Annotated in this window: 96 protein-coding genes, 2 tRNA genes and 1 pseudogene (1 of these 99 running past the window's edge); 52 read left to right on the forward strand and 47 right to left on the reverse strand. The window is 65.4% G+C overall.

All coding sequences use genetic code 11. From position 1 onward, the window contains the following. Window positions 1-300 precede the first annotated feature (300 nt). The 3 genes from IEV83_RS10785 (at window position 301) to arsC (ending at window position 2261) form a co-directional block, all read left to right on the forward strand. The gene (locus IEV83_RS10785; RefSeq protein ID WP_181759231.1) at window positions 301-651 is read left to right on the forward strand and encodes an ArsR/SmtB family transcription factor; all 351 of its coding nucleotides are present in this window, start codon (window positions 301-303) and stop codon (window positions 649-651) included. An 80-nt stretch (window positions 652-731) separates the two neighbouring features. Next, a complete protein-coding gene (arsB, locus tag IEV83_RS10790) occupies window positions 732-1826 on the forward strand; it encodes an ACR3 family arsenite efflux transporter (protein WP_181759230.1) in 1095 nt (364 codons plus the stop codon). A gap of 30 nt (window positions 1827-1856) precedes the next feature. Then, complete coding sequence (arsC, locus tag IEV83_RS10795) at window positions 1857-2261, forward strand: arsenate reductase (glutaredoxin) (protein WP_181759229.1); 405 nt, start codon at window positions 1857-1859, stop codon at window positions 2259-2261. 19 nt (window positions 2262-2280) lie between these two features. On the opposite strand, the gene IEV83_RS10800 is transcribed toward arsC, so the two are convergent. Both IEV83_RS10800 and IEV83_RS10805 read right to left on the reverse strand, forming a co-directional pair. After that, a complete protein-coding gene (locus IEV83_RS10800; protein ID WP_181759260.1) occupies window positions 2281-2832 on the reverse strand; it encodes a DUF192 domain-containing protein in 552 nt (183 codons plus the stop codon). A 150-nt stretch (window positions 2833-2982) separates the two neighbouring features. Further along, window positions 2983-3567, reverse strand: coding sequence for a cold-shock protein (locus tag IEV83_RS10805; protein ID WP_371873438.1), 585 nt, complete (start codon window positions 3565-3567; stop codon window positions 2983-2985). 289 nt (window positions 3568-3856) lie between these two features. Between IEV83_RS10805 and IEV83_RS10810 the strand changes: the two genes are divergently transcribed. The 3 genes from IEV83_RS10810 (at window position 3857) to IEV83_RS10820 (ending at window position 5383) form a co-directional block, all read left to right on the forward strand. Continuing rightward, entirely contained in the window at window positions 3857-4297 is a 441-nt protein-coding gene (locus IEV83_RS10810; protein ID WP_181759228.1) for a VOC family protein, read from the forward strand. A 145-nt stretch (window positions 4298-4442) separates the two neighbouring features. Further along, a tRNA-Glu gene (locus IEV83_RS10815) sits at window positions 4443-4518 on the forward strand. 199 nt (window positions 4519-4717) lie between these two features. Then, entirely contained in the window at window positions 4718-5383 is a 666-nt protein-coding gene (locus IEV83_RS10820) for a 5-formyltetrahydrofolate cyclo-ligase (RefSeq protein ID WP_181759227.1), read from the forward strand. A gap of 588 nt (window positions 5384-5971) precedes the next feature. Here the strand turns inward: IEV83_RS10820 and gor are convergent. The 3 genes from gor to rpiA are packed head-to-tail and all read right to left on the reverse strand — an operon-like array spanning window position 5972 to window position 8664. Beyond that, the gene (gene gor / locus IEV83_RS10825) at window positions 5972-7345 is read right to left on the reverse strand and encodes a glutathione-disulfide reductase (RefSeq protein ID WP_181759226.1); all 1374 of its coding nucleotides are present in this window, start codon (window positions 7343-7345) and stop codon (window positions 5972-5974) included. A gap of 51 nt (window positions 7346-7396) precedes the next feature. Further along, complete coding sequence (locus IEV83_RS10830; protein WP_181759225.1) at window positions 7397-7909, reverse strand: DUF2059 domain-containing protein; 513 nt, start codon at window positions 7907-7909, stop codon at window positions 7397-7399. 59 nt (window positions 7910-7968) lie between these two features. Beyond that, entirely contained in the window at window positions 7969-8664 is a 696-nt protein-coding gene (rpiA, locus tag IEV83_RS10835; RefSeq protein WP_181759224.1) for a ribose-5-phosphate isomerase RpiA, read from the reverse strand. Between the two features lie 367 nt (window positions 8665-9031). On the opposite strand from rpiA, the gene IEV83_RS10840 reads away from it, so the two are divergent. Both IEV83_RS10840 and gph read left to right on the forward strand, forming a co-directional pair. Continuing rightward, window positions 9032-10702: a methyl-accepting chemotaxis protein gene (locus tag IEV83_RS10840; protein WP_181759223.1), complete on the forward strand. Its 1671-nt coding sequence runs from the start codon at window positions 9032-9034 to the stop codon at window positions 10700-10702. A gap of 173 nt (window positions 10703-10875) precedes the next feature. Continuing rightward, complete coding sequence (gene gph / locus IEV83_RS10845; RefSeq protein WP_181759222.1) at window positions 10876-11571, forward strand: phosphoglycolate phosphatase; 696 nt, start codon at window positions 10876-10878, stop codon at window positions 11569-11571. Between the two features lie 10 nt (window positions 11572-11581). Here gph and IEV83_RS10850 read toward each other — a convergent pair whose 3' ends face one another. Both IEV83_RS10850 and IEV83_RS10855 read right to left on the reverse strand, forming a co-directional pair. Next, window positions 11582-12229 carry a LysE family translocator gene (locus IEV83_RS10850; RefSeq protein WP_209003300.1) on the reverse strand — a complete coding sequence of 216 codons (648 nt, stop codon included), beginning with the start codon at window positions 12227-12229 and terminating at the stop codon, window positions 11582-11584. Next, window positions 12226-12681 carry an Lrp/AsnC family transcriptional regulator gene (locus IEV83_RS10855; protein WP_181759221.1) on the reverse strand — a complete coding sequence of 152 codons (456 nt, stop codon included), beginning with the start codon at window positions 12679-12681 and terminating at the stop codon, window positions 12226-12228. Before IEV83_RS10855 ends, IEV83_RS10850 begins: the two co-directional genes overlap by 4 nt. A gap of 239 nt (window positions 12682-12920) precedes the next feature. On the opposite strand from IEV83_RS10855, the gene IEV83_RS10860 reads away from it, so the two are divergent. Continuing rightward, a tRNA-Val gene (locus tag IEV83_RS10860) sits at window positions 12921-12995 on the forward strand. 122 nt (window positions 12996-13117) lie between these two features. Here IEV83_RS10860 and IEV83_RS10865 read toward each other — a convergent pair. Continuing rightward, entirely contained in the window at window positions 13118-13921 is an 804-nt protein-coding gene (locus IEV83_RS10865; RefSeq protein ID WP_181759220.1) for a hypothetical protein, read from the reverse strand. A 664-nt stretch (window positions 13922-14585) separates the two neighbouring features. Between IEV83_RS10865 and IEV83_RS10870 the strand changes: the two genes are divergently transcribed. Beyond that, window positions 14586-15620, forward strand: coding sequence for a GlxA family transcriptional regulator (locus IEV83_RS10870; RefSeq protein ID WP_181759219.1), 1035 nt, complete (start codon window positions 14586-14588; stop codon window positions 15618-15620). A gap of 870 nt (window positions 15621-16490) precedes the next feature. Here IEV83_RS10870 and IEV83_RS10875 read toward each other — a convergent pair. The 4 genes from IEV83_RS10875 to IEV83_RS10890 form a co-directional block, all read right to left on the reverse strand. Continuing rightward, the gene (locus tag IEV83_RS10875; RefSeq protein ID WP_280513995.1) at window positions 16491-17285 is read right to left on the reverse strand and encodes an amino acid ABC transporter ATP-binding protein; all 795 of its coding nucleotides are present in this window, start codon (window positions 17283-17285) and stop codon (window positions 16491-16493) included. Window positions 17286-17344: 59 nt separating this feature from the next. Continuing rightward, window positions 17345-18646 (reverse strand): amino acid ABC transporter permease, encoded by a 1302-nt coding sequence (locus tag IEV83_RS10880; protein WP_181759218.1) that lies wholly within the window; start codon window positions 18644-18646, stop codon window positions 17345-17347. 4 nt (window positions 18647-18650) lie between these two features. Continuing rightward, window positions 18651-19853 (reverse strand): amino acid ABC transporter permease, encoded by a 1203-nt coding sequence (locus IEV83_RS10885; protein ID WP_181759217.1) that lies wholly within the window; start codon window positions 19851-19853, stop codon window positions 18651-18653. A gap of 147 nt (window positions 19854-20000) precedes the next feature. Further along, window positions 20001-21017: an amino acid ABC transporter substrate-binding protein gene (locus tag IEV83_RS10890; protein WP_181759216.1), complete on the reverse strand. Its 1017-nt coding sequence runs from the start codon at window positions 21015-21017 to the stop codon at window positions 20001-20003. 290 nt (window positions 21018-21307) lie between these two features. Between IEV83_RS10890 and metC the strand changes: the two genes are divergently transcribed. Further along, the gene (metC, locus tag IEV83_RS10895; protein WP_181759215.1) at window positions 21308-22486 is read left to right on the forward strand and encodes a cystathionine beta-lyase; all 1179 of its coding nucleotides are present in this window, start codon (window positions 21308-21310) and stop codon (window positions 22484-22486) included. A gap of 49 nt (window positions 22487-22535) precedes the next feature. Here the strand turns inward: metC and IEV83_RS10900 are convergent, their stop codons facing one another. The 4 genes from IEV83_RS10900 to IEV83_RS20455 all read right to left on the reverse strand — a co-directional run bounded on the left by IEV83_RS10900 (window position 22536) and on the right by IEV83_RS20455 (window position 26453). Further along, window positions 22536-22853, reverse strand: a complete 318-nt coding sequence (locus IEV83_RS10900; RefSeq protein WP_181759214.1) for a lipid-A-disaccharide synthase N-terminal domain-containing protein — start codon at window positions 22851-22853, stop codon at window positions 22536-22538. 3 nt (window positions 22854-22856) lie between these two features. Then, entirely contained in the window at window positions 22857-23609 is a 753-nt protein-coding gene (locus tag IEV83_RS10905) for a glycosyltransferase family 2 protein (RefSeq protein WP_181759256.1), read from the reverse strand. Between the two features lie 65 nt (window positions 23610-23674). Beyond that, window positions 23675-24619: a phosphatase PAP2 family protein gene (locus IEV83_RS10910; RefSeq protein WP_181759213.1), complete on the reverse strand. Its 945-nt coding sequence runs from the start codon at window positions 24617-24619 to the stop codon at window positions 23675-23677. Then, window positions 24612-26453, reverse strand: coding sequence for an ArnT family glycosyltransferase (locus IEV83_RS20455; RefSeq protein WP_181759212.1), 1842 nt, complete (start codon window positions 26451-26453; stop codon window positions 24612-24614). Before IEV83_RS20455 ends, IEV83_RS10910 begins: the two co-directional genes overlap by 8 nt. A gap of 215 nt (window positions 26454-26668) precedes the next feature. Here IEV83_RS20455 and IEV83_RS10920 point away from each other — a divergent pair, with 215 nt between their 5' ends. The 6 genes from IEV83_RS10920 (at window position 26669) to IEV83_RS10945 (ending at window position 33786) form a co-directional block, all read left to right on the forward strand. Further along, window positions 26669-27490, forward strand: a complete 822-nt coding sequence (locus tag IEV83_RS10920) for a phosphodiesterase (protein ID WP_181759211.1) — start codon at window positions 26669-26671, stop codon at window positions 27488-27490. Between the two features lie 479 nt (window positions 27491-27969). Further along, on the forward strand, window positions 27970-28593 hold the full coding sequence (locus IEV83_RS10925; RefSeq protein WP_209003116.1) for a hypothetical protein: 624 nt from the start codon (window positions 27970-27972) through the stop codon (window positions 28591-28593). A gap of 288 nt (window positions 28594-28881) precedes the next feature. After that, a complete protein-coding gene (locus tag IEV83_RS10930; protein ID WP_308683734.1) occupies window positions 28882-30330 on the forward strand; it encodes a cryptochrome/photolyase family protein in 1449 nt (482 codons plus the stop codon). A 38-nt stretch (window positions 30331-30368) separates the two neighbouring features. Beyond that, window positions 30369-31673, forward strand: coding sequence for an NAD(P)/FAD-dependent oxidoreductase (locus tag IEV83_RS10935; protein WP_181759208.1), 1305 nt, complete (start codon window positions 30369-30371; stop codon window positions 31671-31673). Further along, a complete protein-coding gene (locus tag IEV83_RS10940) occupies window positions 31670-32524 on the forward strand; it encodes a DUF1365 domain-containing protein (protein ID WP_181759207.1) in 855 nt (284 codons plus the stop codon). The genes IEV83_RS10935 and IEV83_RS10940 overlap by 4 nt, the downstream gene beginning before the upstream one ends. Window positions 32525-32556: 32 nt before the next feature. Then, on the forward strand, window positions 32557-33786 hold the full coding sequence (locus tag IEV83_RS10945; RefSeq protein ID WP_181759206.1) for an SAM-dependent methyltransferase: 1230 nt from the start codon (window positions 32557-32559) through the stop codon (window positions 33784-33786). 7 nt (window positions 33787-33793) lie between these two features. On the opposite strand, the gene IEV83_RS10950 is transcribed toward IEV83_RS10945, so the two are convergent. Further along, the gene (locus IEV83_RS10950) at window positions 33794-34621 is read right to left on the reverse strand and encodes an SDR family NAD(P)-dependent oxidoreductase (protein ID WP_181759205.1); all 828 of its coding nucleotides are present in this window, start codon (window positions 34619-34621) and stop codon (window positions 33794-33796) included. Between the two features lie 55 nt (window positions 34622-34676). Further along, the gene (locus IEV83_RS10955; RefSeq protein WP_181759255.1) at window positions 34677-35342 is read right to left on the reverse strand and encodes a ChrR family anti-sigma-E factor; all 666 of its coding nucleotides are present in this window, start codon (window positions 35340-35342) and stop codon (window positions 34677-34679) included. A gap of 318 nt (window positions 35343-35660) precedes the next feature. On the opposite strand from IEV83_RS10955, the gene IEV83_RS10960 reads away from it, so the two are divergent. The 13 genes from IEV83_RS10960 (at window position 35661) to IEV83_RS11020 (ending at window position 50904) form a co-directional block, all read left to right on the forward strand. After that, window positions 35661-36701: a cysteine synthase A gene (locus tag IEV83_RS10960; protein ID WP_181759204.1), complete on the forward strand. Its 1041-nt coding sequence runs from the start codon at window positions 35661-35663 to the stop codon at window positions 36699-36701. Window positions 36702-36964: 263 nt separating this feature from the next. Beyond that, window positions 36965-38443, forward strand: coding sequence for a cardiolipin synthase (gene cls / locus IEV83_RS10965; RefSeq protein ID WP_181759203.1), 1479 nt, complete (start codon window positions 36965-36967; stop codon window positions 38441-38443). Between the two features lie 83 nt (window positions 38444-38526). Then, window positions 38527-39240 (forward strand): alanyl-tRNA editing protein, encoded by a 714-nt coding sequence (locus IEV83_RS10970; protein WP_181759202.1) that lies wholly within the window; start codon window positions 38527-38529, stop codon window positions 39238-39240. A 73-nt stretch (window positions 39241-39313) separates the two neighbouring features. After that, window positions 39314-40156 (forward strand): 3-mercaptopyruvate sulfurtransferase, encoded by an 843-nt coding sequence (gene sseA, locus IEV83_RS10975; protein WP_181759201.1) that lies wholly within the window; start codon window positions 39314-39316, stop codon window positions 40154-40156. A gap of 147 nt (window positions 40157-40303) precedes the next feature. Further along, window positions 40304-41974 (forward strand): formate--tetrahydrofolate ligase, encoded by a 1671-nt coding sequence (locus tag IEV83_RS10980; RefSeq protein ID WP_181759200.1) that lies wholly within the window; start codon window positions 40304-40306, stop codon window positions 41972-41974. 213 nt (window positions 41975-42187) lie between these two features. Beyond that, a complete protein-coding gene (locus IEV83_RS10985; protein WP_181759199.1) occupies window positions 42188-42895 on the forward strand; it encodes a cobalamin B12-binding domain-containing protein in 708 nt (235 codons plus the stop codon). Between the two features lie 33 nt (window positions 42896-42928). After that, window positions 42929-43585: a DUF1638 domain-containing protein gene (locus tag IEV83_RS10990; protein WP_181759198.1), complete on the forward strand. Its 657-nt coding sequence runs from the start codon at window positions 42929-42931 to the stop codon at window positions 43583-43585. Window positions 43586-43811: 226 nt separating this feature from the next. Further along, window positions 43812-44114, forward strand: coding sequence for a virulence factor (locus tag IEV83_RS10995; protein ID WP_181759197.1), 303 nt, complete (start codon window positions 43812-43814; stop codon window positions 44112-44114). Next, entirely contained in the window at window positions 44107-45003 is an 897-nt protein-coding gene (locus tag IEV83_RS11000; RefSeq protein ID WP_181759196.1) for a methylenetetrahydrofolate reductase, read from the forward strand. Before IEV83_RS10995 ends, IEV83_RS11000 begins: the two co-directional genes overlap by 8 nt. Next, entirely contained in the window at window positions 45000-45956 is a 957-nt protein-coding gene (locus IEV83_RS11005) for a methyltetrahydrofolate cobalamin methyltransferase (protein ID WP_181759195.1), read from the forward strand. The genes IEV83_RS11000 and IEV83_RS11005 overlap by 4 nt, the downstream gene beginning before the upstream one ends. Before the next feature lie 59 nt (window positions 45957-46015). Next, entirely contained in the window at window positions 46016-48049 is a 2034-nt protein-coding gene (locus IEV83_RS11010; RefSeq protein ID WP_181759194.1) for an ASKHA domain-containing protein, read from the forward strand. Between the two features lie 195 nt (window positions 48050-48244). Next, complete coding sequence (locus tag IEV83_RS11015) at window positions 48245-48754, forward strand: hypothetical protein (RefSeq protein ID WP_181759193.1); 510 nt, start codon at window positions 48245-48247, stop codon at window positions 48752-48754. 536 nt (window positions 48755-49290) lie between these two features. Continuing rightward, complete coding sequence (locus tag IEV83_RS11020) at window positions 49291-50904, forward strand: BCCT family transporter (RefSeq protein ID WP_181759192.1); 1614 nt, start codon at window positions 49291-49293, stop codon at window positions 50902-50904. Window positions 50905-51006: 102 nt separating this feature from the next. Here IEV83_RS11020 and bmt read toward each other — a convergent pair whose 3' ends face one another. Together bmt and IEV83_RS11030 are read right to left on the reverse strand one after the other, a co-directional pair. Next, entirely contained in the window at window positions 51007-52017 is a 1011-nt protein-coding gene (gene bmt, locus IEV83_RS11025; RefSeq protein WP_181759191.1) for a betaine--homocysteine S-methyltransferase, read from the reverse strand. Window positions 52018-52099: 82 nt separating this feature from the next. Continuing rightward, window positions 52100-54661 (reverse strand): GcvT family protein, encoded by a 2562-nt coding sequence (locus tag IEV83_RS11030; RefSeq protein WP_181759190.1) that lies wholly within the window; start codon window positions 54659-54661, stop codon window positions 52100-52102. A 288-nt stretch (window positions 54662-54949) separates the two neighbouring features. Between IEV83_RS11030 and IEV83_RS11035 the strand changes: the two genes are divergently transcribed. The 5 genes from IEV83_RS11035 (at window position 54950) to IEV83_RS11055 (ending at window position 61435) form a co-directional block, all read left to right on the forward strand. Next, a complete protein-coding gene (locus tag IEV83_RS11035) occupies window positions 54950-56491 on the forward strand; it encodes a trimethylamine methyltransferase family protein (protein WP_181759189.1) in 1542 nt (513 codons plus the stop codon). 377 nt (window positions 56492-56868) lie between these two features. After that, window positions 56869-57963, forward strand: coding sequence for an ABC transporter ATP-binding protein (locus IEV83_RS11040; RefSeq protein WP_181759188.1), 1095 nt, complete (start codon window positions 56869-56871; stop codon window positions 57961-57963). Window positions 57964-58056: 93 nt separating this feature from the next. Further along, on the forward strand, window positions 58057-59157 hold the full coding sequence (locus tag IEV83_RS11045; protein ID WP_181759187.1) for an extracellular solute-binding protein: 1101 nt from the start codon (window positions 58057-58059) through the stop codon (window positions 59155-59157). A 141-nt stretch (window positions 59158-59298) separates the two neighbouring features. Further along, window positions 59299-60570 carry an ABC transporter permease gene (locus IEV83_RS11050; RefSeq protein WP_244628149.1) on the forward strand — a complete coding sequence of 424 codons (1272 nt, stop codon included), beginning with the start codon at window positions 59299-59301 and terminating at the stop codon, window positions 60568-60570. A 10-nt stretch (window positions 60571-60580) separates the two neighbouring features. Next, window positions 60581-61435 (forward strand): ABC transporter permease, encoded by an 855-nt coding sequence (locus IEV83_RS11055; RefSeq protein WP_181759186.1) that lies wholly within the window; start codon window positions 60581-60583, stop codon window positions 61433-61435. Window positions 61436-61518: 83 nt separating this feature from the next. Here IEV83_RS11055 and IEV83_RS11060 read toward each other — a convergent pair whose 3' ends face one another. The 8 genes and pseudogenes from IEV83_RS11060 to IEV83_RS11090 form a co-directional block, all read right to left on the reverse strand. After that, window positions 61519-62127 (reverse strand): sarcosine oxidase subunit gamma, encoded by a 609-nt coding sequence (locus IEV83_RS11060; protein ID WP_181759185.1) that lies wholly within the window; start codon window positions 62125-62127, stop codon window positions 61519-61521. 239 nt (window positions 62128-62366) lie between these two features. Next, window positions 62367-63455 carry an FAD-dependent oxidoreductase gene (locus IEV83_RS11065; protein ID WP_181759184.1) on the reverse strand — a complete coding sequence of 363 codons (1089 nt, stop codon included), beginning with the start codon at window positions 63453-63455 and terminating at the stop codon, window positions 62367-62369. Window positions 63456-63516: 61 nt separating this feature from the next. Beyond that, the gene (locus IEV83_RS11070; RefSeq protein ID WP_209003118.1) at window positions 63517-64374 is read right to left on the reverse strand and encodes a GNAT family N-acetyltransferase; all 858 of its coding nucleotides are present in this window, start codon (window positions 64372-64374) and stop codon (window positions 63517-63519) included. 15 nt (window positions 64375-64389) lie between these two features. Continuing rightward, a complete protein-coding gene (scpA, locus tag IEV83_RS11075; RefSeq protein ID WP_181759183.1) occupies window positions 64390-66537 on the reverse strand; it encodes a methylmalonyl-CoA mutase in 2148 nt (715 codons plus the stop codon). 10 nt (window positions 66538-66547) lie between these two features. After that, window positions 66548-67114, reverse strand: a complete 567-nt coding sequence (locus IEV83_RS20435) for a biotin/lipoyl-containing protein (RefSeq protein WP_371873444.1) — start codon at window positions 67112-67114, stop codon at window positions 66548-66550. Continuing rightward, window positions 67087-68554 (reverse strand): annotated as a pseudogene (locus IEV83_RS11080) (acetyl-CoA carboxylase biotin carboxylase subunit); the annotation flags it as partial. The pseudogene IEV83_RS11080 and the gene IEV83_RS20435, both read right to left, overlap by 28 nt. A 13-nt stretch (window positions 68555-68567) precedes the next feature. After that, window positions 68568-70100 (reverse strand): acyl-CoA carboxylase subunit beta, encoded by a 1533-nt coding sequence (locus IEV83_RS11085; RefSeq protein WP_181759181.1) that lies wholly within the window; start codon window positions 70098-70100, stop codon window positions 68568-68570. A gap of 19 nt (window positions 70101-70119) precedes the next feature. Further along, complete coding sequence (locus tag IEV83_RS11090; protein WP_181759180.1) at window positions 70120-70683, reverse strand: biotin transporter BioY; 564 nt, start codon at window positions 70681-70683, stop codon at window positions 70120-70122. 140 nt (window positions 70684-70823) lie between these two features. Here IEV83_RS11090 and IEV83_RS11095 point away from each other — a divergent pair, with 140 nt between their 5' ends. The 4 genes from IEV83_RS11095 (at window position 70824) to IEV83_RS11110 (ending at window position 76212) form a co-directional block, all read left to right on the forward strand. After that, window positions 70824-72236 carry a helix-turn-helix domain-containing protein gene (locus tag IEV83_RS11095; protein WP_181759179.1) on the forward strand — a complete coding sequence of 471 codons (1413 nt, stop codon included), beginning with the start codon at window positions 70824-70826 and terminating at the stop codon, window positions 72234-72236. 106 nt (window positions 72237-72342) lie between these two features. After that, on the forward strand, window positions 72343-72822 hold the full coding sequence (locus IEV83_RS11100; RefSeq protein WP_181759178.1) for an Lrp/AsnC family transcriptional regulator: 480 nt from the start codon (window positions 72343-72345) through the stop codon (window positions 72820-72822). A gap of 241 nt (window positions 72823-73063) precedes the next feature. Beyond that, window positions 73064-74194, forward strand: coding sequence for a saccharopine dehydrogenase family protein (locus tag IEV83_RS11105; RefSeq protein WP_181759177.1), 1131 nt, complete (start codon window positions 73064-73066; stop codon window positions 74192-74194). Window positions 74195-74298: 104 nt separating this feature from the next. After that, a complete protein-coding gene (locus tag IEV83_RS11110) occupies window positions 74299-76212 on the forward strand; it encodes a potassium/proton antiporter (protein ID WP_181759176.1) in 1914 nt (637 codons plus the stop codon). 9 nt (window positions 76213-76221) lie between these two features. On the opposite strand, the gene IEV83_RS11115 is transcribed toward IEV83_RS11110, so the two are convergent. The 3 genes from IEV83_RS11115 to IEV83_RS11125 all read right to left on the reverse strand — a co-directional run bounded on the left by IEV83_RS11115 (window position 76222) and on the right by IEV83_RS11125 (window position 80773). Further along, window positions 76222-77235: a ChaN family lipoprotein gene (locus tag IEV83_RS11115; protein WP_181759175.1), complete on the reverse strand. Its 1014-nt coding sequence runs from the start codon at window positions 77233-77235 to the stop codon at window positions 76222-76224. An 82-nt stretch (window positions 77236-77317) separates the two neighbouring features. Then, the gene (locus IEV83_RS11120) at window positions 77318-78511 is read right to left on the reverse strand and encodes an acetyl-CoA C-acyltransferase family protein (protein WP_181759174.1); all 1194 of its coding nucleotides are present in this window, start codon (window positions 78509-78511) and stop codon (window positions 77318-77320) included. Window positions 78512-79273: 762 nt separating this feature from the next. Next, entirely contained in the window at window positions 79274-80773 is a 1500-nt protein-coding gene (locus tag IEV83_RS11125) for a CoA-acylating methylmalonate-semialdehyde dehydrogenase (protein WP_181759173.1), read from the reverse strand. 205 nt (window positions 80774-80978) lie between these two features. Between IEV83_RS11125 and IEV83_RS11130 the strand changes: the two genes are divergently transcribed. Beyond that, window positions 80979-81860 (forward strand): LysR family transcriptional regulator, encoded by an 882-nt coding sequence (locus tag IEV83_RS11130; protein WP_181759172.1) that lies wholly within the window; start codon window positions 80979-80981, stop codon window positions 81858-81860. A gap of 22 nt (window positions 81861-81882) precedes the next feature. On the opposite strand, the gene IEV83_RS11135 is transcribed toward IEV83_RS11130, so the two are convergent. Continuing rightward, on the reverse strand, window positions 81883-83007 hold the full coding sequence (locus tag IEV83_RS11135; protein ID WP_181759171.1) for a Gfo/Idh/MocA family protein: 1125 nt from the start codon (window positions 83005-83007) through the stop codon (window positions 81883-81885). A 161-nt stretch (window positions 83008-83168) separates the two neighbouring features. On the opposite strand from IEV83_RS11135, the gene iolG reads away from it, so the two are divergent. Next, a complete protein-coding gene (gene iolG / locus IEV83_RS11140) occupies window positions 83169-84167 on the forward strand; it encodes an inositol 2-dehydrogenase (RefSeq protein WP_181759170.1) in 999 nt (332 codons plus the stop codon). 30 nt (window positions 84168-84197) lie between these two features. Here the strand turns inward: iolG and IEV83_RS11145 are convergent, their stop codons facing one another. Beyond that, complete coding sequence (locus tag IEV83_RS11145; protein WP_181759169.1) at window positions 84198-85058, reverse strand: MurR/RpiR family transcriptional regulator; 861 nt, start codon at window positions 85056-85058, stop codon at window positions 84198-84200. Between the two features lie 297 nt (window positions 85059-85355). Here IEV83_RS11145 and IEV83_RS11150 point away from each other — a divergent pair, with 297 nt between their 5' ends. The 3 genes from IEV83_RS11150 (at window position 85356) to IEV83_RS11160 (ending at window position 88401) form a co-directional block, all read left to right on the forward strand. Further along, entirely contained in the window at window positions 85356-86309 is a 954-nt protein-coding gene (locus IEV83_RS11150; protein ID WP_181759168.1) for a sugar ABC transporter substrate-binding protein, read from the forward strand. A gap of 159 nt (window positions 86310-86468) precedes the next feature. Beyond that, a complete protein-coding gene (locus IEV83_RS11155) occupies window positions 86469-87590 on the forward strand; it encodes an ABC transporter permease (protein WP_181759167.1) in 1122 nt (373 codons plus the stop codon). A 4-nt stretch (window positions 87591-87594) separates the two neighbouring features. Further along, window positions 87595-88401, forward strand: coding sequence for an ATP-binding cassette domain-containing protein (locus tag IEV83_RS11160; RefSeq protein WP_181759166.1), 807 nt, complete (start codon window positions 87595-87597; stop codon window positions 88399-88401). A gap of 74 nt (window positions 88402-88475) precedes the next feature. Here IEV83_RS11160 and IEV83_RS11165 read toward each other — a convergent pair whose 3' ends face one another. Beyond that, on the reverse strand, window positions 88476-90017 hold the full coding sequence (locus IEV83_RS11165; RefSeq protein ID WP_181759165.1) for an alkaline phosphatase family protein: 1542 nt from the start codon (window positions 90015-90017) through the stop codon (window positions 88476-88478). Window positions 90018-90219: 202 nt separating this feature from the next. On the opposite strand from IEV83_RS11165, the gene IEV83_RS11170 reads away from it, so the two are divergent. Then, window positions 90220-91137, forward strand: a complete 918-nt coding sequence (locus IEV83_RS11170; RefSeq protein WP_181759164.1) for a pirin family protein — start codon at window positions 90220-90222, stop codon at window positions 91135-91137. Here the strand turns inward: IEV83_RS11170 and IEV83_RS11175 are convergent. Beyond that, the gene (locus IEV83_RS11175; RefSeq protein ID WP_181759163.1) at window positions 91121-91984 is read right to left on the reverse strand and encodes a DUF6030 family protein; all 864 of its coding nucleotides are present in this window, start codon (window positions 91982-91984) and stop codon (window positions 91121-91123) included. The two genes, IEV83_RS11170 and IEV83_RS11175, sit on opposite strands and share 17 nt — an antisense overlap. A gap of 182 nt (window positions 91985-92166) precedes the next feature. On the opposite strand from IEV83_RS11175, the gene IEV83_RS11180 reads away from it, so the two are divergent. Together IEV83_RS11180 and IEV83_RS11185 are read left to right on the forward strand one after the other, a co-directional pair. Further along, window positions 92167-93438, forward strand: coding sequence for an acetylornithine deacetylase/succinyl-diaminopimelate desuccinylase family protein (locus IEV83_RS11180; RefSeq protein WP_181759162.1), 1272 nt, complete (start codon window positions 92167-92169; stop codon window positions 93436-93438). Window positions 93439-93472: 34 nt separating this feature from the next. Next, window positions 93473-94975 (forward strand): ABC transporter substrate-binding protein, encoded by a 1503-nt coding sequence (locus IEV83_RS11185; RefSeq protein ID WP_181759161.1) that lies wholly within the window; start codon window positions 93473-93475, stop codon window positions 94973-94975. Between the two features lie 132 nt (window positions 94976-95107). Here the strand turns inward: IEV83_RS11185 and ilvD are convergent, their stop codons facing one another. From ilvD to IEV83_RS11215, 6 genes are all read right to left on the reverse strand, one after another. Then, window positions 95108-96952: a dihydroxy-acid dehydratase gene (gene ilvD / locus IEV83_RS11190; protein WP_181759160.1), complete on the reverse strand. Its 1845-nt coding sequence runs from the start codon at window positions 96950-96952 to the stop codon at window positions 95108-95110. Between the two features lie 219 nt (window positions 96953-97171). After that, on the reverse strand, window positions 97172-97882 hold the full coding sequence (locus IEV83_RS11195) for an ABC transporter ATP-binding protein (protein ID WP_181759159.1): 711 nt from the start codon (window positions 97880-97882) through the stop codon (window positions 97172-97174). Next, complete coding sequence (locus IEV83_RS11200; protein WP_181759158.1) at window positions 97879-98634, reverse strand: ABC transporter ATP-binding protein; 756 nt, start codon at window positions 98632-98634, stop codon at window positions 97879-97881. The genes IEV83_RS11195 and IEV83_RS11200 overlap by 4 nt, the downstream gene beginning before the upstream one ends. Continuing rightward, on the reverse strand, window positions 98627-99592 hold the full coding sequence (locus IEV83_RS11205) for a branched-chain amino acid ABC transporter permease (RefSeq protein ID WP_308683736.1): 966 nt from the start codon (window positions 99590-99592) through the stop codon (window positions 98627-98629). The genes IEV83_RS11200 and IEV83_RS11205 overlap by 8 nt, the downstream gene beginning before the upstream one ends. 5 nt (window positions 99593-99597) lie before the next feature. Continuing rightward, window positions 99598-100521 (reverse strand): branched-chain amino acid ABC transporter permease, encoded by a 924-nt coding sequence (locus tag IEV83_RS11210; protein ID WP_181759156.1) that lies wholly within the window; start codon window positions 100519-100521, stop codon window positions 99598-99600. 88 nt (window positions 100522-100609) lie between these two features. Beyond that, window positions 100610-101776, reverse strand: coding sequence for an ABC transporter substrate-binding protein (locus tag IEV83_RS11215; RefSeq protein ID WP_181759155.1), 1167 nt, complete (start codon window positions 101774-101776; stop codon window positions 100610-100612). 344 nt (window positions 101777-102120) lie between these two features. Here IEV83_RS11215 and IEV83_RS11220 point away from each other — a divergent pair, with 344 nt between their 5' ends. Beyond that, complete coding sequence (locus tag IEV83_RS11220; RefSeq protein WP_181759154.1) at window positions 102121-102600, forward strand: hypothetical protein; 480 nt, start codon at window positions 102121-102123, stop codon at window positions 102598-102600. Window positions 102601-102603: 3 nt separating this feature from the next. Here the strand turns inward: IEV83_RS11220 and IEV83_RS11225 are convergent, their stop codons facing one another. The 6 genes from IEV83_RS11225 to IEV83_RS11250 form a co-directional block, all read right to left on the reverse strand. Continuing rightward, window positions 102604-103923: a DUF418 domain-containing protein gene (locus IEV83_RS11225; RefSeq protein ID WP_181759153.1), complete on the reverse strand. Its 1320-nt coding sequence runs from the start codon at window positions 103921-103923 to the stop codon at window positions 102604-102606. 210 nt (window positions 103924-104133) lie between these two features. Next, a complete protein-coding gene (locus IEV83_RS11230; RefSeq protein ID WP_181759152.1) occupies window positions 104134-104901 on the reverse strand; it encodes an SDR family NAD(P)-dependent oxidoreductase in 768 nt (255 codons plus the stop codon). Window positions 104902-104993: 92 nt separating this feature from the next. Then, complete coding sequence (locus IEV83_RS11235) at window positions 104994-106358, reverse strand: adenylate/guanylate cyclase domain-containing protein (RefSeq protein ID WP_181759151.1); 1365 nt, start codon at window positions 106356-106358, stop codon at window positions 104994-104996. 166 nt (window positions 106359-106524) lie between these two features. Further along, window positions 106525-107355: an MBL fold metallo-hydrolase gene (locus tag IEV83_RS11240; protein WP_209003119.1), complete on the reverse strand. Its 831-nt coding sequence runs from the start codon at window positions 107353-107355 to the stop codon at window positions 106525-106527. A gap of 34 nt (window positions 107356-107389) precedes the next feature. Continuing rightward, window positions 107390-107848, reverse strand: coding sequence for a cyclic nucleotide-binding domain-containing protein (locus IEV83_RS11245; RefSeq protein WP_181759150.1), 459 nt, complete (start codon window positions 107846-107848; stop codon window positions 107390-107392). Between the two features lie 166 nt (window positions 107849-108014). Further along, window positions 108015-110585, reverse strand: coding sequence for an ABC transporter ATP-binding protein/permease (locus tag IEV83_RS11250; RefSeq protein WP_209003120.1), 2571 nt, complete (start codon window positions 110583-110585; stop codon window positions 108015-108017). Between the two features lie 331 nt (window positions 110586-110916). Between IEV83_RS11250 and IEV83_RS11255 the strand changes: the two genes are divergently transcribed. The 4 genes from IEV83_RS11255 to IEV83_RS11270 form a co-directional block, all read left to right on the forward strand. Next, window positions 110917-112146, forward strand: a complete 1230-nt coding sequence (locus tag IEV83_RS11255; RefSeq protein WP_181759148.1) for a glycosyltransferase family protein — start codon at window positions 110917-110919, stop codon at window positions 112144-112146. A 140-nt stretch (window positions 112147-112286) separates the two neighbouring features. Further along, window positions 112287-113531: a glycosyltransferase family 4 protein gene (locus IEV83_RS11260; protein ID WP_181759147.1), complete on the forward strand. Its 1245-nt coding sequence runs from the start codon at window positions 112287-112289 to the stop codon at window positions 113529-113531. Between the two features lie 15 nt (window positions 113532-113546). Continuing rightward, on the forward strand, window positions 113547-114671 hold the full coding sequence (locus tag IEV83_RS11265) for a glycosyltransferase family 4 protein (protein WP_181759146.1): 1125 nt from the start codon (window positions 113547-113549) through the stop codon (window positions 114669-114671). Next, window positions 114668-115343, forward strand: partial view of a glycosyltransferase family protein gene (locus tag IEV83_RS11270; protein ID WP_181759145.1) — the 5' portion only. Its footprint extends 527 nt past the window's final position; the window shows 676 of its 1203 coding nt (coding positions 1-676); it begins with the start codon at window positions 114668-114670; its stop codon lies off the right edge, out of view. The genes IEV83_RS11265 and IEV83_RS11270 overlap by 4 nt, the downstream gene beginning before the upstream one ends.

A 115343-nucleotide genomic window follows, 5' to 3' on the forward strand; every position in this document is an offset into this window, starting at 1 on the left:
TCTCCTTCGTTGAGGAACAGGCTAACCCAAAATCGGGAACATCTCAGGGGAGCAGGTCACCGCCACCGGGGTTGTGCTCAGGGAGTTTTCCGCCGGCGGCCATATCGAGCTCACCACCGCCAAGAGAACCACGGTCTTCTCCGCGCCGATGGAAGGCACGGCCAAGGCGCGCGCGGCGTTCCGGCAGGCCTGCGGTATCTGATCGCCCTCCCCGCGCCCTCGCCAGGCCACAAAGGGTTTGCGCCGCTGCGGTCATGGTGTTACATCCAGATCAATCGTCATATCTGGATTTACGGATAAATGGACACGCAATCGGCTCTCGCCGCCCTGGCGGCACTTGGTCAGGAAACCCGGCTTGAGGTGTTTCGCCTTCTGGTGCGGGCGGGCGAGGACGGCCTTCCCGCCGGTGAAATCGCCCTGCGGCTCGGCGCGGTACAAAACACCGCCTCGGCGCATCTGAAGATCCTCACCCAGGCCGGGCTGATCCGCCCGGAGCGCGAAGGCCGGTCGGTGCGCTATTTCGCCGACATGACCGGCTTTCGCGATCTGCTCGCCTTCCTGATGGAGGATTGCTGCAATGGCGCGCCGGAAATGTGCCGCCCCGTGATCGATGCGGTGGTGTGCGACGGCACGCCCAAGCCCGCCTCCTGACCGCGCTTTCCATCCTCTTTCGCGCGTGCCTTCCTTCCCGCGCATCGCTCACATCGTCGCTTCCCAACCGGACCCTTCTCATGACCGACAATCTCGCCGCAGCAGCGCCGCTTCCCGATGCCTCCGCCCTTCCCGCCGGCGGCATTGGCTTTTTCGAAAAATGGCTCTCCGTCTGGGTGGCGCTGTGCATTGCCGCCGGGCTTTTGCTCGGTGCGTTCGCGCCCTCGGCCTTCGCCTTTCTGGCGAGCCTTGAATATGCCTCGGTCAATCTCGTCGTTGCCGGGCTGATCTGGGCGATGGTGTTCCCGATGATGGTCAATGTCGATTTCGCCAGCCTGCGGCACATCGGCGACCGGCCCAAGGGGCTGGTGCTGACCCTTGTCGTCAACTGGCTGATCAAGCCCTTCACCATGGCCGCGCTCGGGGTGCTGTTCTTCGAGCATGTGTTCGCCGGCTGGATCGCTCCGGCGGATGCGCAAAGCTATATCGCCGGCCTGATCCTGCTCGGCGCGGCGCCCTGCACCGCCATGGTGTTCGTCTGGAGCCAGCTTACGCGCGGCGATCCGGCCTACACGCTGGTTCAGGTCTCGGCCAATGACGTCATCATGATCTTCGCCTTCGCGCCGATCGTCGCCCTACTGCTGGGGGTGACCGATATTGCCGTGCCGTGGGATACGCTGCTGCTCGCCACCGGGCTCTATGTGGCCATTCCACTGGCTGCCGGCGCGCTCACCCGCAAGCACCTGACCCGTGCCGCCGGCAACGGTGAGGGCGCAGAAGAGGCGGTTGCCCGTTTCACCGCGCGGCTGAAGCCGGTCTCGATCCTCGGGCTGCTGGCCACCGTGGTTCTGCTGTTCGGCTTTCAGGGCGAGGTGATCCTGCGCGATCCGCTGCTGATCGCCATGATTGCCGTGCCGCTATTGCTCCAGTCCTACGGCATCTTCCTTTTGGCTTATGCCGCCGCACGGGCCTGGAAGATCCCCTTCAACATCGCCGCCCCGTGCGCGCTGATCGGCACCTCGAATTTCTTCGAACTGGCGGTGGCGGTGGCCATCAGCCTGTTCGGCCTCCACTCCGGCGCGGCGCTGGCCACCGTTGTCGGCGTTCTGGTGGAAGTGCCGGTGATGTTGTCGCTGGTCGCCTTCGCCAACCGCACCCGCCACTGGTTCGCCTGATCGCCGCCACCCGCAACGGAGACAATCCCCATGTCCGTCACCATCTACCACAACCCGGACTGCGGCACCTCGCGCAACACCCTGGCCATGCTGCGCGCGGCCGGAGAAAGGCCCGAGGTGATCGAATACCTGAAGACACCGCCAAGCCGGGAGCGGCTCGTTGCGCTGCTGGCGGCCATGGCTATCCCGCCGCGCCAGCTCCTGCGTCAGAAGGGAACGCCCTATGACGCGCTGGGGCTGGACGACCCCAGCCTGACTGACGACCAGTTGATCGATGCCATGGTCGCTCATCCGCTCTTGATCAACCGGCCAATCGTCGAGACACCGCGCGGCACGCGGCTGTGCCGCCCCTCCGAAACGGTTCTGGAGCTGTTGCCGCCAGGGGCGCTTCGCCGGTTCACCAAGGAAGACGGCGAGGTCATCACCTTCGCGTGAAGGCCCGTCCGCGAAGGGCTCAGTCCGCCGCCGCATTGATGGTGTCGGACTGCAACACGTCGCCCGGCGCGATGCCGAGCCGCGCGGCCAGGCCGCCCTTGACCTCAAGCACGAAGCGCACCTCGGCCCGCGAGGGCACCAGCTCTTCGGACAGCGGCGTCGCCTCCCGGGCGATATGGGCGATCCGGCCGGAGGCCTCGACAAACAACATATCAAGCGGGATCAGCGTGTTCTTCATCCAGAAGAAAACCTCCTTCTCCTTCTTGAAGTCGAACAGCATCCCCTGATCGTCCGCCAGCGCGGTACGATGCATCAGCCCGGTGGCGCGGGCCGCCGGTGTGTCCGCGATCTCCACCTCGAAGCGATGACGGCCGGTCTGGGAGACCACCAGCAGCGGCTCGCGCCGCAGGGCAGCGGTCTCGCCGGCTTCGGTGCTTGCGGGTGCGCCCCAGGAAAGGATCAGCAGCGCGCCGCCAAGAACCAGCTTGCGAAGGGCCGCACGCAGCGCCGCGGCCCTGCCGTCGGCAGACAGGCGAGCGGGTCTGCGAAATCCGGGAAACGAGATGTCCATGGTCACGGTCAGCCATATCCTGAAAGCTGCGCCCGCCGCAACTTCACCGGCCCTCCGGCATAGCGACAAGCAGTCTCCCGTCAAGGTGACGGCGAATGATGCGCCGTGCAAGTTTCCTAGACAATGCGAGGCCGGCGGGCGCCTGTGCCCTCAATGGGAGGCGGGAATATGCACGCCTTCACCGTCAGGGCGGATTTCCGCGGCCATTCGCCCCTTGGGGCCCTGGCCGAAGCGCACGAGCACCGTCTGCCCGGGGCGCAGCTCGGTGATGCCGTAGCGTCGCAGGGTTTCCATGTGCACGAAAATGTCTTCCGTGCCCTCGCCCTCGGTGACGAAACCGAAGCCCTTGATGCGGTTGAACCACTTCACCGTGGCGCGAACGTAGCCGCCTTCGGGCGTCACCTGCACATGGGTGCGCGATGGCGGCATCTGGGAGGGGTGGATGGCGGTCGATTCGTCCATCGACAGGATGCGGAAGGCTTGCAGGCCGCGCGTGCCCGGCACCACTTCGCAGACGATCCGCGCGCCCTCGTAGGCGGTGCGATAGCCATCGCGGCGCAGGCAGGTGACATGCAGCAGGATATCGCCGAGGTCCTCGTCGGGGACGATGAACCCGTAGCCCTTGGCCACATCGAACCACTTGATCGAGCCGGCAACCTCCAGCAGATCGACACCGGGTTCCTCCGATCCCGTATCGTGTCGCGTCGCCGCTGCCTTTGCCATCAAGTCCTTCATTCGTCCATGCCCCTGATACGCCGTAAGCTGGATCCTCTTGCGCGGACACCGCAATACAACGATTCCACACCTGAAGGATAACACTGCCGCGTTGCCGGACCAGATAATTCTTCGAATTCACTGTCGGCAAGTCCATCTCAGTGTGCGGTGAAAGCGCCGATTCGCCAAGCCGCCGCGCTTTGGAGCGCCCGAGGCGGCGTGCTTCTGCCAGAAAAACACCGGCCGCCCATTGATGTCCGGCCTCTGCGCCATATGCTGTTGCCGACCCATCGCCAACAACGAGGCTTTCATGCGTTACTTGCACACTATGGTTCGCGTCCGCGACATCGACGAATCGCTGAAGTTTTACTGCGACGCGTTCGGACTGGAGGAAGCGCGCCGCATTGACAATGAAAAGGGCCGCTTCACCCTGATCTTCCTCGCCGCACCGGGAGATCTGGACGCGGTGCGCAAGGGACAGGCGCCCGCCCTTGAACTCACCTACAACTGGGACCCGGAGGAATACACCGGCGGGCGCAATTTCGGCCATCTCGCCTATGAGGTGGAGGATATCTACGCCACCTGCGAGAAGCTGCAGAAGGCCGGGGTGACGATCAACCGCCCGCCGCGCGACGGCCACATGGCCTTTGTTCGCTCTCCCGACAACATCTCGATCGAGCTTTTGCAGAAGGGCGAGGCGCTGGCGCCCCGCGAACCCTGGGCCTCGATGGAAAACACCGGAAGCTGGTAACCGGAAAAATGGGCGGAAAACTGCGGTTCTTCCGCCCTCCCCGGCAGAACTATCAACACCAAAATGCGAAACTGTGGATGACGTTGCAGATCCCCTCTTGCCGGGAAGAAAAAAGCCCCCTATAAACCGCGCACATCGGCAGCGGGCGCCCATCGTCTAGCGGTCTAGGACGCCGCCCTTTCACGGCGGAAACACGGGTTCGAGTCCCGTTGGGCGTACCATCTTCCTCTGGTCGGCACTTGTTGTTCGACCGGACGTGCTGCCGAAGATTTCCGGACCATCGTTGCCAATGCATCAGCCGGGCCTTTTGGCCCGGCGGTCCCGGCCTTGCGCTTCAGCGCCGCTGTGCGCACCTCCCCTTTCATCAGACCGCCCTCCCGTGTCATCCTTGCCGGACCAGCAGTGGATCGGGAGCAGGACATGACGGCGGCAGATGACAGCGACCCCCCCGGCACCTACGCCTCACCGCCCTGCTTCATGCATGAGCTGGGCCCGGACGGACGCCCGGTGATGGCGACAGAGGGTCCGCAGATCTCGCGGGATCTCTCCCGCTGGCGCAAGGCCACCCGCGAACGCCTGATTGCCGAGCGCCTCGCCCTGACAGCGGAGACGCGCCAGCAGATCTCCGAGCGGATCGCCCACCGCCTCGACGCGGCGCTCCATCCGCTTGCAGGACACACAATCGGCCTCTACTGGCCATTCCGGGGCGAACCGGACCTTCGCCCCTGGATCAAGACCCTCGTTGCCCACGGCGCCCGGACCGCCCTTCCGGTCGTCACCGCCAAGGGCCAGCCGCTGGAGTTCCGCCTCTGGCAACCCGGCGACCCGCTGGAAAAAGGCGTGTGGAACATTCCCATTCCCACCGAAGGGGCCATTGTCGCCCCGGATGTGCTCGTCGCGCCACTGGTCGGCTTCGACGCTGCGGGCTACCGGCTCGGCTATGGCGGCGGGTTCTACGACCGGACCCTGCGCGCCATGCCGCACACACCGAAGATCATTGGGGTGGGCTACGAAATCAGCCGCCTGCCGACCATCTACCCGCAATGGCACGACGTTCCGATGGATGCGCTCATCGTCGAGGGCTAGGGTCTAGACCGAAACGGTCACCTTGCATTGGCGGCCGCCACGTAGCAGCCGAAAGACGTAAATATTTTACCGATAATTTTCAAGCATTTGCAGCTTTGGACGGCTGCGTTGCAATTCGCAAAAGTGACAAGGCCATTTCGCGCAGATTCCCGGAGGCCATCGTCAAGCTTTGGGAGATTTCATCAGCTTTCACAGCATTTTGCAGAATGGCACGCGCACAACCCGGTTGGCACGCTTTTTGGTTTGTATAGAGCAAGCCGGAACGAACATGGTCGAGGAAGGTCAGCCCGACACCACCACGTTCCGGACAAAACCGCGATGCCCCATCGACAAATGATCGCGGACATATAAAAACTCCCGGCGCCCACCGGATCGGTCCCGTCCCGTCAACTCCACCCCTGACGGCCCCGACCCACCGGTGGGCGTATTTCTTTTCCCCGCCCCCCCGTCATCGTCCCGCTTCGCCGCAGAGCCGCACTGACCGGCAGACGGGCGACAAACAAAAACGGGCGGGCACCGCAGCACCCGCCCGCGAAGGCATTTCGTTGGCGCCCGGAAGGCCCGGGCTTGCCGATCGGAGCGCCGACCTCAGGCGCGGATACGTTCGCTCGGCTCGCGCATGGTCACCAGCTCTTCCGCCGCTGTCGGGTGCACCGCCATGGTGCTGTCGAAATCGGCCTTGGTCGCCCCCATGCGCAAGGCAACGCCCAGCACCTGGGACAGTTCGCCCGCATCGGCACCGAGCACATGAACCCCAAGCACCCGGTCGCTGTCCGGCTCCACCAGCATCTTCATCAGCATCTTTTCTTCACGGCCGGACAGGGTGTGCTTCATCGGCCGGAAGGCGGCGCGGTAGACATCGACGGCGCCGTAACGGGCCACCGCCTCTTCCTGGGTGAGACCGACGGTGCCAATTTCCGGCTGCGAGAACACGGCGGTGGGGATCATGTCATGATCCGTGCTCCAGGGCTTGCCACCAAACACCGTGTCGGCGAAGGCATGGCCCTCACGGATCGCCACCGGCGTCAGGTTCACCCGGTCCGTCACGTCTCCGACCGCATAGATCGAGGGCACATTGGTGCGCGAATTCTCGTCCACCTCGATGGCGCCGGACGCGGACACGGCCACGCCGGCCGCCTCCAGGCCGAGGCCGGAGGTGTTCGGCCGGCGGCCGATCGCGAACATGATCCGATCAGCGGCGAGGGTTTCCCCCCCGTGCGTCTGGCCGATCAGCCCATCCGGTCCCTTTTCGATGGAGGCGAAGGTGTCGCCGCAGATCACGCGGATGCCCTTGCGCTCCATCTCCTCGTGCAACATCTTGCGCAGATCGCCGTCGAAGCCGCGCAGGATCTCCTCGCCGCGATAAAGCAGCGTGGTTTCGGCTCCGAGACCGTTGAAGATGCCGGCGAACTCGACGGCGATATAGCCGCCGCCGGCCACCACCACCCGCTTCGGAAAATCAGCAAGATGGAACGCCTCATTGGAGGTGATCACGTGCTCGCCGCCGGGAAGACCGGCATCGACATTGGGGGTCGCGCCGACCGCGATCAGGATCGTCTTGGCACGGATCCGCCGATCGTCGGAGAGGATATGCACCGTGTGCTCATCCTCCAGCACGGCGCGGCTGTCGAACAGCTCCACGCCGGCCCGCTCCAGATTGCGACGATAAACGCCCTCCAGACGCGCGATCTCGCGGTCCTTGGCATCGATCAGCTTTTCCCAGTTGAACTGCCGCTCGCCGACCTGCCAGCCGAAACCGGCCGCGTCCTCGAACTCCTCGGAGAACTTGGAGGCATAGACAAAAAGTTTCTTGGGAACACAGCCACGGATGACACAGGTGCCGCCGTAGCGATACTCCTCGGCGATGCCAACCCGTGCCCCATAGCCAGCGGCGATACGCGCGGCGCGAACGCCGCCCGATCCGCCGCCAATGACGAAAAGATCATAATCGAAATCGGTCATTCAGCGTATCTCCAGTGCGCGAGCAGCATCCCCGCAGGGGCGTTCGACCGATTACTCGGTCTTCGCCGCCTGACGCTTGGTCAGCTCTTCGCGCACCAAGGTCACCATTTCCGTGGAAATCGCATCGCCCCACTGCTTGGCCGCACCGATCGACAGCGCCCGAAGCTCCGGCTCGACGCGGGAATACTTCTGGCCGAGCGGCGACTTGTAGAAGGCGGTGAGCTGGTTCAGCTCCTCGATGGAGAAGCGACGAGCCCAGACCTCGAACACCACTTTGTTCAGCTCCGGACGACGCGACGCAAGCGACAGCGCCACCTCGTTGACGATCTCGTCGATCATCGCCGTGTTGGCCGGATCGCGCTGGATGAACAGGGTGCGGGTGCGCTCGGCCATCAGCGGCAGCACGTTGTCGAAGGCGCGGATCGCATTGGATGCGAACACGGTCTCGCGGGCTGCGGCAAGATGGTCCTCGGGAATCGTCTCCTGCGCCTGCAGCGGCAGAGCGGCGCCCATGAACAGCGCCGAAGCGGCGACCAGCAGGGTCTTGCGAGCGATACGGATCATTAAAAACTCCATTGGCAAAGGGCATCGGCAGGGGGTTGGCTTACCCGGCCAGCCCGGTTTTATCCGGCGGCCGGGGTCAGGCGGTCCACGCCATCGGGTCCGGCGACATAGGCGGCATCGGCAATGCCGATGAACAGGCCATGATCGACGACACCGGGGATCCTCAAAAGGGCTTCCGACACCGCGACAGGGTCGTGTATCTGCCCCAGTTCCACGTCAAAAATGTGATGCTGACCATCGGTCACGAACGGCTCGGTGCCACCGCGCAGTGCCGGCACCGCCGAATAGCCGAGCGCGGCCAGCGCGCTTTCGATGGAATGGCGCGTCGCGCGCAGGCCGAAGGGAACAACCTCGATCGGCAGGGCAAAGGCACCAAGGCACGACACCCGCTTGCCCGCATCGGCGATCACCACCATACGCGTGGAGGCGGTGGCAACGATCTTCTCGCGCAGCAAGGCGCCGCCGCCGCCCTTGATCAGGGTCAGCCTGGCATCCAGCTCGTCGGCGCCATCGACAGTCAGGTCCAGTTCCGGACAGTTTTCCAGGGTCTCCAGCCGGATTCCCTCTTCCCGGGCGAGCGCGGCCGTGCGTTCGGAGGTCGGAACGCCGACCACATCGAGGCCGCCGCGCACCCGCGCGCCGAGACCGCGCACAAAATGCTCCGCCGTGGAACCGGTGCCGATCCCCAGCCGCATGCCGGATTGCACCTCGCCTAGCGCCGCTTCCGCAGCCAGTCGCTTCAGATCTTCGCTCATCAAGTCCGTTCTTTCCAAATATCGATGCGCGTGAAGCGCCAGCGAGCGCGGGTTTAGCATGGGACGGCAGCGGCGCAAAGGGAAGCTGGCCGACGCACCGCCGCTCCACATGCGTGCCTTTGCAACCAAAGAACAACCTGACGCAGGCTCATTCTGTTTCGTTAACCATCAATTTAAGAGACCGCGTGCAGAATTCACAAAATTTAAAATCTCATCCCTTGGGGAAGTTTCCGCATCCGGAGAACTTTCAATGCGAATTTTTTCAGCAATACGCTCCAAAAAAACAGACATCTCCACGGAGATCGCGAATTCGGAGGAAATCCCGCCCCTTCCCGATGGTAATAGCACCGATGCACCGCAAGGTGACGTGCGGGATCGTCAGACCGCACTGACGCTCGACATGATCGAAGCGGACCTGCGAAGCGCGGCGGCCGGCATCGGCTCGGGCGCGCAGCAACTGCGCCAGCGGGTCGACGAACAGCTTGAGGTGCTCTCCGGCATTCGCGGCGATTCCGAAACCCTGCGCGGCGAAACCGAGCAGGCTGACCGCACCGCGCGACATCTGTCCGAAGCGATCGAAAGTCTGGCCGCGGCCAGCGGCGAGATCGACGATCAGGTCCGCCATTCCAGCGAGCTGGCCGATGAAGCCCGGCAGGTCGCCGACACCGCCAATGCCGGCATCCAGGAGCTGAAGACCGCCATTGACGACATTGCCCATGTGGTGCGGCTTATTTCCGACGTGGCGAAGCAGACCAACCTGCTGGCTCTCAACGCCACCATCGAGGCCGCCCGTGCCGGCGAGGCGGGCAAGGGCTTCGCCGTGGTCGCCAGTGAGGTCAAGGCGCTGTCGGTGGAAACCCAGACGGCCACCGACGAGATCGTCGCCAACATTGCCCGGCTGCAGCAATCCGCCGAAGGCAGCATCGTTGCCGTCGACCGCATCATCGGCGTGATCGGCGAGATCCGCCCCAGCTTTTCCGCCGTCGCCGAGGCGGTCAGCCAGCAGTTGCAGACCTCCAGGGATGTCAGCGAGACGGCGCGGCAGACCGCCTCCTTCGTGCGCGCGGTCACCGAGAAGGTCGGCACCATCGCCGCTGCCACCGACAACGCCGCCCAGTCGGGACGGGCGGCCGGCGCGGCCACCGACACCATGCTGGACCTCAGCGGCAATCTCAACAACCGGGTGACGATGATGATCCGGCAGACCGCCATGGGCGACCGGCGGCGCCACGACCGGCTGCCGGCGGAGCTTTCCGGCACGCTCACGCGCGGCGGTCAGCGCCTGGCGGTGGGCTCCCGCGATCTGTCCGCCGGCGGCGTCCTTCTGGTGCCGCAACACCCTGGCGAGGGCGACGGGTTCACGCCCGGCCCGGCGCAGCTGGAGCTTGCCGGGCTCGGCGCGGTGGCTGTCGATCTGGTGGCCCGCTCCGACAACGGGCTGCATTGCGCCTTTCGGTCGCCGTCTCCGGAGTTCCAGGCGAAGCTGGAGGCCAAGCTTACGCGGATTTCCGAAGAGCTTGAGCGCTACATCACCCGCGCCCGGGATGGCGCGGCGCGGATCACCGAGGCGCTAACCCAGGCGCTTGCCGAGGGAACCCTGTCGCTCGACGCCCTGTTCGACACCGACTACCGGCCCATCGAAGGCAGCAATCCGCCGCAGGTGACGAGCCGCGCCCTTACCGCGCTGGAAGCGCTGCTGCCGGCGATCCAGGAAGAGATCCTGGCGGGTGCCCAGAGCGATGGCATGTCCTTCTGCGCCGCTGTCGACCGCAACGGCTATCTGCCGGTGCATAATCGGATCTACTCCCAGCCGCAGCGGCCGGACGATCCGGTCTGGAACGCGGCGCATTGCCGGAACAGGCGCATGTTCGACGATCGCGCCGGGCTCAGCGCCGCGCGCAACACCCGCCCCTTCCTGATCCAGACCTATCCGCGCGACATGGGCAATGGCGAGATCGTCTGGATGCGCGAGATCGACGCCCCGGTCATGATCGCCGACCGGCACTGGGGCGCCTTCCGCACGGCATACCGGCTGTGAGCCCGGCTCGTCCCGCCCCAGCCTTCGCGCCCACGCCAAGGAGGGCGCAAGACTTGCCACGCGCGGCGAAACCCGGTAGCCACGCCAGGCTGCAAACTCATAAAACTGCCGGCTTCACGCCATTCGCAGCCAATTTTATGAGCTTACGGCCCAGGTTCCTCCGGAGACCCGCAATGCCCGCTGCCCCCACGCTTGTTTTCGATCTGGACGGCACGCTTGTCGACACGATGGGCGATCTGTCGGCGACGCTGAACGCGGTGCTGGCCTCGCTCGGGCACGCTCCGGTGCCGCCGGAAAGCCTCGGCTCGCTGTTCGGCCAGGGCGCGCGGGCGCTGCTGCAGCGCGGCCTTGCGGATAATGGCGTGACCGCGGAACCGGAGCTGATCGAAACCCTCTACGCGCGGTTTCTCGACCACTACCTGGCAAATATCGCCGTGCACAGCCGCCCCTTTCCCGGTGTCATCGCCACGCTTCAGCGCTTTCGCGCCCGGGGCTGGCGCTGCACGATTTGCACCAACAAGCCGGAATATCTCGCCAGGCCGCTGCTTGCCGCCCTCGGCATGACCGGTCATTTCGACGCCATTGTCGGCAGCGACACCTTTTCCTGCGCCAAGCCCCATGCAGAACCGGTGCTCGGCGCCATCGCCCGCGCCGAGGGATCCCCCGCCCGCGCCATTATGGTCGGCGACAGCAAGACTGACATCGACGCCGCCCGCGCCGCCGGCATCCCGGTTGTCGCGGTCACCTTCGGCTACACCAGCGTTCCGGTCGAGGAGCTGGCGCCGGATGCAATCATTTCCCATTTCGACGCGCTTGACGCCGCCGTCGAGAGGCTGGGTACCCTCCCCGGGACCGCCGCCAGCGCCTGAGCCCCGCTTCCTATCCGCCGGCCCAGACCTCCACCAGCGGACCGGCCAGCGAGCCGATGGCGAAAACGCCGAAGGCGATCAGCACGACGCTCGACGCAATCCCGCTCCAACGGGCGAACCCGGCCGACACGCGATGGCGCATGATGGCAACGCCGCCGCTGAGCAGCCCCCACCACAACAGCGACCCGAAAAACACCCCGCCGACCACACTGGCCGCCCCGGTCGCCCCCGGCGCCTCGGCAAGCCCGAGGCCGGCGAAGATCGCCGCGAAGGCCAGGATCGTCATCGGGTTGGTGATGGTCAGGAAGAACGTGGCGACCACCGTGCCGATCAGATCCCGCGCCCCGACCCTGACCGCCGGCGCATCGACGCGGGAGATGCTCAGCGCCTTGACGCCGAGCCAGATCATGAACGCGCCGCCGACCAGCCGCAGCGGCGCGTCGATGACGGCAAGGGCGGTCGCGAAGGCGGCAAACCCCACCGCCGCGAAGCTGGCGTAGACCGCATCCGCCAGCGCTGTTCCCAGTCCTCCGGAAAGGCCGGCCCAGAAGCCGCGCTCCAGGGTGCGATTGATGCACAGCGCGCCGATCGGCCCGAGCGGCGCGGCAATCGCAAGGCCGAGAACCAGGCTCTTGCCGAAAAGTACAAGATCGATCATGGCCCCTCCTCCTTCGGGCAGAACGGCCCATCGGTCACCGAGGACAGGGCAATAACCGTTTCGCTGCGTTCCAGAAATCCGTGCCGCTTGATCTCGGCGAGCAGCGCCTCCAGCTCATCCAGCGACCCGACCCGCACCTTGGCCAGATACGACCAGGCACCGGTGACGTGGTGGCATTCGCCGATTGCCGGGTGCTCCGCCATCATCCGCCGGAAAGCCTCTTCATCCGCATCCCGCGCAAGCGCGACCCAAAGGTAGGCCAACACCGGCAGACCAAGCGCCCGCGGATCCGCATCGACGGTGAAACGGCGAATGGCGCCCGACCCGACAAGTCTGCGAATCCGCTCATTGACCGCAGACGCGGACAGCCCGACCGCGGCACCGATATCGGCCAGCGCGCGCCGCGCATCCAACCCAAGAAGTCTGATGATTTTCTTGTCTATATCGTCCATGACAATAAATTATGCTTCATATTTTATAAACTCAAGATATTTTACGGATCACAAACTCCAAAACAGATACGGCCCGCCGACACCACCGCGCCCCGAAGGCCTTGCCGGCCAGCCCCGACGGGGGCCCCAATCGAGCCCGTTCGCCCCCCTATCCCCCGGGAATTTCCACAAGCCGGCAAAATCACCCTTGCGCAAACAATTGGCGTCGTTTAGATAACCGCCACCAGCCGATGGCGGCCGGGCGATTAGCTCAGCGGGAGAGCGTTCCGTTCACACCGGAAAGGTCACTGGTTCAATCCCAGTATCGCCCACCATTCCCCCTTTTAAAATTTGACAGCAAGAAGCACTTCAGCACGGTCCTTCGAACCGTTGCACGGGGCTGAATTTGCCGTTGTCTCGTTCGCGCCGGCTTGCCCCTCCGCGCCGCCAGCCGGACTCACGCGCGCAGGCACAGCCCAAGGCCGATGCGGCGCAGCAGAAATCGATAGGCGGCATGGGTGTGCGGCGCGGCGCTGCGGACCAGAAACGACAGAAGCTCCGTTCCCTCCAGAACATCGGCAACGAAGGCATTGGCGAAGGCCTCCGCCGCGTGACCAATGGTCAGCCCCGGCCCGCCAAGCGGCAGAAACTGGCGATAGTAGGCATGCGAATGCCCACCGCCGCGCTCCAGGTCATACACCGCGCCGATATAGTCGTTAACCTTGGCCATGACATAGACCTGCAGCCGCGCGTCCTCGCCCGGCGGCCCCTTGCGCGCCCGGGATGCCAGCGTCAGCCGCGCCCGGGCATAGGCATCAATCGCCTGCTCCATACGCCCGACGCTCCAGCACCGGGCAAAACAGGTCGCGTCCGCTCGCCCGGGCAGGCCATCCAGCAACCAGGCCCGCGCACCGGGCGGAAATCGTCCCAGCGCCCACTCGCCATCCACATGCGCCAACGTTCTCCGCTCCACCTCCGAGCGGCTCACCATCCCCATCCGGTCACGCCGGATCGCCGGCCCCATCCAGATCGACCGCCCCTGCCCCGACGGACGGCCGTCATGGTCGATGGCATGGCCGGTTTCATGGGCAAAGATACCAAGCCAGACCTTGCCTTCCGAGGTTTTCTCCCAGCGGGCCGGCGCCACTACATAGTGGTCCCCGGGCCGATAACGCCCCGCCGCACCAGGGAAATACTTGCGCCGCACCGGGCGGGTCGCGTTGAAGGCCGCCACCGCATCGGGATGCGCATTGCCCGCCAAATCCTTGACATACTGCCGCTCAAACGGGGTGCGCGTGGCAAAAGCCCCCTCTTCCTGCCTCGAAACGATACGCCTCCACCCTCTCAGCCGCACCCGACCTGCCGGACCGCCACGCCGCAACGCTTGCCCAGCCTTACTTGCCAAACCCTTAGGGTCCAGACTCATAAATGAGCTCGAAATGACTTGAGACGGATTGCTTCTGATCAAGGAGCGGAAGCGCCGGAAGCAAAGTTCGGGGAGGTCTTGTTTCCACGATCTGAAAGAACGTTTTGGAAAGACGGCTTAACGTTTTCAGGTCAAATCGAAGACTTACGGCGAGATTTATTTCGAAACACCACAGCGTCTGCCGCTCTTATTCGTCGTATCGACAAGTGAGGCCCGCGCTCCGCACCGGCACATTCCTTCGGAAAAACTCCACTGAAAACCGCCCCGCCCGGCTGCAGGACGGCACAATTTCTTATTGAAACAGGTAAACACACAAGCTCAACAAAGTCGCGACATCCTCATTACACATCAAAATTCATTTTTGCAGCGCACAATTTGGATGCAACTTACCCGCACCATGTATTTATGAATTTTTTATTTGACAGCCCATTTCGTCGCGCTCAGACTGAAGACAAGAAAAATACAAGATTTCCAGAGGCTCTGAACGCGGACGCAGCATATGGCGACACAAAATGGTTCGGTCCCGACCGGTCAGGACGAGGGGCAGAAGATTGCCCTCGTTTTGCTGGATCAGTTTTCCCTGATTGCCTTCACCTCGACCATCGAGCCGATCCGGCTGGCAAATCGTGTGCTCGGCGAGGATTTCTATTCCTGGACAACCTATTCCATCGACGGCAACGCGGTGCGGGCCAGCAACGGCTGCAGAATGTCGGTCGACGGGTCGATCGCCGATCTCGACGATGCCGACATCACCCTGATCTGTGCCGGCGTGGATGTGGAACGGATTGCACTTGACCAGCAGCTTGGCGCGAAGCTGCGCAAGCTTAATGCCCGTGGCCGAACCTATGGCGCAATCTGTACCGGCTCCTATGTTCTGGCGCGCTATCACCTGCTGGAGGGGCGCCGCTGCACCATTCACTGGGAGAACCTGCGCTCGTTCCGCGAGGAGTTTCCCGACATCGAGGTGTCCGGCGATCTCTTCGCTATCGACCGCAACTGCATCACCTGCGCCGGTGGCATGGCCGCGCTGGACATGATGCTGCGGGTGATCGCCATCCAGCATGGCGCCTACCTGGCTCATGAAGTGTCCGAGGTGGCGCTCTACCAGAACATGCGCTCCGGGGAATCCGCCCAGCGGCACGATCTGGAGGCCCGCACCGGCATTTCCAACATCAAGATCCTCGATGCCATCCGCATCATGGACCTGCATATCGAGGACCCGCTCTCCTGTCAGCAACTGGCGATGACGGTCAACCTCAGCCCCAGGCAACTGGAGCGGCTGTTCCGCCGGCATTTCGACTGCACGCCGGGCCAGTATTATCTGAAGCTGCGCCTGGAAACCGCCCGGGACCTGTTGCGCCGCACCAGCCGGGCCGTGCTCGATGTGGCGATTGCCTGCGGTTTCGCCTCAACCTCGCATTTCACCAAGTGCTACCGTGAGCGCTATCACTGCACGCCGACCGAAGAGCGCCAGTCCTACTTCTGGGCGCAGGGCGAACGGCGCGGCGGCAAGCGGGTGCTGACCGCCCGATAGCACCGACGCCCCTACATACGCACAAAGCCAGCGGTCACATGCCGCCGGCGCACCCTTTTTTCCATCCGATACGGCCGTTTGTTCGGTCAGACTGCTGATGAAGGGCGGCGGCCCCTCTCGGCGTCATCAACACATTGCGGTTAATGCGTCTGTCATGCGTGCATTGAGGATGACAATGATCTTGCGCGTGACAGAAGCGATATCCCGCGCTTCGGCGTCATCCTCCGAGCCCTGATCGGGGAGCCGAAAGCCCTGCGTTTTCAAAAGGCTGGAACCGAGAGGCCGTGGCTCTCCGATCCCGGATCTTCGCTTCGCTGCGTCCGGGAGGACGCGGAGTGTGGGGCGGAGTCGGGAGGAGACCACCCCTTACCCATGAGGTGGCGTCGTCCGGACGCAAATCCCTCTTGGCGTCATTCCGGGCAAGCCCTGGCGCGGCCCGGGATCGGAGAGCCGAAACGCAAGCGGTTCCAATCCGCTAGACCCGAGACCCCGCACCTCGCCGATCCCAGACCTCCGCTCCACGCGGCGTCCGGGCAGTTGCTCCTCACGAGGCCTTGTCATCACTGTCACCGGACCGCCGAAGCGGTCCGGCATCGCTTAGGGTCCAGACCCACAAATGAGGCTGACATGGCATGGCATGGGAAATGGCAAAGCCTCGCGAGGAAGGGCGTGCGCAGCGGGCTTGTTGCCCGGTCCAGCGCGCTGGCGATGCAGGGCGAAGCCATTTCCATGTCCTGAAGGATTTGACCGGATCGCACCTGTTCATGCGTCGCGAAAGTCTTGAAAATGAACCACATTTCCTGCGCTTCCGCTCCTTGATCAGAAGCAATCCGTCTCAAACCATTTCGAGCTCATTTATGGGTCTGGGCCCTAATGCAGGATCTGGCTGAGGAACAGCTTCGTGCGTTCATGCTGCGGGTTGGTGAAGAAGGCTTCCGGCTCGTTCTCCTCCACGATCATCCCCGCATCCATGAAGATCACCCGGTTGGCCACCTGGCGTGCAAAGCCCATCTCATGGGTCACGCAGAGCATGGTCATGCCCTCTTCGGCGAGCCCCACCATCACATCCAGCACTTCCTTGATCATCTCCGGATCGAGCGCCGAGGTCGGCTCGTCGAACAGCATGATCTTCGGGTTCATGCAGAGCGAACGGGCGATGGCAACGCGCTGCTGCTGACCGCCGGACAGCTGGCCCGGATACTTGTTCGCCTGCTCGGGGATCTTCACCCGCTCCAGATAGTGCATGGCGATCTCTTCCGCTTTCGCCTTGGGCATCTTGCGCACCCAGATCGGCGCCAGCGTGCAATTCTCCAGGATCGTCAGATGCGGGAACAGATTGAAGTGCTGGAAGCACATGCCCACCTCGCGGCGGATCTCGTCGATCTTCTTCAGGTCGTCGGTCAGCTCAATGCCGTCAACCACAATCGTGCCGGCCTGGTGTTCCTCCAGCCGGTTGATGCAGCGGATCATGGTGGACTTGCCCGATCCGGAGGGACCGCAAATGACGATCCGTTCGCCGCGCATCACCTTCAGATTGATGTCGCGCAGAACGTGAAAATCCCCATACCACTTGTTCATGTCCCTGATCTCGACTGCCACATCGGTATCAGAAATCTGCATTTTCGCCCGATTGGCCGTCGGGGTGGCGGCTGCGTTATCCGTCATGGCTCGTTAGCTCCAGAATCGTGGCCAGTGCATCGTCGGGACGATCTGCGGACGCGCCCTCATCGGGCGTGTCCCCTGTGCAGCCGCTTCTCCATGTAAATCGAGTAGCGGGACATGCTGAAGCAGAAAATCCAGAAGACGAATGCGGCAAAGATGAACCCGGTGGCCGGGGTGTTGGGCGACGCCCAGTTGGAATCGGAGAAGTTCAGGGTCACGATCCCCAGAAGATCGAACAGACCGATGATCAGCACCAGGCTGGTGTCCTTGAACAGACCGATGAAGGTGTTGACGATGCCGGGAATGACCAGCTTCAGCGCCTGAGGCAGGATAATCAGCCCCATGCCCTGCCAATAGGACAGCCCCATGGCGTTCGCCGCCTCGTACTGCCCCTTGGGGATCGCCTGAAGCCCGCCGCGCACCACCTCGGCCATGTAGGCGGAGGCGAACAGCGCCACGCCGATCAGCGCCCGAAGAAGCTTGTCGAAATTCACGCCCTCCGGCAGGAACAGCGGCAGCATCACCGAGGACATGAACAGCACGGTGATCAGCGGCACCCCGCGCCAGAATTCGATGAAGATCACCGACACGAGGCGCACCACCGGCAAATGCGACCGGCGCCCCAGGGCCAGCACGATGCCGATCGGGAAGGAGGCGACGATGCCGACGATGGCGACCACCAGCGTCACCAGCAACCCGCCCCAAAGCTGGGTTTCCACCGGTCGCAAGCCGAAGTCGAACGACACAATCGCCAGGATCAGCGCGATGGCGAGGACACCGAGACCGACGTCCCGGACCGGGCCGAGCGGCGCGAGCCCGGCATTGAGGCAGACCACGAAGACGATGGCCAGCAGCACGGCGCCAAGCCCGGCGAAGCCGAGCCAGAAGCTCCAGGACAGATCCACATCACCGCCGGTTAGCAGCACGAACCCCAGAACCGGGAAGACCACCAGCAGGAACAGCATCGTCAGACGTTTGAACGGCACCTGCGGAATCGCCGCGGCGGCGAGACCAAGGATCAGCAACACACCGGTGAGATCCACACGCCAGCGTTCCTCCAGCGGATAGCGGCCATACATGAACTGGCCGAATTTGGCATGGACGAACGCCCAGCAGGCTCCGGCATTTTCCACCACACAGGCATCGCGGTTGTCTCCGACATAGACCGCGTCGATGAACAGCCAACTGATCACCGGCGGCACCGCCCATGCGAGGAAGAGAATGCCAAGTATCGTCAGGATGGTATTGCCGACGGAATCGAACAGATTGTCCCTGAGCCAGCCGACCAGTCCGGTCTCGGTGATCGGCGGGCTGAGCGTGGGCGCTTCCTCTTTGCGCACATAGGCGATTGATCCGTTTGGCATGGCCCTACCTCTCCACCAGCGCCATGCGGCGATTGTACCAGTTCATGAAGCTTGAGGTGATCAGCGAGATGGTCAGATAGACCAGCATGGTGATGATGATCACCTCCACCGCCTGTCCGGTCTGGTTGAGCACCGTTCCGGCGAACACCGCAACAAGATCAGGGTAGCCGATGGCGACCGCCAGCGAGGAGTTCTTGATCAGATTGAGATACTGGCTGGTCAGCGGCGGAATGATCACCCGCATCGCCTGCGGAATGATCACCAACTGCAAGGTGCGACGCGGCCGCAGACCGAGCGAATAGGCCGCCTCCGTCTGCCCGTGCGCGACCGCCAGAATGCCCGCACGCACGATTTCGGCGATGAAGGACGCGGTGTAGAGCGACAGACCGAGCAGCAGCGCCATGAACTCGGGATTGACGACAACGCCGCCGGCGAAATTGAAGCCCTTCAGCTCCGCATACTCGAAATGGATCGGCATGCCGCTTGCGAGGAACGTCACCAGCGGCAGGACGATGATCAGGCCGAGGCCAACCAGGAAGCTGGGAAACTGCTGCCCGGTCTCCTGTTGCCGTTTGCGCGCCCAGCGGGAGATGCCGATGGCGACGGCAATGGCCGCGATCAACGCATAAAAGGTCAGTGAACTACCCGGCTCGCGGATCACCTCCGGCAGGATCAGCCCGCGATTGTTGAGATAGACCCCGGACAGCGGCTCCAGCGACCTGCGCGGCGAGGGAAGCACGCTGAGCACGGCCTTGTACCAGAACAGCAGTTGCAAAAGGAGCGGGATGTTGCGCAGCGTCTCCACATAAACGGCGGCAAGCTGGCGAATGACGAAGTTATGGGAAAGCCGGGCGACGCCGACGACAAAGCCGATGATGGTGGCAAAGAACACGCCGATCAAAGCGACCAGCAACGTGTTGGTCAGGCCGACCCAGAAGGCCCGAAAATAGCTGCTGTCATTGGTATAGGCGATCAATGACTGTGAAATATCGAAACCTGCCCTTTCGGACAGAAACCCCAACCCGGACGCGATGCCCGCGCGTTCCAGATTGGTCTTTGCATTATAGGCAAAGAATGCGAGCACCCCCAGAAGGGCCAGCACCACCAGCACCTGGAACACCGCACCGCGAACCTGCGGATTGTAGAACCATGACGCCCGTGCACCATTACCCGCACCCTCGCTCCTGGCTGAGCTGACAGGGTTCATATCGGACTGTATCCCCTCGCCCGGATCACATGTGGTGACCCGATCTATTCCGTCCGTTTTCGGACTTGTCGCGGCGGCTTGTGCCACCGTCTTTTTATGCTGGCGCCGACCGTTTGGCCGGCGCCAGGAAGTGTCTTGCCTTGCGGCTTAGCGGATCGGCGGCGCGTACTGCAGGCCGCCCTTCGACCACAGCGCGTTCACGCCGCGGGCGATGCCAAGCGGGGTGTTCGGACCGACGTTGCGGTCGAACACTTCGCCGTAGTTGCCCACGTGCTTGATGATGCGCGCCGCCCAGTCGTTGGACAGGCCGATCGCCTCGCCGAACTTGCCGTCAACACCGAGCAAACGCTTGACGTTCGGATTGTCCGAGCCCTTCATCTCCTCGACATTGGCCATGGTCACGCCCATTTCCTCGGCGTTGATCATCGCAAACAGGGTCCAGCGCACCAGGTTGAACCACTGGTCGTCACCCTGGCGCACCACCGGGCCAAGCGGCTCCTTGGAGATGATCTCCGGCAGGACCATGTGGTCGCCCGGATTGGTGAGTTGCAGACGGATCGAATAAAGGCCCGAGGCGTCCGTGGTGTAGACGTCGCAGCGATTCGCGTCGTAGGCGGCGTTCACCTCTTCCAGCTTCTCGAACACCACCGGCTTGTAGTCCATGCCATTGGCCTTGAAATAGTCGGTGAGGTTCAGCTCGGTGGTGGTGCCGGTCTGCACGCAGACCGATGCGCCGGACAGCTCCAGCGCCGACGTCACGTCCAGCGACTTACGCACCATGAAGCCCTGACCGTCGTAGTAGTTCACGCCGGCGAAGTTCAAGCCGAGCGTGGTGTCGCGGCTCATGGTCCAGGTGGTGTTGCGCACCAGCACGTCGACTTCGCCGGTCTGCAGTGCGGTGAAGCGCTCCTTGGCGGTCAGCGGGGTGAACTTGACCGCCTTCGGGTCATCGAAGATCGCGGCTGCGATCGCCCGGCAGACATCGACGTCGATGCCGGTCCACTCGCCCTTGTCATCGGGAGCGGCGAAACCGGCGAGGCCGGTGTTCGAGCCACATTGCACAAACCCCTTGGCCTTGACATCGTCGAGCGTCGCGGCCGACGCGGCTGTCGCGGCAACGCCAAGCGCCGCTCCGAACACGATCGGAAGAATTTTATTCGTCATGGATACAGCCTTCTGTTGCCCTTGAAATATTATGGGTTCTTTTCGAGATCACGGACCCAGGATACGGGCGCTCCCCAACGAAGCTTAATCATCGACAATGGAAATACCCCCTCCCGACAGTCTCCCGCCCCTTGTTATTGTGCGGAGCGTGAAGACCGCCTACGTCATCTCATGGATGCATTCGATGGCATTTATGGCTAAGGGTCAAGGGCCGACGCCCGGCAACACCGGAATTGCGAAAATTTTTTCGCACTCTGAAAATCCCAGAAAAGCAATTCAAAAGGGTGAATATGTCCGCCTCTGCCAAGAACAGCCCGCAAGGTCTCTCCACACGCCTGGCCCACGCGGGGCGTTCTCCCGAAGCGCATGATGGATTCGTCAACCCCCCGGTCGTTCATGCCTCTACGGTACTTTTCCCCGATACCGAAACGATGATTACGGGAAAACAGAAGTATCACTATGCCCGGCGCGGAAACCCGACGACGGATTCCCTGGAAGACGCCTTGTGCGAGCTGGAGGGCGCGACCGGCGTCAAGCTCGCCTCCTCCGGGCTGAACGCCATTTCGGTGGCGCTGTTGTCCTGCCTGTCCGCCGGCGATCACCTGCTCGTCACCGACAGCGCCTATGCGCCGACCCGGCATCTGTGCGAGACGACGCTACGCCGCCTCGGCATCGAGGTCGACTATTTCGACCCGACCATCGGCGCGGGGATCTCGGCCCTGTTCCGTCCGAACACGCGGGCGATCATGACCGAGGCGCCGGGCTCGCTCACCTTCGAAATGCAGGACATTCCCGCGATTGTCGCCGCCGCGCGAACGATCGACGCCTTCGTCTTGATGGACAACACCTGGGCCACCCCCTGCTTCTTCCGCCCGCTGGACCATGGGGTCGATCTGTCGATCCAGGCTGGCACGAAATACATCGTCGGCCATTCCGACGCGATGCTCGGCACGGTCGCTGCCGGCCCGCGCGCCTGGGACCGGCTGAACGAAACCCACGGTGCGCTCGGCATGCATGTGGCTCCGGACGACGTCTTCCTTGGCCTGCGCGGATTGCGCACCATGAAGGTCCGGCTCGACCGGCACATGGAGAGCGCCCTGACGGTGGCAAGCTGGCTGCAGCAGCGGCCAGAGGTGGCGCGGGTGCGCTATCCGGCCCTTGCCGGCGAACCCGGCCACGAGCTGTGGCGCCGCGACTTTACCGGCGCCTCCGGGCTCTTCGCCTTCGATTTTGTCGAGGGCACCAGCGACCAGGCCGCCCGCGCCTTCCTCGACGCGCTGACCCTCTTTGGGCTGGGCTATTCCTGGGGCGGGTTCGAGAGCCTCGCGATTCCCGTTCGGTTGAAGGGCGCGCGCAGCGCGACGCCGCTGCCCGAGGGCGGCCCGAGCATCCGGCTGCACATCGGCCTTGAGGATGTGGCGGATATCCAGACCGATCTTGAGGCAGGCTTTGCCGCCATGGGCGGCTAGGGCAAAAACACCGAAGGCGGCGCCGGGCTTTCCCGGCGCCGCGACCGCGTCAAAGGCTCGGATCCTGCCGCTTTTCGCGGAAGATCAGCCACAGATTGCGGAAATAGATGATCAGGCCGAGCCCCTGGCCGGCGATGAACACCGGGTCCTGCTGGCGGATCGAATAGATCAGCAGCAGGACGCCGCCGCCGATGGAAAAGAACCAGAAGGCGACCGGCACGATCGACTTCCCCACCCGCTCCGAGGCGATCCACTGCACCACGAAGCGCATCATGAACATCGCCTGGGCGATCAGACCGAGGATCACCCAGCCATCGAAGCGCTCGATGAACACCAGGTGCAGCCAGGCCAACAGATCTTGCAGCATGGTCTACTCCTTCGGCGCCGGGTTTGCCCCGCCGGCAATGGTGGAAACCTCGGGAATGACACGCCGGCGACGGCGCAGCCACCACACACCGTACAGATCGAGAATGCCGACCAGCGCCCGGTCGAAGATGCCGTATTTCGACTGACCGTGGCGGCGATGCCGGTCGACGATGTCCACATGCACCACGCCATAGCCCTCGCGCAGCACCAGCGCCGGAAGGAACCGGTGCCAGCTATCGAAATAGGGCAGTGCCTGGAACACATGGCGGCGCAGCGCCTTCAGCCCGCAGCCTGAATCCCGGGTCTGGTCGGCCAGCAGCCAACCGCGCAGGCCATTGGCAAAGCGCGAGGCGATCCGCTTCGGCCCGCTGGCCTTGCGCCCCACCCGCTGGCCGGCGGCCAGGCCAACGCCCTCACCCGCCCCTTCCAGGGCTTCCAGCAGTGCCGGGATATAGGCCGGATCGTTCTCGCCGTCGCCGTCGATGGTGACGACGATGGCGCCGCGTGCATGGCTGAGGCCCGTGCGCACCGAGCAGCTCTGACCGCTGGAGCGGGCGTGCCGGAAAGCGCGCAGCACCGGGCGTTCCAACGCCCGTGCCCGCAGCATCTCGTCGCTGCCATCGCTCGACCCGTCGTCGATGACGATGATCTCGAAGCTGCGCCCGGCGAGCGCCGCCTCGATCTCGTCGAGCAGTTCCGGCAGGTTATCCCGTTCGTCCTTGGCCGGGACGATCACCGAAACCTCCGGATCGGGCATTGCGGGCGATGACGCGGTCCGCGCCCCCGATGCGCTGTCAGTCGGTGTCTGTGTCATTGTGTCTGTCATGTATCCTGCGCGGACGGACCGGCGGTGCCGTGTTCCGTTCCGGTTTTGTAAAAGCTGCGCTTGCCGGTCAGCACATGCCACAGGGCAATGATGGACCGGCGCGCCGTGGCGCCGCCGATTTGCGGGCGCAGCGCCCCCGCCTCCGACAACACGAAGCCGATCCGCCGATGCGCCATCCAGCGCGCGCCGACAACGGCGACACTGACGCCCAGCAGCGTCCCGGCGATCACGTCGCTCGGATAGTGAGCACCGACCATGATCCGGCTGAAGGCGATCCAGAAGCCGCAGACGATGATCAGCCAGCGGTAGCTGGGGAAGATCAGCGCCAGCGAGGCCGCCAGCGCGGCAATCGTGGTCGAATGCCCGGAGGGGAAGCTGGTGTACGCGCCGTTCAGCGCGAAAAAGTCGAAATGCACCGGCCCGACCTCCTGATAGAGTTTCGGCCGGGCCCGGCCAAGGCTCCATTTCAGCACCAGCACGATGATCCCGCTGGCGCTGACGACGGCGAAGATATAGGCGCAATAGGTCCAGATCGTGGTCATCACCATCCGCACCCGCCAGGTCATTCGCTGCCAGTCCAGAGCCAGGCTCGCCAGGCAGAAGATCCCGGTGGTCCACAGGATCCAGTGCCCCTTGCCGATGTCGGTAATGGCGGCGAAGGCGTTGCGATACTCCGGCGGCAACGAGCGCAGCCAGGGGTAGGTCGGAATATCGAGGATGATCACGGCGATGCCGACGGTCAGAAGCAGGATCGCCAGCACATCCTGCGGCCGGTGCCCGGGCGGCAGGGGCGCCGGCTCGGCGGCAACCCGCCGGGCGCGGCCACGGACAAGCTGTCGGAGCTCCAGGGCGTTGGCCCATGCCCGGTCGAACAGCCTGCGCAGGCCGTGGGTTTGCCCGTCAGGGGCGGTTTCGGGGCCCGAGGTCGGCAGGCTAGTCATTCGCAGGCTCCGTCACGTTCGGTGAATTCGGCGGTGTCTCTTGCGTTGTGGCAGGGGCGGGCTCTGAGGGGCTCAGCCCATCCGCCCCGGGCGCGGTGGCAGCCGGGCTGGCCGGAAGCGAAGGAGCGGCAGGCGGGCTCACCCGGTAAACACCGATATCCAGCGTCTTGCCGCCGTTGATGTTGAGGCCGCGCACCCGGTCCGTGCTGACCTCCTGCGGCGCACCGCCCTCCTTCAGCGCCTCCAGGAAGCGCTCTTCGCCGTGACTTTCCACCACTGCGACGCGGCAGGCCCCGGCCGGAGCCTCCAGAAGATGGGCGGCGGCGGCTTCCGCCGTGGTCAGCAGGGTGTCCGTTCCCTGCAGGAACACGTAGCTCGGCTCGTTGAACCCGGCGCTGGCCACCTGCGGGTTGGGACAGGCCGCGACCCGGTCGGCGGCTTCCGCCAGCCGTGGGCTGATCCAGATCGGCGACAGGGCCGGCATGGTGAAGCCCCAGGTGGCGACGATCATCAGGAAGGCCCCGGCCATGGCTCCCGGCAGGGCCGACACCGCCGCTCCGGCGTAGAGACGATGGGCGGCGGCAAGCCCCGGGATCAGCGCCAGGGCGGCGAGGATTGCTCCTGGAGGCGACGGCCATGTGCCGAGGTAGATTGGCGCCACCACATTGGCGAGCGCGACACCCACCAGCGGCAGGGTAAAGAGCGCAGCCGCACCCCAACGCCAGGCGCGGCCCGGGGCGGCCTCGGCTTCGGCCAGCAGGCCCGCGGCGAGGATCGCCAGCGCCGGCAGCAGCGGCATGGTGTAATGCGGCAGCTTGGTGGCGGTCAGTTCGAAGATCACCCAGGTCGGCAGCACCCACGCGAGCAGAAACAGGGTCATCGGCGTGCGCCAGGAGCGCAGCACGCCCGGCAGCGCCAGGAGCAGAAACGCCGGCAATGGCCAGAAGCTGGCAAGCGCGGCGGCCAGATGGGTAAGCGGCGGCGCGCCATGGCTTTCCTGCCCGGTCGCCACCTTGCCCAGGAGATCCTTGCCCACCGCCTCGGCGAAAAAGGCCCCTTCGGTCTGAAGGTAGATGGCAACGAACCACGGCGCGACGATCAGCACGAAGGCGGCAAGCCCCCGCGCCGGGTAGAGCGCCTTCAGCCAGCCGGCCTCACGCTTGACGGCACATAGTGCGGCTATGGTCAGGCCCAGTACCATCGGCGCCACCGGTCCCTTGACCAGAACAGCAACGGCGAGCGCGACCCAGAACAGCGCGGCCATCAGCGGATGGCGGCGTTCGGCGCGGTCGAGCCAGATCCGGGCGAGCGCGCCCTGTCCGGCGAGAATGGTGGCGAGCAGCACCGCATCGGTCTTGGCCAGCCGCGCCTCGACCCCCAGAAGCAGCGCCGAGGCGACGAGCATGCCGGCGACGAAGGCGGCGCGCGGGCCGGTGAACGCCCGGGCGACCCAGTAGGTCAGCAGCACCGAGAGCATGGCCCCCAGCAACGAGGGCAACCGGTAGACCCAGATCGGCGCATCGGCGCCCAGGCCGCTTGCCTCGACGGCTGCCGCCTGCAGCCAGTAGATGCCGATGGGTTTCTTGTGCCGGGCTTCGTCCTGAAAGCGGATGTCGATGAAATCGCGGCTTTCGACCATCTGCTTGCTGGCCTGGGCAAAGCGCGGCTCATCCCGGTCGAGCGGCGGCACCTGCATCAGCCCGGGCGCGAACAGCGCCAGCGACAGCACCACCAGAATCAGCGGCGCGAGACCGCGATGTCCGAGAAGGCGCAGCCAGGGCGCACGCGCATTGTCGAAATTCCCCGGCTGCCGCCGTGCCACTTGTTCGTTCATCGTCCGACCGTTGCTCCGACCGTTGGGGCCTTCGCCCCCCGCGCGCTTCCTACATGAGCCCGGCGCAAAGGGAAACCTCTGCAAGCCGTTTCTCTGTCGCGAGCTTGGCCGTTTACCCAGCCGCGCGTTGCCTGCGGGCGAAGGCGATTGCCCGCCAGGGCGGATCATGCTCTAGACGGTTGCGGGAGACAGCCTTTCGTCAATGGAGAGCGTGAATGACCGTCATCGCCCAGATCAGCGATTTGCACATCCGGCCTCGGGGGCTGGCCTGCTACCGGGTCAGCGAGACCAACATGCTGGCCGAGCGGGCGATGTCCGCGCTCAACCGGCTCGATCCGCAGCCGGATGCGATTATCGTCACCGGCGATCTGGCGGACATGCCCGATGCGCGCGAATACGCCGGAGTGCAGCGCCTGCTCGCCAGTCTCAAGGCGCCGGTCTACGTGCTTCCGGGCAACCATGATTCCACCGCGATGATGCGCGAGCGGCTCACCGGCGTCGGCCCCATCGGCGAGGGCACGGCGGACAAGATGCACTATGCGGTGACGGTCGGCGACGTGCGGCTGATCGCCCTCGACAGTTCCGTGCCGGGTGCCGCCCATGGCGAGTTGGGGCCCGATCAGCTTGACTGGCTCGACCGGACCCTTGGCGCGGACACCACCCCGACCCTGGTCGCGGTGCATCATCCGCCCAAGAGCCTGGGCATCGAGCACATGGACCAAATCGGCCTGCAAGACGGCGAGGCGTTCGCCGAGGTTGTCGCCCGCCACCCGCATGTGGCGCGGATCCTGTGCGGCCATGTGCACCGGACGATCATTGCCGAGGTCGGCGGCCGGGTGATGACGCTGGCGCCGAGCACCGGCCATCAGGTCGCGCTCGCATTCGGCGACGACGCGCCGGCCCATTTCATCATGGAACCGCCGGGCTATTTCCTGCACCGTTTCACGGAGCAGTCGGGCGTCATCAGCCATCTGGCCTTTGTCGAGCCCTTCCCCGGCCCCTATCCGTTCTTCGCCGACGAAGGCGTCGACTGGTAGGCGGCACCCGCCCGCGCGCCGCCCCGTTCAAAGGACCGCGGCGCGCGGTGCTTACGGCGTGAATTTCTGCGGAATTCTCGCCTTTGGGTGGCGTTGAAAAAATACCGCACGCAATCGAAATCACTCTTCATCACAAAAAAGTGAGAGCGTTCGGCGCATGTTTTTGCCGCAGCCTCGCCACATTTTCGCCACCATCAAAACACCCAAGCGATCAAGACGTTACCCCTCAAAAACACCCCCACATGAAGAATTCACCAACATTTTATTCCGATTTTTGTGATTCAAATTACGGTTCCGTCAGGATGTTTGAGGGAGCATAATCGACGAAACTTCTAGAATGACGGCATCAACGTCACCAGATATTAATTGTTTCGACATTCTGGCGATTACTGGCCAAAGAGCTGGAATCGCAATGCCTTGGGAGGCGACGAATGTTTGGTATTGCATCACGTGCAGTTGGCACGGCCCTGGCTGTTGGCTTGACCGCGTTGGTCTTCGCCAGCACCGGCATTGCGGCCGAAGTGACCAAGGAAGCGAGAGCGAGCAAGGGCGATCGCGAGACCTTCGTTTTGCCGGAGGATCGCCTGTCCGTAACCCTTGGCACCCCATCGGGATTTGGCGCCGGGTCCGATACCGGCGACGCCGGCGACTACGCCATCTGGGTCGGCGAAGTGGAGATCAATGGCCGCAAGACGGTCTGGGTCGAGTTGATCGACGATCATGGCGAAGTCATCTACGACAGCGAAGTCGCGCATAACGAGACCCATCTTTTGCCGGACGGTCGCGCGGTTGTCGTGCGCGCCCTGACGGATCCGGACAACGAGACGGTTCACGTCGCCAAGACGGACCAGTCGCGGGTCGCTCCGGACGCGCGTCTCGTGGTCACCCGCCGGGTGGTGGACGATCCGTCCCTGAAGACCGCCATCGAGTTCATCGAACAGACCCCGCGTGAAGACGTTCAGCCGCAGCGCGAGCCGACGGCGATGATGAAGATCGCAGCCTTCGGCGAGATGGTCTGGGAGCGGATCGTTGCCAGCCTTAGCGCTGCCCGCGACAGCGTGATGGTCGCCTGGGCCTGGATTACCCAGCCGTTCCGGGCCTGACCACCGCCCTCGTCTTTTCGAGCCTCCTCCTTCGTGCTGCGGACCCAGCCGGCCCGCAGCCTTTTTTTGCGGTCCCGTGCGCCTGCCCGCGGTCGTCCGCGTCTTGCCCGGTCCTGCGTCAATTGCCGGCTCCTCCTTCATCATCTCGCAAGCCGCCTTGCTGAGCCTTCCCGCATCCTGCACCTTCGTGGCTGGCCTTTTGTCGGCGCATGATGCTGTGGGCGATGATCCAGCCGCTCGATCCGCGCGTAGACGATCAAGACCGCAACAGCCAATCATTTGAGGACGATGATGGACAACGCCACCACCGCCCCTGCCCTGCTCTGGTTCCGCAACGACCTGCGCCTTGACGACAACCCCGCCCTCACGGCGGCGGTGGAGAGCGGACGGCCGATCCTGGCCGTTCATGTCGAGGACAGCGGCACGGATGGGCGGCGCATGCCCGGCGGCGCGTCGCGCTGGTGGCTGCATCATTCACTCGCGTCCCTGAAAGAGTCCCTCGCGGAGCTTGGCATACCGCTCGTGCTGCGCCGGGGGCCAGAGGCCGATGTGCTGCGCGATCTGGCGAAGGAATTCGGTGCGGGCGCGATCTTCTGGAACCGCCGCTACGATGCGCCGGGCATTGCCGCCGACAGCGATCTGAAGGCCAGCCTTCGTGCCCGGGATATCGCCTGCGAGAGCTTCAACGGCGCGCTCCTGATCGAACCCTGGCGGGTGCGCAGCGGCAGCGGCGGACCGTTCAAGGTCTTCACGCCGTTCTGGCGCGCCGCGCAAGCAGCCGGCGCGCCGCCGCACCCTCTCAACGCCCCGACCAAAGCCATCGGCCACCCGGCCCCGCCGGCCTCCGACCGGCTGGAGGATTGGGACCTGCTGCCGACCCGCCCGGACTGGTCGGGGGGCTTGCGCGACACCTGGCAGCCGGGCGAAGCCTCCGCACGCCAGGCGCTTTCCCGCTTCATCGGCGAACGGCTTGCCGGCTATGCCGACAATCGCGATCAGCCGGGCCGCAACGGCACCTCGATGCTGTCGCCGCATCTGCGCTTTGGCGAGATTTCGCCGCGCCGCATCTGGCATGAGGTGTGCGCCGCCGGCATCGAGGGCGAGGCGCTGACGAAGTTCCAGGCGGAACTGGGCTGGCGCGAGTTCTCCTATCACCTGCTGTTTCATTTCCCCGATCTGGCGACGCGCAACTTTCAGCGGCGCTTCGACGCCTTCCCCTGGCGGGAAGACCCGGCCGGGCTCAAGGCGTGGCAGCGCGGGCGCACCGGCTACCCGCTGGTGGATGCCGGCATGCGCCAGCTCTGGCAGACCGGTACCTTGCACAACCGGGTGCGGATGGTCGCCGCCTCGTTTCTGGTCAAGCACCTGCTGCTCGACTGGCGTCTGGGTGAAGCCTGGTTCTGGGACACGCTGGTCGATGCCGACCCGGCCAGCAACACAGCGAGCTGGCAATGGGTCGCCGGCTCGGGCGCCGATGCCGCGCCCTATTTCCGCATCTTCAATCCCACGGCCCAGGGCGAGCGCTTCGATGGCGATGGCGCCTACACCCGGCAGTGGCTTCCGGAACTTGCCAAGCTGCCGGACCGCTACCTGTTCCGCCCCCACGAGGCACCGTCCGAAGTGCTCGCCGAGGCCGGGATTCGGCTGGGCGACACCTACCCCCTTCCCATTGTCGAGCATGCCAAGGCGCGCCAGCGGGCACTCGATGCATTCGAGACCCTCAAGAGCGCTGCCTAACCGCAGAAGAAAGAACGAAGGACAGGACAGGACACGACATGCGCATCGCCGTCATCGGATCGGGAATTGCCGGCAACAGCGCCGCCTGGGCGCTGAGCGGACGCCATGAGGTGGTGCTTTACGAAAAGCGCGCCCGGGCGGGAGGTCACAGCGCCACGGTCGATATCGACCATGGCGGCACTCCGCTTTCGGTGGACACCGGGTTCATTGTCTACAACGAGTTGAACTATCCGAACCTGACGGCGCTGTTCGACCATCTCGGCGTGCGCACCCAGGCCAGCAACATGAGCTTTTCCTTTTCCCTCGACCGGGGCGTGCTGGAGTGGTCGGGCGTCAGTCTCGACACGATCTTCGGCCAGCGGCGCAACGTGGCCTCGCCCCGCTTTTTGTGGATGCTGCGCGAGATCCTGCGCTTCAACAAGCAGGCGGTCGCCGATCGCGGGGCCGGCGGTCTCGGCAATCTCACCTTGCGCGACTATCTCGACCGTCGCGGCTTCTCGCGCAGCTTCGCCAGCGACTATCTGCTGCCGATGGGCTCGGCGATCTGGTCGAGCCCGCCTGCCGACATCCTGTCCTTTCCGGCGGAGAATTTCGTCGCCTTCTTCGAGAACCACCGGCTGGTGAACACCGACCGGCCCGTCTGGCGCACTGTCTCCGGCGGCAGCCGCGCTTACGTGGAGCGGCTGATCTCACCGCTGAAGGATCGCATGCGCCTTGCCACCCCGGTTCGGCAGATCCGCAGGTCCGGCGGCAAGGTGCATGTCACCGACGAGCGCGGCCATGAGGATGTCTTCGATCATGTGATCCTCGCCGCCCATACCGACCAGAGCCTTGCCATGCTGGCCGATGCCAGCCCGGCGGAGCGCGAGATCCTCGGCGCGATCCGCTACCGGCCCAACCGGGTGTATCTGCACCGCGACCCGGAGCTGATGCCCAGGCGCCGCAAGGTCTGGGCCTCATGGAACTATCTCGCCTCCAGCGATCCGGGCGCCGCCTACCGCGATGCCTCGGTGAGCTACTGGATGAACCGGCTGCAGAACCTGCCGCAGGACAAGCCGGTGTTCGTCACGCTCAACCCGCTGGAGCGCCCCCGCGAAGCGCTCACCTTCGGCAGCTACACCTTCGATCATCCGCAGTTCGACAAGGAGGCCATCGCAGCGCAAGGCGCGCTTGATCGCATCCAGGGTGCCCGCAACACCTGGTTCTGCGGTGCCTGGTGCGGCCTCGGTTTCCATGAGGACGGGCTGAAGGCCGGCCTGTCGGTGGCCGATGCGCTCGGCGGCGAGATCCCCTGGCGGATCACCGAGGAGGGCATCGCCCGCACGGCAGAGGCGGCGGAATGACCCGCACCCGAACGCGCGACAGGCCCGCCACCACCCGCGCGGCCAATGGGCCGCCGCCGATGGCTGCCGCAACGCTCTATCCCGGACAGGTGTTCCATGCCCGGCTGGGGGCGGTGCCGCACCGGTTCGCCTACCGGGTGTTCACTCTGCTGATCGACCTCGACCGGCTCGACGAAGCGGACCGGCTGTCGCAGCTTTTTTCCGTTGGCCGCAGCAATCTGATGAGTTTTCACGCCCGGGACCATGGCCCCCGCGATGGATCGCCGCTGCGGCCCCATGTGGACCGACTGCTGGCCGCCCATGGGCTGACGGAGCGAGCGGAGCGAGTGCTGCTTCTGTGTTATCCGCGCATTGCCGGCTATGTCTTCAACCCGCTATCGGTCTATTTCGCCTATGACCGGGACGGTGCACTTGCCGCGCTGATCTACGAGGTGCGCAACACCTTCGGCGAGATGCACAGCTATGTGGAGCCTGTGCGGGCCGGGCAGACGGGCCCGGAAGGGGTCCGCCAGCAGCGACGCAAGACTTTCTACGTCTCGCCCTTCCTCGACATGAAACACCGTTACAACTTTCACGTGCTCCCGCCGGGCACGGCCGTGCGGCTGCGCATTTTGCAAAGCGATGCGCATGGTCCGGCACTGGCGGCGGCCTTTTCCGGGGCCCGACAAGAGCTTTGCAGCCGTACCATCCTGTCACTTTGCTTGAAAATTCCGCTGATGACACTCAAAGTAACAGGCGGCATCCATTGGGAAGCCATGAAGCTCTGGTTGAAAGGCGCGCCGTTTCATTCGCCGGCGAAACGCCCGCGAGCCGACGTGCATCGCCATGTGTCATCTCCTGAGGGTCGCTAGGCCGGCCCCGGCGGTCTGACGAGGTGTGCTCCATGTCGTCTGCAATGCTCCTCACTCCCGACAATGCCCGGCAGGCCCTCGCCGGCCTGCCCCGGCTGGGCAAGCTCAGCCTGCGGGTTGCCATGGGCCTGCGTCACGGCTCGCTCGACATCACGACGCCGGAGGGCCGGCGCTATCTGGTGCGCGGCGCCGAGCCGGGCCCGGCGGCGGATGTCACCATTCATTCCTGGCGGTTTGCCCGGCGCCTGATCAGCGGTGCCGATGTCGGCGTCGGCGAAGCCTATATGGCCGGCGAGTGGACCAGCACCGACGTCACCACCTTCCTGGAGCTGTTCTGCATCAACCGGGATGCGACCGCCGATCTTCTGCGCGGCACCCGGGTCTATCGGATGATGATCCGCCTGCGGCACTGGCTCAACCGCAACACCCGTTCCGGCTCGCGGCGCAACATCTCCTCCCACTACGATCTGGGCAATGATTTCTACCGGGAATGGCTCGACCCCTCGATGACCTATTCCTCCGCCCTGTTCGAGGGCGGCATCAACGATCTGGAACAGGCGCAGCGGCGCAAATACCATTCGCTGGTGGCTGAAACGGACATTCGCCCCAATCATCATGTGCTGGAAATCGGCTGTGGCTGGGGCGGGTTCGCCGAATATGTCGCCCGCGAGGTCGGCGCACGGGTGACCGCGCTGACCATCTCGCGCGAACAATACGACTTTGCCTGCCAGCGGATGCAGGACAACGGCCTGGCGGAAAAGGTCGAGATCAAGCTCCAGGACTATCGCGACGAGACAAGGCAATACGACCGGATCGCGTCCATCGAGATGTTCGAGGCGGTCGGCGAAAGCTACTGGCAGACCTATTTCCGGCAATTGTCCACCTGCCTGAAGGCGGGTGGCCGAGCCGGTCTGCAGATCATCACCATTCAGGACCGGTTCTTCGAGGACTACCGCAAGACGCCGGACTTCATCCAGCGGCACGTCTTTCCCGGCGGCATGCTGCCGCCCCCCGGAGCGCTGGCGGCGCTGGGCAACCACACCGGTCTGGAACTGGCGGCGCAGAAGATCTTCGGCCATGACTATGCCCGCACGCTGGAGGTCTGGCGCCAGCGTTTCCGCGATGCCTGGCCGCGCATCCGCCCGCTCGGCTTCGATGAGCGGTTCAAGCGGCTCTGGGAGTTCTACTTCCACTATTGCGAAGCGGGCTTTCGCTCCGGAAACATCGACGTCCGACAGATGATCTATGTGAAGGCGCCCTGAGGGAACCCTAACCGCTGCGCTCGCCGATCGTCTTGCCGCGCCAGCCGGTGGCGCGGGAGACAAGCGCGAAGTAGAGCCGATAGGGCAAGAGCCGCAGCAGCTTCAGTTGGAAAACGAAGCGCCGGGGAAAGGCGATTTCGAAGCTTCGGCCCCGGGTCACCCCGGCCTCAATACGCTCCGCCGCCGCCTCCACCGCCATCAGATGCGGCATTGGAAACGGGTTCTTGCGGGTTGCCGGGGTGTCGACGAAGCCCGGCGAGATCACCTGGATTGCGATGCCCAGCCGGTCGAGATCGAACTTCAGGGATTCGCCCAGATTGATCAGCCCGGCCTTGGTCGCGCCATAGGCAGCGGAGGTCGGCAAGCCGCGATAGCCGGCGACCGAGGCGACAAGGGCAATCCGCCCGCGCCGGCGCGGCCGCATCGCCGCGATGACCGGCACCAGCGTGTTGACCGTGCCGCCGAGATTGACCGCGAAGGAGGTATGGAACGGCTCGACCGAAAGCCTCGTGCCATCCACCGGCAGATAGACCCCGGCGTTGAGCACCGCGAGCGCGATCGGCCCGGCCTCGGCCTCGATCCGGCGCACCAGTTCGGCCATGGCCTCCGGCTCGGTCACATCGCCGGGAAAGGGCAGGATCGCGCCGGCATGATCGGCCGCTTCCAGCGCCAGCCGCTCCAATTCCTCAGCCGACCGGGCGGTCGCGGCGACCTGCCAGCCGCTGGCGGCCAGCCGCAGGGCCAGCGCCCGGCCGATGCCCGAGCTTGCGCCGGTGACAAAGGCAGTGCCGTCCGTCGGCGACAGGGGCAGATGCAGCGGGGATTTCTCGGCCATGGTGCTTGCGCGCTCCCGCGTGTTCTGGCGTCAGCGGCAAGGCCTCCGGCCGGGATCAGCCGCGCATGAAGGGGGCGAACAGCCGCCCGATCGGCCCGGTCAGACGCAGCGCGCCTTCGGTCACCGCGAAGCAGATGCAATCCTCGTCCTCATCGGCGACCGGGCGGTGATCGACCTCGTCATCCGCATAGGCGATGTCGCCGCGCACGTAATGTCCGTGCTGATCGCGAAAGCCGCCCTCCAGCACCAGCGTCAACTCGGTGCCGTGGTGGGTGTGGGTCGGCATCGCCTGGCCGGCGCGGATCCACAGCAGGCTGGCCTTGCAGCCATCGATCTCGCCCATTCGATATTCACGCAAACCGGGGAGAAGGGTTTTCCAGGGTAACTCGGGGATATCCTTGCCGATGTAATCGTAAAGCGGGGCCGGCAGCCGGGTTTTCGCGGCTGGACGGGGGACGGGCGCCGGTTCCGGTGCCGGTGCCGGTGCCGGATCGGTGCCCAGCGCGAAGATTGCCGCAAGCCGGGCATCCCGGTCGCTAATCGCCACCGGTTCCAGATCCTCAAGTATCTGACCGCCGGCGGCCTCCAGATCGCGCACGAAGGCGCGACTGTCGGTCGACAGGTCGAGATGACAGCGCACCAGCACCCGGGCCGGCTCCGCCAGGCTGCCAGCGACATATCCCGCCAGCAACGCATCCACCTGTTGCCTGTCCTCTTCCATTGCCGTCACTGCTCTTGTTCCCGCGCTCATTCCAGTTGCCGCATGTCGGTCCAGCCGGGACCGGAACGGTTTGTCAGTCATACGCAGCGACAGTCATACCAGATCATCGCCAGAACGCCTGAAGGTAAATTAGGCAAGCGCGTTGGAATCATCATCCAATTTTTCGAAAAATTGCGCAGAAGATTTTCAATTCTGCCCTGCAGACGCAAAGCGTTTCGGCTTGATGCACCTTTCTGCTGCCCCTAGGCTCGATCCCCAAACGCACAACGCCCGCGCGCACCGTGCCCCTTCCCCGTTCCTATGAAAGCGACCTGACCCATGAGCATCAAGATGTCGGTAGTCGAGGCCATCGGCAACACGCCCCTCATCCGGCTGAACCGCGCTTCCGAGCTGACCGGATGCGAGATCTACGGCAAGGCAGAGTTCATGAACCCGGGCCAGTCGGTCAAGGACCGGGCGGCGCTGTTCATCATCCGCGATGCCATCGAGCGCGGCACCTTGCGCCCGGGCGGCGTGATCGTCGAGGGCACGGCGGGCAACACCGGCATCGGCCTGGCGCTGGTCGGCAACGCGCTCGGCTTCCGCTCGGTGATCGTCATTCCCGAAACCCAGAGCCAGGAAAAGAAGGACATGCTGCGGCTCGCCGGCGCGGAGCTGGTGGAAGTCCCGGCGGTGCCCTATCGCAATCCGAACAACTACGTGAAGGTCTCCGGACGGCTGGCCGAGCAACTGGCCAAAACCGAGGAAAACGGTGCCATCTGGGCCAACCAGTTCGACAACACCGCCAACCGGCGCGCCCATATCGAGACCACCGGCCCGGAAATCTTCGACCAGACCGACGGCAAGGTCGACGGCTTCATCTGTGCGGTCGGCTCCGGCGGCACCCTGGCCGGGGTTGGCATGGCCCTGAAGGAGCGCAACCCGGCGATCAAGATCGGCATCGCCGACCCGATGGGCGCCGCGCTTTACAACTACTACGCCCATGGCGAGCTGAAGGCGGAAGGTTCGTCGATTTCCGAAGGCATCGGCCAGGGACGGATCACCGCCAATCTGGAAGATGCGCCGGTGGATCTTGCCTATCAGATCCCCGACGAGGAAGCGCTGCCGGTGGTGTTCGATCTGCTGGAGCACGAGGGGCTGTGCATGGGCGCCTCCACCGGCGTCAATGTGGCCGGCGCGATCCGCATGGCCCGGGATCTCGGCCCCGGCCACACCATCGTGACGATCCTGTGCGACTATGGCACCCGCTACCAGTCCAAGCTGTTCAATCCGGAGTTCCTGCGCTCCAAGGCACTGCCCGTGCCCGGCTGGCTGGAGCGGCGGAGCAACATCTCCGTTCCCTTCGAGACGGTGGACTGACTGACCGCCCGCGCCGGGCTGTCCGCTGCAGGATAGCCGGCGCAACGATCTCCGCTTCGGAAATTCGGCAACCTCAGCTATAACTTGGGTCAGATGAAACCTGTGCCTGTCGCTTTCGTTGCGGCAGGCACGGACCGGAAAAGCCCTTGTGACAATAGCCATTTCGACCGCCAGAGCGCGCCCTCATCCCTTGACGCTTCCCCAAGCCCGGACAGGCGATGGCCGGGCGTTTTGCCTCTCCCGCCGTAGCCGGAGCCCTGCCCATGCCGACTGATCCTGGCATCGAGCTGGCGGCGCGCGACGTCGGCTTCGTCGAGATGCTGATGGCGAACCTGCCGATCATCGCCGCCCTCACCCTGGCGCTCTATACGCTCGCCGCCGTCTGCGCGGTCCGCGAGGTGCTGTATTCGCGCACCTCGCAAGGCTCGATCGCCTGGCTGCTGTCGCTGTTGTTCCTGCCCTTCCCCACCGGGTTTCTCTATCTGGTGTTCGGCTGGAAGCGGTTCGAGGAATATGCCGAGATCCACGCCTATGCCGGCCGCGAGACCCGCGCTGCCCGGGCGCGGGAAATGCATCTCGCCGACATGACCACCAGCACAAGCTGGCCGGTGCTGACCCGGATCGCCCAGATCCCGTTCCTTGCCGGCAACACCGCCGATCTTCTGATCGACGGCCCGGACACCTTCACCTCCATTCTGGAGGGGATCTCGGCCGCGCGGCGCGAGGTGCTGGTGCAGTTCTTCATCATCCGCGACGATGAGCTTGGCAACCAGCTTGCCGATTGCCTGATCGAACGGGCCAGCGCCGGCGTGCCAATCCGCCTGCTGTACGACGATGTCGGCAGCAAGAGCCTGTCCCGGCGCTACATCCGCCGGCTGGTCGAGGCCGGGGTCAAGGTCTCCGCCTTCAACGAGCGGCACAAACTGCTGCGTATGACCGGCCCGATGCGGCTCAACTACCGCAATCACCGCAAGATCGTCGTGGTCGACGGCGAGACGGCCTGGGTCGGCGGCCACAATGTCGGCGATGAATATGTCGGTCGCTCCCCCGCCTTCGGTCACTGGCGCGACACCCATGTCAAGGTCCACGGCCCGGCAGCGATCGCCTGCGCCCTGGCCTTTTGCGAGGACTGGCACTGGGCGACCGGCGCGCCGATGACCCCATACCTGCCCGATCCGGTGCCGCAGCCGGGCGATGAGCCGGTGCTGGTGATGCCGACCGGACCGGCGGACACGTTCGAGGATTGCGCCATCGCCTTTTCCGAGGTGATCGCCAGGGCGCGCAAGCGACTGTGGATCGTCAGCCCTTATTTCGTGCCTGAAGAGAGCATGCAGACCGCGCTGCTGGCCGCGGCGATGCGCGGGGTGGATATCCGCATCCTGTTGCCGGAGAAGGCCGACCACCGGCTGGTGTGGCTGGCCAGCTATGCCCATGCGGACGACATGGTCGCTCAAGGCATCAAGGTCTACCGCTACAAGGCCGGCTTCCTGCACCAGAAGGTCATTCTCGTCGATGACGAGATCGCCGGCATCGGCACGGTGAATTTCGACGCCCGCTCCTTCCGCATCAATTTCGAGATCACCCTGTGGTTCACCCATCAGCGGACCATCGCGGCGGTGGATGCCATGCTGGCGCGCGACTTTGCCGAGGCCCGGGCGACCACCCGCTCGGACCTGTCGTCGCGGTCCTACGCCTTCCGCCTTGTGGCTCAGGCAGCGCGGCTGTTCTCGCCAATCCTGTGAGCGGGGACGCGCGCAACGGTTGATTGGCCGCAACGATCGGCTAGGCTTGCCGGCGCTATCAGGAATCGCATGCGAGGATGCCCATGACCGATCTGCTGTTTCGCGAAGATGCCTACCTGCGCAGTTGCGAGGCGGTCGTAAGCGGCGTCAACGACCGGGGCGGGCTCCTGCTCGACCGCACGGTGTTCTATGCCACCGGCGGCGGCCAGCCGGGCGACAGCGGCCATCTGGAGCTGGAGGACGGGACGGAAATCCCGCTGGCAACCACCGTCTATGACGCGGAACGCCGGATCGTCCATGTGCCGGCGGACGGGGCAAGCCTGCCCGAGCCGGGCATGCGGGTGACCGCCCACCTGGACTGGACGCGCCGCTACCGGCTGATGCGGGTGCACACCGCGCTTCATCTTCTGTCGGTCGTCCTGCCCTTCCCCGTCACCGGCGGCCAGATTTCCGAGGGCGAAGGACGGCTCGATTTCGACATCCCCGAAGCGACCCTCGACAAGGAGGAGATCGCGGCGAAGGTCAACGAGATCGCAGCCGGCGACCATGCGGTCACCAGCGAGTGGATCACCGATGAAGAGCTCCTTGCCAAGCCGGATCTGGTCAAGACCATGAGCGTCAAGCCGCCGATGGGCAGCGGCAAGGTGCGGCTGGTGCGGATCGGCACCGACATCGACCTTCAGCCCTGCGGCGGCACCCATGTCAGCCGCACCTCGGAAATCGGCCCGCTCGAGGTCACCAAGATCGAGAAGAAGGGCCGGCAGAACCGCCGGGTGCGCATCCGCCTGGCCGATTGACCGTTTGTCGTCCACGGCGGAGACCGCCACTTCCTTTCCCGTTCACACGTCCCCTAGCTTGCGAGTTCAGATCATGGCCACTTCCCCGCTCGTTTCCACCGATTGGCTCGCCGCCCGGCTGTCCTCCCCGGACGTGGTGGTCGTCAATGCCTGGCTGCCGCCGGTCGGCCAGCCCGACGCCCAGCCGGAATACGCGCAAGAGCATATTCCCGGCGCGATCTTCTTCGACGTCAACGCGCTCAGCGACCAGGCCAGCGACCTGCCGCACATGCTGCCGCCGGCGCATGTGTTTTCCTCAATGATGCGCAAGCTGGGCATCGGCGATGGCCAGACCATCGTCGTCTATGACGGCATGGGGCTCTATTCCGCCGCCCGCGTGTGGTGGACCTTCCGCGCGATGGGCGTGGAGCGGGTGCATGTGCTCAATGGCGGCCTGCCGAAGTGGAAGGCCGAGGGGCACCCGCTAGAGGATCTGCCGCCGGTGCCGCGCGGCGAGCGCCATTTCTCCGCCCGTCTCGACAATTCGCTGGTGGCCGATCTGGAGAAGGTCCGCCGTGCGCTGGCAAGCGGCGCCCAGGTGCTCGACGCACGTTCGCGTGGCCGCTTCTCCGGCGAGGAAGCGGAACCACGCGCCGGCCTCAAGTCCGGCCACATGCCCGGCGCCCGCAACCTGCCCTTCACCGAGTTGCTGGAGGGCGGTTGCCTGCGCCCGGCGGCCGAACTGGCGGCGGCCTTCGACGCCACCGGTATCGATCGGGGCAAGCCGGTGATCACCACCTGCGGTTCCGGCGTCACCGCCGCGATCCTGTCGCTGGCGCTGGCGGAGGCCGGGCAGGCCAAGGCACCGGTCTATGACGGCTCCTGGAGCGAATGGGGCGCGCATCCGGACACCGAAGTCGTCCAGGGCGACGCCTGACGTCGATTGTGGAACGAGCGCACGTCGCAATTTCTACACAACGCAGGGGGCGGCTCTTCTAGCCTCCCCTCAAGCCCGACAACGAGCCGCGACAGGCTCGGCCAGACCTGAGGCGCGAAGACCCCGGGCGCAGGAGGAAACGGTTTCATGGCGAGTGACATTGAAATTGCACGTGCGGCCAAGATGCGGCCGATCACCGAGATCGGCGCGAAGCTGGATATTCCGCCGGAGGCGCTGGAAAGCTACGGTTCGACCAAGGCCAAGGTCAAATCCTCCTTCATCGCCGGACTGAACGGCCGGCCCGACGGCAAGCTGATCCTCGTCACCGCGATCAACCCGACATCGGCCGGCGAAGGCAAGACCACCACCACCGTGGGCCTTGGCGACGGGCTCAACCGGATCGGCAAGCGGGCAGCCATGTGCCTGCGCGAACCCTCGCTCGGCCCCTGTTTCGGCATGAAGGGGGGCGCCGCCGGCGGCGGCCATGCCCAGGTCGTGCCGATGGAGGACATCAACCTCCATTTCACCGGCGATTTTCATGCGATTACCTCCGCGCATAACCTCCTGTCGGCGCTGATCGACAACCACATCTACTGGGGCAACACGCTGGAGATCGACGTGCGCCGGGTGACCTGGCGCCGGGTCATGGACATGAACGACCGGTCCTTGCGGGAAATCGTCTCCTCGCTCGGCGGTGTCGCCAATGGCTTCCCGCGCGAGGCCGGCTTCGACATCACCGTTGCCTCGGAAATCATGGCGATCCTCTGCCTTGCCACCGATCTCGCCGATCTGCAGGAGCGGCTCGGCAACATCATCATCGGCTATCGCCGCGACCGCTCCGCCATCACCGCCCGTGACCTTGAGGCGGATGGGGCGATGACAGTTCTTCTCAAGGAGGCGATGCAGCCCAATCTGGTGCAGACGCTGGAAAACAACCCCGCCTTCATCCATGGCGGCCCGTTCGCCAACATCGCCCATGGCTGTAACTCGGTGATCGCCACCCGGACCGCGCTGAAACTGGCCGATTACGTGGTGACCGAGGCCGGCTTCGGCGCCGATCTCGGCGCGGAGAAATTCTTCGATATCAAGTGCCGCAAGGCGGGGCTTTCGCCGGCGGCCGCGGTGATCGTCGCCACCATCCGTGCGCTGAAGATGAACGGCGGCGTGGGCAAGGACGAATTGGGCGAGGAGAACGTCGAGGCGCTGAAGAAGGGCTGCGCCAACCTTGGCCGGCACATCGAGAACGTCAAGCAATTCGGCGTACCGGTGGTGGTCGCCATCAATCACTTTGTCACCGACACCGACGCCGAGGTCGAGGCGATCAAGGCCTATGCCGCCGAGCAGGGCGTGGAGGCAGTCCTCTGCCAGCACTGGGCCAAGGGATCGGAGGGCACCGAGGAACTTGCGCGCAAGGTCGTGGAACTGGTGGAGCATGACAGCGCGCAATTCGCCCCGCTCTACGAGGACGACATGCCGCTGTTCGCCAAGATCCAGACCGTGGCGCGGCGGATCTACCGGGCCGACGACGTTGCCGCTGACAAGTCGGTGCGCGACCAGTTGCACAAGTGGGAGGCGGACGGGTTCGGCCACCTGCCGGTGTGCATGGCCAAGACCCAGTATTCCTTCTCCACCGACCCGAACCTGCGCGGCGCGCCGACCGGGCATATGGTGCCGGTGCGCGAAGTGCGCCTGTCCGCCGGCGCCGGCTTCATCGTCGTCATCTGCGGTGAGATCATGACCATGCCGGGCCTGCCGAAGGTGCCCTCGGCCAACCACATCCGCCTCGACGCCGATGGGCAGATCGAAGGGCTGTTCTGACGCGAGCGCCCTTCCCCACATGTGCCCTTGAAAACGGTCGGCCCCCGCCGGCCGTTTTTCGTTTTACCGCTGCGCAGGGACCCAGCCCCCTTCCCCGCGCGGCCATCTGTCGCTCCCGCGACCGCGCATGTCGCATTGAAGACACCGGCGCGGCGCGGCTGGCCGCACAGTATTCGGGTAAGACCTCGCCCCTCGTGCTTGTGGAGCCCGTTGATGTCGGAAGAAGACGATCTCGATCTTGCGTCGCTTTCGGACGAAGAACTTGTCGAGCAGATGCATGACGACCTTTACGACGGTCTCAAGGACGAGATCTGCGAAGGGGTCAACATCCTGCTGGAGCGCGGCTGGACCCCATACAAGGTCCTGACCGATGCCCTGGTGGAGGGCATGCGGATCGTCGGCGTCGACTTCCGCGACGGGATCCTGTTCGTTCCCGAAGTGCTGATGTCGGCCAATGCGATGAAGGCCGGCATGGGCATCCTGCGGCCACTGCTGGCGGAAACCGGCGCCCCGAAGATGGGCAAGATGGTGATCGGCACCGTGAAGGGCGACATCCACGACATCGGCAAGAACCTGGTGTCGATGATGATGGAAGGCGCCGGTTTCGAGGTGATCGACATCGGCATCAACAACCCGGTCGAGAACTACCTGGCGGCGCTGGAAGAGCACAAGCCGGACATTCTCGGCATGTCGGCTCTCCTTACGACGACCATGCCCTATATGAAGGTGGTGATCGACGCGATGGTCGAGAAGGGCATCCGCGACGACTACATCGTCATGGTCGGCGGCGCACCGCTGAACGAGGAGTTCGGCCAGGCGGTCGGCGCCGACGCCTATGGGCGCGATGCGGCGGTCACGGTGGAGATGGCCAAGGACCTGATCGCGCGCAAGCACAACCAGCTGGCGGCGCGCACAGGGTAGGCATCACAGGGTAAGCATCACGGGGTAAGCGCCATGCCTGTCACGGCAACCCATGCGGCGGACATCCGGGGCACCGGACTGGCCCCGCATGTGGGCGTGCCCGCCCGCCCCGAAAAGGTGCTGGTGATCGCCTGCGGCGCGCTCGCCAACGAGGTGCTGGCCATCACCCGCCAGCACGGGCTCAGCCATGTGGCGCTGCAATGCCTGCCCGCGCAGCTGCACAACCGGCCGGAGAAGATCCCCGAGGCGGTCCGCCGGGCGATCCACGTCGCCCGCGCCCAGTATGCGCGCATTCTCATCGGCTATGGCGATTGCGGCACCGGCGGTCTGCTCGACAAGGTTCTGGCCGAGGAAGGGGTGGAGCGGATCGAGGGTGCCCATTGCTACGCCTTCTTTACCGGCATCGACGGGTTCGAGGCGGAGATGGACCGGGAGCCGGGCACCTTCTACCTCACCGATTTTCTTGCCCGGCATTTCGACACGCTGGTCATCCGCCCGCTTGGCCTCGACACCCGGCCGGAGTTGCGCGACGCCTATTTCGGCAATTACACCCGGCTGATGTATCTGGAACAAAGCGGCGATGCCGTGCTGCGGGAGAAGGCACAGGCGGCAGCACGCCGGCTCGGGCTTTCCTATGCCCACCGGGTCACCGGCTATGGGCTGCTGGAAGAGATGCTGCGCGGCGCCTGAGCGCCGCCAAGACCGCAAACAGCCAACTTCCGATTGCCTGTACTCAAGTCTTCGTGAGCGAAGATCACGGGGCCGGCACCGAACACGCGCGCCTATACAGTCGCGTCAAGAATACCCGCCCGTTCTTCTGTCGCTTTCAGGATTGCCGGTGTCGTCTGTGCACCGATGAACCGGCCGCCCGAAGGCATCATGAAGCCAACAGGGACGGCGGACGGGAGCCGATCGGATGGCGCAAAAAACCATCGTCTATTGGCGGGACATCCCCGCCCAGGTGCTGATCAGGGCCGGACGGCGCACCGCCCGACGGGAGCTGCCGCTGCGTTTCATCGAGGCCATCGACCGCTGTGCCATGCGGGTGGGCGCGCGCGACAGCGACGCCTATCTGGAACAATGGCGCCGGGGCGAGGCGGAACCGGTTGGCGACGACCTGGAACAGGAAGCCGAGACCGCGCTCGCCGCCCTCGACAGCCAATACCCACCAGAGCGGCTGAAGACGCTCATCGGCTCGGAAGGATACGAGCATGACTGATCCCCGCCTCAATGCCATCGGCCGCTTTTCCGCGTCGACCGAAATGTCGCCGCGCCAGGTGCTGGAAAAGCCGGAGCTTCTGGCTCTGCCGCCGAAGCTGACCCGGGTCTACCTCACTGACCTTGGCAATGTGCCGGAGGACGGCATTGTCCAGGCGGCGATCCGCCTGCATGACGCCGGGCTGGTGCCGGTGCCGCATATGGCGGCGCGGCGCTATGACAGCCTTGCCGCCTTCGACCGACGGCTGCGCCGTCTGGTTGGCGAAGCGGGGGTGCGCGAGGTGCTGGCGATTGCCGGGGAAACCGACACGCCCGGCCCCCTCTCCTCCTCGGTCGACATGCTGGAAACCGGCCTGTTCGACGAACTGGGCATTGAGCGGATCGCCATTGCCGGCCATCCCGAAGGCGCCCCGGAGATCCCCGAGGCAACGATCCGCGCCTTCCTGATGCGCAAGCATGAGCTGGCGAGCCAGAGCGATGCCCATTTCCACATCGTCACCCAGTTTGGCTTCGACCCGCACCGGGTCAACCTCTGGCTCGACGAGATCGCCGCATGGGGCAATCGCTTCCCGGTGCATATCGGCGTCGCCGGCCCGGCCAAGATTACCACCTTGCTGAAATACGCTGCCTTTGCCGGCGTGGAGAACTCGCTCGCCTTTCTGAAGAAGCGCGGCGGCGCGGTGGTGTCCATGCTGTCCGGCTACGATCCAGAGACCATGATCGCCCCGCTGGAGGCGCGGATCCGCACGCGCCCGCAGTGCCAGCTGGAGCAGATCCACGTCTACCCGTTCGGCGGCATGCAGAAGACCGCCCGCTGGCTTCTCGAACGCGGGAGCTGGTCTTTTCACGCCCCCCACACCCGGCCCAACTCCATTGAGGTAGCGCAATGACAAGAACGCTCGTCGCATCGGCGACACGGGAAATCGTGATCGGTTTCGACCAGCCCTTCTGCGTGATCGGCGAGCGGATCAACCCGACGGGCCGCAAGAAACTCGCCGCCGAGATGAACGCCGGTGATTTCTCCACCGTGGAAAAGGACGTCCTGGCGCAGGTGGCCGCCGGGGCCACCATGCTCGATGTCAATGCCGGGGTCACCGCCGTCAATCCGAACGAGACCGAGCCGCCGCTGCTGGTGAAGACGCTGGAGATCGTCCAGTCGCTCACCGATGTGCCGCTGTCGATCGACAGTTCGGTCACCGCGGCGATCGAGGCCGGGCTCCAGGTCGCCAAGGGGCGGCCGCTGGTCAACTCGGTCACCGGCGAGACGGAAAAGCTCGAAGCGATCCTGCCGCTCATCAAGAAATACGACGTGCCGGTGGTCGCCATTTCCAACGATGAGACCGGCATTTCCGAAGACCCGGACGTGCGCTTCGAGGTGGCGCGCAAGATCGTCCAGCACGCGGCCGATTATGGCATTCCGGCCCATGACATCGTGGTCGATCCGCTGGTGATGCCGATCGGGGCGATGGGCACGGCCGGCCAGCAGGTGTTCAAGCTGTTGCGGCGGCTGCGCGAGGAACTGAAGGTCAACACCACCTGCGGTCTGTCCAACATCTCCTTCGGCCTACCGCACCGGCACGGCATCAACGCCGCCTTCATCCCGATGGTGATCGCCGCCGGCATGACCAGCGCCATCATGAACCCCTGCCGACCGCAGGAGATGGAGGCGGTGCGCGGCGCCAATGTGCTGACCGGTGCCGATCCCAACTGCTCCGAATGGATCATGACCTACCGCGACCACAAGCCGGCCGGCGCGACGGCAGCCGCCGCACCGGCGGGCGGAGACAGCGGCGCCGGACGGCGACGCGGCGGCCGCGAGGGACGACGGCGCGCCGGGGCGTGAGGGCTCCCTGAACGACACGCAAGACGGTCAGCATCGACACGGAGGGAAATGACGGCATCATGGCGGGGAATGGGAAACGGGCACGGGTCGTGTTTCAACCAAGCGGCCGGCGCGGGGAGTTTCCCATCGGCACGCCGCTGCTCGATGCCGCCCGGTCGCTCGGGGTCTATGTAGAATCCGTTTGCGGCGGGCGCGGCATCTGCGGCCGCTGCCAGGTCTCCGTATCGGAAGGCCGCTTCGCCAAGGAGAAAATCGACAGCGCCGCCGATCATCTTGGCCCGGCAACCGAGGCGGAGCTGCGCTACGCGACCTTGCGCGATCTGGCACGCGACCGGCGCCTGTCCTGTCAGGCGACCATCGAAGGCGATCTGGTGGTCGATGTGCCCGTCGATGCGCAAACCAACCGTCAGGTGGTGCGCAAGCGGGCGGAAAACGTCGATGTGACACCGGACAGCGCCATCACCCTGGTGACCGCCCGTGTCGCCGAGCCGGACATGGAAACCCCGCTGGGCGATGCCGACCGGCTGCGCCGGGCGCTCGCCGCTGCCGCCGACCTGCCCCGCCTTGCCCTTGATCCGCCGCTGCTGGCCGGGATGCAAAAGCTCCTGCGCGAGGCCAACTGGCAGGTCACCGCCGCCATCTGGCAGGATGACGATGCCCCGCCGCGCGTCGTCGCCCTGTGGCCCGGCGAAAAACAGCACGTCTATGGGCTTGCCGTCGATATCGGCTCCACCACCATCGCCGCGCATCTGTGCGATCTGCAAAGCGGCCGCACCGTGACCTCCGCCGGCACCTCGAACCCGCAGATCCGCTTCGGCGAGGACCTGATGTCGCGGGTGTCCTACATCCAGATGAATCCGGAGAAGCTGCCGGATCTGGTGCGCACCGTCCGCGAGGCCGTCAACGCGCTGATCGCCAAGCTGGTCGCCGATATCGGTGCGCAGCGCTCGGACGTACTCGATGCGGTGATCGTCGGCAATCCGATCATGCATCATCTGTTCCTCGGCATCGACCCGACCGAGCTCGGCGGGGCGCCCTTCGCGCTGGCCGTCTCCGAGGCGGTGCACACGACGGCAACCGATCTGGGACTAGAGCTGAACCCGGGGGCGCGTGCCTATCTGCTGCCCTGCATCGCCGGCCATGTGGGCGCGGATGCGGCGGCGGCCACCTTGTCGGTGCGCCCGTTCGACAGCGATGCCATGACCCTTCTGGTCGACATCGGCACCAATGCGGAAATCGTCCTCGGCGACCGGCACCGGTTGCTCGCGGCCAGCTCGCCGACCGGCCCGGCCTTCGAAGGCGCGGAAATTTCCTGCGGCCAGCGGGCGGCGCCGGGCGCCATCGAGCGCATCCGCATCGACCCGGAAACGCTGGAGCCGCGCTACAAGGTGATCGGTCTCGACCAGTGGTCGGACGATCCGGAGTTTGCCGAGGTGCGCGATCAGGTCGGCGTCACCGGGCTGTGTGGCTCGGGCATCATCGAGGCGGTGGCGGAACTCTACCTGGCCGGCGTCGTTACCAGCGACGGGCTGATCGACGGCGCGCTGGCGGAAAAATCGCCGCGCATCGTCCAGAAGGGCCGAACCTTCGCCTATGTGATCGCCGATGACGACGTCGAACTGACCATCCGGCAGACCGATATCCGTGCGATCCAGCTTGCCAAGGCGGCGCTCTATGCCGGGGTCAAGCTGCTGCTCGACAAGCTGGGCGAACCGGAAATCCAGCGCATACGCCTCGCCGGCGCCTTCGGCAGCTACATCGACACGAAATACGCGATGGTTCTGGGGCTGATCCCCGATTGCGACCTGTCGGAGGTCACGAGTGTCGGCAATGCCGCCGGTACCGGGGCCCGGCTGGCGCTGCTCAGCCGCGTCCAACGCCGGCGGATCGAACAGGTGGTGCGGGATATCGAGAAGATCGAAACCGCGCTGGAGCCCCGGTTCCAGGAGCATTTCGTCAACGCGATGGCCTTTCCCAACAAGCGCGACCCCTTCCCCAAACTCCGGGCGGCGGTCGCCCTGCCGGAACAAAAAACCGCAGAGCCCCAGGCGGGTCCGGATGGCGACCGACGACGTCGTCGGCGGCGGGGATAGGCCAGACAGCTTTTGCGGGCAACAGCAGGGCGATCCAATGACGTTTCGTCAAGCTGCCCGGCGAAGCGCGCGCCCGGAACGGCCAAACGCCCGAGAGGCCAGAGCCAACGCTTCCCGGATGCGGAGACATTCAAATTTTATTGACAAAACAAGACGATCCAACATGATCACCCCATATTTAGAGGGGGTGAAACCATGCGATTTTCTTCGATTCTGGCCGCCATTCTGCTGGCCTTTTCGACATTTCCAGGCCATGCCGGGTTTCAACGCTGGGGTGCGGATGTCGAGGCAGATCCGTTTTCCAATGGCGTGAGAGTGACCGTGGACTACACGTCCTCTGCCCGTTCTGGCGTTCTCATTATCTGTGACACATCCGAAGAGGGCCTGATGGTCCGCGCGATCCCCGGATTTTCCTACGACAGCTCCTTGATGCTGATTGATCCGAAGATCGAGTTCGCTTTCGACGGATACCGCCTTTTCTCGCAAACGGGCGAGACGGGTGCGGTCGGCGACAATCTCGCGGTCGCACAGGTCACGCTCACACCGGTCAATGCGCGGGTTTTCGTAGCAGCCTTTGCCGCAGCGCGAAAGCAGATCGCAATCAAGGACGGGATATCCGACCGACCGCACCTGATGACCGCGCGCGGCTCGACACGCGCCGGCAGGACTCTGGCCTCCTGCCTGAACAAACAAGCCACCCCCTGAAACTGACGAAATGGAAGGGGCTGGTGACAAAGAGCAACGGCCCCCGGCGTCGTCCCGGCCCCCGAGCCGGGACCGGAGAGCCTGAAGACCAACGCTTCCGGCGCAAGACAAGCTGTGGCTCGCCGATCCCGGGTCGCGCTGGCGCTTGCCCGGGAGGACGCAGCGTGTGAGGCGATGCCGGAGGAGAGCAGCCCTTGCCCCCATTTCATGGCGCCCTGGCGGCGCCATTTTCTTTTCCGGCGCCTGAACGGCCGCAAGCGTTGGCAGATCAGGGGGCATGCACCTGCCCGCCCCGGCGCATCTTGTTGCCGTGCACACTAAAATTGCGGCGAAGGGGTGACCGGAACAAGGCATGTCTGGTACACCCGCGATCATGCTATCATCCGTCAAAGTCTTTCGGCGCCGCATTCAGAACAATGCCCTTCGCTTGTGAGACGCCAGACCCGTTGACGGAGCTGCGACATCAGTGAAACCCTGATGAAACAACGATCGCAATCCATCACGAAGTTACGGTACTGAACCGAGAGGGGGAGCCCATGTCTTCCGAGGACACCAAATCTGAGATCGATACGGATTATGAAGTCGGGCAGGACAATATACAGATACTTGGCCTCGACATTCACAATCCGGTTTTCGCGATTTCCGCTCTCCTGATCATTGCTTTCGTCCTGTTGACGCTGATGTTCCAAGAAGGTGCGGAGGCCTTCTTCGGCTGGCTTCGCCCCTGGCTGACCACCCAGTTCCACTGGGTCTTCGTCATCGGCGCCAATGTCTTCGTGATATTCTGCCTTTATCTGATCGTTTCTCCTTACGGAAAGCTCAGAATCGGCGGCGAGGACGCAACGCCCGACTATTCGTATACCGGCTGGTTCGCGATGCTGTTCGCCGCCGGCATGGGCATCGGCCTGATGTTCTTCGGCGTGTCCGAACCGATCTCCCACTTCTCCTCCTCCTTCGCCGACAATGCCGGCACGGCGGAAAGCTGGGCCCCGCTCGGCGGTGCCGCCGGCGATGCGGAAGCGGCGCGGCGACTTGGCATGGCGGCGACGATCTTCCACTGGGGTCTTCACCCCTGGGCGATCTACGCGGTGGTGGCGCTGTCGCTGGCGTTCTTTTCCTATTCCTGCGGCCTGCCGCTGACCATCCGCTCCTCGTTCTATCCGATCCTCGGCGAGCGGGTCTGGGGCTGGCCGGGCCATATCATCGACGTGCTGGCCGTGTTCGCCACTCTGTTCGGCCTTGCCACCTCGCTCGGCTTCGGCGCGGAACAGGCGCTCGCCGGCCTCAACCATCTGTTCGGTGTTCCGGTGACCGATCCGGTCAAGGTCGGCCTGATCATCGCCATCACCGGCGTTGCGCTGATGTCCGTCGTCGCCGGCCTCGATGCGGGCGTGAAACGGCTCAGCGAACTCAACATGGCGCTGGCCACCCTGCTCCTGCTGTTCGTCATCATCGTCGGCCCGACGGTGGCGATCCTCACCGGGTTCTTCGGCAACCTCGCCGCCTACCTGCGCGAGCTTCCCGCGCTCAGCAATTTCATCGGCCGCAGCGACCAGAATTTCTACACCGGCTGGACCACCTTCTACTGGGCCTGGTGGATGTCCTGGTCACCGTTCGTCGGCATGTTCATCGCCCGGGTCTCGCGCGGCCGCACGGTGCGGGAATTCCTGGTCTGCGTGCTGCTGATCCCCTCGCTGGTCTGCGTGCTGTGGATGACCGCCTTCGGTGGCACCGCCATCACCCAGATCGTCCAGGACGGCTTCATGGGCGTCGCCAATGCCGACCTGCCGGTCAAGATGTTCGTGATGTTCAGCCAGTTGCCGCTGACGCAGATCACCTCGTTCATCGGCATCGTTCTGGTGATCGTCTTCTTCGTCACCTCCTCCGATAGCGGATCGCTGGTGATCGACACCATCACCGCCGGCGGCAAGGTGGATGCGCCAATGCCGCAGCGCGTGTTCTGGGCCACCTTCGAGGGCCTTGTGGCCATCGCGCTGCTGCTCGGCGGCGGGCTCGCCTCGCTGCAAGCGGCGGCGATCGCCACCGGCTTCCCCTTCGCCCTCGTGCTGCTGGCCATGTGCGTGTGCCTGCAGATGGGGCTGAACAACGAGCTGGCCGCCTACAAGGCCCGCCAGGCGGCCGCCTCCTGAGGCGGTAGCCTGCCCCGGCTGAGGGACAACCAGAAACGGCGCCGGCATGGATCTCATGCCGGCGCCGTTTTTCGTTAAAAAGATGCGCGGAGGGTACCTGCGTCAGCCCCGGCGCCGGGCGCGTCTGCGGCCACCGCCCTCGCCGTCCGGAGCCGGCGCCGCCGGCGGAGAGACGAGCGGCCCGAGGCGCGCGACGATCTCCTCCACCGTGGGGCGCGCGCCCGTCTCATGCGCATCAAGGGCCTGGCGCATGGCCGCCAGGTGACCGAAGGAGGTGCCGCAACAGCCACCGATGATCCTGACGCCTGCGTCCATCGCCAGCCGGGCATAGTCGCCCATCAGCTCCGGAGTGCCCGTGTAGACGACCTCATCGCCGCGAATGACCGGGATGCCGCAATTGGCCTTGGCCACCACCACCGCCTCCGGATAGGCCGCCGTGATCTCCAGCACCGCCGCCAGCAGATCGGAGGCCCCAACGCCGCAGTTGGAGCCATAGGCAACGGGGGTGCAGGCGAACCCAGCCGTCAACGCGCCGAGACCGGTCGGGCCGAGCCCCATCATGGTCTTGCCCGCCGTGTCGAAACTGGCGGTAACCACGAAGGGCATACCCACCGCCGCCGCCGCTTCCGCCCCGGCGCGCATTTCCTCCGCCGCCGACATGGTCTCGACCCACAGCACATCGACGCCGCCGGCCTTCAGCCCCTCGGCCTGTTCGCGGAAGGTATCCACCGCCTCCTCATGGGTGAGCGCACCAAGGGGCGCGAACAGTTCACCGGTCGGGCCGATGGAGCCACCGACCAGCACCTCCCTCCCCGAACCTTCCGCCACCTCGCGGGCCAGCCGCCCGGCCGCTGCGTTCAGGTCATGGACCCGGCCTTCCAGCTTGTGCAGCTTCAGCCGGTGCCGGTTGGCGCCGAAGCTGTTGGTCAGGATGATATCGGCTCCAGCCTCGACGAAACCGCGATGCAGGGCGCGGATCTTGTCCGGCTCGGTCAGGTTCCATTCCTCCGGCGGATCGCCGGAGGTCAGCCCCATGTCGAACAGGTTGGTCCCCGTCGCCCCGTCGGCCAGCAGCGTGCGCTTGCGCGCCAGAAGATCTTCAAGCTTGTTCATGTTCCTGCCTTGTCGTCGCGCGGCGCTGCACGCGGAACCAGTCGCAGACTGCCCCGAAGCCCCTGCGCGGGGGGGCTGTTCCTCAGCTCCTCGGCTTCAGGTTCTCCGGGTCGTAGAGCGGAGCGTAGCCGACACCCGCCACTTCCACGGGGAAGGTTTCGGAGAAATACTCCACCGCGAGCTTCCGCCCGACCTCGGCAACCCCGTGCGGCAGATAGGCGAGCGCGATGTTTTTGCCCAGCGTCGGGCCATAGGCAATCGACGTGGTGTAGGAGCGTCGGCCCAGCGCATCGATCAGCACCTCACCGGTCTGGGGATCGACAACCGGAAGCGTTCCGACCGGATAGCGGGCAACGCCGCTGGCATCGACAGTGTCAGTCATCACCAGCGTGCAGAGCATGGCCGGCTGATGGTCGCGGGCGCGATACTCCAGATGCTTTTCCTTGCCGCGGAAGTCGGCCTGCTTGACCTTCGGCCGGGCAAGATCGGCCTCATAGAGATTGTACTGGGTCAGAAGGTCCGCGTTCTGCAGGCGCAGGGATTTTTCCAGCCGCCGCGAATTGGCATAGGTCTCGATGCCGACCGCCGTGATGCCGAGATCACGCAAGGCGTCCCACACCGCCAGGCCATCCGCATAGGCCATGTGCAGCTCCCACCCCTGCTCGCCGACATAGGACAGCCGCAGGGCGGTCACCGGCTTGCCGGCGATCTCGATCTGGCGGATCGCGGCGAAGGGGAAGGTGTCCGGATCGAGCGCGGCCGGATCGGTCACCGCCTTCTTCAGGTACTCCCGGGCATTCGGCCCCCAGATACCGATGGTGGTGTAGTCCTCGCTGACATCGGTGACGGTGACGTCGAAGCCCTTGTCCTCGGCCACGCGCTTCACATAGTGGAAGTCGCGCGGGCCGGCATCGGCCCCATCGACAATGCGGCAACGATCGGCCATGCGGAACACCGTCAGATCCGCACGGACCATGCCTTCATCGTCGAGGAAGTGGGTGTAGATGCCCTTGCCGATGTTGCCATCGCCGCCGATCTTCGCCGCGCACAGCCACTCCAGCAATTCCACGTGGTCCGGGCCGGCAACCTCGAACATGTAGAAATGGGAGAGATTGATGATCCCGCAATCCTCGCTGAGCGCCAGATGCTCGGCATTGGAGACCCGCCAGAAGTGGCGGCTGTCCCACTCGTTCTCGCGCTGCGGCACCCGGTCGCCGTATTTTTCAAGAAGATGCTCGTTGGCGGCGTAGCCATGGGCGCGCTCCCAGCCGCCCAGCTCCATGAAATGACCGCCGAGTTCCACCTCGCGCTCATAAAAGGGCGAGCGCTTGACGCCCCGCCCGCTGGCATAGGGCTCGCGCGGGTGGATGGCCGGGAAGTAGATCTTCTGCGCCGCCTCGTAGCAGCGACCGGCGATGAACGCCTCCTCCGTCTGATGCGCATAGAAACGGGAATAGTCGATGGCCGCATGGTCGATTTCGGTACGGCCATCGGTGATCCAGTCGGCGATCAGCTTGCCGAAGCCCGGTGCGTCCTTGACCCAGATCGCCACGCAGTACCACAACCCGCGTACCTTCTGGCTCTCGCCGCAAGAGGGGCCGCCAGCGGCGGACACCTGCAACAGGCCGTTGAAGGAATGGCTCTCGTTATACCCCAGTTCGGCGAGGATCGGCGTCAGCTCCATGGCCCGCTCAAGCGGCTCCATCACCTGCTCAAGGTCGAGATCGCGCTGGGACGGCGACAGCCGCGCCTGATCCTTTTCCAGAAGGTCGCGCGGGTGGCACATGCGCGGGGCGTCGGTCTCATAGTAGCCCCATTCGATCTGGCCGCCCTCTGTCGTTTTCGGGTCGCCGGTGTCGCGCATGTAGGCCGAGTTGCCCTGATCGCGCAGCAACGGATAGCCGATGTCCTTGCCCGTGCCGGCGAATTCGTTGAACGGGCCAAAGAAGGTCAGCGGATGATCGACGGGCATCACCGGCAGATCCTCGCCCACCATGTTGGCGATGAGGCGCCCCCACAGGCCGGCACAGACGATCACATGATCGGCAAGAATGGTGCCGCGATGGGTGACAACGCCCCGGATGCGCCCGTCCTCGACGATCAGCGACCTGGCCGGGGTGTTGGCGAAAGCCTTGAGCTTGCCGGTCTTCTCGCCCTCGTCGACGAGCTTGCCCGCCACCGTCTGCGAGCGCGGCACCACGAGCCCGGCATCGGGATCGAACAGCCCCCCTTGCACCTGATCCTCCTCGATCAGCGGGAACTTTTCCTTGATCTCGGCAGGGCTCACCAGATGGGCACGGGTGCCGAAGGCGCGCCCCGAGGAGACCTTGCGCTTGATCTCCTCCATCCAGGTGTCATCGCCGGTACGGGCGACCTCAAGACCGCCGACCCGCTGGTAGTGCCCCATCCTGTCGAAGAAATCGACCGAGTACAGCGACGTCCAGGTCGAGAGGAAGTCGTGACTGGTCATGTAGCAGAAGTCGGAGGCATGGGCGGTCGAGCCGATGTCGGTCGGAATGCCGGACTTGTCGATGCCGACAATGTCGGTCCAGCCGCGCTCGATGAGGTGATGCGCGACCGATGCACCGACGATACCGCCCAGACCGACAATGACGATCTGTGCCTTGTCAGGAAATGCCGACATGTTTCCTCCCCTCTTACCCTGGCCACTTCGGCCCGCCGCATCGATTGACGGGCGCGTGCCGGGACACCTCTCTCGTGCAAGGCAGTATCGCGGGAAAAGCCGGGGCCAAGTAGCGCAATTGCGTCATCCGGGTATCGCCGCGCCGACAAGGCGAGCCAAAACCCTTGCCCGCCCGGCCCTCCGCCATGACGTTTTTAGAGAAGCGGGAGACGCATTCGCGCCGCTGGACCGCCTGCAACCGGCGCACAGTTATCCAGAGATATTCGCCTTCGCAGGGGATCGAGCGGCATGAGCGAGCAAGCAACACGCGCGGGACGGCGCGGACGGGCGGCGCGGACGGAAAAGCGGCGGGAGAGCCAGACGGCCACCGGCACGCCGTATATTTCCCGGGGCATCCCGATTACCGACTTCCTCAGCGACGAGGGCGCGGAGATCATCGAAGCCAATGCCGACCGTATTCTGGAAGAGGTCGGCATCGAGTTCCACGACGACCCGGAAACGCTGGAGATCTGGCGTCAGGCCGGCGCCGACGTGACCGGCACCCGGGTGCGCTTTCCCAAGGGCCTGCCGCGCTCGCTGCTCGCCACCGCGCCCGCACGCTTCACCCAGCATGCGCGCAACCCGGCCCGCAACGTGGAGATCGGCGGCAACAACCTGGTGTTCGCCCCGGTCTACGGCCCGCCCTTCGTTACCGATCTGGATGAGGGCCGGCGCTATGGCACGATCGAGGATTTCCGCAATTTCGTGAAGCTGGCCTATGCCTCGCCCCATCTGCACCATTCGGGCGGCACGGTCTGCGAGCCGGTCGACCTACCGGTCAACAAGCGCCATTTCGACATGGTGTATTCCCACCTGAAATACTCCGACAAGCCGTTCATGGGCTCGGTGACCGCTCCGGAACGGGCGGAGGATTCCGTGGAGATGGCCCGGCTGGTGTTCGGCCGCGAGTTCGTCGACGCCAATTGCGTGATGATCCAGTTGATCAACGCCAATTCGCCGCTGGTGTTCGACGCGACCATGCTCGGCGCGCTCAAGGTCTATGCCCGGGCCAATCAGGCCTGCATCGTCTCCCCCTTCATTCTCGCCGGCGCCATGAGCCCGGTGACCGTCGCCGGAACCCTCGCCCAGGTGCTGGCCGAGGCGCTGGTCGGCTGCGCCCTCACCCAGCTTGTGCGTCCCGGCGCGCCGGTGGTGTTCGGCGCCTTCGTCTCCTCCATCTCGATGCAATCGGGAGCGCCGACCTTCGGCTCTCCGGAAGGCAGCCTCTTGCTCAACGGCGCGGCCAAGCTCGCCCGCCGCGCCGGCCTGCCGTTCCGCTCCGGCGGTTCGTTCACCTCGTCCAAGACCCCGGACGGGCAATCGGCCCAGGAATCCGCGCAAACCATTCTGGCGACAGTGCTTTCGGGCGTGAACTTCTGCCTGCACGCGGCCGGTTGGCTGGAAGGCGGCCTGTGCTCCTCCTACGAGAAATTCGTGATGGATGCGGACCAGCTCGGCATGATGCATGTGCTGGCCAAGGGCATCGACCTTTCCGAAGAAGCCCAGGCGATGGATGCGCTGCATGAAGTCGGCCCGGGCGGGCATTTCCTCGGCGCCGCGCATACCCAGCGCAATTTCGAAAGCGCCTTCTATCGCTCGGCGATCGCCGACAACAACTCCTACGAACAATGGAGCGCCGATGGCGGGCTGGACGCCGCCCAGCGCGCCAACCAGAAGTGGAAACAGATGCTGGCGGCCTATACGCCGCCGGAGCTCGACCCGGCCATCGACGAGGCGCTGATCGCCTTCATGACCAGGCGAAAATCCGAGTTTCCCGACAGCAACGTCTGACCTTCTGTCCACAGGACCATCCACAGGAAGACCGACGGACCGGATGGGGCAGACAGGGGCCGGTCGCAAGACCGGACATCCGGTGCGAACGCGCGCGAGGCGACGTAGCGTCAAGCTGCCCCGCGCGGGTGCGACAAGCAGGCGGCGAACGGTGAGGCCAAACACAGCCTCGCCGACCTATATCCATGTTTTCATTTCTGTTTTTTAATATTTTTTTATAGCCACCCTTTCAATCCCTGTCATTTTTTGCTTAACTTACGCCCCTGACAGGATCTTGAAGCGAACCGAAAAGAGTTCGACCAACGGGAAGAGCGTAGACTTGTCCTGATATTTCTCACGGCAGAGCGTCCCCTTCCCGTTTATGCTTAGGGGCAACAATGACAGAATCCAGGGGCGCCTCCGTCCGCTACGAGAACGTTCAAAAAAGCTATGACGGCGAGACGCTCGTCGTAAAAAATCTGAACCTGGATATCCCCCCCGGAGAGTTCCTGACGATGCTGGGGCCTTCGGGGTCCGGCAAGACCACATGCCTGATGATGCTGGCCGGTTTCGAGCCCGCCACCCATGGCGAAATCTTCCTCAACGACAAGCCGATCAACAATGTGCCGCCGCACAAGCGCGGCATCGGCATGGTATTCCAGAACTACGCCCTGTTCCCGCATATGAGCGTGGCGGAAAATCTCGCCTTCCCGTTGCAGGTGCGCGGCATGGGCAAGGCGGAGCAGGAAGAAAAAGTCACCCGGGCGCTGGAAATGGTGGAGCTGGGCAGCTTCGGCTCGCGGCGCCCGGCCCAGCTTTCCGGCGGTCAGCAGCAGCGCGTGGCGGTTGCGCGCGCCCTCGTCTTCGAACCGGAACTGGTGCTGATGGACGAGCCACTTGGCGCGCTGGACAAGCAACTGCGCGAGCAGATGCAATACGAGATCAAGCACATCCACGAAAACATCGGCGTCTCGATCGTCTACGTCACCCATGACCAGACCGAGGCGCTGACCATGTCGGACCGGGTGGCGGTGTTCAACGATGGCATCATCCAGCAGCTGTCCGAGCCGGACCAGCTCTACGAGAACCCGCAGAACTCGTTCGTGGCGCAGTTCATCGGCGAGAACAACAAGCTGAGCGGAACGGTGGTCGCCGTCGATGGCGACACCTGCGACGTCAAGCTGGACGACGGCACCATGCTGAAGGCCGAGGCGGTCAACATCGGCGCGGTCGGCTCACGCACCACCATCTCTCTGCGCCCCGAGCGGGTGGAATTCGACACCCATGAGAGCATGGACAACCTGATCCCCGGCGAAATCCGGGAGATGATCTATCTCGGCGACCATATTCGCGTGCGCATGAAGGTGGCGGGCAATGACGAGTTCATCGTCAAGGTGCGCAACCGCGGCGAAAAGCGGGACCTCAGAGCCGGCCAGACCGTGGAGATCGGCTGGGCCGCCGGCGACTGCAAGGCGCTGGATCCCGTCGCCTGAGATGCCGTTCGGTACGCGCTTCGGCGCGGCCGTTTCCGTACCCGGGCAGCAACGTTCCGGGCGAAGACCAGAAAAAACGAGGGAAGCTGTTTCATGAAACTCAAGACCATTCTCATGGCCGGAGCCGCCAGCGCGATGATGACGTCGGCGGCACTGGCAACCGATCTCACCATCGTCTCGTGGGGCGGCGCCTATTCCAACTCGCAGAACGAGGCCTATCACAAGCCCTACATGGCGCAGAATCCGGACGTGACGATCATCAACGATGAATCCTCCGCCGAGGCGGTCGCCAAGCTGCGCGCCATGAACGAGGCAGGCAACATCACCTGGGATCTGGTCGATGTGCTCGCCTCCGATGCAATCCGCCTGTGCGACGAGGGGCTGGCCGAGGAAATCGACTTCGACGAGGAGCTGGCGCCGGCACCGGACGGCACTCCGGCTTCGGAGGATTTCGGCGATCTGATCGTCGCCGACTGCTTCATTCCGCAGATCGTCTATTCCACCACCTTCGGCTACCGTACGGACATCGAGGCCTGGAAGGGCAAGGAGCCGGACGATATCTGCGACGTGTTCGATCTGGAGACCTTCCCGGGCAAGCGGGCACTGGAGAAGCGGCCGATCAACAACATGGAGTGGGCGCTTCTGTGCGACGGCGTCGCCAAGGACGACGTCTACGACGTGCTGGAGACCGACGAGGGCGTCGCCCGGGCACTCGCCAAGCTCGACACCATCAAGGACCAGACGGTCTGGTGGTCGGCCGGCGCCGAAACCCCGCAGCTGCTCGCCGATGGCGAAGTGGCGATCGGCTCGACCTACAACGGCCGTCTGTTCTCGCTGATCGAGGAACAGAAGCAGCCGGTGAAGATCCTGTGGGACGCGCAGGTGTTCGACCTCGACGGCTGGATCGTCCCCGCCGGCCTGTCGGATGAGCGCAAGGCAGCGGTGATGAAGTACCTGCGCTTTGCCACCGACACCCAGCGGCTCGCCGATCAGGCGAAGTACATCTCCTATGGCCCAGCCCGCAAGTCGTCCGCCCCGCTCGTGGGCAAGCACGCCACGCTCGGCATCGACATGGCGCCGCACATGCCGACCGATCCGGCCAACGCCAAGAACACCTTCCTCTACAATTACGAATGGTGGGCGGATTATCGCGACGACCTGGACGCCAAGTTCCAGGCGTGGCTGTCGAAGTAAGCCCGGTCCGGCGGCTGTTTTCCGCCGCCGCATCTTTTGACACCTTCGACAACCGGCGGACGGGCCCCGCCCGCCGGTCCCCGCAACGGCGCGACAGAAGACGCCGGGCACAAAGAACCATTTCCGGAGCGGTCGGCACAGATGAACATGCACCCCCAATCCGATCCGCAGGTCCTGACCACGCGGGACGGCACCCCGCTGAAGGTCAGCCTGGCGAAGGCGCTGCGGCGCGAAAAACTGCGGTCGCTGGCGCTGATCGCCCCGCTGCTGATCTTCATTCTGGTGACCTTCGCCGCGCCGATCGCCGACATGCTGCTCCGCTCGGTGGAAAACGGGATCGTCGAGAACACCCTGCCAAAGACGGTCAACGCCCTGTCGGGCTGGGATGTCACCTCATCGCAGCTTCCCGGCGAGCCGGTGTACAAGGCGCTCTACGAAGACCTCAAGGTGGCGACGGCGGAGAAGACCCACACCCGGCTCGGCTCCCGGCTGAACTACGAGGCGTCGGGCATGTCGAGCCTGTTTCGCAAGACGGGACGGCGGATCAAGCGGATGGATGAGGCCGGCCCCTTCGCCGAGCAGTTCATCGACATCGACAAGGACTGGGGCGATCTTGCCACCTGGCGCCTGCTGAAGCGCTACTCGCCGAAATACACCCCCGGCTATTTCCTCAATGCGGCCGATGCGCAGCTCACCGCGGACGGCATCGCCATGAAGCCGGAGAACGAGCGGATCTATCTGCTCCTGTTCGCCCGCACCCTGTTCCTGTCGCTGACCATCACCCTGTGCTGCCTGCTGCTGGGCTATCCGATCGCCTTCCTGCTGGCCAGCCTGCCGCTGCGCTCGGCCAACCTGTTGATGATCCTGGTGCTGCTGCCGTTCTGGACCTCGCTGCTGGTGCGCACCTCGGCGTGGAAGGTGCTGCTGCAACAGGAGGGCGTGATCAACGATTTCCTGGTCTGGATCGGGGTGATTGGCGATGCCAGCCGGCTGGTGATGATCAACAACAAGACCGGCACCATCATCGCCATGACGCATATCCTGCTGCCCTTCATGATCCTGCCGCTGTTCTCGGTGATGAAGACCATCTCGCCGAGCTACGTGCGCGCCGCCAAGAGCCTGGGCGCCACCGACTGGACCGCCTTCTGGCGGGTCTATTTCCCGCAGACGGTGCCGGGCATCGGCGCCGGCGCGATCCTCGTGTTCATTCTGGCGATCGGCTACTACATCACGCCGGAGCTGGTCGGCGGCACCGACGGCATCTTCATCTCCAACCGGATCGCCTATCACATCTCCAGTTCGCTCAACTGGGGTCTTGCGGCCGCGCTCGGGGTGATCCTGCTCGGGGCGGTGCTGCTGTTGTTCTACGTCTACGACAAGATCGTCGGCATCGACAATGTGAAGCTGGGCTGAGGAGATCGACATGTCCGCACTTCCCGCCTATGCCTCCACCGGTCAGCGCGCCTGGCATTACTCCTTCCGCATCATCTGCGGGCTGATCTTCTTTTTCCTGATCTTCCCGATCCTGGTGATCCTGCCGCTGTCGTTCAATGCGCAGAACTTCTTCACCTTTACCCCGGAGATGCTGACCCTCGACCCGGCCGGCTATTCGCTGAAGCACTACGAGGACTTCTTCACCAATCCGGACTGGCAGCAGGCGCTGACAAACTCCTTCGCCATCGCCCCGGTGGCGACCTTGCTGGCCACCAGCTTCGGCACACTCGCGGCCATCGGCCTGTCGCAAAGCCACGTGCCCTACCGGTCCGCGATCATGGCGATCCTGATCTCGCCGATGATCGTGCCGCTGATCATCTCCGCGGCGGGCATGTATTTCTTCTATTCGCGCATCGGCCTGCAGGGCACCTATCTCGGCGTGGTGCTGGCCCATGCGGCACTGGGAACGCCGTTCGTCATCATCACGGTGACCGCAACCCTTGTCGGCTTCGACCGCAGCCTGGTGCGCGCCGCCGCCAGCCTCGGCGCCAATCCGGTAACCACCTTCTTCAAGGTGCAGATGCCGCTGATCGTCCCCGGGGTGGTCTCCGGCGCGCTGTTCGCCTTCATCACCTCGTTCGATGAGGTGGTGGTGGTGCTGTTCCTCGGCTCGGCCGGCCAGAAGACCCTGCCCTGGCAGATGTTCACCGGCCTTCGCGAACAGATCTCGCCGACCATCCTCGCGGTCGCCTCGCTGATGGTGGCGATCTCGATCATCCTGCTGACGGTGCTGGAGTTGCTGCGCCGGCGGTCGGAGCGGCTGCGCGGTCTGACGCCCTCCTGAAGCGTGCCTGACTTCATCGCAACGAAGGGCGCCGGCGCATCGCTTGCGGCTGCGCCGGCTCCTTCCCGGTCGTTCGGTTTGGATCAGCCTTGCGCGAGGATCGGCGCCGGCTCGCCCACCGTGTAGCCGAACTCCTCGGCCGCATCGGTCAGCCACTCGGTAAAGGTGGCGGTGAGGCTGCTGGGAACCAGAAGGTCGAAATCCTCGACCGAGCGGCGCAAGATCACCACCGGCACCTGATGAATGACGCTTTGTGCCAGCGATCCCGGGTCGAAGGCCTTGGGGTCGAAATCGATGGTCACGGCCTTGTTGAGAAGCGCCGGCGCATCGGCGCCGCTGATGCGCAGCAGGTGGCGGGCTGGGGCCAGATCGACCACCGCCGCCTCCTCTTCGGGAAAAGCCTCGGCGAGGCGTCGCGCATCCTCCACCTCGGCGGACAGCCACAGGAAGCGTCCGAAGGCGAGCCAGCCAAGCAGCGCCGGCGCGTGGGCGGAAAACCGGCCGGGCCGACCGGGAACCGCGCCCTCGCACAACTCCCCGAGCCGTTTGGCAACCGTCTCCAGCCGGTTCGGCCAGGAGCCGATCTCCAGCGCCGCGCCGAAGGACACATCGCGGATCAGAATTGTCGCGTCTTCGCGTCCGCCAGAGGTTCCCGGCACAAGCTGTCCGGAGGCGGACAAGGCATCAGACATGCAGATCGGCTCCTTCAGGGTCTGAGAAACGGGGTGCGACGCCCCTGAAAGATTCCCGCCCAGCGGGAACGCGCTGTCATGACCGGCTTGCCACGCATCCTGCGTGGCACCACGGCAGGATGCCAGGGGCCGGACACCAGCGAACGGGCCGTCGCGGTGAGGCCCGACAGTCTCCCGTCCGCCGCCGAAGGTCAAGGGGCCGACAGGGGCGCGAAGACCTGCCGCGCCCGTCAGTTTCCTTACCGGAAAAGCCTGTTTTCGGGAAAGCGGGACAGACGCTGGCCGCGTCCACGGGCCGGCACCTCGAACAGCGGCGCATCCTCCGGCAGAAGGGCGAGATCCGACATGCCATCGCCGATGACCTCAGGGCCCGCGCCACTCTCCGGGCCGGCATCCACCCCAAGGGCGAGGGCCGCCACCCGCCCGGCCTGCGCGCCGGACGCCAGTGCGGCGGCAAGATCGATGGCCCCCGCAGCGCCGCCGCAAGAGGTCACCCCATCCGCCATGCAGGCCCGCGCCAGCTCTCCTGCCGCGACATCATGCCCCTGCGCTGTATCCGCCAGAGCGGCGAACTGCGGGTCGGCGCTCCAGCCGCCGGAGACCAGCAGGACGTCGCAGGACATCTGCATGATGTTGACGCCGAGCACACCGGAGCGCGGGTCATAGCCGCAAATATCAATGCCCTTCAGCCGCCGCCAGCCCCGGGTCGCGCCAACCACCGCCCCCGCCTCAAGACGGATGCCCCGCCGCATCAACTCCGCCGCCAAAGCCGGATCGGACGCCCGGCGCGGGTCGATTACCGCCTTCACCGCAACGCCGCGATCATGCAGGGCAAGTGCCGTGCGAAGGCCCCTGGTATTGTTGGCAAACACCGCCAGCTTGCCCGGCGCGACACCCTCGGAACGGAAGACCGCTGCGAGCCCCACGGAGGTTGGCATCACACCCGGCCGGTCATTGCCGGAAAAGACGATGGGCCGCTCGCGCGCGCCGGTGGCCACCACCACATGACGCGCCCGAAGCCGCCAGCGCCCGGCGCCGCGCGGGTGTTCGAGCGCTTCGCAAACGCCCCCAGGCCGAATGCGCACCCGCAGCCCGCACCGCACCGCCACATTCGCCCGCGCCTCCAGCGCCGCGCGCCTCTCGGCAAACCATGCCGCTGGGGCAAGGCCGTCGATCCTTGCCGCCGCGTCGAACGGGCAGTCGCAATCCGGCCCGGAGCTTTCATCGACAAGCAGCACCTGCAAGCCGGCGCGGGCGGCGCTGTCGGCGGCCATCAGCCCCGCAGGCCCGGCGCCGATCACCAGCACATCGGCACTGAGCGTTTCCACCGGATCAGCATCCGATGCATGCGCCCCGACCTCTGCCGCGCTCCGGCGGGCGCCGGCGGCCTTACCCCAGATCAAGGGTCGTCAGTCCGAACACGCGATGGCTCGGCCCTTCGGGCGCCGGCCCACGAAACATTCTTGTGGCCTCCAGCATTGGCGACAGGTCGCACTCCTCGGCAAGCCGCATCGCCTCGCCATTGTGTTCCGGCACCTTGAGAAACACCTCCTGCCCGCGCACCTGCGAGACGAGTGCACGCAGCAGCACCTCCGCGTCCACCGGAGTATCGGCGAACAGCGGCCCGATCTTGAACCCATCCCGGCACTGGCGAATGGCACCGAAACCGCTGACCCGCCCCGCATCGACAAGGGCGAAGGCGCGGCGGCTGCCGCCCGGCTCCAGCCAGCGCGACAGAAACGGCGCGCGCGGCGCGGGAAAACACATGCCGTCATAGTCGCTCAATGAGGGAAAGAGCCCGCGCCCGGCGATGGTCAGGCGCGGATCGCGCGGCGGCTCCACATACGGGAAACCAGCCATGGTCACGGTGCGATGGGCGGGCGTGAAGCCGGCCGCCGCATAGCGGGGGACCATGTCCGGCAGGGCATCAAGGCCGATGGTGCGCGCGCCATGGCTCGCCAGCGCGTGATCCCACAGGCGGCGGCCAAGACCGTGCCCGCGCCAGTCCGGCGCGGTGATGTAAAAACCGATGAAGGCGAAGGCCTCGCTGTAGCGCACAAGCGCCATGGACGCGGCCGGGGTTCCCCCCACCCGCGCCACGAAGAACCCTTGCGGATCGGCAGCGAAAAAGGGATCGGCATCGTCGACCCCGGGGTTCCAGCCTTCCGCCGCCGCCCAGTCCAGCATCCAGTCGAGATCGGCCCGGGTGGCGGTTGCAAGCTCCGCCTGCCGCGGATCGAAGGTCATGCGCCGCGCCTCACCTCACGCGACGTTGCGGCGATGACCGGCGATGAGATCGAGCACCGAGCGCGCCGCATCAAGCACGTTGGAGCCCGGACCGAAGATCGCCGCGACACCGGCCTCGCGCAGGAACTCGTAATCCTGACGCGGGATCACGCCGCCGACGACGACAATGATGTCCGAAGCGCCCCGCGCCTTCAGCGCCTCAATGAGCTGCGGGGCAAGGGTCTTGTGGCCGGCCGCCAGCGAGGACATGCCGATGACATGCACCTTGTTCTTCACGGCAAGCTCGGCGGCCTCTTCCGGGGTCTGGAACAGCGGACCGGCGACCACATCGAAGCCGATATCGCCAAAGGCGGAGGCGATGATCTTGGCGCCTCGGTCGTGACCGTCCTGCCCGAGCTTGGCAACCAGAAGACGCGGGGTCTCGCCCAGGGTGGCGGAAAACTCGCGCAGGCGATCGACCAGCGTTTCATACTCAGGCTCGCCCTCATAGGCCGGGCCATAGACTTTCTTCACCACCTTGGGCACGGCGGCATGGTCGCCGAAGGCATCACGCAGGGCATCGGAAATCTCGCCCAGCGTCGCCCGGGCACGCGCCGCCTCGACGGCCGCTTCCAGGATGTTGCCTTGGCCGGAGCGGGCCACTTCGCGCAGCGCCGCAAGGGTTTCCTCGGCCCGCTGCGGATCGCGCTGCCGCTTGGTCTTTGCGATCCGGGCAATCTGCGCCTCGCGCACCGCCTTGTTGTCGATGTCGAGGATCTCGATCTCGTCCTCGGTCTCAAGCCGGTACTTGTTGACGCCGACGATCACCTCGTCGCCGCGATCGACCGCCGCCTGCTTGCGGGTGGCCGCTTCCTCGATCAGCCGCTTCGGCAGCCCGTCGTTCACCGCCTTGGTCATGCCACCAAGCGCCTCGACCTCCTCGATCAGTTCCCAGGCCTTCTCGGCCAGCTCATTGGTCAGGCTCTCCACGTAGTAGGAACCGGCCAGCGGATCGACGACACGGGTCACCCCGGTCTCATGCTGGAGAATGAGCTGGGTGTTGCGGGCGATGCGGGCGGAAAACTCCGTCGGCAGGGCAATCGCCTCATCGAAGGAATTGGTGTGCAGGGACTGGGTGCCGCCGAGCGCCGCCGACATGGCCTCAAAGGCCGTGCGCACCACGTTGTTGTAGGGATCCTGCTCCTGCAGCGACACACCGGAGGTCTGGCAGTGGGTGCGCAGCATCTTCGACTGCGGCTTTTTCGGCTCGAACTCGTCCATGATGCGCGCCCACAACAGGCGGGCGGCGCGCAGCTTGGCCGCTTCCATGAAGAAATTCATGCCGATGGCGAAGAAGAACGACAGCCGCCCGGCGAAGGCGTCCACATCCAGCCCCTTGGCCAGCGCCGCGCGCACATATTCGCGCCCGTCGGCCAGAGTGAAGGCCAGCTCCTGCACCAGCGTCGCCCCGGCCTCCTGCATGTGATAGCCGGAAATGGAGATGGAGTTGAACTTCGGCATCTCCTTGGCCGTGTACTCGATGATATCGGCGATGATCCGCATCGAGGGTTCGGGCGGGTAGATGTAGGTGTTGCGGACCATGAACTCCTTGAGGATATCGTTCTGAATGGTCCCGGAGAGCTGGGCGCGCGACACGCCCTGCTCCTCGCCGGCCACGATGAAACTGGCGAGGATCGGGATCACCGCGCCGTTCATGGTCATGGAGACGGAGATCTTTTCCAGCGGAATGCCGTCGAACAGGATCTTCATGTCCTCGACACTGTCGATGGCGACGCCCGCCTTGCCGACATCGCCGAGAACCCGCGGATGATCGCTGTCATAGCCCCGGTGGGTGGCCAGGTCGAAGGCGACCGAGACACCCTGCTGCCCGGCGGCAAGCGCCTTGCGGTAGAACGCGTTGGAGGCCTCGGCGGTGGAGAAGCCCGCGTACTGGCGGATCGTCCAGGGACGGCCGGTGTACATGGTCGCACGCGGCCCGCGCAGGAACGGCTCGAAACCGGGAAGCGTGCCGAGATGATCAACCCCTTCCAGATCCGCCTCGGTGTAGAGTGGCTTGACCGGAATGCCTTCCGGCGTCTGCCACACCAGCTCGTCGAGGCTCGCGCCCTTGAGTTCACGCGCAGCCAGCGATGCCCAGTCGTCCACGGTCTTCTTCTCGCCCACGGCTTCGCTCCTATTCGAATTCCATGATCAGTTCATCGACGGCCAGGCTGTCGCCCGCCTTGGCGGCGATGGTCTTGACCACCCCCTTGCGCTCCGCCTTCAGAACGTTCTCCATCTTCATCGCCTCGACGGTGGCAAGCGTCTGGCCGGCCTCGACCGTCTGCCCCTCCTCCACGGCGATCGACACGATCAGACCCGGCATCGGGCACAGCAGCATCTTGGAGGTATCCGCCGGAACCTTCTCCGGCATCAACCGAGCCGCCTCGGCCTGGCGCGGGGTGAGGCAGGTCAGCATCACATCCGCACCGCGCATCCGCATCCGGTAGCCCTGGATGGTCCGCTCCAGCTTGACCGCCAGCGCCGTTCCCTCAACCTCGGCCTCGATCAGCGGCGCGCCCGGCTTCCAGCCGTTGAGCCGGACAAGATGGGCCTGCCCCTCAGCGTCGGCGACCCGGTAGTCGTCTCCCTCCCGGGTCACGCTGACCGGGAACTCCTGCCCGGCGGCGCCGATCACCCAGTTAGAGCCGACCACCCGCCGGTGGTTGGCCATTGCGCCGGAGATCTCCGTCGCCCGGATCTCGGACAGAAGGTTGCACGCCGCGGCGATGGCGACAAGCCGCTTGAGGTTGTCAGCGTCCAGTTCCACGCCGGCGAACCCGTCCGGGTATTCCTCGGCGATGAAGGCGGTGGTGATCGCCCCGGAGCGGAAGCGGGGATGCTCCATCACGGCGGAGAGGAACGGCAGGTTGTGGCCGATGCCCTCGACCTCGAACCGGTCAAGCGCCGCGCCCATGGCCGAGATCGCCGCCGCCCGGTCCACACCCCAGGTGCAGAGCTTGGCGATCATCGGATCGTAGAACATGGAAATCTCGCCGCCCTCAAAGACGCCGGTGTCATTGCGCACCACAGTGCCATCGGCGGCGGTGCCCTCCGCCGGCGGGCGGTAGCGCGTCAGCCGGCCGATCGACGGCAGGAAGCTGCGGTAGGGATCTTCGGCGTAAAGCCGGCTCTCGATGGCCCAGCCGTTCAGCCGGACATCCTCCTGGCGCATGCGCAGGGGCTCGCCGGCGGCGACACGGATCATCTCCTCCACCAGATCGACACCGGTGATCAGCTCGGTCACCGGATGCTCGACCTGCAGGCGGGTGTTCATTTCCAGGAAGTAGAAATTGCGATCGCCATCGACGATGAATTCCACCGTGCCGGCGGAGGCGTAGCCCACCGCCTGGGCCAGCGCCACCGCCTGTTCGCCCATGGCCTTGCGGGTGTCCGCGTCGAGGAACGGCGACGGAGCCTCCTCGATGACCTTCTGGTTGCGGCGCTGGATCGAGCATTCGCGCTCGCCGAGATAGATCGCGTTGCCATGGCTGTCGGCCAGCACCTGGATCTCGATGTGGCGCGGCTGGGTGACGAATTTCTCGATGAAGATGCGGTCATCGCCAAAGGAGCTGGCCGCCTCGTTCTTCGACGACTGGAAGCCCTCGCGGGTCTCCGTCTCGTTCCAGGCGATGCGCATGCCCTTGCCGCCACCGCCGGCGGAGGCCTTGATCATCACCGGATAGCCGATCTCGGCGGCGATCGTCACCGCCTCGTCCGCATCGGCGATCAGCCCCATGTAGCCGGGCACCGTGGAGACACCAGCCTCGGCGGCGATCTTCTTGGAGGTGATCTTGTCGCCCATCGCCTCGATTGCCTTGGGCGGCGGGCCGATGAAGGCAACGCCCTCCTTGGCCAGCGCCTCGGCAAAATCGGCGCGCTCGGACAGGAAGCCGTAGCCCGGATGCACCGCGTCGGCGCCGGAGGAGCGGATCGCGTCGAGGATCTTGTCGACAACGATGTAGGACTGGTTGGCCGGCGGCGGGCCGATATGCACCGCCTCGTCGGCCATCTTCACATGCAGCGCGTCCCGGTCGGCATCGGAATAGACGGCGACGGTGGCAATGCCCATCTTCTTCGCCGTCTTGATGACCCGGCAGGCGATTTCGCCACGGTTGGCGATCAGGATTTTCTTGATCATGTCTGCGTCCTGCCTAGAGCGGAATGTTGTCGTGTTTCTTCCAGGGGTTCGAGAGCTGCTTGTTGCGCAGCGTCGCGAACGCCCGGGCGACCCGGCGCCGGGTGGATTGCGGCATGATCACATCGTCGATGAAGCCCTTTTCCGCCGCCACGAACGGATTGGCGAACCGGTCCTCGTATTCCTTGGTGCGGGCGGCGATCTTGTCCGGATCGTCCAGCTCGGAGCGGTAGAGGATCTCCACCGCGCCCTTGGCGCCCATCACCGCGATTTCGGCGGTTGGCCAGGCATAGTTGATATCGCCGCGAATGTGCTTCGAAGCCATCACGTCATAGGCGCCGCCATAGGCCTTGCGGGTGATCACCGTGACCTTGGGCACCGTCGCCTCGCCATAGGCGAACAGCAGCTTGGCACCGTGCTTGATGACGCCGCCGTATTCCTGGGTCGTTCCGGGCAAGAAGCCCGGCACATCGACGAAGGTCAGGATCGGGATGTTGAAACAGTCGCAGAAGCGGACGAAGCGGGCCGCCTTGCGCGAGGAGTTGATGTCGAGCACGCCGGCCAGCACCATCGGCTGGTTGGCGACCACGCCAACGGTCTCGCCCTCAATGCGGATGAAGCCGGTAATGATGTTGCCGGCGAAGTCGGGCTGAAGCTCGAAGAAGTCGCCCTCGTCGGCGACCTTCACGATCAGCTCCTTCATGTCATAGGGCTTGTTCGGATTGTCGGGAATGAGCGTGTCGAGCGACGCCTCGACCCGGGCCGGATCATCGAAGAACGGGCGCACCGGCGGCTTTTCCCGGTTGTTCGACGGCAGGAAGTCGACAAAGCGGCGCAGCGCCATCAGCGCCTCCACGTCATTGTCGAAGGCCAGATCGGCGACCGAGGACTTGCTGGTGTGGGTCTTGGCGCCGCCAAGCTCCTCCGCCGTGACCACCTCGTTGGTCACCGTCTTCACCACGTCCGGGCCGGTGACGAACATGTAGGAGGTGTCGCGCACCATGAAGATAAAGTCGGTCATCGCCGGGGAATAGACCGCACCGCCCGCGCACGGCCCCATGATCATGGAGATCTGCGGCACCACGCCGGAGGCCATGATGTTGCGCTGGAACACATCCGCATAGCCGCCGAGCGAGGCGACGCCCTCCTGGATGCGGGCACCGCCACTGTCGTTGAGGCCGATCACCGGGGCGCCGTTCTTCATCGCCATGTCCATGATCTTACAGATCTTCTGGGCATGGGTCTCGGACAAGGAGCCGCCGAAGACGGTGAAATCCTGACTGAAGACGTAGACCATCCGGCCATTGACCGTGCCCCAGCCGGTGATGACGCCATCGCCGGGCATGGAGGTGTCCTGCATCCCGAAATCAACGCAGCGATGGGCCACGAACATGTCGAATTCCTCGAACGATCCCTCGTCGAGAAACACCTCGATGCGCTCGCGCGCGGTCAGCTTGCCCTTGGCGTGCTGGGCGTCGATGCGGCGCTCACCGCCGGCAAGCCGCGCGGCGGCGCGGCGTTTTTCCAGTTCCTGCAAGATTTCCTGCATGACCGATCCTTTTCAGAAATCAACGGGGCGCGGTGCGGTGAAGCGCGACGGCAATCGCCGCCGCGAGCAGCGCCTTGACGACACCGCCCAGAACGAAGGGGTAGAGCCCCCAGGCGAGAATGGGCTTGTCGAACCCGAGCAGGGCCCCGAGCCACAGAAGTCCGGGAACGAACACCGCCGCCTCGGCGATGATCGCCGCCGGCACCGCCCGCCACAGCGACCGGGTCCACCCCTTGGCCGCGAACCAGCCGGCCAGCATGGCGGAGGCGAGGAAGCCCAAAAGGAAGCCGCCGGTCGGCCCCATCATATAGGCAAGTCCGATCCCCTTTTCCGGCGTGCCGGAGAACACCGGAAAGCCCGCCGCCCCTTGCGCCAGATACAACAGCACCGCCATGCCGGAGCGGGCCGGACCGAGGGTGAAACCGAGCACCAGAAGCGCCATGGTCTGCAGGGTCATCGGCACGGGATAGAAGGGCACACTGACCTTCGCCGACAGGGTGAGCAGCAGCGAACCGCCAACCACCAGCGCGGCGGTCTCTGCGAGCCGCCTCGGATGCGCACCGATTCCGGTGTTTTCAGCCATTCAGGGGGTCTCCTCGTCCAATCGGACTTGGATTAGCGCGTTTCCCGGTCGAACGGGAGTGTTGAAAAAGCCGCAAAGCGAAAGTAATCTATTTGCAAATCACAATCTGCAAATTTGCAAACATCGCGGATACCGTCACGATGAAGAAACTATTTCTCGGCCGCCATATCCGCAGTTTGCGCGAGAAGGCAGCCATGACGCAACGGGATTTCGCCGAGCGTCTCGGCCTGTCGACCAGCTACGTCAATCAGTTGGAAAACAACCAGCGGCCGGTCTCCGCGCCGGTGCTGCTCAGCCTCAGCGAGCATTTCGACCTGGATCTGACCAGCCTGTCGGTCGATGACAACGACCGGCTGCTCGCCGCCTTGCGGGAGGTGTTCGCCGATCCGGTGCTGGCGGGCACGGCGCCCGGCTTGCAGGACTTCAAGATGCTCTGCCAGAGCACCCCGGATATCGCCCATGCGCTGGTGCGGCTGCATCAGGCCTATCGCCAGACCAGCGAGCAACTGGCCATGCTCGACGACACCCTGACCCGCGACGAGGCGCTTGCCCGCCCCACCCCATATGAAGAGGTGCGGGACTTCTTCCACTTCGAAAACAACTACATTCACGAGCTGGACCTGGCCGCCGAAGCGCTGGCGGGCAAGCTCGCCTCGAACGGACGGCTGTTCGCCCGCGATCTCGTCCAGCATCTGGAAACGGTGCATGGGGTCACGGTGGAGCGGCAGCGAATGGGCAATGAACAGGGTCGGATCCGCAGCTTCGACCCGGCCACCCGCCGCCTCAGCCTCAACGAGGCGCTGCCGGAGGCGACCATCGTCTTTCAGCTTGGCCATCAGATCGCCCTTCTGGAGGCCGGCGACATCATCGACACGGTGCTGGCCGACGCCCGGTTTCAGACCGACGACGCGGTGCATGTGGCCCGCATCGGCCTTGCCAACGCCTTCGCCGGCGCGTTGCTGCTGCCTTACGAGAGTTTTCTCAACGCGGCGCAGGAAACCCGCCACGACCTCGACCTGATCGCCGACCGGTTCGGCGCGAGCCTGGAACAGGTGGCGCACCGGCTTTCCACCCTGCAACGGCCGAAGATGAAGGGCATCCCGTTCTTCTTCGCCCGGGTCGACCGGGCCGGCAACATCACCAAGCGGCACAGCGCCACCAAGCTGCAATTCGCCCGCTTCGGCGCCGCCTGCCCCCTGTGGAACGTGCATCGCGCCTTCGAAAGCCACGGCACCATCATCCGCCAGTTGGCCGAGACCCCGGATGGCTCGCGCTATATCTCGCTGGCGGCACAGATCATCAAGAAATCCGGCGGCTACAGCGGGCCGGTGCTGCACTATGCCATCACCCTTGGCGCCGACATCGCCCATGCCCGCGACATCATCTATTGCGACGATCTCGACCTGACCCGCGCCGCCGCGTTCGAGCCCATCGGCATCTCCTGCCGGATCTGCGAGCGGCTGACCTGCCCGCAGCGCTCAATGCCGCCGCTCAACCGGGCCATTGCCATCGACCCGAACGACCGCCGGCTGATCCCCTACGAGATCCGCTGACCCGGCGCCGTCACGACCCCGCGTCCGCCCCGTGATCGCGACGGGGCTTGCCATCAGTGGCAATTTGTCATTTCGTCGGAAGAACCGACATTTTGACGAGGCCGCCATGACCGCCCCCCGTGATGCGCTCGACCGCAAACTGCTCGCCCTGTTGCAGATGAACGCGCGGGCGCCGACCTCCGATCTCGCCCGGCGGCTCGGCATTGCCCGCTCCACCGTGCATGAACGGATCGCCCGGCTGGAGCGTGAGGGCGTCATCACCGGCTACACCGCCCGGCTGGCACGGGCTCCGAACCGGGAGATGGCGCGGGCACTGGTGATGCTGGCTGTGGAGCAGCAACAGGCGCGCGAGACGGTCAAGCGTCTGGAGACATTTCCGGAAATCCGCACCTGCCTGACCGTCTCCGGTGAGTTCGACCTGTTTCTGGTGGTGGAGGCTGAACGTCTCGACCGGCTTGACGAGGTGCTGGACGACATCGCCGTGACCCCGGGTGTGCGCCGCTCCCGCTCCTCCATCGTTCTGGCAACGAAATTCGACCGGGCACCGGTGACCGAGCCCGCACCGCAAGACACCCCGGCACTCTGACGTTTCGCGCAGATCATCGGTACGACTCACCGCGATCCTGCCCGTCCGGACGGGCAGGCCAATAGATGTTCGCGACCATATGACCGTCATTTCGCTGGATTTTCCGTTATTTTGACAAACCGAAACACACTTCCGGCAGTTTGCCACCTCCTCGGCGAACACCGCCCCCCGTACCCTTGAGAAGAGCCCTTCAGAGGGAACGAACACGTGCGGGCACCAGCACCCGAGGAGGAGACTGAAGATGAACAAATGGCCGGTTCTGATTGTCGGCGCGGGAAAGATCGGGCGCACCATCGCCGCGCTTCTGACCGATTGCGGCGACTACACCGTCACCCTTGCCGACCGCGATGCGGGGGCGCTGGCCACCGCCGCCCGTGCCGGTATGGCAACGCTCGAGGTGGATGTCTCCGACGAGGACGCGCTGACCTCAGCGCTCGCCGGCAAGAAGGCGGTGCTCTCCGCCGCTCCGTTCTTTCTCACCTCGGTGATCGCCCGCGCCGCCAAGCGCGCCGGCACCCACTATTTCGACCTCACCGAGGATGTCGCCTCCACCAAGACCGTGCGCGCGCTGGCCGAGGGCGCGGAAATCGCCTTCGCGCCGCAATGCGGTCTGGCGCCCGGGTTCGTGTCCATCGCCGGGCATGATCTGGCGCAGAAATTCGACACGCTGGAGACGCTGACCATGCGGGTCGGCGCTCTGCCGCGCTATCCGACCAATGCGCTGAAGTACAATCTCACCTGGTCGACCGACGGCTTGATCAACGAATACTGCAACCCTTGCGAGGCCATCGTCGATGGCGCGCCGATGCTGCTGGCGCCGCTGGAAGGCTATGAGACCTTCTCGCTCGACGGGGTGCACTACGAGGCGTTCAACACCTCCGGCGGGCTCGGCTCGCTCACCGAGACCCTGGCCGGCAAGGTGCGCAGCCTGCGTTATCTGACGGTCCGCTATCCCGGTCATCGCGACATCATGCGCATGCTGCTGCAGGATCTCGGCCTGGAGGACCGGCGCGATCTGTTGCGCGACGTGCTGGAAACCGCCGTCCCGGTGACCAAGCAAGATGTGGTGCTGATCTTCATCACCGCCTCCGGCCTGCGCGGCGACCAGCGCGAACAGATCTCCGCCGTCTACCGGGTCACCTCGCGGGAGATGGCCGGCGAGACCTGGAGCGCGATCCAGACGACCACGGCGGCCGGGATCTGCGCCACGCTCGATCTGATGCGCGCCGGCCAGATCCCCGCGCGCGGTTTCGTTCGCCAGGAAACCATCCCGCTCGACCTCTTCCTCGCCAACCGTTTCGGGCGGGTCTATGCCAGCAACGGGGATGGCGGCAGCCAGCATACAGATGAGGAGAAACGCAAGGCCGCCTGACGGGAACGCACACCGGCCGGCAAGCCTTTGGCCTATAGTAGGAGGATCAGTCCGATTCCTCGTCACGGGCGCGGGCCTCCCGCGCCGGAAGGCCCGCGCCACCAATGCTCGAAACGCTCAATCTGGTGATTCTGATTGCCGCTGGCCTCGTTGCCGTGTCGGTGTTCACATCGCTGATCAGCTTTCGGGTCGGCGCGCCCTTGCTGCTCGTCTTCCTCCTCGTCGGCCTTGCCGCCGGCGAGGACGGCCCCGGCGGCATCGAGTTCGCCGATACCCGCACCGCCTATTTCATCGGCTCCATCGCGCTGGCGATCATTCTGTTCGACAGCGGATTTCGCACCCGCTTCGCCACCTTCCGCCTTGCCGCCTTTCCGGCGCTGACCCTCGCCACCATCGGCGTGGCCGTCACCGCCGGCCTGGTCGGCCTCGCCGCGCATTTCCTGTTCGGCTGGCCCTGGATCGAAGGCCTGCTGCTGGGCGCCATCGTCGGTTCGACCGACGCGGCGGCGGTGTTCTTTCTGCTGCGGGTCGGCGGCATTCATCTGCGCGAGAGGATCTCGGCGACACTGGAGGTGGAATCGGGCTCGAACGACCCGATGGCAATCTTCCTCACCGTCACGCTCGTCGGCATGATCGTCGCCGGCACCAGCGGCGAGGAAGCCGGGCTGGGCCTGCTCGCCGAGTTCGCCCAGCAGATGGGCATCGGCCTGATCGCGGGTCTTGCTGGTGGCTACGCCATTGTCCAACTGGTCAACCGGGTCAATCTGGAGCCGGCGCTTTATCCGATCGTCGTGCTGGCGCTGGCGCTGGCCCTGTCCGGCGCCACGTCGCTCGCCGGCGGCAGCGGCTTTCTCGCCGTCTACGTGGCCGGCATCCTGTGCGGCAATGTACGGATGCGGCAACAGCCGGCGCTGAAGAACTTCCAGGGCGGCATGACCTGGCTCGGCCAGATCGGCATGTTCGTCACCCTCGGCCTGTTGGCGACCCCGTCCCAATTCGGCGAGGTGGCCCTGCCCGGCTTCACCCTCGCCGCCGTCCTGATCTTCATCGCCCGGCCCATCGCCGTCTGGCTTTGCCTGTTGCCCTTCGGCTTCACCCGGGCGGAGATCGCCTTCGTCTCCTGGGTGGGCCTGCGCGGCGCGGTATCGATCCTGCTGGCGATCCTGCCGCTGATCGGCGGGCTCGCCAATGCCCAGACGATTTTCAACATCACCTTCCTGATCGTCCTGACCTCGCTGGTGCTGCAAGGCTGGACCATCCGCCCGCTGGCGCTCTGGCTGCGGCTGATCGTGCCGCCGCGCATGGGGCCGGTGGACCGGATCGAGTTGGAACTGCCGGGCGGGCAGGATCACGAACTGGTGGGCTACCGCGTGCACCCGGGCAGCGCGGTGGCGCGCGGCGGGCGCATCCCCCGTTGGGCGCGGCCGGTCCTGATCCTGCGCGACGGCCAGAGCCTGCGCCCGCAGAAGGCCGGGCGGCCGCAGCCGGGTGACCAGCTCTACATTCTCACCACCGCCCGGCAGGTCCCTGCGCTCGACGCCCTGTTCGCCGGCGCCACTCAGGACGGGCACGACCCGGCGCTGTTCGGCGACTTCCCGCTCGATCCCGACGCACTGCTCTCCGACGTCGGCGCGGTCTACGGCTTTCATGTGCGCAAGGAGGATGCGGCGCTGACTTTGCGCGACTACATGCGGCGGGAGCTGGGCGACGATATCGAGCCGACCGACCGGGTCGCTCACGGCGCCATCGACCTTGTGGTGCGGGCCATAGATCACGACCACGCCATCACTGAAATCGGCCTGTCCGTCGAACATGCGGAGCTAAGGGAGCCGGTGTTGCCGTTCTTCTTCTCCCGCGACGATGTGGCCCGCGCCAGCCGCCGGGCGATCTCCAGGGTGCGGATGCGCCGCGCGCGCGGCAAGGTCATCGCCCGCCGCCGGGCCTCCTTCGACACCCCCGCACCGGCACAGGACCCCGCCCCCAACACGCGAACGGAGACGGACAAGGACAAGGACTGAAACGACGGATCACTCCGCCGCTTTCGGTTTCTTCTTCCCCAGCTTGTCGAAGCGGGCGCTGAGCTCCTTGCACGGATCCTTGCGCCCGCCGCGCGGGGTGAACCACAGGTAATCGTAAGGCGCCGCCGCGCCATCCTCAGGCACCGCATAGGCCGCCGGGTCCACCTCGCCGGCGGTAACCTCGGTGAAGGCGATGGTCACCAGCCCGGCGGAGGGCGCCCGCCAGCGCAGATATTGCGGTACCGCCAGATCGGCGCGCACATGACCGGCGCCGGCGATCAGCACCGCGCCATCGGCCCCCTCACCAGCCGCCGCCAGCATGGCGTTGGCGAGCCCAGCGTCGCGCAGACGCTGCACATTGGCCATCGGCACGAGCGCTTCCTTGGGCATCATCTCGCAATGCCCCTCAAAGAGGGTCTGCAACAGCCGCGCGTCAGCGGCCTCCCCCAGCGGCTGGTCGAGGGCCATCTTCGCAAGCGCTTCCTCGCCAAGGCTGGCGAGCCCATCCCGGCCAACTTCCCGGCGCTGTTTCTTCGGCACGTCCCCGGCGATGATCGGCAGGTCGGCGCCCATCGCCGCCGCGATCACCGGTTGATAGATGCGGTAATCGGGCCAGCCCAACTCCGCCCAGCCGACCGCCGTGCCAAACCCGTCCGGCGTCGGTTCCTTTTCCGCCAGATACTCATCGACCCGCGCCTGGCGATCACTGGGCAGCATCTCCAGCACCGTCGCCGGCTTGCGCCCCGAGGCGGCGACGGCGGACAGGACAAAGGCCTGAAGCGCATGGTGATCCGGGTTGTCATGGATCTCGCCCAAGAGGACGAAGCTTGCCGCGACCGCCGCTTTGGAGACCTCCTTCGGCGTGACGAAGCTCTTGTCCGCCACCGACCAGATGCGCCCGACAAGTGGGTGCCCGGCCTCGCCAGTCAGAGTGAACGGCGGCGGCGCGGGCTCCTCGGCGCGCACGGCGCCGGCAACAAGACACGCACCGGCAACCAGCGCCGCGGCAAAGGATCTGATCACGAAAGCTACTCCGCTATGACATCCGACCATCGAAGGACCGGCGGCGCCCCTCCCCCCGCGCAAGCGGGCGCCGCCACAACCATCAGGCCGCGCTGAGGTTCTCCAGCGCCAGGGCGATGCCCTGACCGCCGCCGATGCACATGGTGACAAGACCGTAGCGCCCACCGGTGCGCTCCAACTCGTACATGGTCTTCACCGTGATGATACAGCCGGTGGCGCCGACCGGGTGGCCGAGCGCGATGGCCCCGCCATTGGGATTGACCCGGTCGGAGGGGAAGCCCAGCTCCCGCATCACCGCGCAGGCCTGCGCCGCGAACGCCTCGTTGGATTCGATCACGTCGAAATCCGCCGGGCTCATACCGGTCTTCTCCAGCAGCTTCTGCACCGCCGGGATCGGACCGATACCCATCACATCCGGCGCCACGCCCGCATGGGCATAGCCGATCAGCCGAGCCATTGGCCTCAGTCCACGCCGCTCGGCCGTCTCCCGGTCGGCCAGCACCACCGCCGCCGCGCCATCATTCAGGCCGGAAGAATTGCCGGCGGTTACCGAGCCATCCTTGCGGAACACCGGGCGCAGGGCGCTCAGCGTCGAGGGCGAGGTGTCGGCGCGCACATGCTCGTCGGTGTCGAACTTGATGGTGTTCCGACCCACCTTCACATCCAGCGGCAGGATCTGCTCGCTGAAGCGGCCGTCGCGAATGGCAATGCCGGCGCGGTGCTGGCTGTCGACCGCGAGCGCGTCCTGTGCTTCCCGGCTGATGTTGTAGCGCTCGGCCACGTTTTCCGCGGTGATGCCCATATGACCGCCACCGAACGGGTCGTTCAGCGCGCCAAGCATCATGTCATGCATCACCGCATCGCCCATCTTGACGCCGAAGCGGGCGCCAGGGCTGGAGAACGGTGCACGGCTCATGGATTCCGCGCCGCCGGCCAAGGTGATATCGGCATCGCCCAGCAGGATCGATTGGGCGCCGGAGACAATCGCCTGCGCGCCAGATCCGCACAGGCGGTTCAACGTCAGCGCCGGCGCCTCGACCGGAATGCCGGCATCGACGGCAGCCACCCGGGCCAGATACATATCGCGCGGCTCGGTGTTGATCACATGTCCGAACACCACATGCTCGATCTCTTCCGCCCCGACCCCGGAGCGGCGAATGGCCTCCGCCGTCACCTTGCCGGCCAACTCGCAGGGCGGCACGGACTTCAGGGACCCGCCAAAACTGCCAATCGCCGTGCGCACGCCCGACACCAGAACCACTTCACGCTGCGTCATTGATCCCTCACCTGTTTTATCCTTCCGAACGCCATCCTTGCGCGCACGATTGACCCGAACGTAACCTCCGCATCGGTGAAGCGCAAACCCGATGTTGCACCGCCAAACAAAACGCAAAGAGGGCGGGAGCATGCGCTCCCACCCTCTGATCTGGATCACCCGAACCGGGTAGGTCCGGTATCCTGTAGTGCGTTTGTGTGTGTCCTGATGCCAGAAGGCAGGGACACCCTTCGGCGTCATTCCAGGCAAGCCTTGGCGCGAGCCGGGATCGGAGAGCCAAAGAGCCAGCGTTGGCCAGCCGGGGAAGAGCCGCCAGGCCGTGCCTCGCCGATCCCGGCTCGCCGCTTCGCGGCGTCCGGGAGGACGCTGCGTGTGGGGCGCTTGATCCTCTTATTCCAAACAGCGTGGAACCCGCTTACCGTCGATGCGCGTTCGCCCCAACCGGCTGGTGGTCAGGGCGCGGGCTGGCGCCCGCTTACCCTCGATGCACGTTCGCCCCAACCGGCTGGCGGTCTCGACGCGGCCAGAGCCGCTTACCCTCGACCGCGTTCGCCCCTTCGATCATGCCACCGGCATGATCGATCCGGCACTTTCTTGAGCGTTCAACTCGTCCGTCCCGGAAAGAACCGGGACGGGTTGAGCTTGTGAGCCGGACCGGCTGGCGGTCTCGACGCGGCCAGAGCCGCTTACCCTCGACCGCGTTCGCCCCTTCGATCATGCCACCGGCATGATCGATCCGGCCCTGGCGGGCCGGACCGGGGCTCACTTCATCGTCGGAATGACGAATTCGGCGCCGTCCTTCAGACCGCTCGGCCAGCGCGAGGTGACCGTCTTGGTGCGCGTGTAGAACTTGAACGCATCCGGGCCGTGCTGGTTGAGGTCGCCGAAGCCGGACCGCTTCCAGCCACCGAAGGTGTGGTAGGCAAGCGGCACGGGGATCGGCACGTTGATGCCGACCATGCCGATGTTGATCCGGCTGGCGAAGTCGCGGGCGGTGTCGCCATCGCGGGTGAAGATCGCGGTGCCATTGCCGTATTCGTGGCTCATCGGCAGATCGAGCGCCTCGTCGTAGTCCTTGGCGCGCACCACCGACAGCACGGGGCCGAAGATCTCTTCCTTGTAGATCGACATGTCCTTGGTGACATTGTCGAACAGGCAGCCACCCATGAAGTAGCCGTTCTCATAGCCCTGCATGGTGAAGTCGCGGCCATCGACCGCAAGGGTCGCGCCGTCCTTCACGCCCTGCTCCACCAGGCCAAGCACGCGCTCACGCGCCTGGGCGGTGACCAGCGGACCGAAGTCGACGTCGTTGCCGGCGGTGTAGGGCCCGATCTTCAGGCTTTCCACCCGCGGGATCAGCCGCTCCATCAGCGCGTTGGCGGCAGCCTCGCCAACCGGCACGGCCACGGAAATCGCCATGCAGCGCTCGCCAGCCGCGCCATAGCCGGCGCCGATCAGCGCATCGGCCGCCTGATCCATGTCCGCATCCGGCATGATGATCATGTGGTTCTTGGCACCGCCGAAGCACTGCACCCGCTTGCCGTTGGCACAGCCGCGCGAATAGACGTATTCGGCAATCGCCGTGGAGCCGACGAACCCGACCGCCATGATGTCCGGATCGTCGAGCACACCGTCGACCGCTTCCTTGTCGCCGTTGACGACATTGAGGATGCCAGCGGGAAGGCCGGCCTCAAGCATCAGTTCGGCCAGCATCATCGGCACGGAGGGATCGCGCTCCGACGGCTTCAGGATGAAGGCGTTGCCGGCGGCGATCGCCGGGCAGAACTTCCACATCGGGATCATCGCCGGGAAGTTGAACGGCGTGATGCCGGCGACGACACCCAGCGGCTGGCGCATGGAATACATGTCGATGCCCGGGCCCGCGCCCTCGGTGAACTCGCCCTTCAGGAGATGCGGCGCGCCGATGCAGAACTCGGCAACCTCAAGACCACGGATCACATCGCCCTTGGCATCCGGAATGGTCTTGCCATGCTCGCGGCTCAGCGCCTCGGCCAGCTTGTCCATGTCGCGGTGCAGCAGATCGACGAACTTCATCAGAACGCGGGCGCGCTTCTGCGGGTTCTGCGCAGCCCAGGCCGGCTGTGCCGCCGCCGCGTTCTCCACCGCCGCGCGCAGCTCGTCCTTGCTCGCCAGCGCCACCTTGGCCTGAACCTCACCGGTCGCCGGATTGTAGACATCCGCGAACCGTCCCGACGTGCCGGCAACATGCTTGCCGCCGATGAAATGTCCAATCGTTTCCATGGGTCGCTCTCTCCCTGTCTCCATCCCGGTCGGATCGCCCGGATGGCTTGCAAATTCTCGTGCCCCCGCATGTCATGCGACATGCCCAGGCGACCCCTGTTTGATGCCTTCGTTTTTTGTCTTTCGCAATAGACGCATTGCCGCAACCGTTGTGCATAAATTATAGTCGCGACCCCGATACCCTTGAACCGACAGGCACTCTTTCATGAACTGGGATGACTTGCGCATCTTCCTCGCGGTGGCCCGCGCCGGCCAGCTTCTGGCCGCCGCCCGCGCGCTGGGGGTCAACCATGCCACGGTCGCCCGGCGGCTGTCGGCGCTGGAGGAGGATCTGGCGGTGAAGCTGGTGGACCGGCGCACCACCGGCTCCCTGCTCACCCCTGCAGGCGAGCGGTTTCGGGCAACGGCGGAGCGGATCGAGGCGGAGATGCTTGGCGCGCGCGCCGATATCGGCGGCGGCGACATCGCCATTTCCGGCACGGTGCGGATCGGCGCGCCGGACGGCTTCGGCGTCGCCTTTCTCGCCCCCCGGCTCGGCACGCTGGCCGCGCGGCATCCGGATCTGACGCTGCAACTGGTGCCGGTGCCCCGGGCCGTGTCGCTGTCGCGGCGCGAGGCGGATATCGCCATCACCGTCGAGCGGCCGGAACATGGCCGGCTGGTCGCCCGCAAGCTGGTCGACTATAGCCTCGGGCTCTATGCCTCGAAGGCCTATCTGGAGCGCGCGGGCATGCCCGAAACGGCGCAGGACCTGCGCACCCATGCGCTGGTCGGCTATGTGGAGGATCTGGTCTACGCCTCAGCCCTTGCCTATGCGGATGAGATCGACCGGGCATTCCGCCCCCGGTTCGAGATTGCCTCGGCGCTCGGCCAGACCGAGGCGGTGCGCGCCGGCGCCGGGATCGGCATCCTTCATGCTTTCATCGCCCGGCGCGATCCGAAACTTGTTCCGGTGCTGCCGGAGAAACGAATTTCCCGCAGCTACTGGCTGGTGCTGCATGAGAGCTTGCGCGAGATGCGCAGGGTGCGCGTGGTCGCCGACTTCATCGCCAGCGAGGTGGAACGGGAGCGGACAAGCTTCACCTGAGCCGCTGCCGCTTCCGCGTCCCCTACTCCGTCACCGTGCCAACATCGACCCAGCCGCCCTCGGCGAAGGAGCGCGCCGCAGCATGAACCGTGCGTTCGATGGCCAGCCCCTCGGCGAAGGTGATGGCGGTGGCCGTCTCCCCGGCGATCAGACGGATCAGCTCCCGGCACTCGATCACCTTCAGATCGTTGAAGCCAAGACCGTGACCGGGCGCGGGAATGAACTGGCCGTAGGGCGCATGGGCGGGACCGGCCAGGGTTCGGGTGTAGCCCTGCTCCGCCTCGGGACCGACGGCGCGGTAGACCTCGACCTCGTTCATGCGCTCCTGATCGTAGAGGATCGATCCCTTCGAGCCGAAGATCTGCAGGGCGATGCGGCCTTTCCGCCCCCAGGCGGAGCGGTTGACCAGAAGGCTTGCCTGCATGCCGTTTTCCAGCCGCAGCAGCAGGTTGGCCATGTCATGGGTCTCGACCACACGCGGGTTGCCCTTATCCTGCCGGGTCGCGTAGGGCTGGCCCATGTCGCAGAACACCCGGGCGACATTGCCAAACAGGCGCTGGATCAGCGACAGCGGATGCACGGCGAAATCATCGAGCGCGCCATAGCCGGAGGCCGCAGCGCTCTTCCAGTGGAACGGCGCATCCGGGTCGGCCATGAAGTCCTCGTCCATCTCCGCGCGCACCTGGAACGGTGTACCGATGGCCCCCTCTTTCAGCAGCCGGCCGATCTGGCGGAAAATAGGGTTCTGAATGTAGTTGTAGCCAAGCAGCGCCACCCGGCCCGAGGCCGCTGCGGCCGCGCTCATGCGCTCAGCATCGGCGAGCGCCGGCGCCATCGGCTTCTCGCACCACACATGCTTGCCGGCTTCAAGCGCGGCAATCGCCATTTCGGCGTGGAATTCATTCGGGGTGGTGACCGACACCACATCCACCGCCGGATCGGCCACCAGCGCCCGCCAGTCGGCAGTCGCCCGGGCAAAGCCGAAGGCCTCCGCCTTCTCCCGCGCCAGCTCCGGTGTCACCTCGCACAGGAGTTCCAGACGCGGGCGGGCGACATCGCCGAAAACGCCCTTGACCGCGTTCCAGGCCAGTGCATGACACTTGCCCATGTATCCGGTTCCGATCAGACCGACGCCGAGAGAAGTCATGCCAAGCCTTTCCGTCCGTGGTCGCCGCCATCAGGCAGCGACGAAAGATGTTCAAAAGCCGATTTTTGCCCGGGCCGCGCGCCGGGCCCCTTGCGCGAATGAAACGTGAATTCTATACATCGGTCAATATGGAATAAACATTCTTTTGCGAGGTCCAACCCGTGCTTTCCATCGCCGTAATCGGGGCCGGCCGCATCGGCCAGATCCATGCCAGCAACCTTGCCGCGCGCGCCAGCGAACGCGGCGATCTGAAGATCTTCGGCATCGCCGACGCGGTGGACGCGGCAGCGACGGCGCTGGCGGCTCGTGTCGGCGCGCCGGTGGTCACCGCCGAGGCGGCGCTGGCCTCGCCGGATTGCAACGCGGTGCTGATCGCCTCGCCCACCGACACCCATGCGGATCTGATCGAGCAGGCGGCCCGGGCCGGCAAGGCGATCTTCTGCGAAAAGCCGGTGGACCTGTCGGCGGAGCGCATCCGCGCGGTGATGGGTGTGGTCAAGGACAGCGGCGTGCCGCTGTTCATCGGCTTCAACCGGCGCTTCGACCCGAACTTCGCGAGCCTCAAGGCGCGGATCGACGACGGCCAGGTGGGCGATGTGGAATTGGTGACGATCCTGTCGCGCGATCCGACCCCGCCGCCGGTTTCCTACATCGAACGGTCCGGCGGGCTGTTCCGCGACATGATGATCCACGATTTCGACATGGCCCGCTTCCTGCTCGGCGAAGAGCCGGTCGAGGTGCATGCGGTCGGCTCCAGCCTGGTCGATCCGGCGATCGGCGCGGCCGGCGATGTGGACACCGCCGCCGTTCTGCTGCGCACCGCCAGCGGCAAGATCGCCCAGATCTCCAACTCGCGGCGGGCGACCTACGGCTATGACCAGCGGGTCGAGGTGCATGGCGCCAAGGGGTTGCTGCGGGCCGGCAACATCCACGAGACCAGCGTGGAACTGGCCACTGGCGGCGGCTTCACCGCCGATCCGGTACAGCCGTTCTTCCTGGAGCGCTACGCCGCCGCCTACCGGCTGGAACTGGACGCCTTCCTTGCCTGCGCGCGCGGCGAGAAGGCCCCGTCTCCCGATGGCGAGGACGGCCTCAAGGCCCAGCTTCTGGCCGATGCGGCAACCGCGGCAGCACAAAGCGGGCAGCCGGTCCGGCTCTAAACATCAGACGCAAATGCGGTCCCGCGCGCCTCAGGCGCGCGCTGGGCCTTTCTCCTCCGCCTCCGCGCGGCGGATTTCCGCAGCGGCCACGCAGAGCGCCATCGCCAGACACAAGGTGCCAGACAGCGAGCGGAAGGCGCCGAGATCGGCCTCGATCACCTCGATCACCACCTTTGCCGACTCCATCAGCGGCGAAAACGGCGAATCCGTCAGGGCCAGCACCGGCACGCCCCGCGCGGCGGCGGCATTGGCCACATCCACGGTCAGCGAAGTATAGGGCGTGAAGCTGACGGCGATCAGCAGGTCCTCCGGTCCGGCGGCCTCCGCCTGCTCCGGGCCGAGCCCGGCCACATTGTCGATCAGCACCGTGGGCGAGCCGAGCTTGGCCAGCGCATAGGCCATGTAGGAACAGACCGGAAAGGCGCGCCGCTGGCCGAGCAGGTAGATCGCCCGCGCCCCGGCGATCAGCCGCGCCGCCTCATCCATGCGCGCCGGCTCGATGGTGTCGCGCAGGCGGATCAGCGAGGTCACCGCCGTGTCGACGAAATCGCCGAACAGGGCATGCGCCCCCTGGCTGTCGGCACTGCGCCGGCGCAGCACCTCCAGCCGTTCGTCATAGTCCGGCCAGCGGTCGCGCAGGCGGGCGCGGAACACGTCCTGCAACTCCGAAAACCCCTGATAGCCGAGCGACTGGGCAAAGCGCACCAGCGTCGAGGGCTGCACGCCAGCCTGTTCGGCAATCGCCGCCACCGTGCCGAAGGTCACATCGTCCGGCCGGTCGACGGCAAAGGCCGCCACCTGCGCCAGCCGCTTGGGCATGTCCGGGCGCCGCTCGATCAGAAGCGCGCGCAGGGTATCGAAGTCTCTCGGTGTTCCGTCAGTCTCGCTCATTCCCGTTCCCGTTCCGGCCTGGCCGGCGCCCCATGCATCATCGCCGCGGGCACTTTCCGGCCATGGATTCCAGCTTGACACTCCCGCCCGAAAAATGGAATAAAAATTCCACATGATGATTTTTAGAATGCATCATTCCGACCTTTGGGTCGAATGCGTCGCCGCGCTTGCGCCATGGCTGTCATACACAGCTGGCCAAAGAAGAAGAACCCGCAAAACCGGGCCCGGGGCGGCGCAGGATGGGAAGGTGAAAAGTCATTGTCATCCCCTTTGAAGGGGACTTCGGGAGGAAACCGCATGAAACGTTTGTTCGCCCCCTTTCTGACCGCCGCTGCGGTCGTCGGCCTGACCGCAGCCGCGCCGCAGGCCCCGGCGATGGCCGCCGAGGACATCAACATCATCGTCGTCAGCCATGGTCAGGCATCCGACCCGTTCTGGTCGGTGGTCAAGAACGGCGTGGCCCAGGCCGCCAAGGACATGAGCGTGACGGTCGACTATCGGGCGCCGGAAACCTTCGACATGGTGGCCATGGCCCAGTTGATCGACGCGGCCGTCAATCAGGAGCCGGACGGGTTGATCGTCTCGATCCCCGATGGCGACGCGCTCGGCGACGCCATCCGCAAGGCGGTGTCCGCCGGCATCCCAGTGATCTCGATGAACTCCGGCAGCCAGGTTTCCGCCTCGCTCGGCGCGCTGCTGCACGTCGGCCAGGAAGAGTATGACGCGGGCAAGAAGGCCGGCGAGGCGCTCGCCTCCATGGGCGGCAAGAAGGGCCTTTGCGTCAACCACGAGGTCGGCAACCTTGCCCTCGACCAGCGCTGCCAGGGCTTTGCCGATGGCTTCGGCGGCTCCGTCACCGTGCTGCCGACCACCAACGATCCGGCGGAAATCCTGTCCAAGGTGAAGGCGTCCCTTGCCTCCGATGGCGACATCGACACGATCATGGCCCTCGGCGCCTCGCTCGCCGGCGAGCCGGTGGTGCAGGCGGTCAAGGACAGCGGCATGAACGGCAGCGTGAAGGTGGCGACCTTCGACATGTCGGCCAACTTCCTGCAGTCGATCGTCGACGGCGACGCGACCTTCGCCATCGACCAGCAGCAGTATCTGCAGGGCTACCTGCCGGTGGTGTTCCTGGCCAACAATGCCCGCTACGGCCTGATGCCGGGCGGCAACGTGCCCTCCGGCCCGAACCTTGTCACCAAGGACAAGGCCGCGCAGGTCATCGACCTGTCCGCCAAGGGCATCCGCTAAGACGCCCTCCGGGGGAAAGCTCGCGCTTTCCCCCGCTTCACATCGGCCGTCCGGCGCCCTGCCCGGACCGGCCGCGCTTCTCCGGAAGCTGCGGGCCATGCTCCCGCACCCATTCCCTGACGACCCGCTTTCTGGCGAACCAAGAACCGAGGCCCGCAGATGAGCGATGGCAATCTTGCCGCATCCGCTCCGGATGCCCCCGACGAGCGACTGATCCGCACCACGGCGATGACCCGGCTGCTGCGCCGCCCCGAGCTCGGCGCCCTGGCCGGCCTGGTGCTTGTCACCTGCTTCTTCCTGATCGTCGCCAATCCGGCGATGTTCACCCTTGCCGGCATCATGAATTTCATGGCCCCGGCGGCTCAGCTCGGCATTCTGGCCATTGGCGCCGCGCTCTTGATGGTCGGCGGCGAGTTCGACCTGTCGGTCGGCTCGATGGTCGCCTTCGCCGGACTTGCCTTCGGCACCGTTCTCGTCACCTGGGACATGCCGCTTGTCGTCGCCATCGCCGCGACCCTGGCCTTTGCCGCCGGCATCGGCGCGCTGAACGGCCAGATCGTGCTGCGCACCGGCCTGCCCTCCTTCATCGTCACCCTTGCCTTCCTGTTCATCCTGCGCGGCCTGACGCTGGTCGGCCTGAAATGGGCCACCGGCGGCGCCACCCAGTTGCGCGGCGTCAAGGAAGCGGCCGGCGACAGCCTGATGCTGACCTTCTTCTCCGGCGATGCCTTCGAGGGGCTGTTCGCCTGGTTCGCCGCCAATGGCTGGATCGATACGTTCAAGAACGGCACGCCGAAGGTCACCGGCGTGCCGGTGGAGATCCTCTGGTTCGTCGGCATTGCCCTCTTTGCCACCTGGGTGCTGCTGCGCACCAAGTTCGGCAACTGGATCTTCGCCGCCGGCGGCGATGCCAACGCAGCGCGCAATTCCGGCGTGCCGGTGCGGCGGGTCAAGACCATCCTGTTCATGGGCACGGCCGTCTGCGCCGCGCTGGTCGCCATCCTCACCGTGCTGGATGCGGGCTCCACCGATGCCCGTCGGGGCTTTCAGAAGGAATTCGAGGCAATCATCGCCGCGGTGATCGGCGGCTGCCTGCTGACCGGCGGCTACGGCTCGGCCATTGGCGCGTTCTTCGGCGCCATCATCTTCGGCATGGTGCTGATCGGCCTGACCTACACCAGCATCGACCAGGACTGGTATCTGGTGTTCCTCGGCGGCATGTTGCTGCTGGCGGTGCTGTTCAACAACTTCATCCGCAAGCGGGCGACGGGGGAGCGCTGAGGCCATGACCGAGACCCAGACAACCAGCGAAACCGGCACGCCGCTCATCGAGGTGCGCGACATCGTCAAGCACTTCGGCTCCGTCATCGCCCTTGGCGGCGTGTCGATGAAGGTGCATTCCGGCGAGGTGCTGTGCCTGCTCGGCGACAATGGCGCCGGCAAGTCGACCTTGATCAAGACCCTGTCCGGCGTCCACGCGCCCACCGGCGGCACTTTCCTGGTCGATGGCCAGCCGGTGTCCTTCAGCAGCCCGCGCGAGGCGCTCGATGCGGGCATCGCCACGGTCTATCAGGATCTGGCGATGATCCCGCTGATGTCGATCACCCGCAATTTCTTCATGGGGCGCGAACCGCTGAAGGGCGTGGGGCCGTTCAAATACATGGACATGGCCCATGCAGACCGGGTGACCCGCGACGAGATGCACCGGATCGGCATCGACGTACGCGATCCGCAACAGGCGGTCGGCACCCTGTCCGGCGGCGAGCGGCAATGCGTCGCCATCGCCCGAGCGGTCTATTTCGGCGCCAAGGTCCTGATCCTCGATGAGCCGACCTCGGCGCTCGGCGTGGCCCAGACCTCGATGGTGCTGAAATACATCAATCAGGTGCGGGCCAAGGGGCTTGGGGTGATCTTCATCACCCACAACGTGCGCCACGCCTATGCGGTCGGCAACCGCTTCACGGTGCTGAACCGGGGCAAGACCCTCGGCACCCACACCAAGGACGAAATCACCATCGATGAATTGCAGAACCTGATGGCCGGCGGCAAGGAGCTGCAGGATCTCGGCGCCGAACTGGGCGGCACGATCTAAGCGAGAGGTTCCGACTGGCGTGGCCTCGCGCGTTTTCATGAAACGGCGAGCCACGCCAGCCCCTCGCACCGCCCCTAACTTGCCCGGGCGTCCACCGGTCCGTCCTCGGTGAGCTCGATGCCGGTCAGCCGCTTGTCGAGATGGCGCGCGCGCCAGGCCAGCATCTTTTCCGCATAGTGCAGCCGCACCGAGGCATAGGCCGGATCGTCGGCCACATTGCGGGTCTCATTCGGATCATCGGCCAGATCGAACAACAGCGGCGGCAAGCCGCTGAAATGCACGTATTTGACATCCGCATCGCGGATCACCGCCATGCCGCTGGCGTCGATCGGCAGGCCGAGCGCTGCCTCCGCCGCACCGGACGCGACCTCGCGGAAATCGTATTCCCAATGCACCGCATCGCGCCAGTCGGCCGGTGTCTCGCCGTCGAGGAACGCGGTCAGCGGCCGGCCGTCGATCCAGCCCGGATAGCCCGCGCCAATCGCCTCCAGCACCGTCGGCATCACGTCGACGGATTCGGTAAAGGCCTCCACCACCCGTCCATGCCCGGCCTCCTTGCGCGGATCGCGCACCACCAGCGGAATGTGGAAGCTCTGGTCGTAAAAGCCGAGCTTGGAGAACAGTTGGTGGTCGCCCATCATCTCGCCGTGATCGGAGGTCAGCACCACCAGGGTGTTGTCCCAGACCCCTTGCGCCTTCAGCCCGTCGATCATCCGGCCGATCTGGGCATCCACCTCCGAGACCATGCCCCAATAGGTCGCCCGGATCCGCCGCCGGGTCGCCTCGTCCCAGTCGCGAACCTTGCCTTCCGCACCCCAGATGAAGTCGGCCTTGTCCTGCTTGTCGATGGAATAGGCAAGGAACGGATGCACCGCCGCCGCCTCGTCCGGGCTGGCCGCACCGCGAAACGCCGGCCCCTCAGCCGGATCGTACATGGAGGCATAGGGCTCGGGCACGATGAAGGGCGGATGCGGACGGATGAAGCTGACATGGGCGAACCAGGGCCGTGCGGTGGCCGCGGGCGAGGCCTCGACCTCGTCGAGCCAGCGCAGGAATTCGCCGACGAGGAAGGCAGTCTCGGTCTCCTCCGCGCCATAATGCGGCGGCGTGCCGGAGGGCGGGTCGGCCGGCGCGCCATCCGGCAGCCACACATCCTGGCCGCGCTCCGGCAGCTTGCGCCCGCCCTTTTCCAGCCAGGAGAGCCAGGGGCCGTGATCCTCCGGCACCCGCACCCGAACGCTCATGCCCGGCAGGATGCCCTCATAGGTGCGCAGCCACGGATCGTCTCCCGACACGGTGCGCGGATCGACCGACTGGTCCGTATAGCCAAAAAGGGTCGGGTCATAGCCGGCGCGCCGGGCGGCAAGAGCAATGGTGTCGTGCCGGGCATCGAGCGGCGTGCCGTTGCGCACCACCCGGTTGGTCATCTGGTAAAGGCCGGTGTAGAGGCAGGCGCGGGCCGGCGAGCAGGGTGCGGCCTGGCAAAAATGGTTCTTGAAATAGACCGCCTGACGCGCCAGCGCGTCGATGTTCGGCGTCTTCACATGCGGATGCCCGGCAGCCCCGAGACAGTCGCCGCGCCACTGGTCGGCGGTGATCAGAAGAACATTGAGCATGAAGGTGGAAACTCTCTTCAGGAACGCCCGCCGCAGCGGAAGGAACAAACGAAACCCTCGACCGTCCGCCGCCGGGTGGATTGTCCGCCGACCGAAGACAGTCTGTCGCCGGATGCTTGTCTCGTCACGGCGCGCGCCCGCATTATGTTTGGATCAGGTGTAAATTGCGAGACGCCAAACCGCTCTCATGGGGAGAAAAACCATGACCTGGATGCCCGATCTTGACCCGCAGCCGGGCGATGCCGGTGCCTGCGACCTGATTGACACGATCATCGTGCCGCGTGCCCGCGATCTTGGCGGGTTCGAGGTGCGCCGCGCCCTACCCTCGCCCAAGCGGCAGATGATCGGGCCGTTCATCTTCTTCGACCAGATGGGACCGGCGGAATTCCTGGAGACCGGCGGCATCGACGTGCGCCCGCATCCGCATATCGGCCTGGCCACCGTCACCTATCTGTTCGACGGCGAGATCCACCACCGCGACAGCCTCGGCTCGGACCTGCCGATCCGGCCGGGCGACCTCAACTGGATGACCGCCGGCAAGGGCATCGTCCATTCCGAGCGGGAGGATCCTGCGCGGCGCAAGACCCGGCGCAGGATCTTCGGCATCCAGAGCTGGGTCGCGCTGCCCATCCACGCGGAGGAAACCGCGCCGACCTTCGAGCATGTGGGCCGCGCCAACCTGCCGGTTCTCAGCGACAAGGGTGCCAGCGTGCGGGTCATCGCCGGGGAGCTTTACGGTGCGCGCTCGCCGGTGAAGACCGCCTCGGAAACCATCTATGCCGATATTTCCCTGGAGGCCGGACGCAGCATCCCCATCGACGCCACCCATGAAGAGCGCGCGCTCTACACGGTGGAGGGCGAGGTGGAGATCTCCGGCGAACGCTTCGGCGCCGGGCAGCTTCTCGTCTTCAAGCCCGGCGACGCCATCACCGTGCGCGCGGCCGGTGGTCCGGCGCGTTTCCTCCTGCTTGGCGGCGAGCCGATGGACGGACCCCGGCATATCTGGTGGAACTTCGTCTCCTCCTCGAAGGAGCGGATCGACCAGGCGAAGGAGGACTGGAAACAGCGCCGCTTCGACACGGTGCCGGGCGACGAGACGGAGTTCATTCCGCTTCCGTGACCGGTTCTTGGGTCTCTGGCGCTTGCCCTGTGGGCACGGCGAAGGGCGCGACCTGCGGGCGCGGGCCGCGCTGCCGCCGGCCCCGCTCCCAGGCGAAGGGGGCGAACAGCTCCGCCGGCGCCAGAAGGTCGACAGTTGGGAAGTCGAGGATCACATTGAGACGGCGCACGTTCGCCGCATCGTCGAACAGACGCGGATCCTCCGGCAGCACCTTCATGTCCACCCCGTGTTCGACAAGCCGCAGGGGCTGCCCGCGCTCCACCGCCCATCGCAATGCATCCGGCAGCGGCCAGCCATAGCGCGCGCCCACCGCCTCCAGCACACGCAGCAGCGCCGCCTTTGCCAGCGGCGCGGTGCGCGGGTTGTCGCCGTTCAGCTTGATCCGCACGCTGCCGAGGCCTTCCTTGTCGAGGCCACGCAGATTGACGAACAGGGAGGAGCTGCGCCCATCGGCGCCCGGCGCGCCAATGGCGACCAGATCGCTGGCGCAAAACCAGGCGCCGGGCACGAGCGGGTCCGGCCGCCAGTCGGACATCGGCACGCCAATCCCGGTCAGCTCCGCGCACAAAGCCTCCGGCCGGCCCATGAACACCCGCTTGAAGGTCGCCGGCCGGTCGAGCCCCGGACGGATCAGCCGCTGCCGATCGGTCTCCGGCAGGCTCGCCAGCGGATCGGCGCCCACTGGCGCTTCAACGGACGGCCGGATCACGGTTGGCCCGCGCCGCGCCTCACCGCGCATCCAAACGGCGGCGACAAGCGCGGCCACCGCCAGCGCTCCGGCGGCAATGCCGGTTGCCCAGCCACGCCAGCTCTTGCCTTTGGCGCCCCTTTCGGCAGTCTCGTTCATGCGGGCGCACACCTGCGCCGCGCCACCTGCCGCAACGCGAACAGCGGCCTGGCGCCATGGGAGCGACAACAGACCGCCGCCCGCGAAAAGGCCTCGCGGTTCTGCTGGAAAGCGTGCGGTTGCTGGTGCACCATGGGTTGCCGATCACCTCGCATCGGCCATTCATAGCACCGGGGGCCCACATGCTGGAGGCGCTTTTTCAGCGCATTGAGGACAAGCGGGACGATCTCGTCGCGCTGACCCAGGAGTTGATCCGCGTTCCGACCGTCAATCCACCGGGGGAGGCCTATACCCCTTGCGCCGAACTGATCGGCAACCGGCTGGCGCGGCGGGGCTTTTCGGTGCGCTACCTGCGCGGCGAGGACACGCCCGGCGACAGCGCCCGCTACCCGCGCACCAATGTGGTCGCCCGCTACGCAGGGCGCGCGCCCGGTCCTTGCGTCCACTTCAACTCGCATATCGACGTGGTCGAGGCCGGCCATGGCTGGACGGTCGACCCCTTCGCCGGGATCGTGCGTGACGGCAAGGTGTACGGTCGCGGCGCCTGTGACATGAAGGGCGGGCTTGCCGCCTCGATCATCGCCGTCGAAGCCCTGATCGAGGCGATGCCCGATCTTCCCGGCGCCATCGAGATTTCCGGCACGGTGGACGAGGAATCCGGCGGCTTCGGCGGTGTGGCCTATCTGGCCAGCAAGGGATTGTTCTCGCCGCCGCGGGTCGACCACGTGATCATTCCCGAACCGCTCAACAAGGATCGCATCTGCCTGGGCCATCGCGGCGTGTGGTGGGCGGAAATCGAAACCCATGGCTCCATCGCCCATGGCTCCATGCCCTTTCTCGGCGATTGCGCGGTGCGCCACATGGGTGCGGTGCTGAACCGGTTCGAGACCGAACTTTATCCCAAGCTTGCGGCAAAGCACACGGACATGCCGGTGGTGCCGGAAGGCGCGCGCTCCTCGACCATGAACATCAACAGCATGCATGGCGGCCAGCCGGAAGGCTTCGAGGGCCTGCCCTCCCCGTGCGTGCCCGACAGTTGCCGGATGGTGATCGACCGGCGCTACCTGATCGAGGAGCAACTGGCCGATGTGAAGGCCGAGGTGGTCTCGATCCTCGACGACCTGAGCCGGACCCGCGACAACTTCGACTACTCGATCCGCGACCTGATGGAAGTGATCCCGACCATGACCGACCGGGAGGCGCCGGTGGTCCGGGCTGTGGCCGCCGGGATCCGCGACGTTCTGGCCAAGGCGCCGGACTACGTGATCTCGCCCGGCACCTACGATCAGAAACACATTGCCCGGATCGGCCATTTGCATGATTGCATCGCCTATGGCCCGGGCATTCTCGACATGGCTCACAGGCCGGATGAATTCGTCGGCATCGACGATATGGTGGACAGCGCCAAGGTGATGGCGCAGGCAAGCTTGGCACTCTTGACCGGCCGAATCTGACGGGCGGATGGATCTTCAACGGGAGGTGATTGCAATGATGGTGACTTTCAGCCGGCGGGCCCTGATGCTCGCGGGACTGGCGCTCGGTGCCGCGACAGCGGTGCTGCCCGGTGCGGCACAAGCCGCGCGTACGGACCTGACCCTTGGCATCAGGCTGGAGCCACCGCATCTCGACCCGACCGCCGGCGCGGCGGCGGCCATCGACGAGATCACCTACGCCAATATCTTCGAAGGGCTGACGCGGATTGACGCGCAAGGCGCGGTCCTGCCCTGGCTGGCGAAAAGCTGGGAGATTTCCGAGGATGGCAAGACCTACACCTTCTCCTTGCGCGACGGCGTGCGCTTCCATGACGGCACCACGTTCGATGCGCAGGACGCGAAATTCTCGCTCGACCGCGCCCGGGGGGAGGACAGCACCAATGCGCAAAAGCCGCTGTTTTCCGGCATCGAGAGCGTCGAGGTGGTCGACCCGCTGACCCTCAAGGTCACCTTGAGCCAGCCGAACGGCGCCTTCCTGTTCAACCTTGGCTGGGGCGATGCGGCGATGGTCGCGCCGGAGAGCGCGGCCGGCAACAAGGCAAAGCCGGTCGGCACCGGCCCCTTCACCTTCAGCCAGTGGGTGCAGGGCGACCGGATCGTGCTTCGCAAGAACCCGGAGTACTGGGGCGCACCGGTGCGGCTCGACAAGGCGACCTTCAAGATCATCGCCGACCCGGCCGCCGCGCTGGCGGCGCTGCTCGCCGGCGATGTGGACGGGTTCCCGATCTTTCAGGCGCTGGAAAACCTGCCCATGCTGGAGGCGGACCCGCGCTTCACCGTCGACGTCGGATCGACCGAGGGCGAGACCATTCTGGCCATGAACAACAAGGCCGGGCCGCTGGCGGATGTGCGCGTGCGCCGGGCGATTTCCCATGCGATTGACCGGCAGGCGATCATCGATGGCGCCATGTTCGGGGTCGGCACGCCGATCGGCACCCATTTCGCCCCGCACCATCCGGCCTATCAGGATCTTGTCGGCACCTACCCGCTCGATCTGGATGCGGCCCGCGCGCTGCTGGCGGAGGCGGGCTACCCGGAAGGCTTCAAGGCGACGCTGAAGCTGCCGCCGCCCGCCTATGCCCGCCGTGGCGGCGAGCTGATCGCCTCGGACCTGAAGAAGATCGGCATCGAGCTGGAAATCGTGCCGCTGGAATGGGCGCAGTGGCTCAGCGACGTGTTCAAGGGCAAGACCTACGACATGACCATCGTCTCGCATACCGAGCCGATGGACATCGGCATCTATGGCCGGGACGACTACTACTTCCAGTACGACAGCCCGGAGTTCAAGAAGGTGATGGCCGAGCTTGAGGCGGCGACCGACACCGACACCCGCTACAAGCTGATGGCCGAGGCGCAGCGGCGCATCACCGAGGATGCGGTGAATGTCTATCTGTTCCAGCTCGCCAAGGCCGGGGTGTGGAATGCCAAGCTGAAGGGCATGTGGCGCAACGCCCCGATCCAGGCGAACGATCTCACCGGCGTCCACTGGGAAGATTGACGGAACGCCCGCAAAACCGCCGCGACACAACGAAAAACCCCGCCCGTGCGACCGGCACGGGCGGGGTTTTGCTTTTCAAGGCAGGACGATCAGCCCCTGCGACGGTGTCCCGCCGCAGGATATGACGCCCGGTCAGTCGACCTTGCGCACCGCGCCTTCGGCGGCGGAGGTGGTCAGCATGGCATAGGCCTTCAGCGCCGTGCTGATCTTGCGGGTGCGCTTTTCCTGCGGCTTCCAGGCATCCTCGCCCCTGGCCTCCATCGCCGCGCGGCGCGAGGCAAGCTCGGCGTCGGAGACGGCCAGATGGATGGTCCGGTTGGGGATGTCGATCTCCAGCGTGTCGCCTTCCTCGGCCAGCGCGATCAGCCCGCCTTCCGCCGCTTCCGGCGAGACATGGCCGATGGACAGGCCCGAGGTGCCGCCGGAGAAGCGGCCATCGGTGACCAGCGCGCAGGCCGCGCCAAGGCCCTTCGACTTCAGATAGCTGGTCGGGTAGAGCATTTCCTGCATACCCGGTCCTCCGCGCGGGCCTTCGTAGCGGATCAGCACCACGTCACCGGCAACGATCTTGCCGGTGAGAATGCCGCTCACGGCCGAATCCTGGCTTTCGAAGATCCGCACCCGACCGGTGAACTTCAGGATCGCATCATCGACGCCCGCCGTCTTCACGATGCAGCCATCCTCGGCGATGTTGCCATAGAGAACGGCAAGGCCGCCATCCTGTGAGAAGGCGTGGTCGCGGGTGCGGATGACGCCGGCTTCCCGGTCATCATCGACGCTGTCGTAGCGGCAATCCTGCGAGAAGGCGACCTGGCTGGGCACGCCCGCCGGTCCGGCCTTGTAGAACGAACGCACCGTCTCGCTGGAGGTGCGCTTGATATCCCACTGGTTCAGCGCGTCTTCCATTGACGGCGCATGCACCGTCGGCAGCGAGGTGTCGAGCAGCCCGGCCCGGTCCAGCTCACCGAGAATGCCCATGATGCCACCGGCCCGGTGCACGTCTTCCATGTGCACGTTGGCGACGGACGGCGCCACCTTGCACAGCACCGGCACCTTGCGCGACAGCTTGTCGATGTCGGACATGGTGAAGTCGATCTCGCCTTCACGGGCCGCGGCCAAGAGATGCAGCACCGTGTTGGTCGAACCGCCCATGGCGATGTCCAGCGACATGGCGTTGTGGAAGGCCGCACGGCTGGCGATGGAACGCGGCAGCACGCTGGCATCATCCTGCTCGTAATAGCGCCGGGCGATATCGACGATCAGATGTCCGGCCTCGACGAACAGGCGGCGGCGGTCCGCGTGGGTCGCCAGCGTCGAGCCGTTGCCCGGCAGCGCCAGCCCGAGCGCCTCGGTCAGGCAGTTCATCGAGTTGGCGGTGAACATGCCCGAACAGGAGCCGCAGGTCGGACAGGCCGAGCGCTCGATGGCCTGCACATCCGCATCGGACATGTTGTCATCGGCAGCGGCGACCATGGCATCGACCAGATCGAGCGCCTTTTCGGTGCCGTCGGCCAGCTTGACCTTGCCCGCTTCCATCGGCCCGCCGGAGACGAACACCGCCGGGATGTTCAACCGCAGCGCCGCCATCAGCATGCCGGGCGTGATCTTGTCGCAATTGGAAATGCAGACCATGGCGTCGGCGCAATGGGCATTGACCATGTATTCGATGCTGTCGGCGATGATCTCGCGCGAGGGCAGCGAATAGAGCATGCCGTCGTGGCCCATGGCGATGCCATCATCGACCGCGATGGTGTTGAACTCCTTGGCGACACCGCCGGCGGCCTCGACCTCACGGGCGACCAACTGGCCAAGATCCTTCAGATGTACGTGGCCCGGAACGAACTGGGTAAAGGAATTGGCGATGGCGATGATCGGCTTGCCGAAATCCCCATCCTTCATGCCGGTGGCGCGCCAAAGGCCGCGCGCGCCCGCCATGTTACGTCCATGTGTACTCGTTCTAGACCGGTAAGTCGGCATGTTCGCCCCAATGCGTTCGTATGACGAATGGATGTCGACAGATGGGGTACGAAATCATGCCTCAAGACGCAAGGAAATTGCGGGAAGACGAGCCCTGCGTTGTGCGCAAGGCTCACACCTACCTGACCGCGCATTGACCCCGGACCTGCCCGTTTTCCGATCCCGGCACCTGCAAGGGGCAACGGGATCGGAGGGCATGATATCGCGGGAACGGGATACTCAGACGCTCAGATAGCGCTCGCGCACGCTGGCATCGGCCTTCAGCTCGGCGCTGCTGCCGGTCCAGACCACCCGGCCCTTTTCCACCACCACATGGCGATCCGCGAGGCTTTCCAGCGCATCGACGTTCTTGTCGACGACGAGAATCGACTGCCCCTCCCGCTTCAGCCGGGCGAGGCACTCCCAGATCTCGCGGCGGATCAGCGGCGCGAGACCTTCGGTCGCCTCATCGAGGATCAGGAGCTTGGGGTTGGTCATCAACGCCCGGCCGATCGCCAGCATCTGCTGCTCGCCGCCGGAAAGCTGGTTGCCCATGTTGGCCCGCCGTTCCCGCAGACGCGGAAAGAAGCCGTAGACCCGTTCCAGCGTCCAGCAGGGGGCGGCGCCGAACCGGTTGGCGCCGGTGGCGACAAGGTTTTCCTCCACCGTCAGGGTCGGAAAGATCTGACGCCCTTCCGGCACCAGCCCCAGCCCGGCCTGGGCAATGCGGTAGGATGGCGCGCCCGTGAGGCTTTGCCCCTCGAAGCGAACCTCGCCCGCATCGGCGGCGATCATGCCCATCACCGCACGGATGGTGGTGGTCTTGCCCATGCCGTTGCGGCCCATCAGCGTCACCACCTCGCCCGCGTCAATGGCAAAGCTCATGCCGAACAGCACCCGGGCGGCGCCATAGGAGGCCTCCAGCCCCTCCACCTCCAGAAGTACGCTCATGCCGCGCCCTCCTCGCCGAGATAGGCCTCGCGCACCTCGGCGCTTTCTCGGATTTCCTCCGGCGTTCCGGTGGCGATGATCCGGCCATAGACCAGCACGGAAATGCGGTCGGCCAGCGCGAACACCGCGCCCATGTCATGTTCCACCAGCAGCATCGCGTAGCGCCCCTTCAGCCCGGTCAGCACCTCCACCAGCCGGTCGGTCTCCTCCCGCCCGGTGCCGGCCATCGGCTCGTCGAGCAGCAGGAGTTTCGGCTCGGTCGCCAGGCTGATCGCCAGTTCCAGCGCCCGTTTCTCGCCATGGGAGAGAATGCCCGCCGGCGTGTCGGCCCGGTGGGCAAGGCCGAGTTCGCCAAGCCAGCGCTCCGCGCCTTCGTTGAGCGCCCGGTCGCGCGCCACATTGCGGATGAAGCGGAAGGAATGGCCCTGCCGCGCCTGCAGCGCCAGCGCCACATTCTCCCGCGCGGTGAATTCGGGCAGGATCTCGGTGATCTGGAACGAGCGCGACAGACCGGCGCGGGCGCGCAGGTGCATCGGCTTGGCAGTCACATCCTGCCCATCGAAGGTGATGGTGCCGCCATCGACGGCGAGCGCACCGGAAATCTGGCCGATCAGGGTGGTCTTGCCGGCGCCATTGGGGCCGATCACCGCATGGATTTCTCCCGGGCGCACATCGAGATTGACGTGATCGGTCACCTTCAGCGCGCCATAGGCCTTGTGCACGTCCTGAAGACGCAGGATCGGCTCAGTCATTGCGGCCTCCCTTGCCCAGAAGGCCGGTAATCCCGCCCCTGCCGAACAGCACGACGAGGATAAGGAACGGGCCGAACAGAAGCCGCCAATGCTCGGTGATGTGGGAGAGCAGCTCCTCCAGCACCAGAAAACTGGCGGCGCCGACGATCGCGCCGAGCAGCGAGCCCAGCCCGCCGAGCACCACCATGACGATCAGCTCGCCGGAGCGGTGCCAGGACATGTAGGCGGGCGAGACGAATTCCGCCGCATTGGCGAGCAGCGCCCCGGCAAGACCCGCCATCATACCGGCGATCACATACGCCGCGAGCCGGTAGGGATAAGGATCGATGCCAACCGCGCGCAGGCGCATCTCACTCTGCTTCGCGCCCTTCAGCACCCGGCCGAAGCGGGAGGCGACGATCATCCGCGCCAGCAGATAGACCCCCAGCAGGCAGGCCAGCACCACATAATAAAAGGTGGTGCGGTCGCCAAGCGGGGCGAAGCCGAACACCTCGGTGCGGCCCCACATGGTGAGCCCGTCGTCGCCGCCATAGGCTGACAAGGAGGTGGCAGTGTAATAAGCCATCTGCCCGAACGCCAGGGTGATCATGATGAAATAGACGCCCCGGGTCTTCAGGCTGATCGCCCCGGTGATCGCGGCGAACAGGCCGCAGGTGAGAAGCACCACCGGCAGCGACACGGTGACATCCCAGATGCCGTGTTCGGCAAGAATGCCGACCGCATAGGCGCCCAAACCGAGATAGGCGGCGTGGCCGAAGCTGACCATAGCCCCCTGCCCGAGGATCAGCGACAGGCTGACGGCAGCGATGGCGAAAACCATCACCCGAATGGTGAAGAAAACGATGAAGGTGTCGCCCATCGCCGCCGCCGCGGCGGGCAGCAGAGCGAAGGCGGCGAACACGACAACGGCGGCAAGGTCCGTGCGGGACGGCCGGTGAGAACTGGTCGATCCGGTCATGAGGGTCATCCGCTGCGGGCCGGGAACAGGCCGGTGGGCCGGAAGAATAGAACGCCGGCCATCAGCACGTAGATCAGCATGGAGGCAATGGCCGGGCCGACATCGTTGGCGGCCGACGGCGACAGCACCATCTTGGCGATGTCGGTGGCAAAGCCGCGCCCCAGCGTATCGACCAGACCGACGATCAGCGCCGCCAGGAAGGCCCCGCGAATCGAGCCGATACCGCCGATGACGATCACCACGAAGGCGAGGATCAGGAGATTGTCGCCCATGCCCGGTTCCACGACGAGGATCGGCGCTGCGAGAATGCCGGCGAACCCGGCGAGCATGGTGCCGAAGCCGAACACCAGCATGAACAGCCGGCGAATGTTGACACCAAGCGCGCCGACCATGGCCGGGTTGGTCGCCCCCGCCCGCACCAGCATGCCGGCGCGGGTACGGCTGACCAGCACATAGAGCAGCAACGCCACGCCGAGGCCGGCGCCGATCAGCGCGATCCGGTAAACCGGATAGAGCAGCCCGTCCATCAGCACGATGGAGCCGGACAGAAGATCGGGCATCGGCAGGGACAGGGGCGCGGCGCCCCAGACCACCTTCACGCCCTCGTTGAGGAACATGATGACGCCGAATGTCGCCAGCACCTGATCGAGGTGGTCCCGGTCATAAAGGTGGCGAAACACCAGCAGCTCCAGCAAGAGCCCGAGGCCCAGCGCGCCGATCAGCGCCAGCACCAGCGCGCCCCAGAAGCTGCCGGTGAGCGCATAGGCGGCAACCGCCAGATAGGCGCCGAGCATGTACTGGACCCCATGGGCCAGATTGATGCAATCCATCACCCCGAACACCAGCGTCAGGCCGGCGGCGATCAGAAAGAGGAGAATGCCCAGTTGCAGACCGTTCAGGGTCTGGACGGCAAGAAGGGTGGCGCTCAACGGCTTCAGCCTCGTCGGTTGCGCGGAAATGCGTTAGGGAACCGGAAAAACGCCGGCCCGGCGGACCGGACCGGCGGAGCGCACAGGCTCAGTTCATGCGGCATTCGCCGACATAAGCATCGACCTTGTCGTCGAACACCTTTTCCACGGTCTGGGTGACGAACTTGCCGTCCTCCCGCTTCACCGCCTTGACCACATAGACGTCCTGGATCGGGAAGTGGTTGGTGTTGAACGAGAAGTCACCGCGCACGCTCTCGAAGGGCGCTTCCTTCAGGGCGGCCATCAGCGCGGCCTTGTCTTCCTTGCCACCGGCCTTCTTCAAGGCGCCGTCGATCAGCCGCGCCGCGTCATACCCTTGCGCCGCATAGAGCGAAGGAGCGTAGCCGTATTCTTCCTCGAAGGAGGCAACGAAGGCCTTGTTCGCCGCATTGTCGAGATCCGGCGCCCATTGCGCGCCCGCCAGAAGGCCGACCGCCGTGTCCTTGGTCGCCGGCAGGGTGGTCTCGTCCACGGTGAAGGCGGAGAGGAACGGCACGTTGCCGGCGAGACCGGCCTGGGCATATTGCTTGACCAGATTGACGCCCATGCCGCCGGGCATGAACACGAACACCGCATCCGGCTTGGCGGCGGCGATCTTGGTCAATTCGCTGGAAAAATCGAGCTGGCCGAGCTTGGTGTAGATCTCGTCGACGATCTCACCCTTGAAGTGGCGCTTGAAGCCGGCGATGGAATCCTTGCCGGCCTGGTAGTTCGGCGCCATCACGATCATGCGCTTGTAGCCCGCGTCCTCAGCGTGCTTGCCCATCGCCTCGTGGTTCTGGTCGTTCTGGTAGGAGGTGGTGAAGAAATAGGGCGAGCAGGCCTTGCCGGCGATCGGCGAGGGTCCGGCGTTGGCACCCACGAAGATGGTCTCGCTGCGGACGATCGGCTTGTAGACCGCCATCATCACGTTGGAGAAGACGACGCCGGCCATCATGTCGACCTTGTCGCGCTCCAGCAGGCCGCGCACCTTGGTCAGCGCCCCGTCGGGCTTCAGCTCATCGTCGACCACCAGCACCTCGGTATCGAGGCCGCCGAGCTTGCCGCCGGCTTCCTTCACGCCCAGCAGGAAACCATCGCGCATCTGGATGCCGAGCACCGCCGGCGGGCCGGACAGGGTTGCCAGGAAACCGATTTTCAGGCTCTCCGCCTCGGCTGCAAGGCTCGAAACTCCCAGAGCCACGGCGGCGAGCGCCGCAGTCATCTTCCGCTTCATGTCATTCTCCCCTCAGGACTGCTTCCCATGCCGGAAGGCGGGCAAGGCTTGTGTCCCTGGTTTGATCCAGTGTTGTGTTCGCGCCGCTTTTTTCGGTCGCGCGCCGCTCTGTCGGCAGCCAAATTAGTTTAGACCTGAAATATTTCGTCTGTGAAGCCCCCGACAGGTTGCGCGGACAAGTTAAGCATGCGGAAAGTGGAAACCGAATAGGTTTGACCCGACCGTTCACAGGATCGGGCATCGCTTTCCTTGCGTCACCCGAGCAGACGGCGACCGCCCTTCCCCGCCGAAACCGGCGCGCGGGCGCGCTCACTCGAAGGCCGAGGCACACACGGAGACTGATCATGCAGCGACGGAAATCCGGCCGTCTTTTTTCCACCGCGCTTCTTTCCGCGTTCGGGCTCGCGCTGCTGGCGGCGCTGCCGGCACGTGGCGATTCCGGTCCAGAAGCCGAGCGCTGCGCCGCAGAGGCGGAGGCTTACGCCAATCAGGAGGCCCGAGCCTCGGTCTCCGGCGAGGATGTGGCCGGGGCAGCGATGGATGGCGCGGTGGTCGGCGGGCTGGCCGGGCGCGGTCCGGGCGACTGGTCGGCGCGCGGTGCCGCACGCGGCGCGCGGCTCGGCGGCGGACTGGCCACCCTCGATGCCCTGTCGAACAGCCGGGAGCAAGACTGGCAGGCGCTCTACGCCAAGGCCTATTACGCCTGCCTTGCCGGAGAACCGCGCCCCGCCACCCGGCAGGAACGCTGCGGCTCCTCGGCAATCATCACCGGCGCGGGCCAGGGCCCGCTGATCGGCACCTCCTCACGCGAGAATTGCCGTTAGACGTCAGCCGGTGGCGTCGACGGGCGCGCGTCCCTCGACGAGGCGGCGCAGAAGCCATTCCAAGGGCCCCTGACGCCAGCGGCGCAGCCACACAAGAGCGAAGACGATCTGCGCCGCGTTGATGGCGAAACCGATCAGCAGCAACTCATGATGCTCCAGGCTGCCGAATAGCGCAAAGCCCATGCCGTAGAACAGAATGATGCAGATCACCGTCTGCATCACATAGGTGGTGAGCGCCATCCGGCCGACGGCGGCCAGCGCCCCGGTGAGCCAGCGGGCAAGGTCGAGCCGGACCGCCACGGTCAGCAGCCCGATCAGTCCCAGACAAAGGGACAGGCGGCGCAGATTGTAGAGATAGGCATCCGCCTCGCCGAGCGACCAGTTCTCCCACCCCTCCAGCGTCACGGAGCCATGGATCATCAGCCCAAGCAGGGTGCCTAGCCCCAGCCCGCCAAGCGCGAGGACGACATGCCATCGCAGCGGCCAGCCGGGACCGAAGGCGCCGAGCCGCAGCAGGGCCATGCCGAAGAACATCATCGCGCCGATATCGAGAATATGATCGGCAAAGAACAGCGTCGTCTGCTCCTCATAGGTCTGCAGCGCCGTGGTGCGCAGCAGCACCGGATAAGGCGCCAGCCGCTCGCTGATCTCCACCAGCGCATAACGTTCCAGTTCGGCCAGCATCTCGCGCTCCAATTCCGCATCGCTGAGCGCGGCGGGCGCCCCGCCCTCGGCCGGCGCCCCACCAGAGCGAGCCTCTTCGTCCTGCGCACGCAGGTCCGCCACCTCGGCAACGCGCATCTTGTCCAGCGCATTCAGCGTGGATTCAGCCAGGCTCCAGCCGGTTCCATCCTTCACCGACGAAATGGAAAACAGCAGAAGGGCGATCAGCATGAGCCGGCCGCCGGACAGATTGCGGAAGGCGAAGAGGAACAGGCCCAAGACGCCATAGACATAAAGCACGTCATGCGGCCACAAGAGCAGATAGCCATGGATCAACCCGAAGGCGATCAGCCAGAGCAGCCGGCGGAAATAAAGATCCGCGCCGCGCATGCCCTCCATCGAGGCAGCATATTTCGCCGCGATCAGCACCGCCGAGGCGCCAAACAGCATCGAGAACAGTCCGCGCATGGTTCCGTCGACGAAGATGACGACGAACAACCAGGTGGCAATGTTCCTGCCGGTCTCAAGGCCCCATTCCTCCGGCAGCGCGAAAGCAACGGCCGGCATGCCGAACACGAAGATATTGCGCCAGAGGATCCCCAAAGCTGCCAGCCCGCGCAAGCTATCCAGAACCGGGAGACGGGAAAGCGGAATCGCCACAGCGCCAACCTCCGGCGCCGAGGATCGGATACTTTGATTCACTTTCGGATCTTTCAGGAAAAATAAGTAACTATCGGAATCCGTACTTTCAAACCTCAAACCAGACAAGTGAATTCAGACCGTTGTGAAAAGAAAAAAGCCTCCCGCCCGGCACGCAGGCGGGGCGGAAGGCTCAACAGCTTGAAAGGTCTCGACTTCCGAGAGGCGCCGTCAGCGCGGCGCCATGCGGATGGCGCCGTCGAGGCGGATGGTTTCGCCGTTCATCATCGGGTTTTCGCAGATCGCGGCAACCAGATCGGCATATTCCTCCGGCTTGCCAAGGCGCGAGGGGAACGGCACCTGCTGGCCGAGCGAATCCTGCACCTCCTGCGGCAGACCGAGCAGCATCGGCGTTTCGAACAGGCCCGGCGCGATGGTCATCACGCGGATGCCCGATTTCGACAGATCACGGGCAATCGGCAGGGTCGCGGCAGCGACGCCGCCCTTGGAGGCCGCATAGGCCACCTGACCGATCTGGCCGTCGAAGGCGGCGACCGAGGCGGTGGAGACGATCACGCCGCGCTCGCCATCGGCGGTCACCGGCTCCAGCTCCGTCATCGCCGTCGAGGAATGCGCGATGCAGCGGAAGGTACCGACCAGATTGACGGCGATGACCTTCTCGAACATGTCCATCGGATGCGGCGCGCCGCGCGAGGTGGTCTTGGCCACCGGTGCGATGCCGGCGCAATTGACGAGGATCCGTTCCACGCCGAACTTCTCCCGGGCCGCGGCAAAGCCTTTGGCGACACTGTCGTCACTGGTCACATCAACGGCCACGAAGGCGCCGCCGATCTCCGCGGCCACCGCTTCGCCCAGCGTCACATTCATGTCGAACAGGGTGACCTTGACCCCGGCCGCAGCCAGTCGCCGCGCGGTCGCCGCGCCCAGCCCCGATGCTCCGCCCGTGACAACGGCGGCGTACCCTTCTCCCAATTTCATGTGTTCTCCCCGAAATTTCCCGCGTCCGCTGCGATCACGGCGCTCCACACCCCAGACAGGTGACAGGATGGCGCTGGATGGTCAAGCGCCGGTCACGCCAGAACCACCAGATCGATGGGTCTGGCCACCCCGGTAATCTCGACACCCGGCCGCTCCTCGGCCGGCGGGCCTTCGTAGCCCTGACGCAGCGCCGCAGCGAAGGTTTTCCGATCCGTCAGGGCCGTGCTGTGCTGCTTTTTGTTGGCATCTTCCAGCTTCGCCGCCCGATTGACCGGATCGCCGATCACGGTGAATTCCAGCCGGTCATCCGCGCCGACCACACCGACGGTCACGGCGCCGAACGCCAGCGCGGCGCCAAACCGCATGGTCTCCGGCCAGCCAAACTCCTTCAACTCCGGGCCGAGCCGCTTAAACACCGGGACCAGGGCGCGGGCAGCGCGCACGCCGTCGGCCGCCGCCCGGTCGCTTGGCGCCACCGCGCCGAAGGTCGCCAGAATGCCGTCACCCAGAAATTTGTCGACCTGCCCGCCATGGGCGTCGATCACGTGCAGCACCTCCTCCTGATAATGGGCGAGCACCCGCATCACCGTTTGCGGCGCCAGGCTGGCGGCGACCCCGGTGAAACCGCGAATGTCGACCATCAGAACGGCAACCTCCCGTACCTCGCCCTGACCAGCGGACAGCGCCACATCCGCATCGGTGATCGAGCGGGCGACCTCGGGGGCGAAGAACCGCTTCAGATCCTCGGCGGCGGCGTGGTCGCGCACCGAATCGAACAGGATCTGCCGCCCCCGGTAGAGCGCCACCGACAGCAGGCCGGTCACACCGAGTATGATCATCGCCTTGTCGAGTTCGGCGCCCAGCAGAATGGCATTGGAGGTGAGATATTCGACATAATTGCGGGTGATCCGCATCGCCCCCATGTCGGAGAGGAGCGCATAGGCGACGAGCGCGCCCCAGCCGATCAGGCCCGCCAGCCCGGTCGTCAGCACGAAGCGCGGATCGAAGCGCAGCGCGCGCAGCGCGATGAAGATGAATAGATACATCACCGTCGGCGCCTTCAGATAGAAGGTCGGATGCTGGCCGTACTGGATGTGGAAGGAGAAGATCAGCCCGCAGAGCAAGGCGATGTCGACGCCAATCGACACCAGCAGATACCAGTTCGGCAACTGGATCCGATAGGACAGCGACAGGCGCAGCAAGGTGAAGAGGAAATACGCAACCAGCGCGATGGGAACGAAGTTGAAGCCCCCGGCCCCTTCCGCCCGCGGCGCCAGCGAATAGAGCGCGGCGAAGAACAGCACCATCGCCAGCTGCACCCAGCCGATCAGCCGCTCCGCCCGCGCCTCACGGGCGTCGATCTCCGCCCGCACCCGGGCGGGAATGCCCTCGTCGGTCGGACCGCCCCTCAGGATATAGGCCAGGCCCGCGCGTATCGCCGAAGCTCGTCCCGCCACCCGCACATCTCCTTGGCTGTGCCGCGCCGGACAGACGCCCGGCGGGCGGGTGCCCCCGACTGTCGTTTTACGGTCAAGACCGGCTCACCGGCAAGTCACGGCTTGCTCATGACGCCTTGGGGATGCCCCGGAAGGAGCGGGCAGCCAAACACGTCCCGACGCGGCGCTAGGGTGTCAGCACCATCCCTTCCGTACCGACCAAGACGCCGGGATGGCGGGCGCGCGCGGCCTCGCCAATCCGGTCGAGCGCATCGTCGTCGCGGCGCGGATCGTGATGAAACAGAACCGGCGTGCGCACATTGGCCGCCAGTGCCAGCTCCACCCCTTTTTGCCAGGTGGAATGGCCCCAGCCGACGAAACGCGGGTATTCCTCGTCCGTGAACATGGCGTCGTAGATCATCACATCCGCGCCTTCGACGAACTCGCGCACTGCCCGATCGATCTCCGGATTGCCGTGTTCGTGGTCGGTAATGATGCAGATCGAGCGGCCCTGATACTCCATGCGGTAGCCGGTCGCCCCGCCCGGATGGTTCAGCGCGACGGTGCGAACGGTCAGCCCCCCCGGACGCTCCAGGGTTTCGCCGGCGCGAAAATTGCGAAAGGTCACGGCCCGCAGCTTGTTTGCCGCGACGGGAAAGATCGGCGGCGACATGATCCGGCAGATGATGTCCATCAAACCGGAGCGGTCGGCGAAGTGCCCCGCCCAGGCGGTGATCTCGAACCGGTCATCATAGGCTGGCGTGAAGAACGGCAGCCCGCAGATGTGATCCAGATGGGTATGGGTAAAGAACAGATCGAAGGTTCTCAGCGAGCCGGCGTGCAGCGCGACGCCAAGATTGCGCGCGCCCGAGCCGCAGTCGATCAGCGTGATCTCATTGCCCGCGCGCAGTTCGAAACAAGTGGTTTCGCCACCATAGCGCAGCGCATCGGCTCCGGGTGTCGGCGTCGAACCGCGCACACCCCACAACTTCAGGGAGAAGGTCAAGACCTCAAACACCTTATCTCGTATCGCATCCGGATCTCATGCCACATCAGGACTTCTCTGCGGAAGATTTTAGTGCCACCAGGTCCTGCGTCGTCCGCTCCAGCCGTTGGGCAAGCGTCCGCATGACCTCAAGGGACATGTCGGGAAATTCCTTCAACAAGCGCAGGAAATCGTCCTTCGAAACGGTCAGCACATCCATCTCTCCCGCCGCGACCACCGTCGCCGTGCGCGGCACATCGCACAGGATCGCGATCTCGCCGACAATGGAATACTGCCCAAGCTGGGCCACCGTTTTTTCGCCATCGGGTGTGTTCACACGGATATCCGCGGCCCCATCGAGAATGATGAAGGCCGAGTCCCCCTCCTCACCCTGACTGCACAGCCGTTCGCCATCGGCAAAGCGGGTCCGCTCGCTGATGAAGGCAAGCAGCCGCAGCTTGGTCGCATCGATTCCGCGAAACAAGGGCACGCGCCGCAGCGCGTCGACTTCCGCATCCAGGGTCACGCTTCCTCCTTTCGGCGGCTCCGCGCCATATACGCCAGATCTCGCTTCACTTGGCCCGGCAGCGCCGCCCGACACAAGGCACCGCTTGTCCGCCGGTCCCCCTCAGTGTGCGTCATCCCGTCACCTGCCGTTCCTGCCATGCCGTTTCCCACGCCAGAGCTCCCGTTCAGTTGCCAGCGGATCCGGCAGCCATCAGACGGTTGCCGTCGCCTTGCGGATTCGCCCGCCCCTGATCCATGACAATACTCCCGCCGAACTCCGCCGCCACACTCAAGTTCGTCGCACCGAACAACAAGGTCCGGCCCGTCAGTTCCTCGCGGATGATCGCCCTGAGCGCCTTGTCGTCCTCACTCATGCTCGCCGCCGTCTCGTCGATGATGGTCACCGCCGCGTTCTTCATCAAGGCGCGCACCAGGGCGACCCGGCGACGCTGCCCGGCGGAGAGACGCGAGCCGGACACGCCGACGTGGAAATCGAGGCCGGCCCGGGTAATCGGCTGGCGCAGATCCATCTCGTCGACAAGAGAGCGGATCACTTTGTCGATCCGCTCGCGCGCATCGCGTCGGTCGACCCGGGGCCGGCCGAACAGCAAATTGTCCTCGATCGACATCGGCGCGATGAAACAGTCGCTGTCGAAGGTGACGAAACGCCTGGTGTCGCCGGCCAGCCGCTTGTGGAAGGCGGCACGGGCCGAAACAATCCGCGACCGGGTCTCATCATCGAGAACACCGAGACGATGACGGGCGGGGATCAGTTTGAACGCCAGTCCGATCAACCGCTTGCGGTCGGCAGTCTGCAGCGCGGCGGCGCCGCTGCCCGATTTGACGAGGCGCGAAATCCGCTCGAATTCCGGCAACTCGTCCTGGGTGATGAAGGAGTAATCGCCCAAGAGGCCCGACCCGTCGCTGATGTTGGCGAACAGCTCGACCATGGTTTCGGCGATCCGTGCACCGATGTCGGTCAGGCTGGTTTCCAGGCCGCTCTCCTTGAGCGTGGCGTAGACGTCCTCGTCATCGACCAGACTGTCGATCGCCATGGACGGATCCGCCGGAACCGCGAACAGGAGGTTTTCCGCGATGCTGGCGCTGTTGTTGAAGCTGTCGATCCGCCACAGCTCAACCAGTTGCGACAGATGGGCATCCTCGGTGACCCGATCGGCAAGCGCCCGGCGCACGGCCAGGATCCGCTCGGCGAACTCGGGGTAGCGCTGCGCGTCGAGCGGCGACTGCAGCCCCATGCGGAACACATCCGAGGCGAGCCCAACCTTTTCGATCAGCGCCAGCGCGCGCACATCGAGCTCGGCGAGATCGGCACAGCCCACCGCCTCCAGATCCTCCCATCCGGCCTCGATATCGTAGTCGGGATTGGCGGTGAGATGCGCCTCGTTCAGGCGCCGGGTGTTATGCGCCTCAGCTTCCGCCCCCCGCTCGGGCGGTCGCAAGGGCCGGTGGCGCAAACCATAGAACACGTTGTCACGCACCGTGCCGGTCCACACATGCACGGCGGCGCCCACATAGGCGATCTGCCGCCCCAGCACCGATTCCGACAAGGTATCGAGATTGGTCTCGCCGATTGTCACCCGCCCGCTGCCCGCCCCCAGAAGACCGGCGGCCAGTTGCATGACCTCCGCCCGACCGGAGCCATCCGGGCCGACAACGGCCACATGGGAGCCCTCCTCCACCTTGAACGAGACCTCGAACACCTCCTGACCGGCCGCGCCTCCGGAAAAGCTGACCTTCTTCATGGTCAGATCGCCCGCCAGCGTGACGTCCTCGTCCAGCGTCAGACGGCTTGCCGGATAGATGTCCGGCGGATCGAAGTTCTCGACGACGGTCTGATATTTGACGTCGACATCGGCCACCATCTGGTAATAGGCAAGCAATTCCTTCCAGGGCCCGGCCAGATCCTTGTAAGCGGCGATCACGGCCAGCAACGCACCGATCGACAATTCACCTTCGATCACCAGCCAACCGCCGATCATGTAGAACAGGAACGGCGTCAACTGGTTCATGAAGTTATTGAGGAACTTTATGAAATACTTCCAGTTGAAGATCTTGTAGCGGATCTTGTAGTTGGCATAGAAGCGATCGGACAGATCCGCCGAATGCCAGGCCGAGGCATCGTTGGCGTGGATTTCGGAAACGCCGCCGATGCTCTCGCCGATCTTGTCGGCGATCACCCGCACGTTGCGCACCCGCTGGCGCGACAGCAGCACCACCCGGCGCTGAAGCTTGGGGATGATATAGGCCTGCATCGGATAGGACGAGATCGCCGCAAGGCCCAGAAGCGGATCCTGCATGAAGATGAAGCCGATCTGCACGACCAGCATGCCGCCCTGGTAGGCCGGCAGGGCCACCGCCTCACCGATGAAGCCGCCGACATCCTCCACCTCGGAGGTGATCATCGGAATGATCTCGCCGGAACTGACCTTCTTGAAATGCGGCAGGCGGAAGCGCAGCACCCGCTGGAACAGCTCGAAGCGCAAACGGCGCAACATGCGTTCGCCCAAGCGCCCCTTGTAGATGTTGAGAATCAGCTTGATGCCATTGGAAACGACCACAAGCCCCAGAAAACTCATGCACAACAGCACCAGATACGAGATCTGGTCAAATTCGAAGCCGTAGAATTCGCGCGGGAACGCCTCGCCCTGGATAGCGTCATTGACGATCTGCTTCGGCAGTTCCAGAAGGATATAGCTGATCGGATAGGCCGCAACGGTGATCAGCAGAATGACCATCTGCTGGCGTGCACTGTACCGCCAGATAAAACTGAAAAGACTTTTTTCCATGGACCTACCGGGCGCGAAACAGCAGAGCCCGGCTCCTCAGCGCGGACCGGGCGGCGTATCATAACGCGCTGTTTTCAATGCGCCAGTTCTGACGAAGCCGAATTTGGGCATTTGCCTGCATGGGCCATCGACGTTGCAAGAATGCACCGTCACACCACCTTGCCACCAGTTGGTTGCGGGCCAGCCTTGCGTCTATGTGCGGCGAGGGGTAGACAAAGACAAACATAAGGGGACGCGTGGTCGTGCGGCGAAAACGGTTACGCTGTTCAAACGGGCGTGCATGACGAAATCCTCCCCGAAAATACTGATCTACAGCCACGATTCCTTTGGCCTGGGGCACCTGCGGCGATGCCGCGCGATCTCCCATGCGCTGGCGCGCAGATTCTCCGACATGTCGGTCCTGATCCTCTCCGGATCACCGATCATCGGCAGTTTCGAGTTTCGTACACAGGTGGATTTCGTCCGCATCCCCGGCGTCATCAAACTGCGCAACGGTGAATACACGCCGCTGTCGCTGTCGCTCAACATCGAGCAGATCCTGGCGATCCGCTCCTCGATCATCGAGCATACCGCCCAGGTGTTCGATCCGGATATCCTGATCGTCGACAAGGAGCCGCTGGGCTTGCGCGGGGAGATTCTCGGCACGCTTGAAATGCTCAAGAAGCGGGGCAACACGCGGCTGATTCTCGGCCTGCGCGACGTGATGGACGATCCGCAGGTGCTGCGCGAGGAATGGACGCGCAAGAATGTCGATCCGGCCCTGAAGGATCTCTACGACGAAATCTGGGTTTACGGTCCGCCGGACCTGCACAACCCGCTTGCCGGCATGGGCCTGCCGCAAGAGGTGCATGACAAGGCGATCAACACCGGCTACCTGCGCCGGCATGTGCCCAATGACGCGCGCATCACCGAGCCCCTGCCCTTTGACGACGAGCCCTATATTCTCGTCACGCCAGGCGGTGGCGGCGACGGTGTGGAGATGGTCGACTGGGTGATGCGCGCCTATGAGGCCCGCAGCCAGCCGCTTTTCCCCGCGCTGATCGTGCTCGGACCGTTCATGCCGGCCTCCGCCGCCACCGACTTCCTGGAGCGGGCGGAACATCTGCGCGACGTGCACATCCTGCGGTTCCTGCCGACCATCGAGCCCTATATGGCCGGCGCGCGGGCGATCGTCGGCATGGGCGGCTACAACACCTTTTGCGAGATCCTGTCCTTCGACAAGCCGACCTTGATGGTGCCACGGGTGATTCCCCGGCGCGAGCAGTCGATCCGGGCGATGCGCGCGGAGACCATCGGCCTGCTCAAGGTACTGCCCATCGATGAGTATCCGGATGTGGACAAGATGATCGACGCGCTGGTCCAGTTGCCGCGCATGGCCCCGCCCTCCGCCGCCGGCGTCAACAACCTTTTGGGCGGACTGGAAGTGATCGGCAACCGGGTGGCGGACATCCTTGCGGGCAGGGCCGATCTGGACGAGACGCCGCCAGCGCGCCTGACCAGCACGGTCTAACAACTGTCCGCCCGGAACCGTGTCGTTGGGCCTGATCGCGCCCGGGCTATGCTCTTACCCTTGCCGTCAGCCCCGGCAGACAGTCCCCATTCCTACGTGACCTGCCCGCAGCGCGGGCCTTATCGGAGATCCTTGCTCCCATGTCTCGTCTGGCCATCATCATGAAGGGGTATCCGCGCCTGTCGGAAACCTTCATCGCGCAGGAAATCCTCGGTCTTGAGCAGCGCGGCATCCGTGCGCTGATCGTTGCCCTGCGCAAGCCCTATGACCCGTTCATCCACGAGGTGCACCGGCAGATCTCCGCCGATGTGCTTTATCTGCCCGAGTACCTGAAGGACGATCCGGCGCGGGTGGCGCGGGCGCGCAAATGGGCCAAGGCCCAGCCGACCTATGCGACCGCGCGCGCCCTGTTCGAGGCGGATTATGCCCGCGAAAGCAACGCCGGCCGGCAGCGGCGCTGGGGCCAGGCCTGCGTTCTCGCCCATGAGTTGCCCGACGACATTGCCTGGATCCACACCCACTACCTGCACACCCCCTGTTCGGTGGCGCGCTATGCCGCTCATTTGTCGGGCCGGCGCTGGTCGTTTTCCGCCCACGCCAAGGACATCTGGACCAGCCCGGAATGGGACCTGCGCACCAAGCTCGACGATGCCGCCTGGGGCGTGACCTGCACCAAGGTCAACGCCGATCACCTCAACGCCCTGTCGGCAACGCCGGGCAAGGTCGAACTGCTCTACCACGGGCTCGACTTCTCGCCCTTCCCCGCTCCCTCCCCCACACCGGCCAGCGCCGATGGCGGTGCCGGTGGCCCGGTGCGGATCCTCTCCGTTGGCCGGGCGGTGGAAAAGAAGGGCTATGACGACCTGCTGGCGGCGCTGGCCGCCCTGCCCGACGGGCTCGACTGGCACTTCGACCATATCGGCGGCGGCGAGTTGGCCGCCGCGCTGGCGGCTGAGGCGGACCGGCTCGGGCTGTCGTCCCGCATCACCTGGCATGGCGCCCGCCCCCGCGAGGATGTGATCGCGGCAGCGCAGCGGGCCGATCTGTTCGTGCTGGCCTCAAAGGTGGCGAAATCGGGAGACCGGGACGGGCTCCCCAATGTGCTGATGGAGGCGCAGGCCATGGGGCTGTGCTGCCTCGCCACGCAGGTCTCGGCCATTCCGGAACTGATCCGCGACGGCGAGACCGGGGTTCTGGTTCCGCCGGGCGATCCGGCCGCCCTGGGTGCGGCGCTTCAGCGGCTGATGCGCGATCCGGCGCAACGCGACCGGCTCGGCCGAGCGGCGGCGGACGACGTGCGCGCCCGTTTTTCCAGCGCACCGGGGCTCGACCGGCTGGCCGAGCGGTTCCGTCCGCTGCTCGCCGAACCGGTTGCCGCCCAGTAGCAGGAGCCCCGCGCCGTGCGCATCGCCTTCACCGCGCCGATGAAACCGCTGGACGATCCGCAGCCTTCCGGCGACCGGACCACCGGACGGCAGATCGTCGCCGCGCTCACCGCCGGCGGACATGAAGTCCGCACGGCCAGCCGGTTTCGCGCCTGGCGGCCGGAGGGCGGCGTTGCCGCACAAAAGGAGGTGGAGCGCCTGGCACTGGCCGAAGCGGCGCGGATCGGCGATGAGTGGACGCGCGAGGGGTATCGGCCGGACCTGTTCCTCACCTATCACCTTTACCACAAGGCGCCGGACTGGATCGGCCCGGCGCTCGCGGAGCGCTTCGGCATTCCTTACGTGGTGATCGAGGCAAGCCGGGCACCGAAGCGCCGGACCGGCGATTGGGCCCATGGTTTCGCCGCCGCCGACGCCGCCCTTGCCCGGGCCGACATGGTGGCCGCACTGCACCGGGCCGATCACGCCTGCCTTGCCGAGGTTCTGCCCGAAGAGCGGCTGACGATCCTGCCGCCGTTCCTCGACACGTCTGCCTTCTCCTCTCATCCCCGGAGCGAGCGCGCGCCCGACACGCCGCCGCGTCTTCTTGCCGTCGGCATGATGCGCGAGGGCGCGAAGGAACAGTCCTATCGCCTGCTCGCCGAGGCCCTCGCCCGGCTCACACACCTGCCCTGGACACTGACGATCGCCGGCGACGGGCCACGCCGCGCCGCCATCGAAGCGCTGTTCCCCAAGACCCGCTGCAACTTCATCGGGCTTCAGCCGGAAACGGAGATGCCCGCGCTCTACGCCGGTCACGACGTTCTGGTCTGGCCGGCGATCCGCGAAGCCTTCGGCTTTGTCTTTCTGGAAGCGCAGGCCGCCGGGCTGGCGGTGATCGGCGGCGATGCCTTCGGCGTTCCCGACGTGGTCCCCGATGGCCAAAGCGGGTTGCTCTCACCGGAGGGCGACAGCACCGCCTTTGCCGCCAATCTGGAGACGCTGCTTACCGCCCCGGACCAGATCGCCCGGTTTGGCGCCGCCGGCCGGGCCCATGTCACCGCCCATCATGGCCTTGCCAGCGGCACAGCCCGGCTCGATGCGCTGATCGAGGCGGCCTTGCACAACCGGGCGGGCCGCGCTACCGCTCCCCGGTCATGAGCTTTTCCGCATTCATCCATGTGCAGCACCTGCTTGGCACCGGCCATGTGGTGCGTGCCGCCGCCATCGGCCGGGCGCTCGCCGCGCGGGGCGTCCGGGTCACCTTGGCCACCGGCAACACGCCGCCGCCAACGCTCGACCTTGCCGGTCTGCGCGTCATTGCCCTGCCGCCGGTGCGCACGGCCGATGCCCGGTTCAACCGTTTCCTGACGCCGGAGGGGGGGGAGATCGATGACGCCTGGAAGGCGGCGCGGCGCGATGCCACGCTCGCGGCCTTTTCCGCCGGCGACGCGGGCCGCCCCTTCGACCTGCTCCTGACCGAAACCTGGCCCTTTGGCCGGCGCGCCTTCGCCTTCGAGATGGGGCCGCTGCTGGAGGCGGCCCGTGCCCGCCCCCGCCCGCCGCTGATCGGCGCCTCGATCCGCGATATACTCGTGCGCAAGCAGGAGCTGTGGAAGGAGGAGTGGATGGCCGATCAGGCGCTCGCCTTCTACGACCGGGTGCTGGTGCATTCCGATCCGGACTTCATCCGGCTGGAGGACAGCTTCCCCTTCGCCGACCGCATCAGTGAGTTGGTGCGCTACACCGGCTTCGTCGAGGCCGCCCCCCGGCCGGCGCCCGCTCCCCTTCCGAGGTCGTTGCTAACCGATCCCGAAGATGCCGATGGCACGG

Source organism: Stappia taiwanensis (assembly GCF_014635285.1).
In the GTDB taxonomy this organism is placed as follows: Bacteria; Pseudomonadota; Alphaproteobacteria; order Rhizobiales; family Stappiaceae; genus Stappia; species Stappia taiwanensis.

Bases quoted from the DNA above. Each gene is read 5' to 3' on its own strand.
- bmt (WP_181759191.1), bottom strand. From the start codon at position 52,017: ATGAACAAGCTTGAAGATCTTCTGGCGCGCAAGCGCACGCTGCTGGCC.
- IEV83_RS11135 (WP_181759171.1), bottom strand. From the start codon at position 83,007: ATGACTTCTCTCGGCGTCGGTCTGATCGGAACCGGATACATGGGCAAG.
- IEV83_RS10850 (WP_209003300.1), bottom strand. From the start codon at position 12,229: ATGATCGATCTTGTACTTTTCGGCAAGAGCCTGGTTCTCGGCCTTGCG.
- IEV83_RS11215 (WP_181759155.1), bottom strand. From the start codon at position 101,776: ATGAAGCGGAAGATGACTGCGGCGCTCGCCGCCGTGGCTCTGGGAGTT.
- IEV83_RS11175 (WP_181759163.1), bottom strand. From the start codon at position 91,984: ATGAACGAGACTGCCGAAAGGGGCGCCAAAGGCAAGAGCTGGCGTGGC.
- IEV83_RS11035 (WP_181759189.1), top strand. From the start codon at position 54,950: ATGAGCGAGCAAGCAACACGCGCGGGACGGCGCGGACGGGCGGCGCGG.
- IEV83_RS11170 (WP_181759164.1), top strand. From the start codon at position 90,220: ATGACCTGGATGCCCGATCTTGACCCGCAGCCGGGCGATGCCGGTGCC.
- IEV83_RS10955 (WP_181759255.1), bottom strand. From the start codon at position 35,342: ATGGAAGAGGACAGGCAACAGGTGGATGCGTTGCTGGCGGGATATGTC.
- IEV83_RS11045 (WP_181759187.1), top strand. From the start codon at position 58,057: ATGAAACTCAAGACCATTCTCATGGCCGGAGCCGCCAGCGCGATGATG.
- IEV83_RS11150 (WP_181759168.1), top strand. From the start codon at position 85,356: ATGAAACGTTTGTTCGCCCCCTTTCTGACCGCCGCTGCGGTCGTCGGC.
- IEV83_RS11260 (WP_181759147.1), top strand. From the start codon at position 112,287: ATGTCTCGTCTGGCCATCATCATGAAGGGGTATCCGCGCCTGTCGGAA.
- cls (WP_181759203.1), top strand. From the start codon at position 36,965: ATGCCGACTGATCCTGGCATCGAGCTGGCGGCGCGCGACGTCGGCTTC.
- IEV83_RS11095 (WP_181759179.1), top strand. From the start codon at position 70,824: ATGAAGAAACTATTTCTCGGCCGCCATATCCGCAGTTTGCGCGAGAAG.
- IEV83_RS11010 (WP_181759194.1), top strand. From the start codon at position 46,016: ATGGCGGGGAATGGGAAACGGGCACGGGTCGTGTTTCAACCAAGCGGC.
- sseA (WP_181759201.1), top strand. From the start codon at position 39,314: ATGGCCACTTCCCCGCTCGTTTCCACCGATTGGCTCGCCGCCCGGCTG.
- IEV83_RS11205 (WP_308683736.1), bottom strand. From the start codon at position 99,592: ATGACCGGATCGACCAGTTCTCACCGGCCGTCCCGCACGGACCTTGCC.
- IEV83_RS11055 (WP_181759186.1), top strand. From the start codon at position 60,581: ATGTCCGCACTTCCCGCCTATGCCTCCACCGGTCAGCGCGCCTGGCAT.
- IEV83_RS11200 (WP_181759158.1), bottom strand. From the start codon at position 98,634: ATGACTGAGCCGATCCTGCGTCTTCAGGACGTGCACAAGGCCTATGGC.
- arsC (WP_181759229.1), top strand. From the start codon at position 1,857: ATGTCCGTCACCATCTACCACAACCCGGACTGCGGCACCTCGCGCAAC.
- IEV83_RS11000 (WP_181759196.1), top strand. From the start codon at position 44,107: ATGACTGATCCCCGCCTCAATGCCATCGGCCGCTTTTCCGCGTCGACC.
- IEV83_RS11005 (WP_181759195.1), top strand. From the start codon at position 45,000: ATGACAAGAACGCTCGTCGCATCGGCGACACGGGAAATCGTGATCGGT.
- IEV83_RS11185 (WP_181759161.1), top strand. From the start codon at position 93,473: ATGATGGTGACTTTCAGCCGGCGGGCCCTGATGCTCGCGGGACTGGCG.
- IEV83_RS11220 (WP_181759154.1), top strand. From the start codon at position 102,121: ATGCAGCGACGGAAATCCGGCCGTCTTTTTTCCACCGCGCTTCTTTCC.
- IEV83_RS10890 (WP_181759216.1), bottom strand. From the start codon at position 21,017: ATGACGAATAAAATTCTTCCGATCGTGTTCGGAGCGGCGCTTGGCGTT.
- IEV83_RS10900 (WP_181759214.1), bottom strand. From the start codon at position 22,853: ATGCTGCAAGATCTGTTGGCCTGGCTGCACCTGGTGTTCATCGAGCGC.
- IEV83_RS10920 (WP_181759211.1), top strand. From the start codon at position 26,669: ATGACCGTCATCGCCCAGATCAGCGATTTGCACATCCGGCCTCGGGGG.
- IEV83_RS10995 (WP_181759197.1), top strand. From the start codon at position 43,812: ATGGCGCAAAAAACCATCGTCTATTGGCGGGACATCCCCGCCCAGGTG.
- arsB (WP_181759230.1), top strand. From the start codon at position 732: ATGACCGACAATCTCGCCGCAGCAGCGCCGCTTCCCGATGCCTCCGCC.
- IEV83_RS10970 (WP_181759202.1), top strand. From the start codon at position 38,527: ATGACCGATCTGCTGTTTCGCGAAGATGCCTACCTGCGCAGTTGCGAG.
- IEV83_RS10800 (WP_181759260.1), bottom strand. From the start codon at position 2,832: ATGGACATCTCGTTTCCCGGATTTCGCAGACCCGCTCGCCTGTCTGCC.
- IEV83_RS10980 (WP_181759200.1), top strand. From the start codon at position 40,304: ATGGCGAGTGACATTGAAATTGCACGTGCGGCCAAGATGCGGCCGATC.
- IEV83_RS10950 (WP_181759205.1), bottom strand. From the start codon at position 34,621: ATGGCCGAGAAATCCCCGCTGCATCTGCCCCTGTCGCCGACGGACGGC.
- IEV83_RS11125 (WP_181759173.1), bottom strand. From the start codon at position 80,773: ATGGAAACGATTGGACATTTCATCGGCGGCAAGCATGTTGCCGGCACG.
- IEV83_RS11105 (WP_181759177.1), top strand. From the start codon at position 73,064: ATGAACAAATGGCCGGTTCTGATTGTCGGCGCGGGAAAGATCGGGCGC.
- IEV83_RS11030 (WP_181759190.1), bottom strand. From the start codon at position 54,661: ATGTCGGCATTTCCTGACAAGGCACAGATCGTCATTGTCGGTCTGGGC.
- IEV83_RS10870 (WP_181759219.1), top strand. From the start codon at position 14,586: ATGGCGACACAAAATGGTTCGGTCCCGACCGGTCAGGACGAGGGGCAG.
- IEV83_RS11230 (WP_181759152.1), bottom strand. From the start codon at position 104,901: ATGAAATTGGGAGAAGGGTACGCCGCCGTTGTCACGGGCGGAGCATCG.
- IEV83_RS11180 (WP_181759162.1), top strand. From the start codon at position 92,167: ATGCTGGAGGCGCTTTTTCAGCGCATTGAGGACAAGCGGGACGATCTC.
- IEV83_RS10855 (WP_181759221.1), bottom strand. From the start codon at position 12,681: ATGGACGATATAGACAAGAAAATCATCAGACTTCTTGGGTTGGATGCG.
- IEV83_RS11050 (WP_244628149.1), top strand. From the start codon at position 59,299: ATGAACATGCACCCCCAATCCGATCCGCAGGTCCTGACCACGCGGGAC.
- gph (WP_181759222.1), top strand. From the start codon at position 10,876: ATGCCCGCTGCCCCCACGCTTGTTTTCGATCTGGACGGCACGCTTGTC.
- IEV83_RS11110 (WP_181759176.1), top strand. From the start codon at position 74,299: ATGCTCGAAACGCTCAATCTGGTGATTCTGATTGCCGCTGGCCTCGTT.
- IEV83_RS11020 (WP_181759192.1), top strand. From the start codon at position 49,291: ATGTCTTCCGAGGACACCAAATCTGAGATCGATACGGATTATGAAGTC.
- IEV83_RS11070 (WP_209003118.1), bottom strand. From the start codon at position 64,374: ATGACCTTCGATCCGCGGCAGGCGGAGCTTGCAACCGCCACCCGGGCC.
- IEV83_RS11085 (WP_181759181.1), bottom strand. From the start codon at position 70,100: ATGCAGGAAATCTTGCAGGAACTGGAAAAACGCCGCGCCGCCGCGCGG.
- IEV83_RS11090 (WP_181759180.1), bottom strand. From the start codon at position 70,683: ATGGCTGAAAACACCGGAATCGGTGCGCATCCGAGGCGGCTCGCAGAG.
- IEV83_RS11255 (WP_181759148.1), top strand. From the start codon at position 110,917: ATGACGAAATCCTCCCCGAAAATACTGATCTACAGCCACGATTCCTTT.
- IEV83_RS11040 (WP_181759188.1), top strand. From the start codon at position 56,869: ATGACAGAATCCAGGGGCGCCTCCGTCCGCTACGAGAACGTTCAAAAA.
- IEV83_RS11015 (WP_181759193.1), top strand. From the start codon at position 48,245: ATGCGATTTTCTTCGATTCTGGCCGCCATTCTGCTGGCCTTTTCGACA.
- IEV83_RS10810 (WP_181759228.1), top strand. From the start codon at position 3,857: ATGCGTTACTTGCACACTATGGTTCGCGTCCGCGACATCGACGAATCG.
- gor (WP_181759226.1), bottom strand. From the start codon at position 7,345: ATGACCGATTTCGATTATGATCTTTTCGTCATTGGCGGCGGATCGGGC.
- ilvD (WP_181759160.1), bottom strand. From the start codon at position 96,952: ATGCCGACTTACCGGTCTAGAACGAGTACACATGGACGTAACATGGCG.
- IEV83_RS10935 (WP_181759208.1), top strand. From the start codon at position 30,369: ATGCGCATCGCCGTCATCGGATCGGGAATTGCCGGCAACAGCGCCGCC.
- IEV83_RS11250 (WP_209003120.1), bottom strand. From the start codon at position 110,585: ATGGTCATTCTGCTGATCACCGTTGCGGCCTATCCGATCAGCTATATC.
- IEV83_RS11195 (WP_181759159.1), bottom strand. From the start codon at position 97,882: ATGAGCGTACTTCTGGAGGTGGAGGGGCTGGAGGCCTCCTATGGCGCC.
- metC (WP_181759215.1), top strand. From the start codon at position 21,308: ATGTCCGCCTCTGCCAAGAACAGCCCGCAAGGTCTCTCCACACGCCTG.
- IEV83_RS10880 (WP_181759218.1), bottom strand. From the start codon at position 18,646: ATGCCAAACGGATCAATCGCCTATGTGCGCAAAGAGGAAGCGCCCACG.
- IEV83_RS11155 (WP_181759167.1), top strand. From the start codon at position 86,469: ATGAGCGATGGCAATCTTGCCGCATCCGCTCCGGATGCCCCCGACGAG.
- IEV83_RS10940 (WP_181759207.1), top strand. From the start codon at position 31,670: ATGACCCGCACCCGAACGCGCGACAGGCCCGCCACCACCCGCGCGGCC.
- IEV83_RS11165 (WP_181759165.1), bottom strand. From the start codon at position 90,017: ATGCTCAATGTTCTTCTGATCACCGCCGACCAGTGGCGCGGCGACTGT.
- IEV83_RS10805 (WP_371873438.1), bottom strand. From the start codon at position 3,567: ATGAAGGACTTGATGGCAAAGGCAGCGGCGACGCGACACGATACGGGA.
- IEV83_RS10985 (WP_181759199.1), top strand. From the start codon at position 42,188: ATGTCGGAAGAAGACGATCTCGATCTTGCGTCGCTTTCGGACGAAGAA.
- IEV83_RS10910 (WP_181759213.1), bottom strand. From the start codon at position 24,619: ATGACTAGCCTGCCGACCTCGGGCCCCGAAACCGCCCCTGACGGGCAA.
- IEV83_RS11120 (WP_181759174.1), bottom strand. From the start codon at position 78,511: ATGACGCAGCGTGAAGTGGTTCTGGTGTCGGGCGTGCGCACGGCGATT.
- IEV83_RS10875 (WP_280513995.1), bottom strand. From the start codon at position 17,285: ATGACGGATAACGCAGCCGCCACCCCGACGGCCAATCGGGCGAAAATG.
- rpiA (WP_181759224.1), bottom strand. From the start codon at position 8,664: ATGAGCGAAGATCTGAAGCGACTGGCTGCGGAAGCGGCGCTAGGCGAG.
- IEV83_RS10785 (WP_181759231.1), top strand. From the start codon at position 301: ATGGACACGCAATCGGCTCTCGCCGCCCTGGCGGCACTTGGTCAGGAA.
- IEV83_RS10930 (WP_308683734.1), top strand. From the start codon at position 28,882: ATGATGGACAACGCCACCACCGCCCCTGCCCTGCTCTGGTTCCGCAAC.
- IEV83_RS10960 (WP_181759204.1), top strand. From the start codon at position 35,661: ATGAGCATCAAGATGTCGGTAGTCGAGGCCATCGGCAACACGCCCCTC.
- IEV83_RS11060 (WP_181759185.1), bottom strand. From the start codon at position 62,127: ATGTCTGATGCCTTGTCCGCCTCCGGACAGCTTGTGCCGGGAACCTCT.
- IEV83_RS11160 (WP_181759166.1), top strand. From the start codon at position 87,595: ATGACCGAGACCCAGACAACCAGCGAAACCGGCACGCCGCTCATCGAG.
- IEV83_RS10830 (WP_181759225.1), bottom strand. From the start codon at position 7,909: ATGATCCGTATCGCTCGCAAGACCCTGCTGGTCGCCGCTTCGGCGCTG.
- IEV83_RS11145 (WP_181759169.1), bottom strand. From the start codon at position 85,058: ATGAGCGAGACTGACGGAACACCGAGAGACTTCGATACCCTGCGCGCG.
- IEV83_RS10905 (WP_181759256.1), bottom strand. From the start codon at position 23,609: ATGCCCGATCCGGAGGTTTCGGTGATCGTCCCGGCCAAGGACGAACGG.
- IEV83_RS11100 (WP_181759178.1), top strand. From the start codon at position 72,343: ATGACCGCCCCCCGTGATGCGCTCGACCGCAAACTGCTCGCCCTGTTG.
- IEV83_RS10990 (WP_181759198.1), top strand. From the start codon at position 42,929: ATGCCTGTCACGGCAACCCATGCGGCGGACATCCGGGGCACCGGACTG.
- IEV83_RS20455 (WP_181759212.1), bottom strand. From the start codon at position 26,453: ATGAACGAACAAGTGGCACGGCGGCAGCCGGGGAATTTCGACAATGCG.
- IEV83_RS10820 (WP_181759227.1), top strand. From the start codon at position 4,718: ATGACGGCGGCAGATGACAGCGACCCCCCCGGCACCTACGCCTCACCG.
- IEV83_RS10885 (WP_181759217.1), bottom strand. From the start codon at position 19,853: ATGAACCCTGTCAGCTCAGCCAGGAGCGAGGGTGCGGGTAATGGTGCA.
- IEV83_RS11130 (WP_181759172.1), top strand. From the start codon at position 80,979: ATGAACTGGGATGACTTGCGCATCTTCCTCGCGGTGGCCCGCGCCGGC.
- IEV83_RS10945 (WP_181759206.1), top strand. From the start codon at position 32,557: ATGTCGTCTGCAATGCTCCTCACTCCCGACAATGCCCGGCAGGCCCTC.